The 113,325-nt window shown below is 59.5% G+C and carries 109 protein-coding genes, 1 tRNA gene and 1 riboswitch (1 of these 111 only partly in view); of the genes, 51 read left to right on the top strand and 59 right to left on the bottom strand.

The features are described 5' to 3' along the window. The 3 genes from NIT7645_RS12680 to ychF all read right to left on the bottom strand — a co-directional run. Positions 1–75 (bottom strand) — tRNA-Ser (locus NIT7645_RS12680); it reaches 15 nt to the left of the window's first position. Between the two features lie 174 nt (positions 76–249). Next, complete coding sequence (locus tag NIT7645_RS12675) at positions 250–1,170, bottom strand: nucleoside hydrolase (RefSeq protein ID WP_008558876.1); 921 nt, start codon at positions 1,168–1,170, stop codon at positions 250–252. Positions 1,171–1,325: 155 nt separating this feature from the next. Next, positions 1,326–2,423 (bottom strand): redox-regulated ATPase YchF, encoded by a 1,098-nt coding sequence (ychF, locus tag NIT7645_RS12670; protein WP_008559412.1) that lies wholly within the window; start codon positions 2,421–2,423, stop codon positions 1,326–1,328. A gap of 280 nt (positions 2,424–2,703) precedes the next feature. Between ychF and NIT7645_RS12665 the strand changes: the two genes are divergently transcribed. From NIT7645_RS12665 to NIT7645_RS12635, 7 genes are all read left to right on the top strand, one after another. Continuing rightward, positions 2,704–3,210 (top strand): acyloxyacyl hydrolase, encoded by a 507-nt coding sequence (locus NIT7645_RS12665; protein ID WP_008561417.1) that lies wholly within the window; start codon positions 2,704–2,706, stop codon positions 3,208–3,210. 126 nt (positions 3,211–3,336) lie between these two features. Then, on the top strand, positions 3,337–4,128 hold the full coding sequence (gene trpA, locus NIT7645_RS12660) for a tryptophan synthase subunit alpha (protein WP_037302962.1): 792 nt from the start codon (positions 3,337–3,339) through the stop codon (positions 4,126–4,128). 135 nt (positions 4,129–4,263) lie between these two features. Continuing rightward, a complete protein-coding gene (locus NIT7645_RS12655; RefSeq protein ID WP_050687212.1) occupies positions 4,264–5,433 on the top strand; it encodes an alpha-hydroxy acid oxidase in 1,170 nt (389 codons plus the stop codon). A 178-nt stretch (positions 5,434–5,611) separates the two neighbouring features. Further along, positions 5,612–6,235 carry a 50S ribosomal protein L25/general stress protein Ctc gene (locus NIT7645_RS12650; protein ID WP_037302557.1) on the top strand — a complete coding sequence of 208 codons (624 nt, stop codon included), beginning with the start codon at positions 5,612–5,614 and terminating at the stop codon, positions 6,233–6,235. A 142-nt stretch (positions 6,236–6,377) separates the two neighbouring features. Then, complete coding sequence (gene pth, locus NIT7645_RS12645) at positions 6,378–7,088, top strand: aminoacyl-tRNA hydrolase (RefSeq protein ID WP_008560828.1); 711 nt, start codon at positions 6,378–6,380, stop codon at positions 7,086–7,088. Between the two features lie 76 nt (positions 7,089–7,164). Next, positions 7,165–8,328 carry a serine hydrolase domain-containing protein gene (locus NIT7645_RS12640; RefSeq protein WP_008559504.1) on the top strand — a complete coding sequence of 388 codons (1,164 nt, stop codon included), beginning with the start codon at positions 7,165–7,167 and terminating at the stop codon, positions 8,326–8,328. 9 nt (positions 8,329–8,337) lie between these two features. Beyond that, positions 8,338–8,721: a DUF2237 family protein gene (locus NIT7645_RS12635; protein ID WP_046210671.1), complete on the top strand. Its 384-nt coding sequence runs from the start codon at positions 8,338–8,340 to the stop codon at positions 8,719–8,721. 75 nt (positions 8,722–8,796) lie between these two features. Here the strand turns inward: NIT7645_RS12635 and trpB are convergent, their stop codons facing one another. The 17 genes from trpB to miaB form a co-directional block, all read right to left on the bottom strand. Further along, positions 8,797–10,053, bottom strand: coding sequence for a tryptophan synthase subunit beta (gene trpB / locus NIT7645_RS12630; RefSeq protein ID WP_008562655.1), 1,257 nt, complete (start codon positions 10,051–10,053; stop codon positions 8,797–8,799). Between the two features lie 136 nt (positions 10,054–10,189). Further along, positions 10,190–10,843: a phosphoribosylanthranilate isomerase gene (locus NIT7645_RS12625; RefSeq protein ID WP_008562473.1), complete on the bottom strand. Its 654-nt coding sequence runs from the start codon at positions 10,841–10,843 to the stop codon at positions 10,190–10,192. Between the two features lie 7 nt (positions 10,844–10,850). Then, a complete protein-coding gene (locus tag NIT7645_RS12620; protein ID WP_008561668.1) occupies positions 10,851–11,201 on the bottom strand; it encodes a lipopolysaccharide assembly protein LapA domain-containing protein in 351 nt (116 codons plus the stop codon). Continuing rightward, positions 11,201–11,485 carry an integration host factor subunit beta gene (gene ihfB, locus NIT7645_RS12615; protein ID WP_008560927.1) on the bottom strand — a complete coding sequence of 95 codons (285 nt, stop codon included), beginning with the start codon at positions 11,483–11,485 and terminating at the stop codon, positions 11,201–11,203. The genes NIT7645_RS12620 and ihfB overlap by 1 nt, the downstream gene beginning before the upstream one ends. A gap of 333 nt (positions 11,486–11,818) precedes the next feature. Next, positions 11,819–13,498: a 30S ribosomal protein S1 gene (gene rpsA / locus NIT7645_RS12610; RefSeq protein ID WP_008562265.1), complete on the bottom strand. Its 1,680-nt coding sequence runs from the start codon at positions 13,496–13,498 to the stop codon at positions 11,819–11,821. A gap of 333 nt (positions 13,499–13,831) precedes the next feature. Further along, a complete protein-coding gene (gene cmk, locus NIT7645_RS12605) occupies positions 13,832–14,437 on the bottom strand; it encodes a (d)CMP kinase (RefSeq protein ID WP_008562671.1) in 606 nt (201 codons plus the stop codon). Then, positions 14,434–15,783, bottom strand: coding sequence for a 3-phosphoshikimate 1-carboxyvinyltransferase (gene aroA / locus NIT7645_RS12600; RefSeq protein WP_008560786.1), 1,350 nt, complete (start codon positions 15,781–15,783; stop codon positions 14,434–14,436). Before aroA ends, cmk begins: the two co-directional genes overlap by 4 nt. Before the next feature lie 131 nt (positions 15,784–15,914). Next, positions 15,915–16,679 (bottom strand): tRNA (guanine(46)-N(7))-methyltransferase TrmB, encoded by a 765-nt coding sequence (trmB, locus tag NIT7645_RS12595; RefSeq protein WP_008558938.1) that lies wholly within the window; start codon positions 16,677–16,679, stop codon positions 15,915–15,917. Positions 16,680–16,801: 122 nt separating this feature from the next. After that, on the bottom strand, positions 16,802–17,425 hold the full coding sequence (locus NIT7645_RS12590) for a COG3904 family protein (RefSeq protein WP_046210668.1): 624 nt from the start codon (positions 17,423–17,425) through the stop codon (positions 16,802–16,804). 201 nt (positions 17,426–17,626) lie between these two features. Further along, positions 17,627–18,808: a methionine adenosyltransferase gene (metK, locus tag NIT7645_RS12585; protein WP_008562682.1), complete on the bottom strand. Its 1,182-nt coding sequence runs from the start codon at positions 18,806–18,808 to the stop codon at positions 17,627–17,629. Between the two features lie 8 nt (positions 18,809–18,816). Beyond that, a riboswitch (SAM-SAH riboswitch) is annotated at positions 18,817–18,867 on the bottom strand. Positions 18,868–18,928: 61 nt separating this feature from the next. Continuing rightward, positions 18,929–20,425, bottom strand: a complete 1,497-nt coding sequence (lnt, locus tag NIT7645_RS12580; protein ID WP_008563179.1) for an apolipoprotein N-acyltransferase — start codon at positions 20,423–20,425, stop codon at positions 18,929–18,931. After that, a complete protein-coding gene (locus NIT7645_RS12575) occupies positions 20,425–21,321 on the bottom strand; it encodes a hemolysin family protein (protein WP_046210667.1) in 897 nt (298 codons plus the stop codon). Before NIT7645_RS12575 ends, lnt begins: the two co-directional genes overlap by 1 nt. A 5-nt stretch (positions 21,322–21,326) precedes the next feature. Beyond that, positions 21,327–21,857 (bottom strand): rRNA maturation RNase YbeY, encoded by a 531-nt coding sequence (gene ybeY, locus NIT7645_RS12570; RefSeq protein WP_037302963.1) that lies wholly within the window; start codon positions 21,855–21,857, stop codon positions 21,327–21,329. A gap of 82 nt (positions 21,858–21,939) precedes the next feature. Beyond that, positions 21,940–22,947 carry a PhoH family protein gene (locus tag NIT7645_RS12565; protein WP_008560944.1) on the bottom strand — a complete coding sequence of 336 codons (1,008 nt, stop codon included), beginning with the start codon at positions 22,945–22,947 and terminating at the stop codon, positions 21,940–21,942. 153 nt (positions 22,948–23,100) lie between these two features. Beyond that, positions 23,101–23,397 carry a hypothetical protein gene (locus tag NIT7645_RS12560; RefSeq protein ID WP_008563165.1) on the bottom strand — a complete coding sequence of 99 codons (297 nt, stop codon included), beginning with the start codon at positions 23,395–23,397 and terminating at the stop codon, positions 23,101–23,103. Positions 23,398–23,408: 11 nt separating this feature from the next. After that, positions 23,409–23,918: an OmpA family protein gene (locus NIT7645_RS12555; protein ID WP_224833934.1), complete on the bottom strand. Its 510-nt coding sequence runs from the start codon at positions 23,916–23,918 to the stop codon at positions 23,409–23,411. Positions 23,919–24,170: 252 nt separating this feature from the next. Beyond that, positions 24,171–25,493 (bottom strand): tRNA (N6-isopentenyl adenosine(37)-C2)-methylthiotransferase MiaB, encoded by a 1,323-nt coding sequence (gene miaB / locus NIT7645_RS12550; protein ID WP_008558785.1) that lies wholly within the window; start codon positions 25,491–25,493, stop codon positions 24,171–24,173. Positions 25,494–25,636: 143 nt separating this feature from the next. Here miaB and NIT7645_RS12545 point away from each other — a divergent pair, with 143 nt between their 5' ends. Continuing rightward, positions 25,637–26,506, top strand: coding sequence for a glycosyltransferase family protein (locus NIT7645_RS12545; RefSeq protein ID WP_008562319.1), 870 nt, complete (start codon positions 25,637–25,639; stop codon positions 26,504–26,506). Positions 26,507–26,554: 48 nt separating this feature from the next. Here NIT7645_RS12545 and NIT7645_RS12540 read toward each other — a convergent pair whose 3' ends face one another. After that, the gene (locus tag NIT7645_RS12540; protein WP_008562246.1) at positions 26,555–27,352 is read right to left on the bottom strand and encodes a phytanoyl-CoA dioxygenase family protein; all 798 of its coding nucleotides are present in this window, start codon (positions 27,350–27,352) and stop codon (positions 26,555–26,557) included. Positions 27,353–27,472: 120 nt separating this feature from the next. Between NIT7645_RS12540 and NIT7645_RS12535 the strand changes: the two genes are divergently transcribed. Next, entirely contained in the window at positions 27,473–28,363 is an 891-nt protein-coding gene (locus tag NIT7645_RS12535) for a LysR substrate-binding domain-containing protein (RefSeq protein WP_008560133.1), read from the top strand. Here NIT7645_RS12535 and irrA read toward each other — a convergent pair. Then, entirely contained in the window at positions 28,360–28,776 is a 417-nt protein-coding gene (irrA, locus tag NIT7645_RS12530; RefSeq protein ID WP_008561569.1) for an iron response transcriptional regulator IrrA, read from the bottom strand. The two genes, NIT7645_RS12535 and irrA, sit on opposite strands and share 4 nt — an antisense overlap. Positions 28,777–29,011: 235 nt before the next feature. Between irrA and fabA the strand changes: the two genes are divergently transcribed. Next, positions 29,012–29,521 (top strand): bifunctional 3-hydroxydecanoyl-ACP dehydratase/trans-2-decenoyl-ACP isomerase, encoded by a 510-nt coding sequence (gene fabA, locus NIT7645_RS12525; RefSeq protein WP_008560391.1) that lies wholly within the window; start codon positions 29,012–29,014, stop codon positions 29,519–29,521. Between the two features lie 45 nt (positions 29,522–29,566). Beyond that, positions 29,567–30,796, top strand: coding sequence for a beta-ketoacyl-ACP synthase I (fabB, locus tag NIT7645_RS12520; RefSeq protein WP_008560803.1), 1,230 nt, complete (start codon positions 29,567–29,569; stop codon positions 30,794–30,796). Between the two features lie 89 nt (positions 30,797–30,885). Here the strand turns inward: fabB and NIT7645_RS12515 are convergent, their stop codons facing one another. Beyond that, on the bottom strand, positions 30,886–31,956 hold the full coding sequence (locus NIT7645_RS12515) for an NAD(P)H-dependent flavin oxidoreductase (RefSeq protein WP_008560523.1): 1,071 nt from the start codon (positions 31,954–31,956) through the stop codon (positions 30,886–30,888). 87 nt (positions 31,957–32,043) lie between these two features. Next, positions 32,044–32,472, bottom strand: a complete 429-nt coding sequence (locus NIT7645_RS12510; protein ID WP_008560837.1) for an FKBP-type peptidyl-prolyl cis-trans isomerase — start codon at positions 32,470–32,472, stop codon at positions 32,044–32,046. Positions 32,473–32,647: 175 nt separating this feature from the next. Between NIT7645_RS12510 and NIT7645_RS12505 the strand changes: the two genes are divergently transcribed. The 8 genes from NIT7645_RS12505 (at position 32,648) to NIT7645_RS12470 (ending at position 40,602) form a co-directional block, all read left to right on the top strand. Further along, a complete protein-coding gene (locus NIT7645_RS12505) occupies positions 32,648–33,334 on the top strand; it encodes a haloacid dehalogenase type II (protein WP_008560317.1) in 687 nt (228 codons plus the stop codon). Between the two features lie 9 nt (positions 33,335–33,343). Continuing rightward, positions 33,344–34,213, top strand: a complete 870-nt coding sequence (locus NIT7645_RS12500) for an alpha/beta fold hydrolase (RefSeq protein WP_008558793.1) — start codon at positions 33,344–33,346, stop codon at positions 34,211–34,213. Then, positions 34,210–35,184, top strand: a complete 975-nt coding sequence (locus tag NIT7645_RS12495; protein WP_008562696.1) for a threonine ammonia-lyase — start codon at positions 34,210–34,212, stop codon at positions 35,182–35,184. The genes NIT7645_RS12500 and NIT7645_RS12495 overlap by 4 nt, the downstream gene beginning before the upstream one ends. A gap of 99 nt (positions 35,185–35,283) precedes the next feature. Beyond that, positions 35,284–36,075 (top strand): 3-oxoadipate enol-lactonase, encoded by a 792-nt coding sequence (gene pcaD / locus NIT7645_RS12490; protein WP_008559716.1) that lies wholly within the window; start codon positions 35,284–35,286, stop codon positions 36,073–36,075. Continuing rightward, positions 36,068–36,787 (top strand): alpha/beta fold hydrolase, encoded by a 720-nt coding sequence (locus NIT7645_RS12485; protein WP_008562855.1) that lies wholly within the window; start codon positions 36,068–36,070, stop codon positions 36,785–36,787. Before pcaD ends, NIT7645_RS12485 begins: the two co-directional genes overlap by 8 nt. Next, positions 36,787–38,115, top strand: a complete 1,329-nt coding sequence (locus tag NIT7645_RS12480) for a class-II fumarase/aspartase family protein (RefSeq protein WP_008562781.1) — start codon at positions 36,787–36,789, stop codon at positions 38,113–38,115. Before NIT7645_RS12485 ends, NIT7645_RS12480 begins: the two co-directional genes overlap by 1 nt. A 128-nt stretch (positions 38,116–38,243) precedes the next feature. Next, a complete protein-coding gene (locus tag NIT7645_RS12475) occupies positions 38,244–39,338 on the top strand; it encodes a Zn-dependent alcohol dehydrogenase (protein ID WP_008563251.1) in 1,095 nt (364 codons plus the stop codon). 31 nt (positions 39,339–39,369) lie between these two features. Continuing rightward, the gene (locus tag NIT7645_RS12470; RefSeq protein ID WP_008561192.1) at positions 39,370–40,602 is read left to right on the top strand and encodes a mandelate racemase/muconate lactonizing enzyme family protein; all 1,233 of its coding nucleotides are present in this window, start codon (positions 39,370–39,372) and stop codon (positions 40,600–40,602) included. Positions 40,603–40,633: 31 nt separating this feature from the next. On the opposite strand, the gene NIT7645_RS12465 is transcribed toward NIT7645_RS12470, so the two are convergent. Beyond that, on the bottom strand, positions 40,634–43,573 hold the full coding sequence (locus NIT7645_RS12465; protein WP_008561814.1) for an ABC transporter transmembrane domain-containing protein: 2,940 nt from the start codon (positions 43,571–43,573) through the stop codon (positions 40,634–40,636). Between the two features lie 279 nt (positions 43,574–43,852). Between NIT7645_RS12465 and NIT7645_RS12460 the strand changes: the two genes are divergently transcribed. Then, positions 43,853–44,245 (top strand): DUF3307 domain-containing protein, encoded by a 393-nt coding sequence (locus tag NIT7645_RS12460; RefSeq protein WP_037302558.1) that lies wholly within the window; start codon positions 43,853–43,855, stop codon positions 44,243–44,245. A gap of 25 nt (positions 44,246–44,270) precedes the next feature. Here NIT7645_RS12460 and NIT7645_RS12455 read toward each other — a convergent pair whose 3' ends face one another. Further along, positions 44,271–44,735: an Lrp/AsnC family transcriptional regulator gene (locus NIT7645_RS12455; protein WP_008559043.1), complete on the bottom strand. Its 465-nt coding sequence runs from the start codon at positions 44,733–44,735 to the stop codon at positions 44,271–44,273. A 153-nt stretch (positions 44,736–44,888) separates the two neighbouring features. Between NIT7645_RS12455 and NIT7645_RS12450 the strand changes: the two genes are divergently transcribed. Next, positions 44,889–48,311 (top strand): indolepyruvate ferredoxin oxidoreductase family protein, encoded by a 3,423-nt coding sequence (locus NIT7645_RS12450; protein WP_050687270.1) that lies wholly within the window; start codon positions 44,889–44,891, stop codon positions 48,309–48,311. Positions 48,312–48,326: 15 nt separating this feature from the next. Here the strand turns inward: NIT7645_RS12450 and NIT7645_RS12445 are convergent, their stop codons facing one another. The 3 genes from NIT7645_RS12445 to NIT7645_RS12435 form a co-directional block, all read right to left on the bottom strand. Then, positions 48,327–48,992, bottom strand: a complete 666-nt coding sequence (locus NIT7645_RS12445) for a TetR/AcrR family transcriptional regulator (RefSeq protein ID WP_008562999.1) — start codon at positions 48,990–48,992, stop codon at positions 48,327–48,329. A 105-nt stretch (positions 48,993–49,097) separates the two neighbouring features. Further along, entirely contained in the window at positions 49,098–49,727 is a 630-nt protein-coding gene (locus tag NIT7645_RS12440) for a glutathione S-transferase family protein (RefSeq protein ID WP_037302559.1), read from the bottom strand. Positions 49,728–49,833: 106 nt separating this feature from the next. After that, entirely contained in the window at positions 49,834–50,343 is a 510-nt protein-coding gene (locus NIT7645_RS12435; protein ID WP_037302560.1) for a class I SAM-dependent methyltransferase, read from the bottom strand. 266 nt (positions 50,344–50,609) lie between these two features. On the opposite strand from NIT7645_RS12435, the gene NIT7645_RS12430 reads away from it, so the two are divergent. The 5 genes from NIT7645_RS12430 to NIT7645_RS12410 are packed head-to-tail and all read left to right on the top strand — an operon-like array spanning position 50,610 to position 57,918. Continuing rightward, positions 50,610–52,385 (top strand): ABC transporter ATP-binding protein, encoded by a 1,776-nt coding sequence (locus NIT7645_RS12430; protein ID WP_008561733.1) that lies wholly within the window; start codon positions 50,610–50,612, stop codon positions 52,383–52,385. Then, the gene (locus NIT7645_RS12425; protein ID WP_050687210.1) at positions 52,378–54,318 is read left to right on the top strand and encodes an ABC transporter substrate-binding protein; all 1,941 of its coding nucleotides are present in this window, start codon (positions 52,378–52,380) and stop codon (positions 54,316–54,318) included. The genes NIT7645_RS12430 and NIT7645_RS12425 overlap by 8 nt, the downstream gene beginning before the upstream one ends. Before the next feature lie 14 nt (positions 54,319–54,332). Continuing rightward, positions 54,333–55,361 (top strand): ABC transporter permease, encoded by a 1,029-nt coding sequence (locus NIT7645_RS12420; RefSeq protein WP_008560625.1) that lies wholly within the window; start codon positions 54,333–54,335, stop codon positions 55,359–55,361. Then, complete coding sequence (locus tag NIT7645_RS12415) at positions 55,358–56,512, top strand: ABC transporter permease (RefSeq protein ID WP_008559301.1); 1,155 nt, start codon at positions 55,358–55,360, stop codon at positions 56,510–56,512. Before NIT7645_RS12420 ends, NIT7645_RS12415 begins: the two co-directional genes overlap by 4 nt. 41 nt (positions 56,513–56,553) lie before the next feature. After that, the gene (locus NIT7645_RS12410) at positions 56,554–57,918 is read left to right on the top strand and encodes a CoA transferase (RefSeq protein ID WP_008559171.1); all 1,365 of its coding nucleotides are present in this window, start codon (positions 56,554–56,556) and stop codon (positions 57,916–57,918) included. A 19-nt stretch (positions 57,919–57,937) separates the two neighbouring features. Here the strand turns inward: NIT7645_RS12410 and NIT7645_RS12405 are convergent, their stop codons facing one another. Further along, positions 57,938–60,271, bottom strand: a complete 2,334-nt coding sequence (locus NIT7645_RS12405; RefSeq protein ID WP_008559542.1) for a mechanosensitive ion channel domain-containing protein — start codon at positions 60,269–60,271, stop codon at positions 57,938–57,940. A gap of 413 nt (positions 60,272–60,684) precedes the next feature. Here NIT7645_RS12405 and NIT7645_RS12400 point away from each other — a divergent pair, with 413 nt between their 5' ends. Genes NIT7645_RS12400 through NIT7645_RS12370 form a run of 7 tightly spaced genes read left to right on the top strand, consistent with a single transcriptional unit; the run spans position 60,685 to position 67,208 of the window. Further along, positions 60,685–61,896, top strand: a complete 1,212-nt coding sequence (locus tag NIT7645_RS12400; protein ID WP_222459175.1) for a glycosyltransferase family protein — start codon at positions 60,685–60,687, stop codon at positions 61,894–61,896. Beyond that, the gene (locus tag NIT7645_RS12395) at positions 61,893–63,140 is read left to right on the top strand and encodes a glycosyltransferase family 4 protein (RefSeq protein ID WP_008562014.1); all 1,248 of its coding nucleotides are present in this window, start codon (positions 61,893–61,895) and stop codon (positions 63,138–63,140) included. Before NIT7645_RS12400 ends, NIT7645_RS12395 begins: the two co-directional genes overlap by 4 nt. Continuing rightward, positions 63,137–64,255 carry a glycosyltransferase gene (locus tag NIT7645_RS12390; RefSeq protein ID WP_173644461.1) on the top strand — a complete coding sequence of 373 codons (1,119 nt, stop codon included), beginning with the start codon at positions 63,137–63,139 and terminating at the stop codon, positions 64,253–64,255. Before NIT7645_RS12395 ends, NIT7645_RS12390 begins: the two co-directional genes overlap by 4 nt. Then, the gene (locus tag NIT7645_RS12385; RefSeq protein ID WP_008562170.1) at positions 64,252–64,839 is read left to right on the top strand and encodes a histidine phosphatase family protein; all 588 of its coding nucleotides are present in this window, start codon (positions 64,252–64,254) and stop codon (positions 64,837–64,839) included. Before NIT7645_RS12390 ends, NIT7645_RS12385 begins: the two co-directional genes overlap by 4 nt. After that, positions 64,836–65,972 (top strand): glycosyltransferase family protein, encoded by a 1,137-nt coding sequence (locus NIT7645_RS12380; protein WP_008559212.1) that lies wholly within the window; start codon positions 64,836–64,838, stop codon positions 65,970–65,972. The genes NIT7645_RS12385 and NIT7645_RS12380 overlap by 4 nt, the downstream gene beginning before the upstream one ends. Continuing rightward, a complete protein-coding gene (locus NIT7645_RS12375) occupies positions 65,969–66,727 on the top strand; it encodes a polysaccharide deacetylase family protein (RefSeq protein WP_008560020.1) in 759 nt (252 codons plus the stop codon). Before NIT7645_RS12380 ends, NIT7645_RS12375 begins: the two co-directional genes overlap by 4 nt. A 1-nt stretch (position 66,728) precedes the next feature. Continuing rightward, positions 66,729–67,208 (top strand): class I SAM-dependent methyltransferase, encoded by a 480-nt coding sequence (locus NIT7645_RS12370; RefSeq protein ID WP_008562860.1) that lies wholly within the window; start codon positions 66,729–66,731, stop codon positions 67,206–67,208. Positions 67,209–67,278: 70 nt separating this feature from the next. On the opposite strand, the gene NIT7645_RS12365 is transcribed toward NIT7645_RS12370, so the two are convergent. Then, positions 67,279–68,421, bottom strand: a complete 1,143-nt coding sequence (locus NIT7645_RS12365; protein WP_050687207.1) for an alpha-D-ribose 1-methylphosphonate 5-triphosphate diphosphatase — start codon at positions 68,419–68,421, stop codon at positions 67,279–67,281. A 52-nt stretch (positions 68,422–68,473) separates the two neighbouring features. On the opposite strand from NIT7645_RS12365, the gene NIT7645_RS12360 reads away from it, so the two are divergent. Then, positions 68,474–69,157, top strand: a complete 684-nt coding sequence (locus tag NIT7645_RS12360; RefSeq protein ID WP_008561953.1) for a DUF1045 domain-containing protein — start codon at positions 68,474–68,476, stop codon at positions 69,155–69,157. Here NIT7645_RS12360 and phnN read toward each other — a convergent pair. From phnN to phnG, 7 genes are read right to left on the bottom strand one after another with little or no spacing between them, the layout of a single operon-like run. After that, entirely contained in the window at positions 69,139–69,711 is a 573-nt protein-coding gene (gene phnN, locus NIT7645_RS12355; RefSeq protein WP_008562398.1) for a phosphonate metabolism protein/1,5-bisphosphokinase (PRPP-forming) PhnN, read from the bottom strand. The genes NIT7645_RS12360 and phnN overlap by 19 nt on opposite strands. After that, positions 69,708–70,391, bottom strand: coding sequence for a phosphonate C-P lyase system protein PhnL (phnL, locus tag NIT7645_RS12350; RefSeq protein ID WP_037302561.1), 684 nt, complete (start codon positions 70,389–70,391; stop codon positions 69,708–69,710). The genes phnN and phnL overlap by 4 nt, the downstream gene beginning before the upstream one ends. A gap of 9 nt (positions 70,392–70,400) precedes the next feature. After that, positions 70,401–71,171, bottom strand: coding sequence for a phosphonate C-P lyase system protein PhnK (gene phnK / locus NIT7645_RS12345; RefSeq protein WP_050687205.1), 771 nt, complete (start codon positions 71,169–71,171; stop codon positions 70,401–70,403). Next, entirely contained in the window at positions 71,171–72,028 is an 858-nt protein-coding gene (locus NIT7645_RS12340; protein ID WP_008561568.1) for an alpha-D-ribose 1-methylphosphonate 5-phosphate C-P-lyase PhnJ, read from the bottom strand. Before NIT7645_RS12340 ends, phnK begins: the two co-directional genes overlap by 1 nt. Before the next feature lie 42 nt (positions 72,029–72,070). Beyond that, positions 72,071–73,180, bottom strand: coding sequence for a carbon-phosphorus lyase complex subunit (locus tag NIT7645_RS12335; RefSeq protein WP_008561651.1), 1,110 nt, complete (start codon positions 73,178–73,180; stop codon positions 72,071–72,073). A 3-nt stretch (positions 73,181–73,183) separates the two neighbouring features. Next, on the bottom strand, positions 73,184–73,780 hold the full coding sequence (gene phnH / locus NIT7645_RS12330) for a phosphonate C-P lyase system protein PhnH (protein ID WP_008562772.1): 597 nt from the start codon (positions 73,778–73,780) through the stop codon (positions 73,184–73,186). Continuing rightward, positions 73,780–74,256: a phosphonate C-P lyase system protein PhnG gene (gene phnG / locus NIT7645_RS12325; RefSeq protein ID WP_008562628.1), complete on the bottom strand. Its 477-nt coding sequence runs from the start codon at positions 74,254–74,256 to the stop codon at positions 73,780–73,782. Before phnG ends, phnH begins: the two co-directional genes overlap by 1 nt. Before the next feature lie 108 nt (positions 74,257–74,364). Here phnG and phnF point away from each other — a divergent pair, with 108 nt between their 5' ends. Further along, on the top strand, positions 74,365–75,087 hold the full coding sequence (gene phnF, locus NIT7645_RS12320; RefSeq protein ID WP_008562822.1) for a phosphonate metabolism transcriptional regulator PhnF: 723 nt from the start codon (positions 74,365–74,367) through the stop codon (positions 75,085–75,087). Between the two features lie 41 nt (positions 75,088–75,128). Here phnF and NIT7645_RS12315 read toward each other — a convergent pair whose 3' ends face one another. From NIT7645_RS12315 to phnC, 5 genes are all read right to left on the bottom strand, one after another. Continuing rightward, complete coding sequence (locus NIT7645_RS12315) at positions 75,129–75,743, bottom strand: LbetaH domain-containing protein (RefSeq protein WP_008561428.1); 615 nt, start codon at positions 75,741–75,743, stop codon at positions 75,129–75,131. Positions 75,744–75,819: 76 nt separating this feature from the next. After that, positions 75,820–77,196: a phosphonate ABC transporter, permease protein PhnE gene (phnE, locus tag NIT7645_RS12310; RefSeq protein ID WP_050687203.1), complete on the bottom strand. Its 1,377-nt coding sequence runs from the start codon at positions 77,194–77,196 to the stop codon at positions 75,820–75,822. Then, positions 77,193–78,062 carry a phosphonate ABC transporter, permease protein PhnE gene (gene phnE, locus NIT7645_RS12305; protein WP_037302967.1) on the bottom strand — a complete coding sequence of 290 codons (870 nt, stop codon included), beginning with the start codon at positions 78,060–78,062 and terminating at the stop codon, positions 77,193–77,195. The genes phnE (NIT7645_RS12310) and phnE (NIT7645_RS12305) overlap by 4 nt, the downstream gene beginning before the upstream one ends. Before the next feature lie 152 nt (positions 78,063–78,214). After that, entirely contained in the window at positions 78,215–79,123 is a 909-nt protein-coding gene (phnD, locus tag NIT7645_RS12300; RefSeq protein ID WP_008559488.1) for a phosphonate ABC transporter substrate-binding protein, read from the bottom strand. A gap of 61 nt (positions 79,124–79,184) precedes the next feature. After that, positions 79,185–80,003 carry a phosphonate ABC transporter ATP-binding protein gene (gene phnC / locus NIT7645_RS12295; RefSeq protein WP_008561567.1) on the bottom strand — a complete coding sequence of 273 codons (819 nt, stop codon included), beginning with the start codon at positions 80,001–80,003 and terminating at the stop codon, positions 79,185–79,187. A gap of 178 nt (positions 80,004–80,181) precedes the next feature. On the opposite strand from phnC, the gene rpe reads away from it, so the two are divergent. Beyond that, complete coding sequence (rpe, locus tag NIT7645_RS12290) at positions 80,182–80,871, top strand: ribulose-phosphate 3-epimerase (protein ID WP_008560343.1); 690 nt, start codon at positions 80,182–80,184, stop codon at positions 80,869–80,871. Positions 80,872–80,934: 63 nt separating this feature from the next. On the opposite strand, the gene NIT7645_RS12285 is transcribed toward rpe, so the two are convergent. The 11 genes from NIT7645_RS12285 to NIT7645_RS12240 all read right to left on the bottom strand — a co-directional run bounded on the left by NIT7645_RS12285 (position 80,935) and on the right by NIT7645_RS12240 (position 94,803). Further along, positions 80,935–82,455, bottom strand: a complete 1,521-nt coding sequence (locus NIT7645_RS12285) for a class I adenylate-forming enzyme family protein (protein ID WP_008559555.1) — start codon at positions 82,453–82,455, stop codon at positions 80,935–80,937. 66 nt (positions 82,456–82,521) lie between these two features. Continuing rightward, entirely contained in the window at positions 82,522–82,968 is a 447-nt protein-coding gene (locus tag NIT7645_RS12280) for a PaaI family thioesterase (RefSeq protein WP_050687201.1), read from the bottom strand. After that, a complete protein-coding gene (locus NIT7645_RS12275) occupies positions 82,922–84,055 on the bottom strand; it encodes an acyl-CoA dehydrogenase family protein (protein ID WP_008560193.1) in 1,134 nt (377 codons plus the stop codon). Before NIT7645_RS12275 ends, NIT7645_RS12280 begins: the two co-directional genes overlap by 47 nt. Beyond that, a complete protein-coding gene (locus NIT7645_RS12270; protein WP_008562843.1) occupies positions 84,052–85,251 on the bottom strand; it encodes an acyl-CoA dehydrogenase family protein in 1,200 nt (399 codons plus the stop codon). The genes NIT7645_RS12275 and NIT7645_RS12270 overlap by 4 nt, the downstream gene beginning before the upstream one ends. A gap of 111 nt (positions 85,252–85,362) precedes the next feature. Continuing rightward, complete coding sequence (locus tag NIT7645_RS12265) at positions 85,363–86,538, bottom strand: acetyl-CoA C-acyltransferase (RefSeq protein ID WP_008558786.1); 1,176 nt, start codon at positions 86,536–86,538, stop codon at positions 85,363–85,365. A gap of 1 nt (position 86,539) precedes the next feature. Next, positions 86,540–88,633 carry an FAD-dependent oxidoreductase gene (locus NIT7645_RS12260; RefSeq protein WP_008561611.1) on the bottom strand — a complete coding sequence of 698 codons (2,094 nt, stop codon included), beginning with the start codon at positions 88,631–88,633 and terminating at the stop codon, positions 86,540–86,542. Between the two features lie 225 nt (positions 88,634–88,858). Further along, on the bottom strand, positions 88,859–90,136 hold the full coding sequence (locus NIT7645_RS12255; protein ID WP_050687199.1) for a Tm-1-like ATP-binding domain-containing protein: 1,278 nt from the start codon (positions 90,134–90,136) through the stop codon (positions 88,859–88,861). Positions 90,137–90,191: 55 nt separating this feature from the next. After that, entirely contained in the window at positions 90,192–91,634 is a 1,443-nt protein-coding gene (locus NIT7645_RS19340) for an aldehyde dehydrogenase (protein ID WP_074964257.1), read from the bottom strand. Then, positions 91,541–93,160, bottom strand: a complete 1,620-nt coding sequence (locus tag NIT7645_RS12250; protein WP_046210626.1) for a tripartite tricarboxylate transporter permease — start codon at positions 93,158–93,160, stop codon at positions 91,541–91,543. Before NIT7645_RS12250 ends, NIT7645_RS19340 begins: the two co-directional genes overlap by 94 nt. Positions 93,161–93,203: 43 nt before the next feature. Continuing rightward, complete coding sequence (locus tag NIT7645_RS12245; protein ID WP_050687197.1) at positions 93,204–93,734, bottom strand: tripartite tricarboxylate transporter TctB family protein; 531 nt, start codon at positions 93,732–93,734, stop codon at positions 93,204–93,206. A 112-nt stretch (positions 93,735–93,846) separates the two neighbouring features. Continuing rightward, a complete protein-coding gene (locus NIT7645_RS12240) occupies positions 93,847–94,803 on the bottom strand; it encodes a tripartite tricarboxylate transporter substrate-binding protein (RefSeq protein ID WP_050672846.1) in 957 nt (318 codons plus the stop codon). Positions 94,804–94,960: 157 nt separating this feature from the next. Here NIT7645_RS12240 and NIT7645_RS12235 point away from each other — a divergent pair, with 157 nt between their 5' ends. Both NIT7645_RS12235 and NIT7645_RS12230 read left to right on the top strand, forming a co-directional pair. Next, positions 94,961–95,740, top strand: coding sequence for an IclR family transcriptional regulator (locus NIT7645_RS12235; RefSeq protein WP_008563115.1), 780 nt, complete (start codon positions 94,961–94,963; stop codon positions 95,738–95,740). Positions 95,741–95,780: 40 nt separating this feature from the next. Beyond that, the gene (locus tag NIT7645_RS12230; RefSeq protein WP_008561213.1) at positions 95,781–97,139 is read left to right on the top strand and encodes an aspartate aminotransferase family protein; all 1,359 of its coding nucleotides are present in this window, start codon (positions 95,781–95,783) and stop codon (positions 97,137–97,139) included. A 25-nt stretch (positions 97,140–97,164) separates the two neighbouring features. Here the strand turns inward: NIT7645_RS12230 and NIT7645_RS12225 are convergent, their stop codons facing one another. The 3 genes from NIT7645_RS12225 to NIT7645_RS12215 all read right to left on the bottom strand — a co-directional run bounded on the left by NIT7645_RS12225 (position 97,165) and on the right by NIT7645_RS12215 (position 100,759). Further along, positions 97,165–97,926, bottom strand: coding sequence for an FkbM family methyltransferase (locus NIT7645_RS12225; protein ID WP_008562878.1), 762 nt, complete (start codon positions 97,924–97,926; stop codon positions 97,165–97,167). Positions 97,927–98,104: 178 nt separating this feature from the next. Next, positions 98,105–99,394, bottom strand: a complete 1,290-nt coding sequence (locus NIT7645_RS12220) for a type I glutamate--ammonia ligase (protein ID WP_008559096.1) — start codon at positions 99,392–99,394, stop codon at positions 98,105–98,107. Positions 99,395–99,499: 105 nt separating this feature from the next. Beyond that, a complete protein-coding gene (locus NIT7645_RS12215) occupies positions 99,500–100,759 on the bottom strand; it encodes a cytochrome P450 (protein ID WP_050687195.1) in 1,260 nt (419 codons plus the stop codon). Between the two features lie 97 nt (positions 100,760–100,856). On the opposite strand from NIT7645_RS12215, the gene NIT7645_RS12210 reads away from it, so the two are divergent. Further along, a complete protein-coding gene (locus NIT7645_RS12210; RefSeq protein ID WP_254044640.1) occupies positions 100,857–101,546 on the top strand; it encodes a type 1 glutamine amidotransferase in 690 nt (229 codons plus the stop codon). Positions 101,547–101,548: 2 nt separating this feature from the next. On the opposite strand, the gene NIT7645_RS12205 is transcribed toward NIT7645_RS12210, so the two are convergent. Both NIT7645_RS12205 and NIT7645_RS12200 read right to left on the bottom strand, forming a co-directional pair. Beyond that, a complete protein-coding gene (locus NIT7645_RS12205) occupies positions 101,549–102,205 on the bottom strand; it encodes a GntR family transcriptional regulator (RefSeq protein ID WP_037302971.1) in 657 nt (218 codons plus the stop codon). A gap of 162 nt (positions 102,206–102,367) precedes the next feature. Continuing rightward, positions 102,368–103,993 carry a sulfatase-like hydrolase/transferase gene (locus tag NIT7645_RS12200; protein WP_008563177.1) on the bottom strand — a complete coding sequence of 542 codons (1,626 nt, stop codon included), beginning with the start codon at positions 103,991–103,993 and terminating at the stop codon, positions 102,368–102,370. Between the two features lie 214 nt (positions 103,994–104,207). On the opposite strand from NIT7645_RS12200, the gene pcaF reads away from it, so the two are divergent. From pcaF to NIT7645_RS12140, 12 genes are all read left to right on the top strand, one after another. Further along, complete coding sequence (pcaF, locus tag NIT7645_RS12195; protein ID WP_008562580.1) at positions 104,208–105,410, top strand: 3-oxoadipyl-CoA thiolase; 1,203 nt, start codon at positions 104,208–104,210, stop codon at positions 105,408–105,410. Positions 105,411–105,433: 23 nt separating this feature from the next. Beyond that, positions 105,434–106,411, top strand: a complete 978-nt coding sequence (gene paaA / locus NIT7645_RS12190; RefSeq protein ID WP_008561917.1) for a 1,2-phenylacetyl-CoA epoxidase subunit PaaA — start codon at positions 105,434–105,436, stop codon at positions 106,409–106,411. Positions 106,412–106,473: 62 nt separating this feature from the next. Beyond that, entirely contained in the window at positions 106,474–106,758 is a 285-nt protein-coding gene (gene paaB / locus NIT7645_RS12185) for a 1,2-phenylacetyl-CoA epoxidase subunit PaaB (RefSeq protein ID WP_008562338.1), read from the top strand. Further along, positions 106,758–107,531 carry a 1,2-phenylacetyl-CoA epoxidase subunit PaaC gene (paaC, locus tag NIT7645_RS12180; RefSeq protein WP_008561448.1) on the top strand — a complete coding sequence of 258 codons (774 nt, stop codon included), beginning with the start codon at positions 106,758–106,760 and terminating at the stop codon, positions 107,529–107,531. The genes paaB and paaC overlap by 1 nt, the downstream gene beginning before the upstream one ends. Before the next feature lie 100 nt (positions 107,532–107,631). After that, positions 107,632–108,105 (top strand): 1,2-phenylacetyl-CoA epoxidase subunit PaaD, encoded by a 474-nt coding sequence (gene paaD / locus NIT7645_RS12175; protein ID WP_008559564.1) that lies wholly within the window; start codon positions 107,632–107,634, stop codon positions 108,103–108,105. 10 nt (positions 108,106–108,115) lie between these two features. After that, positions 108,116–109,189, top strand: coding sequence for a 2Fe-2S iron-sulfur cluster-binding protein (locus NIT7645_RS12170; protein WP_008561780.1), 1,074 nt, complete (start codon positions 108,116–108,118; stop codon positions 109,187–109,189). Between the two features lie 46 nt (positions 109,190–109,235). Beyond that, entirely contained in the window at positions 109,236–110,003 is a 768-nt protein-coding gene (locus tag NIT7645_RS12165; RefSeq protein WP_008559344.1) for a Phenylacetic acid catabolic protein, read from the top strand. Positions 110,004–110,128: 125 nt separating this feature from the next. Next, entirely contained in the window at positions 110,129–110,998 is an 870-nt protein-coding gene (locus NIT7645_RS12160) for a branched-chain amino acid aminotransferase (protein ID WP_008562600.1), read from the top strand. A gap of 87 nt (positions 110,999–111,085) precedes the next feature. Beyond that, complete coding sequence (locus NIT7645_RS12155; RefSeq protein WP_008563204.1) at positions 111,086–111,541, top strand: universal stress protein; 456 nt, start codon at positions 111,086–111,088, stop codon at positions 111,539–111,541. 98 nt (positions 111,542–111,639) lie between these two features. Continuing rightward, positions 111,640–112,203, top strand: coding sequence for a NifU family protein (locus tag NIT7645_RS12150; protein WP_008559522.1), 564 nt, complete (start codon positions 111,640–111,642; stop codon positions 112,201–112,203). Further along, positions 112,193–112,789 (top strand): tRNA (adenosine(37)-N6)-threonylcarbamoyltransferase complex dimerization subunit type 1 TsaB, encoded by a 597-nt coding sequence (gene tsaB / locus NIT7645_RS12145; protein WP_037302565.1) that lies wholly within the window; start codon positions 112,193–112,195, stop codon positions 112,787–112,789. The genes NIT7645_RS12150 and tsaB overlap by 11 nt, the downstream gene beginning before the upstream one ends. Positions 112,790–112,842: 53 nt before the next feature. Continuing rightward, a complete protein-coding gene (locus NIT7645_RS12140) occupies positions 112,843–113,259 on the top strand; it encodes a GNAT family N-acetyltransferase (protein ID WP_008562402.1) in 417 nt (138 codons plus the stop codon). The last annotated feature ends 66 nt before the right edge of the window (positions 113,260–113,325 follow it).

Here is a 113,325-nt window from a genome sequence, read left to right as displayed (position 1 = left end):
GATTCGAACCCTCGAGACGGTTTCCCGCCTACTCCCTTAGCAGGGGAGCGCCTTCGACCACTCGGCCACGTCTCCGCTGACCCGTCTATCAGCGCAAGGGCGTTGAGAACAAGGGCGAAATCGACATTTTCGGGAAAAAAATTATGCGGTCCGGATCATGGGCCCAAACGGATGGCGCCCGCCCTGGATGACCGGGGCGGGCGCGCGATATTCAACGGGCCTTCGAGCCCTATGCGGGCTGTCAAAGGTTCAGGGCAGGATCGCCAACCGCTTGAGGAACAGGGATTTTACCGCTTCTGCGTCAACGGCCATATAAACGTCGATCGGCTTGCGGCCCTCTTCGCTGGACAGGCGGGTTTCGCCAGATGTGTCGCCCTCACAGGAGACTTCCATTGGCACTGAACGGGCGGTGAACAACTCTGGATGGGTGCAGGCGATCACGGCCGCCGGGTCATGCAGGGAACAGCCGTCGAACTTACCCACGGTTTCGTAGAAATGCAGATAGAACACTGACATTTCCTGCAGCATACCACCCAGTTGCGGCGAGGACGCTGCGATGCCGGAGAAATCATCCTTGGTGCACAGGATGCGGTGTGTCACGTCCAGGCCAACCATTTCGACCCGCGCACCGGAGGCAAACAGTACCTCTGCCGCGTGGGGATCATGATAGATGTTGGCTTCGGCGTGGGGGGTGATGTTGCCGCCCTCTTCCAGCGAGCCGCCCATGATGACGATCCGTTTGACGTTTTGGGCAAACTCCGGGTCCCGCTGGATCGCAATGGCGATATTGGTCAGCGGGCCAATCGGGCACAGGACCAGCTCTCCCTTGTGCTCTCGTGCCATGCGGATCAGAAAATCAGCTGCGTCTTCCTCCACCGGCTTGCCCTTGGGAGTTGCAGCCGGAATATCGCCAAAACCCTCATCGCCGTGAACATGGGCAGAGGGGGTGAACGGCGGCAGAACCAGCGGCGCCTCGGCACCATGGGCAACCGGCAGATCCAGACCTGCAGCTTCGAGCAGACGCAGGGCGTTGCGCGTGGCGGTCTTGGTGGTCACGTTGCCAAAGATTGTGGTGAGCCCGAGCAGGTCGATATCCGGGGCCGCGGCCGCGTAGAAAATCGCCATTGCATCGTCGATGCCGGGATCTGTGTCGATGATCAGCTTTGTCATTTTTATCCTTCCGACTGATTAATCGTGGGGGTTTAGCATTTCCGTTAGCGGCAACTCAAGTCCGGCGCTTTCAGGAATATCCGACAGCTGTATCAAGAAAATGCCCGCCGTCTTGCGAGGGCGGGCATCATGTCGTGTCTCAGACGGCTGAAAAATCAGGTGTTGAAGAGGAAGTGCAGGACGTCGCCATCTTTGACGATATAGCTCTTGCCCTCGGCCCGCATCTTGCCCGCTTCCTTGGCGCCCTGCTCTCCGTTGGCTGCGATATAATCGTCATAAGCGATTGTTTCTGCGCGGATGAACCCCTTTTCAAAGTCGCCGTGGATCACGCCTGCCGCCTGCGGAGCAGCTGTCCCGGTCCGGATGGTCCAGGCGCGCGCCTCCTTGGGGCCCACGGTGAAGTAGGTTTCCAGTTTCAACAGTTCGTAGCCGGCCCGGATCAGACGATCGAGACCCGCCTCGGCGAGACCCATCTCACTGAGGAACATCTCAGCCTCTTCGGGCTCCAGCTGGCTGATTTCTTCTTCGATCTGCGCCGAGATAATCACATGAGCGTTGCCTTGGGCTGTTGCCATGTCCGCTACCTTGGCGGAATGTTCGTTGCCGTCGACAGATTCGGATTCGCCGACGTTGCAGACATAAAGAACGGGTTTGGTGGTCAGCAGCTGCAGCATTTTCCAGGCTTTGGCGTCTTCTGCGTCAACCTCGACCAGGCGGGCGGGCTTACCGCTTTCCAACATGTCCTGTGCCGTTGCCAGCAGGCGATCCTGTTGCTGCGCTTCCTTGTCGTTGCCCTTCAGCTTGCGCACAAGGTTCGCACGCCGTTTCTCAATGCTCTCCAGATCGGCCAGCATCAGCTCGGTTTCGATGGTTTCTGCGTCAGCAACCGGGTCAACACGGCCTTCGACGTGGGTCACATCGCCATCTTCGAAGCAACGCAGAACATGCGCGATTGCGTCGACTTCGCGGATATTGGCAAGAAACTGGTTCCCCAGACCTTCACCTTTGGACGCGCCTTTGACGAGGCCTGCAATGTCAACAAACGTCATCCGGGTGGGGATGATCTGTTTGGAGCCTGCAATCGCCGCCAATTTGTCCAGACGCGGGTCGGGAACGCCGACCTCACCCACATTGGGTTCAATCGTGCAAAACGGAAAGTTCGCCGCCTGCGCCGATGCGGTTTTGGTCAATGCGTTGAACAGGGTCGACTTGCCGACGTTCGGCAGACCCACGATTCCCATTTTAAAGCCCATTTCGGCCTCCTGATGCCACTTGGGAGCCGCTTCTAGGCAGCAATTGACGGTGACGCAAGCGGCCATCGCCTCAACCGCCCTGCCCGCACAATTCAGCCATTGCTCGATTTGCATCATTTTGCGGCACAAAGGGCTGCAAAAATGCAACCATTTCACCTGTTGAGCATTGTTATCCCGTGATCGTGATCCCAGTTCAACGACAGGCACTGGACACAACAACGAAATAGACAGATCATTCTACCCAAACCGATAGTTCGCAACCGAGACGAGATTAACGACCATGACCTTTACTTCGGCCACAAAGGCCACCGCTCTCGCCCTCACCCTTTCCACTGCGGCCGCCTTGCCTGCAGCTGCGCAGGAACTGGTCCTTGGGGCCGGATACACAAGCTTCTCTCGCGAAGGGGCCGAAGACAGTGCGGTATTGTCGCTAGAGTATCAGCACAGCCCGTTCTGGGAGCGCGGCAGCTTTGATGCAGCCTTTGGTGCGGCACTCGATGTGCATACCACGGGGGACGCATTTGTCGGGGCCGGTGTCGTCGGGACATGGCACCTACAGCGAGGTTGGTTCATCGAAACCAGCGTGATGCCGGGCGCATACTCTGAAAATGTGGATCTGAACGATCTGGGCTCAACTTTTGAGATCCGCAGCTCTCTTGCCGTGGGAAAGACATTCGCAAGCGGACGGGCCATTTCGCTGGCCCTGTCCCATAAATCGAACGCTTCCACCGCAGACACCAATCCCGGCGTCAATCAGCTGCTGCTGCGCTGGCACGCGCCGTTGTAACAGCCCCCCTGCCGAAGGTCGCGCTGCTTTCGGCAGGCACAATATGGTTAGGCTTGTCTGTGCACGGGATTGATTTCTGGGAAAACATTCGGCACACCGGGGCAGACACTTGCAAAAGGCCCGATCATGACCCGCATTGACGCCAAATTCGCCGACCTGAAAGCTGCCAACAAAAAGGCATTTGTTGCCTATGTCATGGCCGGGGATCCAGATTTCGACACCTCTCTCGAGCTGGTCAAGGGCCTGCCGGCAGCTGGTGTGGATGTGATCGAGCTGGGCCTGCCCTTTACCGATCCGATGGCCGACGGCCCGACCATCCAGCTCGCAGGCCAGCGCGCCCTGGAAGCCGGGATGACGCTTCAACGTACGCTCGATCTGGCGCGGGCCTTCCGTGAGGAAGACAACACTACGCCAATCGTCCTGATGGGATATTACAACCCGATCTACAGCCGCGGCGTTGAGACCTTCCTCAAGGATGCGAAGGATGCAGGTATTGATGGTCTGATCGTGGTCGACCTTCCGCCAGAAGAAGACAGCGAACTGTGTATTCCCGCTCAGGAAGCAGGTCTGAACTTTATCCGACTGGCGACACCGACCACCGATGACAAACGCCTGCCTCGCGTTTTGCAGAATACGTCTGGCTTTGTGTACTACGTCTCCATCACCGGTATCACAGGTGCCGCCGAAGCCGAGGCCACCAACGTCGGTCCGGAAGTGGCACGCATCAAGGCAAGCACCGATCTGCCTGTGATCGTGGGTTTTGGTATCAACACTCCGGAAAAGGCCAAAGGCATCGCCTCGGTCGCGGATGGTGCGGTTGTTGGCTCCGCCATCGTGAGCCAAATCGGCGCAGGCAAACCCGTGGGCGAGGTTCTGAGCTTCGTCAAATCCCTGTCGGACGGCGCCCATTCCGCCTAATCCCTTGTGATCATTCATGTTTTCCAAAGGCCGCGCCCTCCGGGTGTGGCCTTTTTTCTTGCCCGGTATCTTGGATTGCGCTTTCGGCACAAGATTGGTAAGAATTTATTACCAACTTAGGGCGAGGACAGAGCCGTGCCAGTCATTACCAACATTGATGATCTCAAGCGCATTTACGAACGCCGCGTACCACGTATGTTTTACGACTATGCCGAAAGCGGCAGCTGGACAGAGCAGACATTCCGCGACAACACCAACGATTTCGAGAAGATCCGGCTTCGTCAACGGGTCGCCGTGGACATGGCAGGGCGCAGCACAGCGACACAGATGATTGGCCAGGATGTCACCATGCCCGTCGCACTTGCTCCGGTTGGGTTGACCGGGATGCAGCACGCAGACGGCGAGATCAAGGCCGCGCGCGCCGCCGAAGCCTTTGGTGTTCCGTTCACGCTCTCCACGATGTCAATCAACTCTATCGAAGATGTCGCCGAGGCAACGACAAAACCATTCTGGTTCCAGCTCTACACCATGAAGGACGAAGACTATGTTCGCCGTCTTATTCAACGCGCCAAGGATGCACGCTGTTCTGCGTTGGTGATCACCCTCGACCTGCAGATCCTCGGGCAGCGGCACAAGGATCTGAAAAACGGCCTTTCTGCTCCGCCGAAGCTGACCCCAAAAACCATCGCCAATCTGATGACGAAGTGGTCCTGGGGGATTGAGATTCTGGGAGCCAAGCGTCGTAATTTCGGCAACATCGTCGGACATGTGGATGGCATCTCTGACGCATCGTCCCTTGGCGCCTGGACAGCAGAGCAGTTTGATCCCTCACTGGACTGGGGCAAGATCGAGAAGCTCATGGAAATGTGGGGCGGGAAGGTGATCCTCAAGGGTATCCTGGATGTCGAGGATGCAAAGATGGCGGCAAAGGTTGGGGCAGACGCGATTGTTGTTTCAAACCACGGCGGGCGCCAGTTGGACGGTGCGCTGAGTTCCATCCAGATGCTGCCTGCCATCATGGATGCAGTTGGCGATCAGGTGGAAGTCCACCTGGACAGCGGTATCCGCTCTGGTCAAGACATCCTGAAGGCCATCGCTCTTGGCGCAAAGGGCACCATGATCGGACGCGCGTTTGTCTACGGTCTTGGCGCGATGGGTCAGGCGGGTGTGACAAAGGCCCTGGAGGTTCTCCACAAGGAGCTCGATACGACGATGGCTCTGTGTGGAGAAAAGACGGTACACGGTCTGGGGCGTCACAATCTGCTGATTCCCGAAGACTTCGGCGGTCGCTGGATGGCCGACTGACGACAGGCCCAGACGGGCCAGAATTGAGGGCCAGCGTGGTTTTCGCGGCGCTGATCCCTCTCCGGCCTGACCGATTACCTGTTTGCGGGTTGCAAACTTGGCCAATCCGGTCTATGCGCACGGCTTCACGCGGGGTGACAGCCTTGGAGGCACCCCCCTATCATATTGGAGAATTATCATGGCTGGTCAGATTCCTGATCTTGTTTGCCAGGAACGTACGGGGTCGGGCAAGGGCGCCGCTCGTGCAGCACGTCGTGCTGGCATGGTTCCTGGGGTTGTATTTGGTGGCGACGCGGAACCGATGTCGATCCAGATCCCCTTCAACGAACTGCTGAAAAAGCTGAAAGCTGGTCGTTTCAAGTCCACCCTGTGGAACCTGAAAGTGGAAGGCCAGGAAGACGTCCGCGTCATCTGCCGCGACGTTCAGCGTGACGTTGTAAAAGACCTGCCGACTCACTTCGACCTGATGCGCCTGCGCCGCACCTCGAAAGTGAACCTGTTCGTTCCCGTTGAGTTCATCAACGAAGAAGCTGCACCGGGCATCAAGCGCGGCGGCGTTCTGACTGCCGTTCGTCCGGAAGTCGAGCTGGTTGTGACCGCAGGTGACATCCCCGAGAAGCTGGTTGTTGACCTGACCGGCCTGAACATCGGCGACACCGTCACCATCTCTTCGGTCACCATGCCGGAAGGCGCCAAGCCGACCATCGACCGTGACTTCGTTGTTGCCAACATCTCCGCTCCGTCCGGCCTCAAGTCCGCTGAGAGCGAAGAAGAAGGCGGCGAAGAAGCTGCAGAAGAATAAGAACACCGCCCATTTGGGTTGTTCTGGGAAACGGGTCCTTCGGGGCCCGTTTTTCGTTTGCCATCCCGCCCCGCCGCTTGTTGCGCTCTGTGCGAGGGCTCAGTAGAAAAAAGAGAGCTCAGATGCAGGACAACGCCAGACCATGAAACTCTTTGTAGGGCTCGGGAACCCGGGCGCGAAATATGCAGGCAATCGCCACAACATCGGCTTTATGGCACTTGATCAGATTGCGGATGACCACGGTTTTTCCCCGTGGAAGAGCAAGTTTCAGGCTCAGCTGAGCGAGGGCGTTCTGGGCGGCGAAAAAGTCCTGCTGCTCAAGCCGCAGACCTTCATGAACCTGTCCGGTCAATCGGTCGGAGAAGCGATGCGCTTTTACAAGCTCACTCCGGCCGACGTGATCGTTCTGCACGACGAACTTGATCTGGCCCCCGGAAAAGCCCGCGTCAAACAAGGAGGCGGCCACGCAGGTCACAATGGTCTGCGCTCCATTCACTCCCATATCGGTGCAGATTACGGGCGGGTCCGCCTGGGCATCGGCCATCCGGGCCATAAGGATGCGGTTGCGGGCTATGTGTTGCGCGATTTTGCCAAGGCGGATGAAGTCTGGCTCGACGACCTTCTACGCGGGATTTCGGACGGTGCGGCCTCGCTCGCCAAGGGGGACGGAGGCAAGTTCATGAATGCGGTTGCCCTTCGCGTCGCTCCGCCCCGCAGCTCCACCGGTCAAGCCAAGGCCAAGAACAAGGGCGACACGCAGAGCCCCCAGGCTGTGCAAAAAGCCGCACCGAGCGAAGCCCAGGCAGAGGACACGCGCTCCCCGATGGAAAAGCTGCTCGACAAATTCAAGTGATGTCATGGTGCCGCGGCGTCGCCTTTGCGCGCTGCCCCTCCAGCTGACTAGGATCAGCATATTGCAGGAGGATTTTATGCCCAAGTGGCTACGTATTACGTCTATTTTCGTTTTGACGACATTGGTCTGCGCCGCGTCGGTGGCTCTCTACAAACGAGAGACCATCGCCCGGCTGATCGCGGTGAACACCCTTTTTGACAAAGACACGATCGTTCACAACTTCTCTCATATGGGAGACGCCTTTCTGACCACCCCGCTGGATCGCGGCCCGCAAGAGCCGAGCGAGTTGCCGCGCGGGGTAGAAATGACGCTGCCAAGCGGCGTGCAGGAGTGGATGGAAGAACGATCCGTTACTTCGCTGCTGGTTATGAAAAACGGACAGATCCGGCACGAGAGCTATCACAAGGGCACCGCAGAGACCGATCTGCGCATCTCGTGGTCCATGGCAAAGAGCTACCTCTCCGCCCTCTTTGGTATTCTTTTGGACGAGGGGGCCATCGCCTCACTTGACGAGAAGGTGGTGACATACGCCCCCTCCTTGCGCGGATCTGCGTATGAAACGGCGACAATCCGCAATGTGCTGAACATGGCCAGCGGGGTCGAGTTTGATGAAGACTATCTGGACTATGATTCCGATATCAATCGGATGGGCCGGACCCTTGCCCTTGGCGGGACGCTGGACGATTTTGCCGCAGAGCTGAAAGGCACAATCGCTGCGCCAGGCGAGATCTGGCAATATGTGTCAATCGACACCCACGTCTTGGGCATGGTTATCCGGGGCGCGACCGGTCGTTCGGTGCCAGAGCTGCTCTCTGAAAGGATCCTCTACCATCTGGGCCTTGAGAAAGCCGGTTACTACCTGACGGATGGTGCGGGGGTCGCGTTTGTCCTTGGTGGCATCAATCAGATGACCCGGGATTTCGCGCGCTTTGGATTGATGATGGCGCAGAACGGGCGATATGGCCGCAAGCAGATCGTCCCGCGCCTTTGGGTTGCACGCTCTACCCGCCCTACTGCACCAACAGAACCGGGCAAGACCGGCTATGGTTACCAATGGTGGATCCCAAGGAACGCAGAGCCCGGTGAATTTCTGGCCAGGGGCGTCTATGGGCAATATATTTATATCCATCAGGGCCGAAATGTCGTGATCGTGGTGACTGCGGCAGACCGCGCCTTTCGTGAATCAGGTGTCTCCCGGCAGAATGTCAGAATGCTGAGAACACTGGCCAAGTCACTTTAGGGTAAAGCGATGGAAAAAGACGCAAGCGTGAATGTGAAGGGGGGCGCCTTGGCCCCCTGTTCGACAGAGCCGATGACCGGGTACTTTCGGGACGGCCATTGTAACACCTGCGCCCAGGATCAGGGCAGTCACACAGTCTGCGCTGTCATGACCGACGAGTTTCTCGCCTTTTCCAAATATGTCGGAAATGATCTGTCGACCCCAAGGCCAGAATTCGGCTTTGCCGGACTGAAGGCAGGCGACAGCTGGTGCCTGTGCGCCGGACGGTTCCTGCAGGCCGCAGACGAAGGCTGCGCCCCAAAGGTCAAGCTGAGCGCGACCCATATCAAAGCACTGGATATCGTGCCGCTTCATATCCTCGAACAACATGCAAGCGACCCGGCCACCGACTGACCCTGAAAGATCACGTCCAAACGAAAAAAGGCGCCAGCATATGCGGCGCCTTTTCCTTTGGCATGCATCGACCAATCAGTCGGTGTCGCGCCCTTCTTCTGTGTCGGACATGTCAAACCCAAGGTGACGGGCCACGGTAAAGATGTCTTTGTCGCCACGCCCACACATGTTCATCACGATGATATGGTCCTTCGGCAGATCAGGAGCGATCTTCATCACATGTGCCAGCGCGTGGCTCGGCTCCAGAGCCGGGATAATGCCTTCCATTGCACAGGATAGCTGGAACGCTTCCAGTGCCTCACGGTCGGTGATGGACACATACTCCGCCCGGCCAATGTCATGCAGCCATGCATGTTCAGGCCCGATACCCGGATAATCCAGCCCCGCAGAGATAGAGAAACCTTCAAGGATCTGACCATCGTCATCCTGCAACAGATAGGTGCGGTTGCCATGCAGCACACCGGGGCGCCCACCGGTCAGAGACGCGCAATGCTGCATCTTCTCATCAACCCCTTTACCACCTGCTTCGACGCCGATGATATTGACAGATTTGTCATCCAGGAACGGGTAGAACAGGCCCATCGCGTTGGATCCGCCGCCAATCGCTGCGATGACGGTATCCGGCAGGCGTCCTTCGCCTTCCTGCTCTGCCAGCTGCCAGCGGACTTCCTTGCCGATGATCGACTGGAAATCCCGCACCATCGCCGGATAGGGGTGAGGACCGGCAACCGTACCGATGCAGTAGAAGGTGTCATGGACATTGGTCACCCAATCCCGCAACGCATCGTTCATCGCGTCCTTCAGCGTACCACGACCAGAGGTGACCGGGATGACCTCGGCCCCGAGAAGCCGCATCCGGAACACATTGGGGGCCTGACGCTTCACATCGTGCGCCCCCATGTAGACCACGCATTTAAGTCCGAATTTGGCGCAGACAGTTGCTGTCGCAACACCATGCTGCCCCGCGCCGGTCTCCGCGATGATACGGGTCTTGCCCATGCGGCGTGCCAGCAGGATCTGGCCCAACACGTTGTTCACCTTGTGGGCGCCTGTATGGTTCAGTTCATCCCGCTTGAGATAGATCTTGGCACCGCCAAGGTGGTTGGTCAGGCGCTCCGCAAAGTAAAGCGGGCTGGGACGACCGACGTAGTGTTTCCACAGATCATCCATCTCTGCCCAGAAGGTCGGGTCATCCTTGGCGCGATCGTATTCCTCTTCCAGGCTGAGAATCAGCGGCATCAAAGTCTCGCTGACAAACCGCCCACCAAAAATACCAAACCGGCCCTGTTCATCGGGGCCATTCATAAAGCTGTTGAATAGATCTTCGGCCATGGTTCATTCCTTCTTCGCGGCGCCCGATATGAGTATAGCGCCCCCCGCGTCGGGTAAAGGGACGCGGAGAGGTTTCTATGATTTGGGACTGATTATCGCGGCTGAGCCGACCCGTCGCCGCGCAGGACAGCAGGGGTCAACGGCGCGGTGCGTTTGCAGCCTCGCAAAACGACTTGATCCGAGCCGGATCCTTTTCGCCCGGCGCGCTCTCGACGCCAGAAGCGACATCAACCTGACGTGCGCCGGTGACCCGAATGGCCTCGGCTACATTTTCCGGATTCAAACCGCCAGCCAGCATCCACGGGGCGCGCCAGTATTTCTTCTGCGCCAGCAGACGCCAGTCGAAGGCAACCCCATTGCCGCCCGGCAGCACCGCGTCCTTGGGCGCCTTGGCATCAACCAGAATTTGATCCGCGACGCCTTCGTATGCATCGATGCGCTGGACGTCCTCAAGCGACGAGACACCCAAAACCTTCATCACAGGCAAGCCGTAGCGTGCCTTGACCTCTGCTACACGTTCCGGGGTTTCCTGGCCGTGCAGTTGGATCATATCCAAGGGAACAACACTGGTGATTTCATCAAGCATGGCGTCATCTGCATTGACCACCAATGCGACCTTGCACATGCCAATGGGCGCCTCGACCGCCAAGGCAGCGGCCTCCTGGGGGGTGACCGACCGTGGGGATTTGGCAAAAAAGTTGAACCCGATGTATGCCGCGCCTGCCTCGGCGGCAGCCGCGATGTCCTGCGGGGTTTTCAGCCCGCAGATCTTGACCCGAATGTCCTGCATGACTGGCTCAGCTCGCCTCGTCCAGAAGGGCGAGGACCTCGTCCTTGCCTTCGTTCTTCTGCTTCTTGAGGCGCGAGACTTCACGCGACAGTTTGCGGGCCTCACGGGCTTTTTGATCCGCTTCGCGACGGTGTTTGTGTTCGCGCAGCCACTCGATGATGAAACCAATGACCAGACCAGCGGCAATACCACCCAGCACCACAACAAAAAGTGGCAGTTCAATCTGGAAGTTGTAGCCGATCAGTTCGGCCAGAGCCGCTGGCAGAAGTTTCAGTTCGACCAGCCCACGGTTCGCAAGCGAAACCGAGATAAGAGCGATCGCAATGACACCGAGACAGGCGTAGCGAATGTAGCGCATCAAGCTTTTCCGTTCAGGCGGTCCCGCAAGAGCTTCCCAGTCTTGAAGAACGGCACATGTTTTTCTTCAACATGGACCGTTTCACCGGTGCGGGGATTGCGACCAACCCGCGCATCCCGTTGTTTCACCGAAAAGGCTCCAAAGCCTCGCAGCTCAACCCGGTCACCACGCGCCATTGCGTCAGTCACTTCCTCGAACACCGTGTTAACGATCCTCTCCACGTCACGCTGATACAGGTGCGGGTTTTCGTCTGCAATCTTCTGGATCAATTCCGAACGGATCATGTCCAGGCCCTCCCAAGCCAATTTAGGCGAAGTTTATATGCACCAACTATAGGAACAATTCCGGAAACCGTCACCAATTGATACCGGACGCGCCCGCGAATTAGCTAGCGATTGCCTAAGATTAGGCTGATTCCGCGCAGCGCCAAGCAGAAACATTCATAGGTTTCCCCGCAAAAGGCGATTGCACGGCCACACATGTGGCAACTTGATTCGCAGCCAGTTCATTAACGAATGCCCGCACCTCTGCGAAATCAGGCACTGCGGCAAAAGGAAACGGCCCCGCACAGGATGCGAGGCCGTTCCAGATTTTTCAGCCTGTAGCGGCTACTGAAATCAGTCGCCGGACTTCAGTGCTGCGCCCAGGATGTCGCCCAGGGACGCGCCGGAATCGGAGGAGCCATACTGTTCGACGGCTTCTTTTTCTTCCGCGATTTCGCGTGCCTTGATGGACAGGCCCAGACGGCGGGTCTTGGAGTCGACGTTGGTGACGCGAACGTCGACCTTGTCGCCAACCGAGAAACGCTCAGGGCGCTGCTCTGCGCGGTCACGGGACAGGTCGGAGCGGCGGATGAAGGACTTCATGCCTTCGTATTCCACTTCGATGCCACCGTCTTCGATCGCGGTCACTTCAACGGTGATCACGGAACCACGCTTCACGCCGCCGACGGCTTCAGCGAACTTGTCGCCGCCCAGGGCTTTGATCGACAGGGAGATACGCTCTTTCTCGACGTCCACTTCGGAGACAACGGCCGAAACCATGTCGCCTTTGCGGTAGTTCTGGATCGCATCTTCGCCACGCTCGTCCCAGGACAGGTCGGACAGGTGAACCATGCCGTCGATGTCGCCGTCGAGGCCGATGAACAGACCGAATTCGGTGATGTTCTTGACTTCGCCTTCGACCTGAGTGCCTTCCGGGTGGGTCTCAGCAAAGACTTCCCACGGGTTGCGCATGGTCTGCTTGAGGCCCAGGGAAACGCGGCGCTTGGCACCATCGATTTCCAGAACCATGACGTCGACTTCCTGGGAAGTGGAGACGATTTTGCCCGGGTGGACGTTTTTCTTGGTCCAGGACATTTCGGAGACGTGGACCAGACCTTCGACGCCCGGCTCCAGCTCAACAAATGCACCGTAATCGGTGATGTTGGTGACGCGACCCTTGTGCACGGAGGACAGCGGGTACTTGGCGCCAACCAGATCCCACGGATCTTCCTGCAGCTGTTTCATGCCGAGGGAGATACGGTGAGTCTCTTTGTTGATCTTGATGACCTGAACCTTGACGGTTTCGCCAATGGACAGGATCTCGGACGGGTGGTTCACACGGCGCCATGCCATGTCGGTGACGTGCAGCAGGCCGTCAACGCCGCCGAGGTCAACAAACGCACCGTATTCGGTGATGTTCTTGACGACACCGTCCACTGCCTGGCCTTCGGACAGGTTGCCGATGACTTCGGCGCGCTGCTCGGCGCGGGACTCTTCGAGGATCGCACGGCGGGACACAACGATGTTGCCACGACGACGGTCCATCTTCAGGATCTGGAACGGCTGCTTCAGACCCATCAGCGGGCCAGCGTCGCGCACGGGGCGCACGTCAACCTGCGAGCCGGGCAGGAATGCAACAGCGCCGCCCAGGTCGACGGTGAAGCCGCCTTTGACACGACCGAAGATAGCACCTTCGACGCGCTGGTCGTCTGCGTATGCTTTTTCCAGGCGATCCCATGCTTCTTCGCGGCGCGCCATCTCGCGGGAGATGACAGCTTCGCCACGGGCGTTCTCAGCTGCGCGCAGGTAGACTTCTACTTCGTCGCCAACAGAGATTTCGGGAGCTTCGCCAGGGTTTGCGAATTCTTTCAGCTCGACGCGGCCTTCCATTTTGTAGCCTACGTCGATGATGGCCTGGCCTGCTTCGATTGCGATGACCTTGCCTTTAACAACGGAACCCTCTTCGGGGGTGTCCATTTCGAAGCTTTCGTTCAGGAGGGCTTCGAATTCCTCCATCGATGTGTTTTGAGCCATGAGGTCTCAGGTTTCCTTTACAAATCGGTTTTATCTGGCCGGGCGGTTGTCTCCGCCGGTCTTGAAGATTGGTCCGTATGGGGCGCAGCACATGCCGGTCTGATCAGACAAACACAAAGGGCCGAGGTGTGCCCCGACCCTGCTCAGAATGCCGCCCGTGCGTTAACCGCCCCTATAGTGACAGGGCGTTTGTTACTGGGATTCCCCATCCCGCGCAAGAGAAACGATACAAACAAGGCGATAACCGGCCCAAAGGTCGCAGGTAGTACCTCGATTGCGTGGGGAATTTACGCCGAAATGATGATCCCAGGCCGCAGAATGGACGATACGATCCTAACGTCGCGCCTCGATCGCTGCGATGGCCATTTCAACCGCCTCTTCGATACTCAGGGTACTGGTGTCGATCTGCACAGCGTCCTGCGCGGGTTTCAGCGGCGCTTCGGAACGGTTCATGTCCCGTGCATCGCGTGCCTTCACATCCTCCAGAACCTCGGCCAGCGTTGTCGGATGCCCGGCCGCCAGCAGCTCCTTCAGACGCCGGGTGGCGCGCACTTCTGCACTTGCGGTGACAAAGAGCTTGGCTTGCGCGCGTGGGCAGATCACCGTTCCGATATCGCGGCCATCAAGAACCGCGCCGCCAGCCCGACGCGCAAATGCTCTTTGGAAATCGACAAGCGCTGCACGCACTTCGGCAATGACCGCAACCTTGGAGGCCGCCTGAGCCACCTCCGCGGTACGCAACTCTGGCCGCTCCAGATCTTCTGGCAACAGCGCCTCAGCCGCAGCGATTGGTTTTTCCCCTGCCAGCATCCGAGCGCCAACAGCACGATAAAGAAGGCCTGTATCGAGATGGGCAAAACCGAAATGCGCGGCAACAGCACGGGAAATCGTGCCCTTACCTGCGGCTGCCGGCCCGTCGACTGCGACCGTGAAGCTCATGATGAGGTCTCAAGCCGGGCGCCAAGGCCGGTCATCAGCGGCGTGAAGATCGGGAAAGACGTGGCGATCGGGGTGCTGTCGTCCACAGTCACCGGGTTTTGCGCTCCCATACCCATCACCATGAAAGACATTGCGATACGGTGATCAAGGAAGCTTTCGCAAGTGCCGCCACCCGGGACACCATCAGCGCCCATGCCGGTTACGGCCCACCAATCGTCTCCCTCTTCGACCATCACGCCATTTGCGCGCAGGCCACGCGCCATCGCGTCGATGCGGTCGCTTTCCTTGACGCGCAGTTCCTTAACGCCTGCCATCATGGTCTTGCCGCTCGCAAAGGAGGCCACAACAGACAGAACGGGATATTCATCAATCATCGAAGCTGCACGTTCCGGCGGGACTTCGATCCCCTTCATGTTGGGGGAGAATTTCGCGCGCAGATCGGCGACCGGCTCGCCGCCTTCCTCGCGCATGTTTTCAAAGGTCAGATCCGCACCCATATCCTGCAAAGTGTAGAACAGACCGGCGCGGGTCGGGTTCAGCCCGATGCCTGGCACCAGCACATCAGACCCCGGCGTGATCAGCGCAGCACAGACCGGGAAAGCCGCGCTGGACGGATCGCGGGGCACCGCAATGACCTGCGCCTGCAGCTCGGGCTGTCCGGTCAGCGTAATGACCCGGCCTTCGTCTGTGTCCTCAACCGTGATTTCGGCACCAAAGCCAGCCAGCATCCGCTCTGAATGGTCACGCGTGGCTTCTTTCTCAATCACGACGGTTTTCCCGGGCGCATTGAGACCCGCAAGCAGAACCGCAGATTTCACCTGAGCCGAGGGCACCGGAACCGTGTAGCGCACAGGTGTCGGCTCTGCCGCGCCCACGATGGTCATCGGCAAACGCCCCCCGGAACGGCCGACGGATTTGGTGCCAAACAGGGCCAGCGGATCGGTAACACGCGCCATCGGCCGTTTATTGAGGCTTGCATCCCCGGTGAAGGTCGCGGTGATTGCAGACGTGGCCATCACCCCCATGATGAGGCGAACGCCGGTGCCCGAATTGCCGCAGTCGATCACCTGATCAGGCTCCGCCAGTCCGCCAACGCCCACGCCGTGAACAGACCAGCTGCCGTCGTCATGCTTTGTCACCTCGGCGCCCATTGCGCGCATCGCCTTGGCGGTGTCGAGCACATCTTCGCCTTCCAGCAGGCCCGTGATCTTGGTTTCGCCAACAGCCAGCGCACCCAGAATGATGGAGCGGTGCGAAATGGACTTGTCGCCCGGAACCTCTGCAATACCTTTCAGAGGGTTCGCGCGGTGGGATGTCATCGGGATTGGCGTGCCGTGTCCGGACATGAGGAACCTTTCAATGCTAGCGTTCACATCTGGACCTACCCAATCGGTTCGGGTCGGTCCAGCGCGTTTTGCTGCCACATGGGCCCACGAGCATGAGCTCCGAGCGGGAAAATGTGACGGCTGATGGAAAATTACAGACGGCGGAAGGTCATGTAATGCGGGGTCCGTCCCTCGCGCAGCGCCTTTTGCTCGTAGCGCGTGGAGATCCAATCGCCCCAGGCGTTGCGCCAATCATCCGGCCCCTCGGCAAGCCATTCGAACCCCGCCTGCGGCACTTCTTCCATGGTTTGGCGGACATAGTCAGGAATGTCAGTTGCCACACGGAAAATGGCGCCGGGCTTCAGGCATTTCGCCAAAGGTGCCAGGTGTTCTTGGGTCACAAAACGGCGGCGGTGGTGGCGTGCTTTTGGCCAAGGGTCGGGGTAGAGCAGAAAAGCACGAGAGATCGACTGTTCCGGCAGCACGTCCATCAGGTCACGCGCATCACCCGGATGCACCCGGATGTTATCGGCTCCCGCCCTGCGGATTTTGCCCAGAAGCATGGCAACACCGTTGATGTAGGGTTCTGCGCCGATGATCCCGACATCGGGGTTCGAAACCGCCTGATGAACCAAATGCTCGCCACCGCCAAAGCCGACCTCAAGCCAGACGTCACGGCCACCGAACAGGCTGTCCAGATCAAGCAGCGTGCGATCGGGATTCTCATCCCAACCCACAGCCCCCGGGCTAAGCGCGGCAAGATCTTCGTCAAGATAGCGCTGCTGGCTGTCCTTGAGCTGCTTGCCCTTGAGGCGGCCATAAAAGTTGCGCCAGGGCGCACCGCTCTGATGTTTATCAACCGCGTTGGGCCGGGTGTCCCCAGTCGGCGCCGGGTTGGGTTTGTTGTCATCAGACATCAGATGCGTTTCCTGTAGAGCTGTGAAAAATCTGGCCGCCCATCTGCCTGAACCACAGCGTTGGGTCAAGCCACCAAGCGCCCTTCCGATTGCCCGCAACGCAGCTGTGATGGCTTTAGCCGTTAGCCGCCTTCGCGCAGGACACCTGCCGCAATCAACCTCAGCCGAGTGGGAAACCAGATATCATGTGGCGGCGTCTTCAGTGTTTCGATCGCAAACTCCGGGTCAACACCGCGATCCAGCATGTAGTCCAGATGCAGGAACACCTCTGCCTGGGTATCACGGTAAATCCAAGAGCCGAACTCAAACGGTGTCGCCCAGTCTTCGTCCTTGCGCCAGCGCCGGTAATAGCCCTGGACTGCCTTTGGCGCCCAATCTCGCTGATGGAACCCGATCTGAGAGCCTAGCGTCATCTGCCGCCCCTCGCCCGCAAGAAAGATATCAACGCAGGCGCTGATGCACTCTCCGACGACCCAGGTATCCAACCCGTGCTCAAGAACGATTTCGGCAATCGTCTCGCCCGCATAGACACTGCCACCACCGCTGTTCAGCTGCAGGCGATCAATGGCAGGATTGGCCGCGAGTATATCGCGAAAGGGTTCGATGTCGTCTTCGGTTATCTCCCAGATTTCAGCTCTTGCACCATCTTTGCCGGTGTTTTCTTCCGGCTCCTCGGTGTCATAGATCAAAGTCTGGCCGTCCACCTTGAATTTCGGCGGCAAGGTGTCTCTCGCTTGTGCGCCCATCGCGACACTGCAGCACAGCACTGCCGCAAGGGTTAGAGAAGATTTGACGCCAAACGAGAGTGACACGGGCTACGTCCATTTTGAGTTCGCAAGCACCTTGCCAGTAATGACACCGCATTACCAATGACTTTCAGAGGGAGTGAAAATGAAAAAAGGGCAGGAAATCTCCCGCCCTTTTCAGATCATGTCGTCCAGATTGGATCAGATCGCTTTTGCCAGCGCATCGACGAGATCGGTGCGTTCCCAGCTGAAACCACCATCGGCGTCAGGTTCGCGGCCAAAGTGGCCATAGGCTGCGGTGCGCTGATAGATCGGCTTGTTCAGACCAAGGTGAGAGCGGATGCCGCGCGGGGTCAGATCCATGATCCGATCAATTGCTGCCTCGATCTTGTCGGCAGGAACGTCACCGGTTCCGTGGGTGTCAGCGTAGATCGACAGCGGCTTTGCCACGCCAATCGCGTAAGACAGCTGGATGGTGCATTTATCGGCCAGGCCTGCAGCGACCACGTTCTTTGCAAGATAACGCGCAGCGTATGCAGCTGAGCGGTCAACCTTGGTCGGGTCTTTGCCAGAGAACGCCCCGCCGCCGTGAGGCGCTGCGCCACCGTAGGTGTCAACGATGATCTTGCGGCCTGTCAGACCTGCGTCCCCATCCGGGCCGCCGATTACAAACTTGCCAGTTGGGTTCACGTGCCAGACGGTTTCATCGGTCAGCCAGCCATCAGGCAGGGTTTCACGGATGTAGGGTTCGACAATGGCGCGAATGTCGTTTGAGGTCAGCGTCTCGTCCAGATGCTGCGTCGACAGCACCAGAGAGCTGACGCGAACCGGCTTGCCGTTTTCATAGACAACGGACAGCTGGGATTTCGCATCCGGACCAAGCGCAGGTTCGGTGCCATTCTTGCGCACTTCGGCAAGTCGGCGCAGAATTGCGTGGCTGTACTGGATCGGTGCAGGCATCAGAGCCGAGGTTTCGTTGGTTGCAAAACCAAACATGATACCTTGGTCGCCAGCGCCTTCGTCTTTATCTTCAGCCGCGTCCACGCCCTGGGCGATGTGGGCGGATTGTTCGTGCAGCAGGTTGGTGATCTCAACCGTCTCGTGGTGAAACTTGTCCTGCTCGTAGCCGATATCCTTGATGCAGGCGCGGGCGATCTCGTCGATGCGGCCCATGTAGTCCTGCAGTTTTTCCTGATCGGACAGGCCCACTTCACCACCAATGACCACACGATTGGTCGTGGCAAAGGTCTCCGCAGCAACGCGGGCCTCGGGCTCTTCGCTCAGAAAGGCGTCAAGAACAGCATCCGAGATACGGTCACAGACCTTATCGGGGTGGCCCTCGGAAACAGATTCCGAAGTGAAAGTGTAGTTGGGTCGTGTCATGAAAGTGGTGCTCCGTTGGGGGTTCAGCCTGCCACGCCAGGAAGCCGTTGTGGCAGTAATCGGACCGCACTACGCGGACCGGCAGGACTCGTCAATCTATAATCCGCTATGCTTAACGAGCTATGACCTGCGTGCAATACTCTGCGAAAAAGCCATCCCCCCCACACATAGAACAATGCAGAAGAGAAACACCCAGATATCGCCTGTACGCGCATAGAGCGTGGGGGCCAGCGGTGCTGGAAGGGCCACATCAATATACCCAGCCACGCCAAGAGGCAGGGAATCAACGATCCGACCGTAGGGATCAATCATCGCGGAAATCCCGGTATTGGCGACCCGAACCATAGGCAACCCCTGCTCAAGCGCCCGCATCCGGGCCTGTACGAGATGCTGAAAGGGGCCAGAATATGTCCCGAACCATGCGTCGTTGGTGATCTGGATCAGGACATCCGCTCTTTCCGGCGCGGCGTTTACATCCTGCGGGAACACGGCTTCATAGCAGATCAGGGGCAACGCCTTGCCGATCGGTAGATCAATCACCTGCGGCCCCGGCCCGGCTGCATAACCCGCCCCTGCCTGCGAGGCAAAGCCGTGAATGCCAAACCGCGCCATCAGATTTCCGGCAGGGACATACTCTCCAAATGGCACCAGATGCGCCTTGTCATAGATCTTGCTTGGCGCGCCCCCCTCTTCCAGCAAAATGGCCGAGTTGAAATACTGACCCGCCTCACGGCGCTGGATGCCAAGGAATAGCGGCGTCTGGCCCGCGGCCGCAGAGATCTGGGTCAGCACATCTTCCGCGTAATGCAGCATCAGCGGCACAGCCGTTTCGGGCCAAACAATAAGATCAACATCACCGGGCGCGCTTGTGTATTCGACCTGGCGCTGCACAAATGACCAACGCAGATCAGGGTGCCATTTTTCATCCTGCGGGGCATTGGGCTGCACCAAACGGATGATCTTGTCTGTCATTTCCACAGCCGGAGGCGACGGAACCAGCGCGACACAAAGTGCCGTTGCGGCCAGTGGCAGCACCGCCCAAACCGGACGCAAGGAAAAAAGCCCCAAAGGAAGAAACGCTATCAGGGACAACACTGCGACCCCTTGAGGACCGATCAACGGCAACATCTGCGCAACTGGTGTATCAATCCAGAACTGCGCAAACGCCGCCCATGGCAGCCCCGTCAGCAGATAGGCACGCCCAAACTCCGCCAGCGACAGGGTCGCAATCAGAACAAGGATCCGCGCAGCCCCCCTGCCCCATTTGGTGGCGGCGGCAAAGGCAGCGGCCCAAAACAACGCCAAACCAGCCGCCAGCCCGACAACCGCAAAAGGTGCCATCCAGGCGTAACGTTCCGCATCAATCTGAAACGGTTCGTAGATCCACACCATCGCGACAGCGAAATAGGATGTCCCCAAGAGCCAGCCGTAGAAAGCCCCTTGTTTCCACCCCTCAAACGACAATGCCTGCCTGCCGATCAAGCCAAGGCAAAGCGGCACAAGCCAAATGAAATGGAAGGGCGCAAGCGCAAGCGCCAGTGCGGCGCCCGATGTACAGGCGCCGATTAATCGGGCAGCGGCCCCGCCCCGATCGGCAAGGCGGAGGGCCTTTGCCATCAACTCTGGCCGGGGAGACGCACCCGCAACCGTTTGATCCGGCGTGGGTCGGCGTCCATCACTTCGAACTCTGGGCCATCGGGGTGCTGGATCACCTCACCCCGCACAGGAACACGACCAGACAGCATGAACACCAACCCGCCGAGCGAGTCGATTTCCTCTCCATCCACATCATCGTGATTGGTCAGCGACCGGCCGATTTCTGTTTCAAACTCTTCCAGAGGGGCGCGGGCCTGGGCGATATAGCACCCCTCTTTTTCGCGAAACCACATCTGGTCTTCGCCCGCATCGTGTTCATCCTCGATCTCACCGACGACCTGTTCAATCAGATCCTCAATGGTCAAAAGGCCATCCACACCGCCGTATTCGTCAATGACCAGCGCCATATGGCGCCGTTCCGCCTGCATTTTGGTCAGCAGAACGCCAATCGTCATGGATGGGGGCACAAACAAAAGCGGCCGCACCATCCCCTGTAGCGAGAAATCGGACTCTTCGCAGTTGAAGCCATGCATCAGCGCAAAGTCCTTGAGGTGGACGAAACCAATTGGCGTGTCCAGCGTGCCCTCATAAACGGGAATGCGCGTAAAGCCGCTTTCCCGGAAGATCTGCACCAGCTCATCTTTGGGGGTTGAGGCAGACACCGCCACGATTTCCGCCGCCGGGATGGCCACATCCTCGACACGCAGACGACGCAGATTGATCATGCCATGAGGTTGCGCTGTACCGTTGGCATCCGGGACCACGGCCACTTCTTCCTCAGAGTCTGCGGAGCCAAAAGAGCCGAAAATACGCCCCAAAAGCCCTGTTGATTGAGCCGCAACCGCACTATCGCCAGCGCTGCTCCCGTTCTCCAGCGCGCCATGCGCTGCGTTAGAACTGCCGTCTATGTCGCCCATCTTTCCTATCCGATACGCCCGTAATTCGGGCTGTCCTCTACAGTATATGGGTCATCGATACCCATTTTGCCAAGTATCTCGACCTCAAGACCTTCCATCAAAGTGGCATCAGGGTCACGAATGTGATCATAGCCGAGAAGATGCAACAATCCGTGAACGATCAAATGGCGCAGGTGGTCGGCCAGCGGTTTGCCCGCCTCCTGCGCTTCACGCGCGCAGGTTTCATAGGCAATCGCAATATCGCCCAAGGGAATTTCACCCGTAAAATCAGCCTCCGGAGCCATAGGTGTGCCACCCGGCTCCTCTGCCGCGAGCTCTTCGGCAGGCCAGCTGAGCACATTGGTCGGCTTGGCCTTTTGGCGGAAATCCTCGTTCAAGACGGCGATCCGAGCGTCATCACAGGCCAGCACCGAAATTTCGCACGCCTCGGGGTCAAGTCGGAAATGGGACAGCACGGCCTCGGTTGCCTCGATGACTAGAGGCTCCAGATCCGTCTCTAGCCAGCGATCTTCTTCGATAGAAATGTCGAGGCCCATAGCCGCCTTTTCCGAACCAAGGCGCGCCTTGCCAAGCAAGCGCGCCCCGGATCAATTGCAATTTCGTGTTTTGCCCTGGGTGTCAGGCAGGTTTTTCATCCGCCTCATAGGCCTCGATGATGGCCGCCACAAGCGGGTGGCGCACAACGTCGCGGGCCGTGAAGTAGTTAAAGCTGATTTTGGGGATAGATTTCAAAAGGCGCTCTGCATCCGCAAGGCCCGAAGACACCCCACGTGGCAGATCGACCTGGCTACGGTCGCCTGTGATCACCATGCGTGAACCCTCACCCAGACGGGTCAGGAACATCTTCATCTGCATGGTCGTGGCATTTTGCGCCTCGTCCAGCACGACAAACGCATTAGAGAGAGTACGTCCCCGCATAAAGGCAAGCGGCGCAATCTCGATCTGTTTTTCCTCAAGCAGCTTCGCGAGCTGTTTTCCCGGCAGGAAATCGTTCAACGCATCATAGAGGGGCTGCATATAAGGATCGACCTTGTCCTTCATGTCGCCGGGCAGATAGCCGAGTTTTTCGCCAGCTTCGACAGCCGGGCGGGACAGGATGATCTTGTCGACGTGGCCAGTGATGAACATGCTCACCCCGACCGCAACGGCAAGATAGGTTTTCCCGGTGCCCGCCGGGCCGATACCAAAGGCCAGTTCGTGTTCGAACAGCGACTGCACATAGGCTTTCTGGGCGTCGGTGCGCGGCTCGACCAATTTCTTGCGGGTCTTGATCTCGACCTTGCCACCGCGGAACATCTCCAGCTGACTGCCGGGTTCAGCCGGTTCTTCCTGTCCCATTCGCAATTCGCGGTCGATATCCCCCGCCTCTACGCTGCGACCTGTTTCCAGTCGATCATAAAGCGCGGCGAGCACCGCTGCGGCCTGTTCCCGCGCGCCATCTTCTCCCAAAACAGACAATTGATTGCCACGTCGGACGATCTGGACCCCCAGCGCCTGCTCGATCGAGGCGAGGTTGCGATCATATTCTCCACAAAGATCGATCAGCAGCCGATTGTCAGGGAATTCAAGCAGTGCCTCATGTGAGCTGCCCTGCTCTTGCGAAGGGGTCAAAGTGCCAATGGCCAATCCCGTCTCCTGTCTTTGACGTTGCAGTTTCAGTGTGCCTTTCCCGCAGCGCAGGCGCAAGCACGAGCCGCGCAATTTCACGCGACTGAAACAAATAGGCCGCCCATTTGCGGGCGGCCTGTCCACTCTTCATGCAGTGTTTGACACCGAGCGTCAGATCACATCTTCAAAACTGGAACCCGACTTGAACGGTCCAACAGCCGTATTCGGAGGCGCCACCCCAGAACAGACCGGACGACCATCAGGCCCCAGGCGCTGTGACAGGTAGCCCTCGACACCATCGTCAATAATCCAGTGATCGCATCCTGTTGGATCAACCCAGATGCCTGCTTTCAATTGCGACAGGTCCTTGCTGTCAAAGCCTCGGTCAACCGTTTTGTCAACCTTCTCCCCGCAAGCCCCAAGACCAGCTGCCACCGACAGCACCAGAAGTGTTTTGGCCAATTTCATGATCAGATCCCTCAGCGCAGGCAGATGATTTCGACACGGCGGTTTTGCGCCATGTTGGATGCAGAGTCGTTTGGCACACGCGGGTCGCGCTCGCCGTAGCCCCGCGCCTCTAGGATCCGGGCACCGACGGATTCGCCGACCTCTGCCACTGCATTGGCGCGACGCTGTGACAGGCGCATGTTGTATTCATCAGACGCACGACTGTCGGTATGCCCGGTGATGATGAATGCGCTGGCGTTGGCGGACTGAAAGAACTCCTGCAGGCGTTTTTGTCCTGCTGCGCTGATGCGGTGCTTGTTGGTGGCAAAAAACTGATCGCTTGGCATTACGCCGCAGATGTTGCCACGACGGCAGACCGGTTTGCCATCACGGGTCACATGAGGGGTCATGAACCCTTCGGCTCCGTCGTCCATCACCCAATGCTCACAGCCATCAGGGTCAACCCAGATCGTCGGCACATATCGCTGGCCCGGACCACCAAAGCCCCCGTCCTGCGCCGAGGCGACACCACCCGCACACATCGTGGCCGCGATTGCCGCACCACCGATGACACGCTTAACATTCAACATCGAAAAACCTGCTCCCCTCGCCGATCTGCAGAGCCCATCGTGGCCGGGGCAACCCCGGCGTAAAGCTCCGATTTTGAGCAATAATCGCAGGTATGGGCCTGCAATTGCAATCAAATGCTTAACCGCGGCCCAGATTTGCAGCCGACTGAAACGCGGATCCCACAGGAGAGCCGCGCCAGTCTGGCATGACAGCAACGGCGCAGATCAGCCGATCAGTTCACCTGCGAGAGAGTTTGGCCCAGAGGAGACAATACGTACACGCGCCAGATCACCGATGTTGCGATCACAATCCGCAACGTGAACGGCGTGGAGATAGTCGGACTTGCCGACCATCTGACCAGGCAGGCGGCCAGCTTTTTCAAACAAAACGCCAACTTCGCGGCCGACCATGCTGTCCTGAACTTCACGCTGCTGTTGGGTCAGCAAAGCCTGCAGCCGCTGCAGACGGTCATCCGCCGCCGCAGGATCAACCTGCGCGCGCTCTGCAGCCGGTGTGCCGGGGCGGGTTGAGTATTTGAAGGAATAGGCGGTGCCGTACTTAACCTCTTCCACCAGGTCCATTGTGGCCTGGAAGTCCTCTTCGGTCTCTTCCGGGAAGCCAACGATGAAGTCCCCCGAGATCAGGATATCGGGACGCGCGGCACGGATACGCTCGATCAGGCGGATATAGCTTTCCGCCGTGTGCGCGCGGTTCATCCGTTTGAGGATCTTGTCAGACCCCGCCTGCACCGGCAGGTGCAGATAGGGCATCAGCTTGGCGCAGGTGCCATGCGCCTCGATCAGGTCGTCCTGCATGTCGTTGGGGTGCGAGGTGGTGAAACGAATACGCTCCAATCCGTCAACCTTGTCCAGCTCCCAGATCAATTGCGCCAGGGTCATGTCACCGTTCGGACCGGCGCCGTGGTAGGCGTTCACGTTCTGCCCCAACAGGGTGATTTCGCGCACGCCGCGCTCCACCAGGTCACGGGCTTCACGCAGGATACGGTCTGCGGGGCGGGAAACCTCGGCACCGCGTGTATAAGGCACCACGCAGAAAGCGCAGAACTTGTCGCAGCCTTCCTGCACGGTCAGGAACGCGGTCGGGCCGCGCTTCGCCTTGGGGCGGTTTTTCAGCTTCTCGAACTTGTCTTCTTCGGGGAAATCGGTGTCCAGGACCTTTTCCCCGGTTCGTGCCTTGGCTTCCATCTCCGGCAGGCGGTGATAGCTTTGCGGGCCAACAACCAGATCGACCAGCGGCTGGCGGCGCATGATCTCTTCCCCCTCGGCCTGGGCAACACAGCCCGCAACACCGATCTTGAGGTCCGGCTTGTCGGCCTTCAGCCCCTTGAAGCGGCCCAGCTCGGAATAGACCTTCTCCGCTGCCTTCTCCCGGATATGACATGTGTTCAGAAGGATCATGTCCGCATCGTCGGGCGATTTGGTTTCAACGTAACCTTCACCGCCCAGCGCTTCGGCCATGCGTTCACTGTCATAGACATTCATCTGACAGCCATAGGTCTTGATAAACAGCTTCTTCGGAGCGCTCATGGGGACAACCTTTTCACCGGAGGGGTCGCAACAGCGGCGTGGCATAGCCGGAAACGGCTCTGCTTGCAATGCCAGCCCGATTACCCGAATTTAACAGCAATCGCCAGACACGGAAGCTGGCACTCAAAAATGGGCAGTCGCAGATGATGCATTCCTCACTCGGAGAGTTCTTAAGTCAGGGAACCGAGATCTTGGCATCCGGGCCTGTTGCCATGATCTTCATCGAAGACCGGGTGGAGATGACCACAACACTGCGCCACCATCTCGATTGTGGTTTTGCCGAGGTCGTCGCCTTTGTGCCTGATGCCTTTGATCTGCCTTATGACGTCGAAAGTCGGATCCATCGTGTACCGTTTGATTGCAGCAGGCGCGAAGCGGTATTCGATGCGATCAATCGGGTGATCGATGTCGCGGCACCCGGATGTTGGCTCTACTACTGCTACAACGCCGAATATTTGTTCTACCCCTTCAGCGAGACCCGCAGTGTCGGCGAAATGCTGACGTTCCACGCCGAAGAGCGCCGTGCGGCAATGCTGACCTACGTAATCGACCTATACGCAGCGAATTTAGAGGCCCACCCGAACGGAGTGTCCCTGGAGGACGCGCATCTTGATAAATCGGGGTACTACGCGCAGGCACGGCTCGATCCGGAAACCGGGCACCCGCTAGAGCGGCAATTGGATTTCTTCGGGGGTGTGCGCTGGCGCTACGAAGAGCATATCCCGAAGGTCAGTCGCAAGATTGACCGCATCTCGCTATTCAGGGCCCGCCCCGGCCTGCGGCTGCTTGAGGATCACCGTTTCAACGAACCGGAATACAACACCTACGCCTGTCCCTGGCATCACAATCTGACAGCTGCTGTCTGCTCTTTCAGAACTGCCAAGGCTCTGAAACGCAACCCGGGCTCGGCCTTCGAGATCGACAGCTTCTACTGGCACAACTCCACCCCATTTGACTGGCAGGCGCGGCAACTTCTGGATCTTGGTCTGATAGAACCGGGCCAGTGGTTCTGACCCAGCGGGCTGGGTCTGAGCCGCAAGAGCCGCTCAGACCGAGTTAGATCACCGCTGCAGCAGGACCGGGAACCAGTCTTCGCGCAGAACCTGGCCCGGTGTCATGTCATGGCCCGGATAGGGCGGAGAGGTGCGGCCCGGACGCTCGATATATCGTGCATCGTCTCCTACCAGGCGCAACGAAAAGGCGCGGCGGCGCGTGTCACTCGTGTTGCCACGCGCACCATGAAGCGTCCGGTAGTTGAAAGCGACCGCATCACCGGGCTCCATCTCCCATTCCAGAACCGTCATACCCTCTGCGTCCGGATCCGGAACGGGCATGTATTGCCCCTCATCCGGAAAGAACCCTTCCTCCGACACCCAGCGGGTCGGCAGGACTTCCTTTTCCCAAAGGTGCGAACCCGCCACGCAGCGCAGCGATGCCTCTTTCACCTGATCCAGTGGCGACCAGAAGCTGATGGTCTGCTGCCCTTCGACGAAATAATAGGGTCCATCCTGGTGCCACGGCGTAGGCATAGAGGTTCCCGGCTCTTTGACCAGGACATGATCATGGAACATCTGCACGCGCTTTGACTGCATCAAATCAGCCGCAACCTCGGCCACGGGCGAGTCGTTGATGGCCTGTTCAAACTGCGAAATGCGGTTCCAGTTGCAATAATCATCAAAGAACCGGCCGGTCTGCCCCTTCTTTTCGTTGTTTGACGCATAGGGGCCTGGTTCAGCCATATTGGCCTCAACGCCATCGCGCAGCAGCTGAACCTGATCGGCAAAAAGCCCACGGATCAGGGTCACACCATCGCGCTGAAATTGGTCGATGTGGTCTTGGGTAATGAGGGGATGTGGCATCGCGCTGTCCTTGGTCTCAAATCTTCGGGGTTCCATGATCTGGCAGACCCGTTCGAGAGGATCTTGCGCTCAGCCACCACGAATGCTCAAATAATATCTAAGAATGCGAGCAATAGCCTGATGTTATACCTAACCCTCCGCCACTACGAATATGTCTGCGCAATCGCCCAGCATGGTAGCCTCTCTGCAGCTGCGGCAGCAGCTCATGTCAGCCAGCCGGCCCTATCCAATGCCCTTGCGCGGGTAGAGGAACACCTCGGCCAGGCCCTGTTCCTGCGCCGCAAGGGGGCGGCGGTTGTGCTGACGCCACAGGGTCGGATCTTTGCTGAGCAGGCTCAGGCATTGCTCGATCAGGCAGCCCGCCTCGAAGGTCAGAGCGATGAAGACACGTCAGGCCAGAAACTGACGATCGGATGTTTCAGTGATCTGGCCCCATTTGTGCTGGCCCCGGCACTGCAAGCATTGCGAAGCGCACTACCTGAAGTGGCCATCCGATACCGCGTCGATGATTTCGAACCCTTGATTGCAGCGCTGACCGGCGGTGATGTGGATATGGCGATCAGCTATGATCTTGGCGTTGATGGCAGTTTCGCCAGACAAGAGCTGTCGCGCAGAGCACCCCGTGCGCTGGTTCCGCAAACCCATCCGCTCGCGCGCCAGCAGGCGGTTACGCTGAGAGAGCTAGCGGGTCATCCGTTGATTCTGTCCGACGAGGGGCTGTCTGTTCGCCATATGCTGGCGCTGTTCAAATCCGTTGCGAGCCTGCCCCGCATTGCACATCGGGCGGCATCAGTCGAACTCCTACGCAGCCTTGCGGCCAACGGTGAAGGGGTCGGCATCACTTACAGCCACCCTCCCGGAAGCACGTCATATGACGGCAAACAGCTGGCCGCGGTCCCGATTTCAGACGTCACCGCAGAAGAACCCATCGTCCTGATCAGCCATGCAAAGCCAAGCGCCAACAGCCTGCTTGCGCAGGCGCAGGGTATCTTGAAATCGGTTGTGACCTAGACCTTGCGCAGGCGGATCACCACGTCAACCGACGCGATTTCCACCCCATCAGGTGCGGCAGGCAGGCGCTGGATCACCAGCTGATCAGAGGGCGCGTCGGACAGCCGCCCGTCTTCTTCCCAGAAGAAATGCGGATGGTCATGCGTGTTGGTGTCAAAATAGCTCTTGGAGCCGTCCACCGTAATCTCCTGCAGCACGCCTGCCTCGCAAAACGCTCGCAGCGTGTTGTAGACCGTGGCAAGTGAAACAGCCGCACCCTTGTCCTTGGCTGCGTCAAACAGGCTCTCGGCGGTGACATGGCGGTGCTTGCCATCCCCGACCAGCAGCTCTGCCAGCGCGACCCGCTGTCGGGTCGGGCGCAGACCGGCCGAAACCAGCCAGTCAGTTGCAATATCTGCGCTTGTTGGCGTCATGAAGCGAGTCCTGCTTGGCGTTGCTGACCGCATATATAGCCAGAGTCGGCGCCTGCATTCAATTCAATTTCCACGCGATCGCACTGCTGCGCCAGCCTGTCACAGCACCTTTACCAAAACGCAACAGCACAAACCGACGCGCTCACACAATGCCCGGAACTCTTGCAGGACACTTGGCGCGGGTGCTACAGGGGGCCAGATAAATGATGACACCACAGGCAGGAGAAGCGCCAGCATGGCCGATTACCCCAGCAGCTTTGACAAAGACGATTTGCTGAAATGTGCACGAGGCGAGCTTTTTGGCCCCGGCAACGCACAGCTGCCTGCTCCGCCGATGCTGATGATGGACCGCATCACCGAGGTCTCCGCAGATGGCGGCGCCCACGGCAAAGGCCACATCATGGCCGAGTTCGACATCACGCCCGACCTGTGGTTCTTTGACTGCCACTTCCCCGGCAACCCGATCATGCCTGGCTGCCTTGGCCTTGATGGTCTGTGGCAGCTGACCGGTTTCAACCTGGGCTGGCGCGGCTGGCAGGGGCGTGGCTACGCCCTTGGTGTGGGTGAAGTCAAACTCACCGGCATGGTTCGCCCGGATCGCAAGATGCTGACCTACAAGGTCGATTTCACCAAGGCCATCCAGACCCGCCGCCTGACCATGGGCGTGGCAGATGGCATCGTCGAAGCGGACGGTGAAGTGATCTATCAGGTCAAAGATATGAAGGTCGCCCTGTCCGAGAGCTGATCCTCCGCTCTATCGGCACCTGAACTAGAAATAGGAGTACGCAACATGCGTCGCGTCGTCGTCACCGGTCTGGGTATTGTTTCCTCGATCGGCAACAATGCCGAAGAGGTCCTTGCCTCGCTTAAAGCCGGGAAATCCGGTATCGAAGCCAGCCCTGAAATGGCTGAACACGGTTTCCGCAGCCAGATTGCCGGGACGCTGAAACTGGATGTCAGCGAACATGTCGACAAGCGCACCCTGCGTTTCATGGGCGCAGGCGCGGCCTATGCCCATATCGCAATGAGCCAGGCGATTGCAGATTCCGGCTTGAGCGAAGACCAGATCGTCAACGAGCGCACAGGTCTTGTTGCAGGCTCCGGTGGCCCGTCCACTTCTGCAATGCTGACGGCGCATCAGACCGTTCTGAAAACCGGTGCGACCAAGCGGATCGGGCCGTTTGCAGTGCCGAAATGCATGTCCTCCACGATCTCGGCCAACCTAGCGACAGCGTTCAAGATCAAAGGCATCAACTACTCCATCACCTCGGCCTGCTCGACCTCTCTGCACTGCATTGGCAATGCGGCTGAGCAGATCATGATGGGCAAGCAGGACGTGATGTTTGCCGGCGGTGGCGAGGAACTGGACTGGACCCTGTCCTGCCTGTTCGACGCGATGGGCGCAATGTCGTCAAAGTACAATGACACCCCCGAAAAGGCCTCCCGCGCATTTGATCAGGACCGCGATGGTTTCGTCATTTCCGGTGGTGGCGGCATCGTGGTGCTTGAAGATCTGGAACATGCACTGGCCCGCGGCGCCAAGATCTACGCCGAAGTCACCGGCTTTGCGGCAACCTCTGACGGTCATGATATGGTTGCGCCCTCGGGCGAAGGTGGCGAACGCGCCATGCGTCTCGCGCTCCAGTCCCTGCCGGAAGGCCGCAAGGTGGATTACATCAACGCACACGGCACTTCGACACCGGTTGGTGACGTGGGAGAGGTCGAAGCTGCCCGCCGCGTCTTTGGCGCAGGCAACGTGCCTCCCATTTCCTCAACCAAGTCGATGACAGGCCATGCCCAGGGCGCTGCTGGCGCGCTGGAAGCGATCTTCTGCCTGCTGATGCTGGACAACGACTTCATCGCACCGTCGATCAACGTCGAAACGCTCGCAGATGGCATCGAGCCCTCTGAAGTTGCGACCAGCTTGGTCGAAAATGCGGGCCTCGATAGCGTCATGACGAACAGCTTTGGCTTTGGTGGCACCAATGGCTCGATGGTGCTGAGCAAATACAAAGGCTGAGCTAAGCCAGCTGTAAAACTGACACTGCGGCCGTGGGATTCACTGCATCCTGCGGCCGTCTTCGTTTCGGATGTGCCGCTGGCGGCAAACTAGGCGGCTGCCTCTGCCAACTCCCGGCGCAGCAGCTGCATCAACTCTCTTGCCGACATGGCACGTGCCCGCGTTGCCCCCTGCCCGGCCCATTGCGCTCCGAATCCGGTCTCTCCTGCCGCTTTGGCAGCCTCGTTCAACGCCTTGCCCGCATCATAAGCGATTGGATAGTCCGGCACAGCCAAGGGCGACTGTTCCTGCCCCCACGCAGTGAAGGAATTTGCAAGGCAACGCGCAGGTCGGCCAGATATGACGGCGGTCATTTCAGTTGCGCCGCCACCGTTGAGCAGAGCCGCGCGATAACCAGCGTCTGCACTGCTCTCCGGACAGGCGATGAATGCCGTGCCAAGCTGGGCTGCAGCAGCGCCCGCGCTCAATGCCTCGGCAATATCGGCGCCGGTCATGATGCCACCTGCGGCGATCACCGGCACATCCAGTTCATCAACACTCTGTCGGACAAAATCGAGGGTCGCCAGTCGCTCGTCCTGCGCATCAGGATCAAACACGCCGCGATGACCCCCAGCCTGCCAGCCCTGGGCCACGATGCCATCAATGCCGCTTTCTGCGATCCTCTGCGCCTCAGGCAATGAGGTTGCCGTGGCCAACAGAACGATCCCCAGCGCCTTCATCCGCTCAATCACCCCCTGATCGGGCAGGCCAAAATGAAAACTCACAACATCGGGCCGCTGCGCGCACAGCATATCCTGCATGGCGCCATCAGCCGCAAAACTCGTGTAGATCTCGCGAAGATCGCGGGGCGGTTCAGCGCCGAAGCGGGCAAACAATGGCGCCATCCGAGCAAGCCATTCCGCCTCCCTTTCAGGAGAGGGTACTGCGGGGCGATGGCAAAACACGTTGACGTTGAAAGGCCCGTCTGTTGCCGCGCGGGTCTTTGCGATCATGGCCTGAGCCACCTCCACAGTGGCTGCGCCAATTCCGATGGCGCCCAACCCACCTGCGTTGGTCACGGCAGCCGCCATCTGCGGGGTGCTGACACCTGCCATCGGTGCCTGAAAAATGGGGGTTTGCAGTCCCAGCCGGTCGATCAATTGCGCTGAACGGTCTGACATGGCGGGGGTTCTCCTGCTGCTATCTGATACAGCGCAGAAGACTTGGTTTGGTGAGGCGACGCAAGCCCGCGCCGCCTCAAGCCGGGATCAGTTGACCGAGACCAGCTCGATGTCAAAGATCAGTTCCTTGCCTGCCAGCGGGTGGTTGGCGTCAAGGGTAACGGTCGCCTCGGTCACTTCGACGACGGTCACGGGAAGAACTTCACCGGTCGGCGCCTGCATCTGAAGCTGGGTCCCGATTTCCAGCGGGATTTCTGCAGGAATGCCCTCACGCGGGATGGTCTGGCGTGCTTCGTCGTGGCTTGGGCCATAGGCCTGCTCTGCCGGGATATTCAATGTCTTCTTTTCGCCGACGGTCATACCCATCAGGCCTGCGTCCATACCTTCAATGACCTGGCCTGAACCGACGGTGAATTCCAGCGGCTCCCGCCCCTCGGAGCTGTCAAAGACGCTGCCGTCTGTCAGCTTGCCAGTGTAGTGGATGCGCACGGTATCGCCGCTTTTTACCTCGGTCATGGGATCTCCAATTGGGTTCGAGTGTACAAAGTCGCGCACCCTAACGGACATGGCGCTGATGTAAACCCGATGGCTCTAATCCTGCGTGATTGGGCATTTCGCAGTAATGTGGGTGGTATTCACGCCTGTTTTGCGCCTAGGCTACCCCAACCGGAGCCAAGCGGAGCGCAGACAGATGGCGATCACCACCTGTATTTTCGATGCCTATGGAACCCTGTTCGACGTGGCTGCCGCGGCCAGGCAGGCCGCACAGGAGCCGGAGTTCCCGCATCTGATCGACAACTGGGCTACCCTGGCAAATCACTGGCGGCTCAAACAGTTGCAATACACCTGGCTGCGCGCCATCACCGGGGCACATACCGATTTCTGGCAGGTCACGCAGGACGGGCTGGATTGGGCGATGGAGGCCACCGGGCTCAGCGGTGATCCGCAGCTTCGCCAACGGCTATTGGATCTTTACTGGCAATTGCAGGCCTATGAGGAAGTTCCAAACATGCTGCGCAGGCTGAAAGAGGCAGGCATGAACACGGCCATTCTGTCGAACGGATCACCCGACATGCTCAGCGGGGCAGTTCAGTCAGCGGGGCTGTCGGGCGTTTTGGACGATGTGCTGTCGGTCGAAAGCGTTGGCGTCTTCAAGCCCGATTCGCGCGTGTATGACCTCGTGGGCGCGCGATTTGCGTGCCAGCCGCAGGAGGTCTTGTTTGTGTCCTCAAACGGCTGGGATGCCGCCGGGGCCAGCGGATATGGATTTGAAACGGCTTGGGTCAATCGGGCTTCCGAACCAGTGGACCGCCTTCCATGGACACCGCAGCATATTCTGAGCGACCTCACATCCATCCCTGATCTCATCAATAGCTGAGGCGCCAATATGTCCGAAGCGACATGGCCGAACCCGGCCTATTTCACCACGTCCGACGGATTGCGCCTTGCCTATGTCGACTGCATGCCGACAGAGCCGGATGGATCCGTCCCCCTGATTTGTCTCGCCGGGCTGACCCGTGACGGGCAGGATTTCCGATATCTTCTACCTCACATGACCGGACGGCGGCTGATCCTGCTGGACGCACGCGGGCGCGGGAGCTCCGATCACGCGGACGATTTCACAACCTACGCCGTGCCAGTCGAAGCACGGGACGTGATAGAGATGTTGGATCATCTCAACATCGCCCGTGCGGCTGTTCTGGGCACCTCGCGCGGCGGAATGGTCGCGATGGTTCTCGCCGCAACCGTAAAGGACCGGCTGGCGGCGGTTATTCTCAATGATGTTGGGCCTGAAATTCCGGCAGGGGGCGTTGATCGCATCATGGCCTATGTTGGCCGCCGCCCTGCTGCCAAGACCCACCACGAGGCGGCTGAGGCGCTTTCAGCCCATTTGGGTTCGGACTTTCCCGATGTTCCCTTTCAGCGCTGGCTTGCAGAAGCCCAGACCTTTTACGAGCAGACCGACGACGGCCTTGCCTTGCGCTATGACAAACGCATTCGCGACGCTTTGCTGGCGCAGGCAGAGGCAGGCCCGTTCCCGGATCTTTGGCCTTTGTTCATGGCACTGCAGGGCCTGCCCTGTGGCGTTATCAGAGGAGAGAATTCCGATATCTTGAGCCGGGACACCTTCTCTGAGATGCAAAGACGCCTGCCAGAACTGGAGGCTGTCGAAGTTGCCAACCGCGGCCATGTTCCCTTTCTTGACGAACCTGCCGCCCTTGCCCTGATCAAAAACGTATTGGACCAGATTGAATGAGCACTTTCGCCGCCATTTCCAAAGCCGCTGACCGGCTGGCCGGTCACGCCCGCTGTACGCCGCTTTTGTCATCACCATTTCTCGACGACATCGCTGGCCGCCAAGTCTTGGTCAAAGCGGAATGCCTACAGCACACCGGCTCATTCAAGTTCCGCGGCGGATGGGCCGCGCTGTCCGCCCTCACACCAGAACAACGCAGCAAGGGTGTTCTGGCCTACTCCAGCGGCAATCACGCGCAGGGAGTCGCGGCCGCAGCGGCCGCACATGATGCGCCTGCCGTGATTGTCATGCCCCAGGACGCGCCTGCGATCAAAATTGCCAACACCCGCGCCCTTGGCGCCGAAGTGGTACTGTATGATCGCGCCACAGAGGATCGGGACCGGATCGGCGCGGATCTGGCGCAGACCCGTGGGTTGACCCTTGTGAAACCCTATGATGACGAACAAGTCATTGCCGGTCAGGGCACTGTGGGGCTTGAAATCGCAGATCAAGCCAAAGCACTGGGCATCAAAGAGGCTGATGTGCTCGTCTGTTGTGGTGGCGGAGGTCTGACCGCAGGTGTCTCCATCGCATTGAAGGAACGCGCCCCAGATATGGCCGTTCACCCATGCGAGCCGGAAGGGTTTGATGACGTCACCCGCTCTCTCGCAACGGGAGAGATCTGCCGAAACGCGACAACGTCCGGGTCCATTTGCGATGCGATCCTGACCCCGTCACCAGGTGATTTGACCTTTCCCATCCTGAAACAGACCTGCGCAAGCGGGATCGTCGTGACCGAAGACGAGGCGCTGCATGCGATGGCTCTTGCCTTTACCCGTTTGAAGATCGTGCTGGAGCCGGGAGGCGCGGTGGCCCTTGCGGCGGCGCTGTTCCATCCAGACGCGCTGAGCATGCCGGTGGCAATTGCCGTTGCGACCGGCGGCAATGTCGATCCTGTCATCTTTGCCGAAGCGCTTGGAAAATACGGCTGATACAGGCTTTTGGGACTGCGGTTTGCATCAGGGTCGCGCTGCTTTACCTTGTGATGGGGGCGCGATAATGCTCCCACCAAGCAAGACCGGGAGACCTTTATGCAGATTGCGGACCTGGGCGATGTCCAGCTGAACTATCGTGAAGACGGCAGCCCATCAGGTCGGCCGATCGTTTTTGCAAACTCTCTGGGAACAGATCTGCATCTGTGGGATGAGGTTGTCGACCGCCTCCCCAAAGATCTGCGCATTGTTCGATACGATCTGCGCGGGCACGGCCGCTCTTCCGTGCCCCCTGCCCCGTATTCCATGGGCGCGCTGGTCCGTGATGCTGAGCGTCTTCTGGACCAGCTGGAAGTGCGCGACTGCATCTTTGTCGGTCTTTCCATCGGCGGGATGATCGCACAGGGGTTGGCCGTCAAGCGGCTTGACCTGATGCGTGGGCTGGTTTTGTCGAATACAGCTGCGAAAATCGGAACCGCTGCCAACTGGCAAGCGCGAATAGACTCCGTTCGCTCTTCTGGGCTCGACAGTATTGCCGACGCAGTGATGGAGCGTTGGTTCGCCCCCGCCTTTCAGAAATCGGGCCAGGTTCCGAAATGGCGCGATACTCTGCTGCGCCAGTCAAGCGAAGGCTACGTGGGATGCTGTGCGGCAATTGCCGGGACGGACTTCTACACGCCAACCAGCGGATTGCGCCTTCCGACGCTTGGAATAGCGGGATCGGATGATGGCGCCACACCCGCGGATCTGGTTCGCGAAACCGTTGATTTGATCCCAGGGTCGAAATTCGAACTGATCCGACGCGCAGGCCATCTGCCCTGCGTCGAACAACCCGACATTTTCAGCGATCATCTGATCACATTCCTGCGCGAGGTGGGGCACATTGACTGATCTGCTCTTGGTGCATGGATCCTGCCATGGGGCATGGTGCTGGCGGGATCTGATTCCGGCCCTGACAGAACGGGGCATCAGCGCCCGAACGCTTGACCTGCCCGGTCATGGCGCAGATCAGACAGAGACAACGGATTTGGCCGCGATTTCGCTGGAGGACACGGCCAAGGCCATTCGCGCCCACACATCGGCCGAGACAATCGTTTTGGGCCATTCCTGGGGGGGATACCCCATTTCTGCGGCTGCAGATCTGGGAGAGCGGCTTCGTGGATTGATCTACCTCTGCGCCTATGTTCCGAAGCCGGGCCTGTCCATGATCGACATGCGCAAGGCCAGCCCACGGCAGACTCTGACGGGCAAGACCCGGAAATCGGCTGACGGAGCCAGCTATCGCTTTGCGTCTGAGTTTGCTGCCGAACTGCTTTATCACGACTGCTCTGCCGAGGTTGTCGACTATGCGTTGCCGCGCCTGTGCGCCCAGTCGATCACGCCCCAAGACACCCCGTATCATCCCGACGCCACATGGGCAGAAACCCCAAAGGCGTATATCCGCTGCACGCAGGATCGGGTGATCCCACCAGAGTACCAAGCCCAAATGGTAGCAGACTGGCATCCTGAAACAGTACACGCGCTTGCCCGTTCGCATTCTCCCTTTTTCTCAGCGCCGCAAGAGCTTGCCGGCCTGATTGCCACAATTACGAAAGATATGTAATGGCCGCCTCCCTCTTTGACAGCCAACTTTATGCCAACCTGTTCAAGACAGGAGATGTCTCTCGCCTATTCTCTGACAGCGCCGAAATCCGGGCTATGCTGCTGGTCGAGGGAGCTTTGGCCAAGGCCCAGGGCGCGATGGGGCTCATTCCCGAGGACAGCGCTGCCGCAATCGGGCGTGCCGTGATGGAGGTCGCGCTTGACCCAGGTGCATTGACCCGTGAAACCGGCAGGAACGGTGTCCCGGTTCCAGCGCTGGTGGCGGCGCTGCGCGAGGAAATGAATGCGCCTGAACATGCGCAATACGTCCATTGGGGCGCCACTTCGCAGGATATCATGGACACGGGCCTGATGTTGCGTCTGCGCCAGGCAATGGCTGCAGTTGAGACGGACCTGAAGGCGATCCTCGCACAACTCGGTCCGATGGCGGAAACATACGCCATGCAGCCGATTGCAGGCCGGACCTACGGGCAGATCGCAACGCCCACCAGTTACGGCGCGATTGTGGCCGGATGGGGCACGCCGCTCTTGTCGCTGCTCGAGGAACTGGCAACGTTGCGACGCTCTTGCCTGCTGGTGTCCCTGTCAGGTGCCGCAGGAACCGCCAGCGCCCTTGGTCATGAAGCAGCAGACCTGCGCAAGCGCCTGGCTGAGGGTCTCGCGCTCACCGATCCCAAGCGCAGCTGGCACAGCGACCGCACACCGGTTTTACGCATCGCGGATTGGTTTACGCGCGTGTCGGTTTGCCTTGGCAAACTCGGAAACGACGTGATCGGACTGAGCCAGAGCAGCGTTGGAGAAATCAACCTGTCCTCTGGCGGTGCGTCCTCGACCATGCCGCAAAAGCAAAACCCGGTCTCTGCCTCTGCCTTGGTGGCACTGGCTCATCAAGCGAGCGCACAGCTTTCTGCCTTGCATACCTCGGCCAGCCCTCAGCACCAACGCGACGGTGCAAGCTGGTTTGGCGAGTGGCTCAGCCTGCCGCAGATCGTGTTCTGCGCCGCGAGTGCCGCCCAAACGGCAAAAGGTCTGACAGGTGAGATTTCCCCAAACACCGGACAGATGGACGCTGTTTTCGAGGGCACTGGCGCAACGATCTTTGCCGAGGCGCTGACCTTTGAACTGGCCCGTGTGATGCGCAGACCAGAGGCACAGGCCGCTGTGAAAACCCTGTGCCAGACCGCAATTTCCACGGGTCGCTCCTTGCAGGATCTGGCAACGGAAGCCTACCCGGACCTTGATCTTGACCCCGTCTTTTCTGCGCAAAATCAGCTTGGACAGGCGCCGCAGGAGGCGCGCAACTTTGCCGAGGCCTGCAAGGCGCTCTAAACGGGGTATCTCTCCCCCGACATGTGCCTGGAACGCCACGGCAGCGGACACGACGCAACGTTGCCTGTTTCAGACTTGCGAGCTGTCCCGCTGCGGTCCACCGTGGCCTCAAACAGGGAGAAGAGCACATGCCGACGATCAAAGCCGCAGTCTGTCACGAATTTGGCGCGCCTCTTGTGATTGAAGAGGTGCAGCTGGCAGCCCCCAAAAGCGGCGAAGTCGAGGTCACGCTTGATGCAGTCGCAATCTGTCACAGCGACATTTCCTTCGCCGATGGGGCCTGGGGCGGATTCCTTCCCGCGGTTTATGGGCACGAGGCCGCCGGAACCGTCAGCGCAGTAGGTGAAGGCGTCACAGGCTTTGGCGAAGGTGACAGTGTTGTGGTGACGCTCATCCGGTCCTGCGGGATATGCCCCAGCTGCGCAGGCGGTGCACCGACGTTGTGCGAAACGCCTTACGACGACAAAAACGGCCCGCTCAGCACGGTGGATGGCAAGCCGCTGTCGCAAGCGATGGCCTGTGGCGCCTTTGCCGAAAAGGTCGTGGTTGACCACCGCCAAATCGTCAAGATCCCGTCCGACATGGCCAAGGACGTTGCCGCGCTCGTGTCATGCGGGGTCATCACCGGTGTTGGAGCAGCGGTCAATGCAGCGCAGTTGCGGCCAGGTCAGGACGTTGTGGTAATCGGCGCAGGCGGTGTTGGTCTGAATGCAATCCAGGGTGCGCGCATCGCAGGTGCCAGACGGATCATTGCGGTCGACATGAGCGAAGAGAAACTCGAGATCGCCAAGGAATTCGGCGCAACCGACGGCGTGCTTGCCTCGCTCAAATCGCCATGGAAAGCCAGCTACAAGGCGCTTGGCGGCAAGGGGGCTGAAGTGGTGCTCGTCACCGTCGGGGCTATTCCTGCCTACGAACAGGCGGCCCGTTACATGGGCCGCGGTGGCCGGATGATCATGATCGGCATGCCTCACTCGGGTGAGACCGCGACCTATGAGCCCGTCATCATGGCCGCCATCGGACAAGGCATGATCGGCTCAAAGATGGGCGATGTGGTCATTCAGCGTGACATCCCGTGGATGATCGACCTCTACCAGCAGGGGCGGCTGAAACTGGACGAGCTGATTTCCGGGCGCTGGTCTTTGGAACAGATCAACGAAGCGATTGCCGACACCAAGACAGGCGCGGCCCGCCGCAACGTCATCTTGTTCGATCGCGCGTAAGAATAGACCCTAATCCCAAGGTTAGATCCTGATGAAACTCCAAGACCTCGACGTGATCATCACCGCCCCACCTGCTCCCGGTTGGGGAGGGCGCTATTGGATTTTGGTCAAATTGACCACGGACACAGGCATCACCGGATGGGGCGAATGCTATGCCGCGACGATTGGTCCAGAGGCCATGCGCCATGTGATCGAAGACGTTTTCAACCGCCATATGCAGGGACAATCCCCAGAAAACATCGAGTGGATGTTCCGCAGGGTCTATTCATCCGGCTTCACACAACGGCCTGATCTTACCGTGATGGGCGCGTTTAGCGGGCTTGAAATCGCGTGTTGGGATATCCTTGGCAAAGACCGTGATCGCCCGGTCCATGCGCTGATGGGCGGGCGAATGAATGATCGCCTGCGCGCATACACGTACCTCTACCCCCAGGACGGCCATGATATCGATGCCTTCTGGAACGACCCGGACCTAGCTGCCGAATCCGCAGCCGCGATGGTCGCCAAGGGCTATACGGCAGTGAAATTTGATCCGGCTGGTCCCTACACGATGCGCGGTGGTCATATGCCTGCCCAAAGCGACATCGCCCAATCCGTTGCCTTTTGCCGTGCCATTCGCGATGCCGTTGGCGAGCGGGCCGATCTGCTGTTTGGCACACATGGCCAGTTCACCCCGGCTGGCGCAATCCGGCTTGGTCAGGCGCTGGAGCCATATCAGCCGCTGTGGTTCGAAGAGCCCACGCCTCCGGACATGATCGAGGACATGGCCCGCGTTGCAGCCCAGGTGCGTATCCCCGTAGCCACAGGCGAGCGGCTGACCACCAAGACAGAATTCGCTGCCGTCCTGCGTGCGGGCGCAGCCGAAATTTTGCAACCTGCTCTGGGTCGGGCCGGTGGCCTGTGGGAGACCAAGAAGATTGCCGCCATCGCCGAAGTCTTTGGTGCGCAGATGGCGCCACATCTTTACGCAGGTCCGGTCGAATGGGCAGCCAACATTCAACTCGCAGCCTCGATCCCCAATCTGTTGATGATCGAAACCATCGAAACCCCTTTCCATTCTGACCTGATCAAAAACACAATCACCGTAGAAGACGGGTTTGTGATCCCGTCAGATGCCCCCGGATTGGGGATCGACGTGGACGAAGACCTCGCGCGTGCGCACCCGTTCACAGGTGACGACCTGCACCTGAACATGCAGGATGCCCCCTGCAACTATGCCGAGGGAAACACCTTCGTCGGCGGCGCCCCACCGTCCAAGGACTGAGGCGCAGCCCCCGTCTCTCGGGGCTTGTTGATCAATTAGAGACGTACCCCGCAACCACCTGCAAAAGTTTGAATGCGGTTGCGGCGTCGTTTTCCACCACTGCGAGGAACTCTTCCTCGCCAATGCGAAGACAGGTCAGATCCGTCTCTGCCAGCATGCTCAATGCGCGCGGCTCTTTTCGGATCAACCCCAGTTCGCCAACGAGCCGCCCAGGGCCGACCTTTGCAACCAGCCGGTCAGCCCCTTCCTGCGGCAGATACAGACCTGCTTCGCCCTCCAGCACCATATAGGCGCCATCACTCGCCTCATCATCCTTGAGAAACACACTGTCACCAGCCTTGGCGGTGTACCAGCGCGCGCCAAATGCGAGGAGACGCATCTGGCGGCGGTTCAGGCCAGAAAACAGCTCTGTCTGTTCGAGCGCGCGCAATTTGCGGGCAAGATCCGCGCTGCCCGCCCCATCCGTCGTGGCCTCTGCAGCAGGCAGTTCGCTGACCAACCGCCCCTGACGCAGCTCGTAATAGCTGTCAAAGACTTCGGGGCTTTCAAAACCGCTTCCAAGATAGATCAACGTGGTTTCAGGAAGCAATTTGCGGAGGTTCTTGTGGATCGCTATGCGGGTGTCGAGATCATAACTCGCCATTGCGCTGTCCAGGATCAGGATGTCAGGGCGCTTGATTGAAGCGCGGGAAAATGCGAGCGGCTCGGCAAAGCTCGCAGCCAGCCCCTGCCCACCCAACGCAATCGGCAGGTCAAAGATCAGCTCTACCACCAGATCGCGCACACCGCTGTCGGCCAGCACTTCCGACACCTTTTTCTGAACTTCCTCAGCCCGTGCGCCCGCAGTGTCGGACACTTTACCAAACAGCGCGTTTTCAAGCACATTCAGGCCCGGCGCGAAACTGGCAGGGTCAAGAGGTTCGAAAATGTCGCCGATGGTATCCATCAGCTGTTTCGAGTGGCTCTTGCGGAATGCGAGAATGCGATCCGCTATCTCGTCACCAAACGCAGCCCCAATCTGTTCGGCGGAAATACTGAAAGGAACGATCAACAACCGCGCCAGTTCCTCGTGGCTCAGTGCGCCGACACCTGCATCGCGGCTTTTGGCGACAAGGGACAACGCCCCCTCATACGCCGATGCCTCAAGCCCCAGTTTGCGAAACAGCGGATGATCCGTGCCATCGATACCAAAGATCTGCCGCAGCATTTCAACGACATCGCGGCTAAGCGCGACAAGGTCGCTATCCAGCTTCAACTCGCGCAGCTGATCGAGGAAGTCATCCTGTTCCCGCAGGACGTCTTCGGTAATCCGAACAGGCGATGTTGCGTAAAGGAGGTTCTCTGCCACCGGCAATGCGGGGTTGTAGGTTTCGCGGTCGAGAAAATGGACATAGGCCGAAAGCCCCGCATCATCGATCGCTCTCTGGACGGTCGGGCGCAGCTCTACCAGCCGCTCTGCCAGCTTCTTGTGGGTCTTGGGATCAAAGCGTTGCTCGACCCCACGCCGGAAAAGAGCCGTATCAGAGCCGATACCTGCAACAAGTTTCAGCCACCAATCGCGCAGCTCACTCTCGCTTGAGAAGCCGGCCAGAGCGGGATCCAGCCAGGAGGCGTCCAGCGGATCCGGGCTGTTGCCTGCCCGCTGCGCAACATCATATCGCCGCACATCCCGCGCCCCGCTCAGCGGACGTTGCCGGATCGGCATCATTACATTGTCCCCAAACGACCCCTGAAACAGGACCGGTCGGGAGTTGGCGTGGCCGATGCGTGCCGCAATGACGGCCTGATGGATCTCACGCATGTCCTGGCCGCCAATACTAACCTCACCCGCCGAGGGCAGCAGTTCGCGTGTCAGCACCCCCGCCAGCGCCCTGCGATCTTCTTCCGATGGGGCTGCAACGCCGATAACACGACCAGACGGAAAACTCGCGTTCAGATCTTCAAGCACAAGATTGCCGTCAGCGTCGCGGACGTTGACCCCTTTGATGACAATGTCACCGTGCAGCCGTGTGAGCTTATCAGGTGAGCCCGTCATCAGGTCTTCATTCACCATACCGGCCGGGTCGAACCGCTCAAGTATGACTTCCCAGCGCAGGGCCATGTCCTGCGTCTGGTTGTAATAGGCAAGGAGCTCTTTCCAAGGTGAGGCCAGATCCTTGTAGGCCGCCAACGCCGCCACCAGCGCCCCCAATGAAACTTTGCCTTCAAGCACGAGATATCCGCCAACTGCGTAAAACAGGAACGGCGTCAGCTGGGTGATGAAGTTATTGAGAAACTTCATGAAGAATTTCTTCTGATAGATCTCGAACCGGATGTCGTAGAGATTGCCGAGCCGATCCGTGATCACCGCCATGCGGTACCGCCACCCGCCATTCAGCCTCAGCGTGGCGGCCCCAGCAGCACTTTCGCCAATTTCGGACGCAAGCGCCCTGACCTGCTTGATCCGCTTCTTGTTCAGCAGGTTGATCTGCCGTTGAAGCATCGGGATCAGCCATCCCTGCAACGGAATAAGGGCGACCGCTGCAAGTCCGAACCAGACATTCTGCATGAACAGAAAGTAGAGGATGGTCAGCATCTGTCCCGCCTGCAAGACAGGCTGGCTCACCGCATCCCCCATCAAACCACCCATCGGTTCGCTTTCCGAAGTGATCATCGAGACCAGTTCGCCCTGACTAACCCGTTCAAAATAGGGTTGCGGAAAGCGCAGGACCCGCGAGATCAACCGATAGCGAAAGCGGCGTAGCATACGCTCTGCCAGCACGCCCTTCATGGTGTTGATCCGCATCTTCAACAGCCCGTGCGCCAAAACTGCCAGCAGGAAAGCACCGCACAAAAGCCACAGATAATGCAGTTGCTCCAGCTCATAGCCGAAGACATCAATCAGGCCACTCTGGGCACCGATCGCGTCATTGATAATCCGCTTTGGCAATTCAAGGGTCAGGTAGAGCAGCGGAAACAGGCAGGCTGTCACAACCAGCAGAACGAGTTGATCGCGCTTGGAGTATTTCCAGATAAACTGAAAGAGTGTGCGTTCTATGGGACCGCTCCGAAGTGGCTGGCGAAACCTATCCCTTCATGGGTAGCCGGATCGCTGTGGACAGGCAATGGTCTGACCGCGACAGCGCCTGTTTCAGATTGCTGCACGATAGCCTGACGGGGCGTCGTTGGTCCAAGACACGAGACGGTGTTTGCCAGTGCTGAAAAAATCCGTAAGGTTTCAGAGTGCGCGAAAGCAAATGAGGCCGGACCCTTGCCAGAACACGTCGGTTCCCTTTTGGGACTAATCTGCTTGTTCCAGATCAAGCACATGTTTGCCGACTTCTATCTGCAAACTCCCAAGATGCTGTCCGGGCGGGGCGAATATTTCCACGCCGGACGTGCACAGCATGCTGGCGTCCATGCTTTGGGATCAATCCTTGCCTTTGTCATCATGGGGGCGCCGGTTGGGTTCATCCTGATTGTCTGCGCACTTGAGTGGATCGCGCACTTCAACATCGACTACGGCAAGGCTTGCTATTCTGAAAAGAAATGCCTCTCGCCCAACATGGCCACCTTCTGGCGCGCGATGGGAACAGATCAGGCCCTGCATCAACTGACATATCTCGCGATGGCCGCCGCCTGGGTGTATTTCGTCGCGGCCTAGCCCCGGTCAGACCCGGCCAGCCCGATCAGGGGCGCACAGGCTTGTCCCGCTTGATCGTGCGCAACACGACATTGGTTTGCGCACTTGCCACCGCAGGCAAGCGAAACAGAAAAGACTCCAGAAAACGGTTGTACGCGTCCAGGTCCGGCGCCAACACACGTAGGTGATAGTCAGCCTGCCCTGTTGTTGCATAACATTCCTGGACCAGATCGTTTGTCTCAACTGCGCGAATGAAATCCGTGAGCTTGTCAGGATCGTGCCGTGTGAGGTGCACATGAACGATGGCATGGAACCCCAACCCCATCGCAGCGGGGTTCACAACCGCGCCATATCGTTCGATGACGCCTGCCTCTTCCAGTGCCCGAACACGCCGCCAAAACGCCGACGCCGACATCCCCACGGCCTCTGCCAGCTCCGCGTTAGACGTCCGTGCGTCCTGTTGCAGCAGGGTGAGGATCCTGCGGTCACGATCATCCAAAACAACGGCCATGTAAAAACCTTATCCGAATTCAACATACATATCGGAAATTCTATCCGATTTCACGCAAACTGAAACACGATCTGGTGAAATTTTCCACCGAATTCGGGATAGCCTTGCGCAAATTGACCACCACACTCACCTTTGGCGCAAGGGATCTTCGCGATGACCCAGCTCAACCATGACTTCTGCAGCTATCAGCTGGAAGACCGATACAATCTGACCAGTGGCCGGGTTTTCCTGACCGGCACCCAGGCGTTGGCCCGGATCATGTTGGATCAGGCGCGCCGCGACCGTGAGGCCGGTCTGAACACTGCTGGCTTTGTCTCCGGCTACCGTGGATCGCCGCTTGGCGGTGTTGATCTCGAATTCTGGCGCTCAAAAAAGCGGATGGAAGAAAACAAGATCACCTTCATGCCTGCCGTGAATGAAGATCTTGGCGCAACCGCCGTCCTGGGCGCACAGCAGGCCATTCTTGATCCGCACTGCGAGGTCGAAGGGGTCTTTTCCATGTGGTACGGCAAAGGACCCGGTGTCGACAGATCCGGCGATGCGCTGAAACACGGCAACGCCTATGGATCGTCTGAAAAAGGCGGCGTTCTGGTCGTTGCCGGTGACGACCATGGCTGCGTCAGCTCCTCCATGCCGCACCAATCTGATGTGGCTTTCATGTCGTGGTTCATGCCGGTTCTCAATCCGGCAGATGTGGCGGAATTCCTGAGTTTCGGTGAATACGGATTTGCCCTGTCGCGCTATTCCGGCACTTGGGTGGGTTTCAAGGCGGTGTCCGAAACAGTCGAGAGTGCGCGCTCTGTCGACCTGCAAGCAGATCGCACATTCACCTATCCGGAGCTGCCAGACTATCCCGGCGGGCTGCATATTCGCCGGTCCGATCTGCCATCCCCCGAAATTGAGACGCGGATCCATGCCAAACTGCGGGCGGTACGCGCCTTTGCCGAGGCAAATCCGATTGACCGTCGGGTCTATGATATCCCTGATGCACCATTTGGCTTTGTCACGACAGGCAAGGGGCATCTCGATCTGATGGAGGCCCTGCGACTGCTTGGGCTGGATGAAACGGCCTGCAAACGCCTTGGGATCGACATCTACAAGGTAGGAATGGTCTGGCCGCTCGCCCGCACCGAAGCGCTGCGGTTCGTGAAGGGTAAACAAGAGGTGCTGGTCGTTGAAGAAAAGCGAGGCATCATTGAGAGCCAGTTCAAGGAATATTTCTATGACTGGCCGGGCGACAAACCCCAACGCATGGTTGGCAAACACGACAGCCAGGGCAACCCGCTGATCCCCTGGACCGGGGAGCTGTCACCATTGACCCTTGTTCCGATTGTCGCCGAACGCCTGAACCGCTTCTTTCCGGAAGAAAAGCTGCTGGAAAAGGCACGCGCCCTGACCGAGCAGCCCCCTAAATTGCTGAATATTCCGGGCGCGACCCGCACCCCCTATTTCTGCTCGGGATGCCCTCACAACACCTCGACGAAGCTGCCCGAAGGAAGCAAAGCCAATTCCGGAATTGGCTGCCATGTCATGGCAAGCTGGATGGACCGGGACACGGCAGGCTATGCGCAGATGGGCGGCGAAGGCGTGCCGTGGACGGTTGCTTCGCAATACAACGGGGGCAAGCATGTGTTCCAGAACCTTGGTGAAGGCACCTGGTATCACTCTGGCTCTCTCGCCATCCGCCAAGCCGTCGCCGCAGGCACCAACATAACTTACAAGATCCTTTACAACGACGCTGTTGCAATGACGGGTGGGCAACCTGTGGATGGCCCGGTCAGCGTCTCTGGCATCGCGCAAACCTGCCGCGCCGAGGGCGTTGAACGCATCGCGTTGGTATCTGACGATATCGCCAAATTCTCGCCTGCCGACTTTCCAGCGAATACCAGCTTTCATGATCGCAGTGAGATGGATGTCCTGCAGCGGGAACTGCGTGACATTCCCGGCGTCACCGTCCTGATCTACGAACAGACCTGCGCCACAGAGAAACGTCGCCGCCGCAAGCGGGGCAAGATGGAGGATCCGAAGAAGTTCGCCTTTATCAATGATCTCGTCTGCGAGGGTTGCGGCGATTGTTCTGTCGAATCCAACTGCCTGAGCGTGGAGCCCAAGGAAACGCCATTTGGGCGTAAGCGCAAAATCAACCTGTCGAGCTGCAACAAGGATTTCTCCTGCCTGAACGGTTTTTGCCCCAGCTTCGTAACCGTTGAGGGCGCTGAGCGGCGAAAGAAACAAATCGCAGATCTCAACGCCAACGCGCTGATGGCCGGGCTGCCGACGCCTCAGCTGCCACGCCTGGATACTCCGTTTGACCTTCTGGTCACAGGCGTTGGCGGGACCGGCGTTGTTACGGTTGGCGCCCTGATCACAATGGCTGCGCATTTGGAGGGCAAGGGAGCAAGTGTTCTGGACTTCACCGGATTTGCGCAAAAGTTCGGCACCGTCTTGGGATATATTCGCCTGTCCAACTCTCCCGACACCCTGAATCAGGTGCGCATCGACCAAAGCGCCGCGGACGCAGTGATCGGCTGCGACGTGGTCGTCAGCTCAGCTCCAAAGGCATCGGCTCACTACCGGCCCGGCACAAAGATGGTCTTGAACCATGCTGAGATGCCAACTGGTGATCTGGTCTTGCGTCGGGATGCCGACCTCATGGCATCACTGCGTGAAAGCGAAATTGCCAACGTCATCGGGGCAGAAAACCTGTCGGGGTTTGACGCCAATGAGGCTGCAGAAACGCTGCTCGGCGACGCAGTATTGGCCAACGTGATGATGCTGGGATTTGCCTGGCAGAAGGGATTGGTCCCCGTAAGCGCAGGAGCGCTGGACCAGGCAATCGTTCTGAATGGTGTTGCGATTGAAAAGAACCGTCTGGCCCTCGCCATCGGGCGGGCTCTTGCGGCTGACCCGTCACGCCTTGCCCAGCATTACGCCGAAGAGCCCGCGACAGAAGAATCCTTGAAAGATCTGATCGATCGACGGGCGACGTTCCTCACCGGGTATCAGGATGTGGACTACGCCAGGTCCTACACTGCTGCATTGGACGCCCTCTACAATGCGCTGCCAGAACAAAAGGCAGAGGAGCTGACCACTGCGGCCGCCCGTGCGCTGTTCAAACTGATGGCCTACAAGGACGAGTTCGAAGTCGCCCGCCTACTGAGCACAGACAGCTTTGCTCACCAGCTCAGCACCGAGTTTGAGGGTGATTTCAAGGTCAAATACCACCTCGCTCCAGCGCTGCTCAGCCGTAAGACAGACGCGCGTGGTCGGCCCAGAAAGATGCAGTTTGGGCAATGGTTGCGCCCGGCACTAAAGGTTCTGTCCAAAGGCCGTCGCCTGCGCAACAGCCGTTTCAACCCCTTTGCCTACCACGAAGAGGCCCGGCTGCATCGCGACCTTCTGCAATGGTACCGGGAGGTCTTGAATGCTGCGGCCAAGCGCTACGATGCCGACAAACACGAAAGCTGGCTGGCGGTGCTCTCCGCCCCTATGGACATTCGTGGCTATGGGCCCGTGCGTATGGAAGCCGCAGAAAAGACCCGCGCCGAGGTCGACGCGCTGCTGGCCGGGCTCTGAGCCCGGTCTACCCGCTCAGGCGCGCCAATATTGTTTGGCGTAGACCGCAAATTCGGCCAGCTCATCCGGGTTGGCCGGTTTGCCGGTGAAGACTTCCAGATAGGATCCGGTCATCGACACCCGCTGTTCATAGGGTTCGTTCAGACCCGCCATGTCATAGCCGAGCTGCATGTAATATAGAACCCTGGCACGGGTGCGTGCCTCCAAATCGGGATAGTCGAAACGCCGGAACATATCGGCGAGAGCCTGTACACGGCGGGCGTCTGAGGCATCCAGGAGATTACGCACCGGCCCCGATCTGCGCGACCAGTCGCGGATGGCAAAATCAAGCGCTGTGTTGAACAGTTCAGGGTTCGTGGTACAGCGAAAGACATTGAGGACTGCCGCCGTGATTGTCTCTGCCGGGGTTTCCGCCTGCGTGATCAATCCGGCCGTATTTGTCTGGTCCCAGCTTGTCAGCAAAGCATCAAGCAGTTCTTGGCGGGACTTGAAATACCAATAAAAGGACGAGCGAGACACTCCCATCCGCTCAGCCAGGGCCAGAACCTTTACCTGCTCCACACCGTCGGTGACTAGCACGTCCATCGCAACGTTCAGCCAATCCGTGCGCGTCACCTTGATATTGCCAATCAGCGGTTCAGCATCTGGGTTGTCACGGTGCAAGATCGGTTTTTCGGCCATTTGATGCCTCGTTGTTGTCGAACCAGGCGCACAGGTGGCAGCCCTGCAGTGGTGTTACCACGCAAGAAAGCCCGCTGCAGCGTAAAATTCAGGCAAGGCCAGGGTCTAGAGTGCCGCGCTTGGTCGTTGCGAGATGGTATCGAACCAACGCTGGGTCCCGCTATGCTCTGCAGGGATCCGCATCTTGATCACCCTGGCGAAATCCACAAAGACGAAGGCCGAAATATCAGCAAGGCTGAAGAAATTGCCTGCAAGATAGGGGCTATCGCTCAGCCGGGCATCCAGTAGATCAAAAAACCGCGCAACCCGGCGAAAACCACGCTCTGCCAATTCCGGAACTTGGGCATGGTTGTCCGGCCCTGGAATGGCCCGGTTTTCAAATGCGGGATGGCTGTTGCGCAGCGCCTCTGCGATTGGGTGGCCGCCCTGTGCTTCGACGATGGCATTCCACATCAGCACCTCCGCTTCCTCACGCGCGGAACTGCCCATCAAAGGCGGGTCTGGATGAAGAAGCTCAAGATATCGCGCAATCGCCAGGTTTTCCGTCAGCGTCGCACCATCGTCCGTCGTCAGAACCGGGATGGTGCCATGTGGATTGATCACAAGGAAATCGGCTGACAATTGTTGTCGCTCCGCGATGGAAATTTCGCGGCTTTCGATCTCCAGCCCCTTTTCGGCAATAAACATCCGGGCGCGTCTGGGGTTTGGGGCTGTGCTGCAATCATAGAAAATCACTGGGATCCTCCCTAGGCTGCGTGCTGCTGTGCACAAGATCAGCCTAGGTGCCAGACACTGGCTGGGCCAGTCAATTCAGCGAAAGCTTACCCTACGTCGCTGAAAGTCACTCAATGCGAAGATATGTAAAGCAGCGACCTTCAACCGCCCCTTCCGGCAGCGGCTGCTCGACGAGATTTGTAAAATACATCCGATCAGACGACACCATAAGGCCACCGGGGGCCAGCAGCGGTTCGATCAGGGGGGACACCATGCGCGCAAAAGCGTCGTTCTTCTCACGGCTGTGGCCGCCGAGATCCGCATGGATCAGACTTGCGCCGGTTGGAAAACGATCAAGTGCCGCGGGCAGAGTTTCACGGACATCCCCAAGAATGGTCAGCTCTTCGGCTGGGGTACTGTCGGGGTGCGACGCGACCGCCCGTTCAAAAACATAGATGTCACGGTCCCGGATCCGCTCGCGCATGTGGTGGAACGTACGGCCATTGCCCAGCCCGAGTTCGAAAACCGGTTCGGTCCGTCCCTTTGTGCGCGCAATCGCATCATCCAGACAGGCCCGTTGTGACACCATGCGATCAATGAATAGATCCAGGCGGGTGATGGATGGCTGCTCGCTCATGTAGGCTCTCCTGATCCGTGCGGTCTGCTCGGGTGTCTTTGCGACAGAAGTGACAGAGATCGTCGCGAATGTGTAGCACATTGACGTTAAATTCAGACAGCACCCTCCATCATGCCACTGCTCGCGCGGGCTCAATTTTTCGACATCCACGTTGATCAGATCGAAATCGGATTTGACTATTGACCTACTGGCGCGCGACAGTGGGCGAAAAACAGGGATATGGAACCGCTATGGAAGCGCCTCAAGGGCCGGGCGGCGCAGTTTAGATGACGCCACTGCTGTCTGTCGAAAACCTCAGCATCGGGTTCGGCCACGAAGAGCCGGTCGTGCAGGACGTGAATTTTTCGGTTTCTCCGGGAGAGACCATCGCCCTAGTTGGCGAAAGCGGCTCTGGGAAAACCATCAGCTGTCGCGCCGTGTTGCGCATCCTGCCAAAGGCCGCTCAGATCCGAAGCGGCAAGATGATCTGGCGCGGAACCGGAGGAGCGGCTCGCGACCTGCGCAGCCTACCCGAACGCCAGATGCGGGATCTGCGCGGCAATGAAATCGCCATGATCTTCCAGGAACCCATGCGCTCTCTGTCGCCACTGCATCGGATCGGCAACCAGGTGGGTGAGGTTCTGTGGCTTCACGGCGGCAAAAGCGAAAGCGCCGCCCGCAAGGAAGTGCTGGAATGCTTCGAGCGCGTGGGATTTCCCGACCCTGAGCGCACCTATAAGTCCTATCCTTTTGAACTGTCGGGCGGGATGCGTCAGCGCGCGATGATCGCGATGGCCATGGTGGCCAAACCTGATCTCCTGATCGCGGACGAGCCGACAACCGCGCTGGATGTGACCACGCAGGCCCAAGTGCTCGGCCTGATGAAAGAGCTGCAGCAAGAGACCGGGATGGCGATGATCCTGGTGACCCATGACCTTGGGGTCGTGGCAAATATGGCAGAACAAGTGGTCGTCATGCACAAGGGGCGCGTCATGGAGTCCGGGAGCGCTGCCGACGTGCTCGGAGCTCCGGCGCACCCCTACACCCAGGCCCTGTTCAATGCCGCGCCCCAAATCCCCGCGACCCCGACACCAGCGCCCCCCCTCCCCAGGGAGGATTTGATCCTGCAGATGAAAGACGTGTCCAAGACCTACACGCTGCGGGCCGGAAAAGCATGGGCGAAGCCAACCATCGTCAACGCCTGTATGGGGCTCAATCTGTCTCTAACACGCGGGAAAACCCTGGCGATTGTGGGTGAAAGCGGATCAGGCAAGACAACGGCAGCCCGCATCGCACTGGGGGCAGAGCTGCCCGATCCGGGCGGAGAGGTTCTGTTTCGGCCAACCGCGACGGCAGAGCCAGTCGCCGTCCATGCAATGGATCGCGCAACACGCACCGCGTTCCAACGGGATGCACAGATGGTGTTTCAGGATCCCTACTCGTCCCTGTCCCCGCGGATGCGCGTGCAAGACGCGATGGTGGAGCCGCTTGAGATCCACAATCTCGGAGATCGCAGCAGCCGCAGAGACCGTGCTGCTGAAATGCTTCGACTGGTCGGCCTGAAGCCAGAGATGCTTCTGCGCTATCCGCATGCCTTTTCCGGCGGGCAGCGTCAGCGCCTGTCGATTGCTCGCGCGCTCATGCTCGATCCATCCCTCATCGTCTGCGACGAGCCGACCTCAGCGCTTGACGTTTCGGTGCAGGAACAGATCCTGCAGCTGCTCGAAGACATTCGCGACCGACAGAATCTGTCCTATCTTTTCATCAGTCATGACCTCGCCGTTGTTGCGCGGATCGCAGATGAAGTGGCGGTGATGCGCCGTGGCATGGTGGTTGAACAGGCCCCGCCTGAGACGCTGTTCTATAATCCTCAGCATCCCTATACAAAGGCACTGATTGCCGCCCAGCCAGAGCCAAGCATCGATCGCCCCATCAATCTCAAGCTGGTTGCCCAGGGTGCCGGATCGCCCGACAGCTGGCCTGATCGTTTCAAATTCTCCGGCATCTCGGCCCCGCCGCTGGTGCAAGTGGAGCCCGGACATAAGGTACGTTGCCATGTTTGACTTGCGCTCGTCGTTTTCATCCCTCGCCCGCGCTGCCGCATTGGCGCCCGCTTTCGTGTCCGCACTGGCGTTGTCTGTTGCCGCCGCACCCGATGTGCAGGAAAGCAATTTTTGGTCTGCCGAAGTAAAAGCAGGCGATCTGCCACCAGCAGCCGAACGGATCCCTGAAACCCCGCTGATCGTTGACCTTGAAGCAAAGGGGCGCACACCCGGAGTGCAAGGCGGCACGCTGAACACTATGGTGACCCGTTCCAAGGACATCCGGCAAATGGTGGTCTACGGTTACGCGCGTTTGGCGGGCTATGACGAGAACTACCAACTCCAGCCCGATATTCTTTTGGGGTATGAGGTCGAAGACAACCGCCGCTTTACGCTGAAGCTGCGACCGGGTCACCGCTGGTCAAACGGGGACCCCTTCACATCCGCCGACTTCGAGTACTGGTGGAAGGATGTTGCCAACAATCCACTGTTGAACACAACAGGCGCGCCAGATTACCTGCGCGTTGACGGAGAACTGCCAACCGTCAGCTTTCCCGATGAAACGACAGTCATTTATGAGTGGCAAAGCCCCAATCCCAGCTTTCTTCATTCGCTGGCGCAGGCCGCTCCTCCCTTTATCTACCGCCCGTCTGCCTACCTGAAGCAGTTCCATGCCGACTACGCAGACCCTGAGAAGCTGGCAGAAGAAGTCGACTATGCCCGCGTCAAAAGCTGGGCCGCGCTGCACAACAAGCTCGACAACATGTACAAGTTCGACAATCACGAACTGCCGACTTTGCAGCCCTGGCTAAATGCCACATCCGGCAAGAAAATCCGCCATCAGTTCGTCCGTAACCCGTTCTATCACCGCATCGACAGCAATGGCGTTCAGTTGCCCTATATCGACACGGTCGAAATGGAAATCGTGGCAGGCGGGCTGGTTGCAGCAAAGACCAACGCCGGAGAATCCGAACTGCAGGCCCGCGGCCTTGGGTTTCGCGATATTCCCATCCTGCGCAAAGGTGAAAGCGATGGTGCGGACTACAAGACCTACCTCTGGGGCAATGGCACCGCATCGCAGATTGCAATTTATCCCAACCTCAATGTGAACGATGACCAATGGCGCGCAGTCCTGCGCGACAAGCGGGTGCGCCAGGCCCTTTCGGTTGCGATCAATCGCGCAGGCATCAACAAGGCGCTCTACTTCAAGCTCGCCAAACCCGGCGGGATGACCGTTCTGGAAGCCAGCCCCTTCTTTGATCCCGAGCTGCGGGAAAAGAACGCGCAATATGATCCGGAGCTTGCCAACAAGTTGTTGGACGAGGCAGGCCTTGATCAGCGGGACGGATACGGCATTCGAAAATTGCCAGACGGTCGCCCGATGGAGTTGGTGGTTGAAACCGCTGGTGAGCGTCAGGAGGTAGAGAACGCACTGCAGATCATCTCTGATGACTGGCGCGACGTCGGGGTCAAGCTGGTGATGCGACCGCTGGACCGCGACATTCTGCGAAATCGGGTTTTCTCGGGCACGACGATGGCATCAGTCTGGTATGGCTGGGACAATGGGCTGCCGCAGATCTACACGTCTCCGGCCTATCTCGCCCCGACTGACCAGGTGTTCCTGTCCTGGCCCAAGTGGGGCCAATATCACCAGACTGGCGGCGATGTTGGAGAAGCCCCCGACATGGACGCCGCCAAGAGATTGATGGATCTTTGGCACGCCTGGGAAGCGGCACAAACAGACGAAGAACGCACCGCTGCATGGACCGAAATGCTGCAAATCCACGCCGAGGAAGTTTATGCCATCGGTATCGTCGCAGGCGCGCCGCAGCCCGTTGTCGTCAGCAACCGCCTGCGCAATGTCCCGGAAAAAGGCATCTGGGCCTGGGATCCCGGCGCACATTTCGGCATTTATCGGCCGGATGAATTTTACTTTGTCGATGGCAAAGGCTGAGGGGGCGCCACCTGATGGAGATCCTGCGCTACGCCATCTATCGGTTTGGAACCATGCTGCTGACCTTGCTCGTGGTTTCGGTGCTGATCTTTGTCATCATCAACCTGCCCCCTGGCGACTACTTGTCGAACCAGATCGCGGAACTGCGGGCTTCAGGCCAGTCATCTGGTGTGGAAAAGGCCGAATTCCTGCGCAAGGAATACGCGCTGGATAAGCCACTATGGCAGCAATACATGATCTGGATGGGGTTCATGCCCGGCCCGCATGGGTTTTCCGGCATGATCCAGGGCAACTTTGGCTGGTCCTTCGAATTTGACCGCCCCGTGGCCGAGATCGTTGGCGAAAGCCTATGGCTTACTGTTTTGGTCAATGTGGCTGCGGTTCTGTTTGTTTACCTGGTTGCGCTGCCTCTGGGTGTTCTGGCCGCTGCGCGCGCCCGGACTTGGGTGGACTACACATCGGCCTTTGTTGGCTATCTGGGCCTTGCGACACCGAATTTCCTGCTCGCGTTGATCCTGTTCTACTACGGCCACAAATACTTCGACTTGCCCATCGGCGGCTTGATGGATCCCGCGATGGAAGGCGAGCCGATGAGTTGGGAAAAGGTGAAGTCCATCCTGATCCACTTGATCGTTCCGACATTTGTGATCGGCACATCAGGCGCCTCTGCCATGATGCAGCGGTTGCGCGCCAATATGCTGGATGAACTGGGTAAACCCTATGTGGAAACCGCAGTTGCAAAAGGCATGTCGCCCTCACGCATGCTGACAAAATATCCACTGCGCGTGGCCTTCAATCCCTTTGTCGCCGATATCGGAAACCTGCTACCTGCCATGATCTCAGGGTCGGTTTTGGTGTCCGTGGTTCTGGGACTGCAAACAATCGGCCCCACCTTGCTGACCGCGCTCAAGACCCAGGACATGTTCCTGTCAGGTTTTGTTTTGATGTTTGTCGCCCTATTGACCCTTATCGGAACCATGATTTCAGATGTATTGCTCGTGATGCTGGACCCGCGCATCCGCTATGAGGAACGCCAGCGATGAGCACCCAGCCAGATAACCGATTTGTCGATACGCGCCCCTATGACCCCAACGCAGCCCTGCAGGAGCTGGAGCGCAAGGATCTGGATGCGCCCAACTGGGTATTGATCTGGCGAAAGTTCAAGACGCACAAGCTGGGGCTCACATCAGGTGTCTTCCTGCTTGTCTGCTATCTCCTGCTGCCGGTTGTGGGTTTCATCGCCCCCTACGGACCGAACGAACGGGACAGCGAACATATCTACTCTCCACCGCAGTCAGTGAATATCTTTCACAATGGCGAGCTGCGGGCGCCATTCATCTATCCGATGACGTCCGAGGCAGATCTGGAGACCTTTCAATGGGTCTTCAAACCCGATCTGGAGAACCCGCAATCTCTGCAGTACTTTTGTGAAGGCGCCACCTACAAGATTGCCGGCCTGATCGAGTCGAACACCCATCTGTTCTGCGCCCCGGAAGGCGCGACATTGTTTCTGTGGGGGTCGGACCGGCTGGGCCGGGACGTCTTCAGCCGCATCCTTTATGGGGCACAGTTGTCTTTGACCGTCGGTCTGATCGGGATCACTGTTTCCTTTGTGCTTGGGATCTTCTTTGGATCGTTGGCAGGTTACTTCGGGGGGAAACTGGACTGGACCATCAACCGCATGATCGAGATCCTGAGATCGCTGCCAGAGCTGCCTTTATGGCTGGCGCTCTCGGCTGCGGTGCCGTCCAACTGGTCGCCCGTCGCGGTCTTTTTCATCATTTCTGTGATCCTTGGCATTTTGGATTGGCCCGGCCTCGCACGATCCGTGCGCGCGAAGTTCCTGTCCTTACGAGAAGAGGAATACGTCCGCGCCGCAGAAATGATGGGGGCCTCCTCCGGGCGGGTTATACGTAAGCATCTGCTGCCAAACTTCATGTCCCACCTGATCGCATCTGCGGCACTGTCCATTCCTGCGATGATCCTTGGGGAAACTGCGCTGTCCTTCCTCGGTCTTGGCCTTCGTGCCCCGGCAGTGAGCTGGGGGGTCATGCTGAATGATGCCCAAAACCTTGCCTCGATTGAGATCTATCCCTGGACGGCGATTCCGATGCTGCCAATCGTCGTTGTAGTCCTCGCCTTCAACTTCCTCGGTGATGGCCTGCGGGACAGTCTTGATCCGTATCAGCACTAGACATTTCAAGCCGCCCCTGCCCCGTAACCATCGGAGAGCACATGCAGAACCTTGCAATTCCACAAGGCGTTTCAGTCGTGACCCCTGCCCGCTGGGCAAGCTGCTATGCCGTTGACCAACTGGCGAACCGATCGGTTGCGGCAGTTGGAGATGCGCTGGCTGAGCTGATGGTGGCGACGGCTCTTTGTTCCGAACGGCCCCAGATCACGGTCGACCAGCGGCTCACAGCGCTCTGGTTCAAATACAGCTTCCGCCCGAGCGGGTGGGAGATGCCTGCGCTTTGGGATCCGCTGGCAGGAGATTACCCGACACAGGACGGCTGGATTCGTCTTCATACCAACCTGCCCCATCACCGTGACGCCGCCCTCCATGCGCTTGGCTGTGAGGCCCGGCCAGAGGCTGTCAGGACGGCCGTTGCAGGATGGGGTTCCGATGCGTTGGAGCAGGAAGTGGTCAAGCACGGCGGCGTGGCAGCCGCCATGCGCAGCGAAGCGGCTTGGGCCGCCCATCCACAAGGGCAGGCCGTTGCAAAGGAGCCGCTGATTGCCTGGCAAGATCCGCGCCACATCGCATTGCGTCCACGGCCAGAGGCAACCCCTGCCCGCCCGCTGGCAGGGTTACGTGTTCTAGACCTGACCCGTGTTCTGGCCGGCCCTGTCGCGACGCGCACCCTTGCCGGTTTTGGCGCCACGGTTTTGCGAATTGATCCCCCAGGCTGGGACGAACCCGGCGTTTTGACCGACGTCGCTCTGGGCAAACATATGGCCGCACTGGACCTGAAGTCCACCGATGGGAAGGCGACACTGGAACGCTTGCTGAGCGAGGCCGATGTTTTGGTCCACGGCTACCGACCGGGAGCCTTGGACGCGTTGGGGTTCACATCAGAGACGCTAAGGCAGATTGCTCCGCACCTGATTGACGTGCGCCTGAATGCCTATGGCTGGACTGGCCCTTGGGCCAAGCGGCGTGGGTTCGACAGCCTCGTACAGATGAGCAGTGGCATTGCGGATCGCGGACGCTACTCGGCGGCAGGCGCCACCGCGCCACCCAGCGATGCCCGCCCCAATCCCCTGCCGGTACAGGCGCTGGACCATGCCACGGGTTATCTGATGGCCGCCGCCGTACTGCGTGCGCTTGGCTCGGCGGCACGAGGCGACAAGGTGGCTGATGCGCAGCTTTCCCTTGCGCGGACGGCCCAAGCGCTGAAGGACCTGAGTAACGGATCCGATGACGCCACAGGCGCAGTACTGACAGGGGCCGAAGACCGGGACTACTGCGAGGAAACGGAACTCACCAGCTGGGGTGCAGGCCAGCGGCTACGTTCCCCTCTCACCGTCGGGGCCGCATCGTTGCTCTGGGATCATCCTGCCAAGGCTTCGGGCTCGGCAAAGGCGCGGTGGCCCTAGCCACCACGCCAGACGGTTCTTAGCGGTCATCCCCACCACCGTCATTGAAATCCATCAGATCCTCGTCGATCGCCGCCTGAACAGCGCCTACTGCCAGGTCTTTCTTGTCCTTTGGCGCGTCACCCGCTTGATCCTCCGCCAGTCGAACCGTGACCTCACGGTGGGCGAACTTGATGCCTTCACGCGCAAACAGATCCCGGATTTCCTGGAACACCTTCTTGCGGACCAACCACTGGTCACCCGGCTTGGTCATGAACTTGACGCGGATAATCATTGCCGAGTCCTGCATCTCGATCACGCCCTGAGATTTCAGCGGCTGAATGAAGGTGTCCCCAATCACGGGATCATCCAAGAGTTGCTGGCCGAGTTTCTTGATGAGCTTACGAACCTTTTCGACATCGGTGTCATAGGTCACCCGCAAAGGCAGCTTCATCATCACCCAGTCCCGCGAATAGTTCGTCAGCACCCGGATTTCCCCAAACGGGATGGTGTGCAATGCGCCAAGGTGATGGCGCAGCTGGAAAGATCTCACTGAGATCCGCTCAACGGTGCCTTTCACGTCCCCAATGTCGATGTACTCGCCCTTGCGAAAGGCATCGTCCACGAGGAAGAAGGCTCCGGAGAAGATATCCCGCACCAGAGTTTGCGAGCCAAAACCGACGGCCAGACCGACAACACCCGCACCGGCAAACAGCGGGCTGACATTGATCCCCAGTTCAAGCAGAACGATCAGAATTATCGACACCACGACCACGGCAAGGATGGCACCGCGAAACAGTGGCAGCAGCGTGGCCAGTCGGCTGGCGCCACCCGCACCGCCTTCGTCGCCCAGTTCTCCAACCGGCATGTCGCCGACCTCTTCATCGATCTTGCTGTCGATCCAGATCCGCGCCATGTGGTAGACGATGTACCCGATGAAGAGGATGACGATGATATCGCGAACGCGGTCCACCCGGCTGTCTTCCATCCAGGCTGAATCCGGATTCCAGATCCCGATCAGAGCAAAGAAGCCAACCGTAAATGCCAAAATCCCCGCGATCCTCCGGGCCAGATCCTCGTAGGTGCTGATCGGGTGGCGAACGGGTTCCGGGGCCATTTCAGCCTCGTCTTCCATGTCGTCACCTGTTTCTTCACCGTCCTCAGAAGGCGCGATCACAGGCAGTTTGGAACGGTTGAAATAGCGTTCAATGACATAGTTGATGATGCCATAAACCACGAGGATCGACGTCAGAACGGAGTAGGTTCCCGCCATCAATGGCAGCGACATATCGCGTTCCAGAACCAGATCGAATGCCAGCTCCAGCCAGCCAAAGGTGATGTAGACAACAACAACCGGTGCCCAGGCCAGCGAAAGAAAACGCACCAGCCAGGAACAGTCTTCCTTGCTGCGCCCGGCCCGAATGGCATTGGAAATCGCACCAGCATTGACAACAACCATCAGCAGGTTGCCGAATGTCCCGACCAGGGCAAGCACGCCATAGACCAATGCGTAAACATTGTAGTTCAGGCCAAAGTCACCCACCCAGGTCGCAAAGAGAACCGAACAGATATCGTATGTCGCAAGGGCGGAGGCCCAGAAATACAACTTGCGTGCATCCCCGTCCGAAAAGATCGGAATCCGGTACTGGCTCAGATAGGGGGACAGCACCATCCGCCACAGATCCGACACCGTGCGTGACAGGAAAAACGCGGTGTAGATTGCCGTGACCGTGAACTGCACCGAGGAATTCTCGGACCTGCCAAAGATCAGGTACGAGGTCAACAAAGCGAACACCATCGCAAAGATGGTCCCACCCACACCCATCAGAAAGCGGAAGACCAAGAAAGGCATCTTGTCCTCGTAGCCTTCGGGGGCTTCCTTGATACGCGCCACTACATGGCGCTTGGCGATCCGCTTGCCGTAGATCTCGACCGAAAGCCAACGCCCGATGAAGAGGAACAACAGGCTCCAGCCGAGGACTTTGACATATGTGATGATGCGTCCATCGGGGCTGGTTTGCCGCAGGATATACTGCACTTCAAAGATGGAATAAGGCATCGCCTCCAGACGGCTGCGCAGGGCTTCGCCGAACTGATCTACTTCCGACTGCGCTTTCATCAGGGCAGAGGCACCCTCCATCTTGTCGGTCCCGGGAACGACGTTTGCGTCGCTTGGCGTGTCACCCGCACCGACCAACTGGCCGCGGCTGTCGACAATGATGACACCGACACCACTGTCGGCTGCCTGTTCAATGGCCTTGGCGAGGGGATCAGCTTCGCTGCTGCTTTGGGCCATCGCAGACCCGCCAGTCGCAGCCGCCAGCACGAGCGCAACAAATGCAGATATCAGAAATCGTGAAACAAACTGCAGCACCAAAACGCGCCCTCCCCTATCTTTCTTGTCTTTCACCAAGCCAGCAAAATCCCCAAAATATCAAGCCTGAGGGTGGAAATGGCAGCTCTGCACCACAAAAATGCGAGGATTGCAGCGCTTGATTGCAACTGACCGTGCCCCACGCTATAGAAAATCAGCGTGACTATGCGCAGGTTTAGACAGCTTCGGGGCCATCCGTGCCACCACGTTGTTTGCCTTCTGCACGTAGACGCAGTGATGACCAGTGCCTTGGCCCTTTGCGTGTCAGGCCGCGCAACCTGAGGCGAGACCATGCTGAGGCGGAAGACAGCCGAGCAGACACGCACCCCCGCAGGCTCTGCGGACCTGTTGCGATGGGTCCAGCAAAAGGCACAGTGGCATCTCTCTCCTCTTTCACAGACGCAGGCCCCGCAATGACAAGCAACGCCCCCAAGAGCGCAACACGCGGTGCGCGCGTCATGCTTTATAGCCACGACACCTTTGGTCTCGGCCATCTGCGTCGCTCGCGCGCGCTTGCCAGTGCGATCACGTCAGCCGACCCAAGTGCGTCCGCACTCATCCTGACCGGCTCTCCGGTTGCTGGCCGGTTTGCGTTTCCCTCGCGGGTGGACCACGTGCGTCTGCCCGGCGTCATCAAACGGTCTGACGGGTCATACGCCTCGCGGACCATGGGCATGTCGATTGAAGAGACCACGACGCTGCGGGCCGAACTGATCCGCTCTACCGCCCGCCAATACGCACCTGACGTGCTGATCGTGGACAAGGAACCAACCGGTTTTCGCGGCGAATTGCTGCCAACCCTGCAAGATCTGCAGGAATGTGGTGGCACACAGATGGTGCTTGGGTTGCGCGATGTTCTGGATGAGCCGGATGTTCTTGCCGCCGAATGGCAACGCAAAGACGCAGTTTCCGCTACAGAAACCTACTATGACGAGATCTGGGTCTATGGCACCCGCTCAGTTTATGATCCAACTGCGGGCCTGCCGCTCAGCCCCGAGGCCCACGCGCGGATGCACTGGACAGGCTATCTGCGCCGGGATCTGGGGGAATTGGGCACCCCACCGGAACAACCGTATGTTTTGATCACTCCCGGTGGTGGCGGTGATGGGGCAATGATGGTGGATCTTGTCCTGACCGCATATGAACGTGACCCCGACCTCGCCCCGCGGGCGATGCTGGTTTACGGCCCGTTCCTGTCGGGTGACACCCGGACTGAATTTGAAACTCGCGTCGCTGCGCTCAATGGGCGGGTAACGGCCGTTGGGTTTGAATCCCAGATCGAAACCTTGTTTGCCGGGGCACAGGGTGTTGTCTGCATGGGTGGCTACAACACGTTCTGCGAGGTTCTGTCGTTTGACAAACCCGCGGTGATCGTGCCGCGCACAACCCCGCGTCTGGAACAATGGATCCGCGCCAGCCGGGCCGAAGAACTGGGCCTGACTGCAATGCTGGACGAAAACCGTGATGGCTGGACCCCCGAAGCAATGGTGCGTGCCATCCGCGCGCTCGCAGACCAGCCACCGCCGTCTGCTGCAATCCCGGACGGGCTGCTGGACGGGCTCGACTACGTGACAGACCGCGTGGATGCATTGCTGCACGCCCAAGCCGGAAAGACCACGAAATGACCAACCAAGGCCGCCCCCCTCTTGCCGTCATCGTCAAGGGCTGGCCCCGTCTGTCAGAGACCTTTATCGCCCAGGAGCTGGTCGCGCTTGAGGATGCAGGGCAGAGTTTCGAAATCTGGTCGCTGCGCCACCCAACTGATCGCAAACGGCATCCGCTACATGATCGCCTGCAGGCAGCCGTGCGCTATCTGCCAGAATACCTCTATCAAGAGCCGGACAGGGTCTGGGCTGCACGGCAGAAGGCCCACAAGATGCCCGGCTACCAAACGGCCTATCGGATCTGGCGAGAGGATCTGCGTCGCGATCCCAGCCGCAACCGCATTCGCCGCTTTGGTCAGGCCTGTGTTCTGGCAGCAGAAATGCCGGATGAGGTGCTGGGCCTTTATGCTCATTTCCTGCACACGCCGTCCTCAGTCGCCCGATATGCCGCCATCATGCGCGGACTACCCTGGAGCTTTTCCGCCCACGCCAAGGACATCTGGACCTCTCCGGAATGGGAACTGCGGGAAAAACTGTCTGCCGAGCACCACGGCGCAGTTTTTGGGGCAACATGCACGGGCTTTGGCGCAAAACACCTGCAGGACCTCGCGGACCGGCGTGATCGGGTCGATTTGATCTACCATGGACTGGATCTCAGCCGCTTTCCTGCTCCGCCACAGCGCAAGTACCGCGCCCCGGGTGATCCGCTGCATCTGATGTCGGTCGGTCGCCTGGTCGAGAAAAAGGGCTTTGATCGGCTAATCGGTGCTCTGGCTCTGCTGCCTGCGACGCTGGACTGGCACTGGACCCACATCGGAGGTGGGGACATGGGAGATCTGCTGCAGGGCATGGCCGAGGATGCTGGCGTTGCAGATCGGATCACCTGGCGTGGTGCCTGTGATCAGCCCGAAGTCATCGCAGCGATGCGCGCCTCGGACATTTTTGTTTTGCCCAGCCGCATTGCCAAGGATGGTGACCGTGATGGCCTGCCCAACGTCCTGATGGAAGCGGCCTCTCAGCGGCTCCCCATTCTGTCGACTGCCGTTTCGGCCATCCCGGAATTCATCGACAGTGGCACTCATGGGTTGTTGAGCGACGACAGCCCAGACGCGCTGGCAGAGGCGATCCTCTACCTGAGCCAGAACCCCGAAACTGCAACAGATATGGCCGAAGCCGCCCTGATGCGTTTGCGCCGGGATTTTGGAATGGACCCAGGCATTGCCCGTCTGTCCGAACGTCTCACATCCATGATGCAGCGCGCATGAAAAATGGCGCGGGCCACAGGATTGCCTTTTACGCGCCGATGAAATCTCCGCGCCACCCCGTTCCTTCTGGTGATCGGGAAATGGCGCGCAATCTGATCACCCGGTTGGAAGCAACGGGAGCTGCAGTCAGCCTCTGCAGCGAGTTACGCATATTCGACAAAACCGGCTCTGCCCAAACTCAAGAGACGCTGCGCGCAAAAGCCAAAGCCGAAATCGACCGGATCCTCACGGAACTGAGCAGCACGCCACAGCAAACACGCCCACAGCTTTGGCTCACATACCACAACTACTATAAGGCGCCGGATCTGATCGGGCCGGTCATCGCTAAACGGCTCGCCATTCCATATGTACAGGTTGAATCGACCCGTGCTCGCAAGCGGTTGACCGGACCGTGGTCTGGATTCGCACAGGCGGCCCATCAGGCGGCAGATGCGGCAGATGCGATTTTTTATCTTACTGAGCAGGATCACGAAACGCTGCTACGGGATCGTGCCGGGCAACAGCGCCTGATCCATCTTGCCCCCTTTCTGCCCTACGACCACCTCCCAAAACAAAGTGACCTTACTGGGCCGATGTTGGCCGTGGGGATGATGCGCGCAGGGGACAAACTTGCGTCATATGCGCTTCTTGCCGAGGCTCTGACGACCCTTCAAGAATACTGGTCGCTACAAATCGTCGGTGACGGCCCTGCCCGTTCTGAGGTCGAAGCAAAGATGGCAAAGTTCGGCCCGAGGGTGCAGTTTTTGGGCCAGCTTGACCGTGACGCCCTGCAACACGTCTACGAAAGCGCCAGCCTGTTCGTCTGGCCGGGCGTGAACGAGGCCTTCGGCATGGTCTATCTCGAGGCGCAATCTCATGGCGTCCCGGTCCTGGCACAAGACCGACCGGGGTTGCGAGATGTGGTTGCGCCATGGAGCGATCCAGACATGATGCCCAAACCTGATCTTGGCGCCGCCGCGTATGGCGCAGCCCTGCGCCTGGCACTGGCCGATCCCGCCAAACGGCGCAGTCAGGCCGAGCGGTCGAGACAACGCATAGCAGCGCGCCACCTTGCCCCGGCCGCCACCGAAACCCTGTGGCACACCCTAACCCACCTGATGGAGCAGACACCATGATCCGCCTTGCCCTCTTGCGCCACGGCCACACACCCTGGAACCGCGCAGGCCGCATTCAGGGGCGCAGCGATATCGCGTTGGACGAAGATGCCCGCGCCGAGCTCGCGGCCCAGACCCTGCCCACTCCCTGGGACAAGGCCGAACTCTGGGCCAGCCCTCTGATGCGGGCCGCAGAAACCGCAGAACTGGTCGCAAGCCACGCGCCCAAGACCTCCGCCGCTCTGATTGAAATGAACTGGGGGGATTGGGAAGGCAAACAGGGTGTCGACCTCAAGGCCGATCCTGACAGCGGGTTTCGCGATATCGAGGACTGGGGCTGGCACTATCGCCCACCCAATGGCGAAAGCCCGCAGGATGTCTGGGACAGGATCGAGCCCTGGCTCGCAGGCCTGACCCGTGACAGCGTAGCAGTCTGTCATATCGGCATCATGCGTATGATCCTGGCCAAGGCACATGGCTGGAATTTTGACGGGCCCGCACCGTTTCGGATCAAACGAAACCGACTGTTCATCGTGGAGCTGGACGGCAGCAGCCTCCGCCCTGTCGAAGAGCCCGTGCGCCTGCTGAAACGGGACGCTTCATGAACGTTCTGATCGCTGTCACCCACCTCTTGGGCACCGGGCATCTGGCCCGCGCCCTGACACTTGCGCGCGCTTTTGTTGCCCAGGGTCACAAGGTGCAGATTCTGTCAGGAGGCGGCCCCGCGCCCCAGCTTGACCACTCCGGCGTGGATCTCTTGCAGCTGCCGCCGCTGCGATCGGACGGGGTGGATTTCACCCGCCTGCTCACGCCGGATGGCAGTGTCGCGGACGAGCTTTACCACCGTTCCCGACGCGACATGGCCTGCGCAGCGTTGCAGACCATGCAGCCGGACATATTGATAACCGAGCTCTACCCCTTTGGGCGGCGCAGTCTGCGAGCTGAGTTCAATGCCTTGCTTGAGGCCGCACATCGCCTGCCCCGTCGCCCGATCGTGCTCGCCTCTATCCGCGATATTCTGGCGCCACCCTCCAAGCCCAAAAAGGCAGAACAGGCCGAAGAGATCATCTCGCGCTACTATGACGGCGTTCTTGTGCATTCCGACCCCCAAGCCACCCGGCTGGAGGTGTCCTGGCCCGTTAGCCCGGCCCTTGCTGCAAAATTACATTACACCGGCTACGTTGCCCCCGCAGCGCCGACACCTCATCCGGATGGTGCAGGAGCAGGCGAAATTCTGGTCAGCGCAGGGGGCGGCAGCGTTGGTGATGCGCTGTACCGTGCGGCAATCGAGGCCTCCACCCTGCGGCCTGATCTGACGTGGCGTCTGCTTGTCGGCGGGGCGGATGCCACGTCGCGGATTGATGATCTGAAAGACCCGACCGCCCCCGCTATTCTGGAACCGGCCCGCCCGGATTTTCGTCAGATGCTGTGCCACGCCAAAGCCTCTGTCAGCATGTGCGGCTACAACACCGCATTGGACCTGCTGCAGACCGGATTGCCCGCCGTCATTGTGCCCTTCGATGCAGGAAACGAGGTCGAGCAATCTCTGCGCGCCCAAAGCCTCGCGCCGCTTGACGGGTTCGCGGCGCTGCGCGCCAAGGATCTGACGGGCAAGACCCTTTGCCAATCGCTGGACAGCGTGCTCGCAGCCCCTGCGCGGGACTGCGACAGCTTCCGGTTTGACGGCGCCGCCCGAACGGTAGAGATTGCCGCCAACATGGCACAGGAGCGCGCATGACACCGGACTGGACTGCTTTGGATCAGGAGCTTGCTCGCTGGCAGGAGGCGGGGATGACCCTTCCGATCTGGTGGCGCGATGACGACGCGATTGCCCCGACACCACAGTTGGAGCAGTTGTTGGCTTTGTCAGAACAGCTTTCACTCCCCGTTCACCTTGCAATCATCCCCCGTGACGCGACGCCCGAACTTGCAAAGCGCCTGTCAGGAACTGCAACTGCAATTCCGGTTGTGCACGGCTGGGCCCATGAAAACCACGCCGCCCCCGACCAGAAGAAATCCGAATTCGGTGCGGATCGGGTGGTGGATGACGCTCTTGATGACGCAGAACGTGGCCTGAAAACGCTGGAGCGTCTCTTTGGCTCAGGGCTGCAACCGATGTTCGTCCCCCCTTGGAACCGCCTGTCAGAGGATCTGGAACCCTGGCTTGCCGGGCTTGGTTATAGCGCGCTGTCGACCTTTACCCCGCGCAGCCAGGTCAAGGCGGCTCCCGGGCTTTTGCGGGTCAACACGCATCTTGACCCGATCGACTGGAAGGGAACCCGTTCACTGGTGGCGCCTACCCTCTTGCTGTCTCAGCTGGTCAAACAATTGGCCGATCGCAGGCTGGGTAAGGCCGACAATGATGAGCCCTATGGCATCCTCACCCACCATCTTGTCCACGATGACGCCATCTGGGCCTTTTGCGAGGATCTCTTGCGTCGCCTGCTGGCAGGCCCTGCCCGGCCTTGGGTTTTTGAAGAAAGGAAAAGCTGACATGAGCCGACTGGATTCCATGTTGCGTCGACTGACTGCACAACGCGACGGTCTCAACTGGGCAGCTGCACAAGTCGCCGACCTCAAAGGCGATGTTCTTGATATCGGCTTGGGCAATGGGCGCACCTACGATCATTTGCGCGAAACACTGCCCGACCGCAGGGTTCGCGTCATTGACCGGGTGCTGCAATGTCATCCCTCCTGCGTGCCGCCGGAGGCGGATTTTCTACAGGGCGAGGCCCGCCCGATGCTGGAACAGCTTGCACAGGAAAACGCCCCTGTTGTGCTGGCCCACTACGATCTGGGATTTGGTGTCAAGGAAAAGGACGTGGCAGAAGCCGCAGCGCTCTCTCCTGCGATTGCAGCAGTGATGGCGCCAGGTGGCATCATCGTCTCTGGCCAGCCGCTCGTCGGGTTTGAGGAGCTGAGCGGCCCAGAAGGCATCCCGCCAGGTCGCTACCTTTTTTATCGCGCAGGCTAGTCTGCGGCCGAAGAATTCAGACGCCCCGACCAAAGGTCCGGGGCGTTTCTTGTTTCAGCTTTCGCAGCAATCAAGCCACCCGATTGCCACGCGACCAGACTGCCCGCAGTGCAGGAACCCCGGCCCGCATACGGAAACGGATCAAATCTGCGCGTTTCCCGATGTCGATCCGTCCGCGATCTGCCAGTTTGACAGCATCCGCAGGTGCTGCGGTGACTGTTGCCAGCCCTCTGGCCATATCGCCCCAGATCTCGCCCAACTGCGCTGCGGCCAACAGCAAAGCCGCAGGCACGTAGTCAGATGACAGGATATCCAGTAGTTCCAGTTCGGCCAGCTCACGTGCGGCGACGTTTCCGGAATGGGACCCGCCACGAATGAGGTTGGGCGCCCCCATCATGACCTTGATCTCATGGTCGTGACAGGCGCGCGCAGCCTCAACCGTTGTTGGGAACTCTGCCAGATGGATGCCGTGCCCGGCGGAAACCGCGACCTGCGCTTCGGTCGTGTCATCGTGGCTTGCCAGCACAGCACCAAAACGACGCGCAGCCTTGACTGCCTCCACCTCGTGCAGATCGCCATAGGTGTCCCGCATTCGCTTTAGCCCAGCAACATGCGCCTTGAACCCCTCGTCGTCGAACCCGTGCTTGCCTTTGACGTAGGCTTCCAGTTTGGACATGTCGCGAAACTGACGCTGGCCTGGTGTGTGATCCATCAAAGAAACCAGCCCCACGCGATCGGCATCGCCAAACTCATCCAGTTCGGCCACCAGCGTCTCCGAACAGACCTCCGCGCGCAGATGTAGGAAGTGGCTGATTTTCAACGCATCCTGATGCCTCAGCTCCAGCAATTCGCTTGCAAGGCTTCGGGCATAGGCGCCGTAGCGGGACTCCGTGGCCTTGATCGACCCCACCCGCATCGCATCAAACACCGTCGTAATTCCAGTTCCGGCCAGTTCCGCATCATGGGCAATGATGGCGGCGGCATGGGGCCAGTCGACCTTTGGACGGGGCTGGATGTGACGTTCGAGATTGTCGGTGTGCAGCTCTACCAGACCGGGACTGACATAGTCCCCCTCCATGTCCAAAGCACCGGCAGGGACGGAAGTGCCGTCAGCAATATCGGCGAACAGCCCATCTTTCAGCGTGATGGAACCTGTACGGGTCTCTCCCGGCAGAACAAGCGTGGCATTGGCAAGGATCAAAGGTTCTGTCATCTGACTTTCACACGATTTGAGCTATAGAACGGGCCACACCTAGGAGGCCATTGTGACATTCACGCGATACGCGATCTATTTTGTGCCGCCCAAACAGGCGGAATGGAGCCGATTTGCATCCAGCTGGCTGGGCTGGGATCTGCATGAGGGGCAACCGCTGGATCACCCGACGGGCACAGATCTGGATGTGGCGGCCATTACCGAGGTGCCGCGCAAATACGGGCTGCACGCGACGATCAAACCGCCGTTCCGGCTGGCTGCAGGCATGAGTGCCGATGGATTGGCAGACCGTTTTGCCGATTTCGCGGCGCAGGCCGCACCGGTCACGTTGGAAGGGCTGTCGCTGACCCGGCTTGGCCGTTTTCTTGCGCTTTGCCCGACCGGGGATCAGCTGGCGCTGAACAGGCTGGCATTCAACTGCGTGCGGGATCTGGACGAGTTTCGCGCCCCTGCCTCGACGGCAGAGCTGGAAAAGCGGCGCGCAGGTGGTCTGAGCGCGGCGCAGGAACAGGCGCTGGTGTCCTGGGGCTATCCCTATGTTGGCGACAGTTTCCGCTTTCACATCACGCTGAGCGGCAAACGCCCGAAGGCCGAATTGCCCGCAATCGAAGCGTTCCTGCAGGAACGTCTGCTTCCCGAAATTCCGACACCTTTTGTCATCGATGATCTCGCCTTGGTCGGCGAAGACAGCAACGGTCGATTCCACCTTATCCATCGTCAGGCCCTCTCGGGCTGAAGCCAGGGGGTCAGGGCCGCCTCGGCGGCCGCTACCGCCGCGTCAAGCGGGCCGCTGTTGTCGATCTCGACCACATGCAGAAGCCCCGCAGGGAGCGGCGTCGACGCGCGGGCAAGCCTACGCTCGACCTCCGCGCGATCTTCGCGCCCGCGCGCATTCAGCCGGGCAGCCAATACCTCTGGCGTGGCTGTTACCGACAGCACAATCAATGTACTGAAAACATCCTGCGCCTCCAAAAGCGCTTTGCGGGACAGGTTGACGACGACGCCGGATGCCGAGCGGCGCAAGGCGTCAATCTCACGCGGGATCGCATAATAGAGCCCATGCGCCTGCCAGTGCAGCGCAAAACTGCGCTCAGCACAAAGGTCTGCAAACTGTGTCTCGCTCACAGCCACATAGTCTTCGCCCCCAAGTTCCGGTGCGCGGGTGATGACCCTGCGCTGTTTTTTCAAACCGGGAATACGTGTCAGCATCGCATCCATCAGGCTGTCTTTGCCGACACCGGATGGCCCAACAACTGCGATGACTGGCGCTTTGACGGGTCGCGGGCTCATGCTGCAACCTTTGGAGTGAAGGCCGACACATCAACACATCGATCGCAGACCTGCTCGCGCGCAGCCTCGTCGTGGAAAATTCCGATGATGGCGGCACCGCGCGCCTTGGCTTCCTCGATCAACCGCAGGACCGTAGCTCTGTTCTGAGCGTCCAGACTGGCGGTCGGCTCATCCAGCAGCATCGCCGGATAGCTATGTGCAAACCCCCGCGCGATATTGACCCGCTGTTGCTCGCCGCCAGAAAACGTCGTCGGGCTCAGCTGCCACAGCCGTTCCGGGATGTTCAGCCCTGCCAACAACGTCGCGGCGCGGTCCCGCGCGGCATCAGGCGCAACGCCCACCGCCAGCAGCGGCTCTGCTACGACATCCAACGTCGGCACCCGTGGCACGACGCGCAAGAACTGACTCACATAGCCAAGTGTCTCGCGACGCAACGCCAGAATGTCACGCGGCGCTGCCTTGGCGACGTCGACGCCCCCCACCATCACACGGCCGGATGCTGCGAGGTAATTTCCATAAATCACCCGCATCAGGGTCGATTTCCCGGCCCCCGAGGCACCGGTCAGACCAATGCATTCTCCCGGCGCGACGCCAAGACTTGCCCCCTCCATCACCGGGATGACGGCGCCGCCCTGATTGTGCAGGGTAAAGCTCTTGCTCACGTTTTGAAGTTCAATCATCTCGGATCCTCAGACCTGAAGAACGCTGGAAACCAGCAACTGGGTGTAGGCGTGCTGCGGATCATCCAGCACCTGATCGGTGAGACCGGTTTCCACGACACGGCCATCTTTCATCACCATCAGCCGATCCGCCAAAAGACGCACCACCGCGAGATCATGGGTCACGATGATCGCGCTCAACCCCATTTCGCGCACAAGGTTACGCAGCAGATCCAAAAGGCGCGCCTGAACCGAAACATCCAGCCCGCCCGTCGGCTCATCCATAAAGACAAGCCGCGGCCCGGTGACGAGGTTGCGGGCAATCTGCAACCGCTGCTGCATCCCACCGGAGAAAGCGGAAGGACGATCATCAATCCGACTTTCGGCAATCTCGACACGGCCCAGCCAATCGGCTGCGCGGGCGCGGATGTTGCCATAGTTGCGATCCCCCACCGCCATCAGCCGTTCCCCGATATTGCCGCCAGCTGACACAGACATCCGCAACCCATCGCGGGCGTGCTGATGCACAAAGGCCCAATCCGTGCGCCCCAACATGCGGCGTGCCGGTTCGGACATGGTCACCGTGTCCACAGGCCCGTCTGCCCGGGTGTCAAAAATCACTTCGCCACGATCCGGTGTCAGATGCCCGGCCATGCTGTTCAGCAGGGTCGATTTGCCCGATCCGCTTTCCCCAACGATGCCCATGACCTCGCCCGGATAAAGGTCAAAGCTCACATCCGTGCAGCCAATTCGGGCACCATACATCTTGGCCAGGTTCTTTACTTGCAACAGCGGCGTCATCACGCGGCCTCCTCACTCAGGCGACCCATATGGCCCGCATCGCGCCGGGACCGGCAATAATCCGTATCCGAGCAGACAAACATCCGGTTCCCCGCATCATCCAGGATCACCTCATCCAGATAGCTGTCCTCTGCCGCGCAGAGATCACAGGGATGATCGGCCTTGCTGGCCTCAAACGGGAAATCCTCGAAATCAAGCGAGACGACTTCGGTGTAAGGCGGCACTGCATAGATCCGCTGTTCACGTCCCGCGCCAAACAGTTGGATCGCAGCCATGTTCATTTTCGGATTGTCGAATTTCGGGATCGGCGAGGGATCCGTCACATAGCGACCTGCGACCTTCACGGGATACGCATATGAGGTGGCAATGGCGCCATGCTGGCTGATGTCTTCGTAGAGTTTCACGTGCATCAGCCCATATTCCTGCAAGGCGTGCATCTTGCGCGTTTCGGTTTCACGGGGCTCAAGAAAACGCAGCGGCTCCGGGATCGGGACCTGATAGACAAGGATCTGATCCTCACTCAGCTCGGCCTCCGGAATCCTGTGCCGGGTCTGGATCACACTGGCCTTTTCGGTTTCTTCGGTGGTGGCCACGCCAGCGGTGTTTTCAAAGAACTTGCGGATGGAAACCGCATTCGTGGTGTCATCGGCACCCTGATCAATGACCTTCAGCGTATCCTCCGGTGTCAATGTCGCAGCCGATACCTGCACGCCCCCCGTGCCCCAGCCGTAGGGCATGGGCATTTCACGGCTGGCAAAAGGGACCTGATAGCCCGGCACCGCCAGCCCCTTCAGGATTGCCCTGCGGATCATCCGCTTGGTCTGTTCGTCGAGATATGCAAAGTTGTAGTCAGACATCTTGGGCACCTTTCGTGAAATTGGCCCTTTGGCATACGCCGTTCATTGTGCCGCCTCCCTTGCGGCCATTTGTTCCGCCAGCTCCGCCGCCTCGCGGCGCAGTTTGCGCACCAGTTCCAGTTCGGATTGGAAATCCACGTAATGCGGCAGCTTGATATGCTCGAGGAAACCGGTGGCCTGGATGTTGTCGGCGTGGCTCAGGACGAATTCTTCATCCTGGGCAGGGGCACCAAGGTTGTCTTCGCCCAGTTCCTCCCAGCGCAGCGCCCGGTCGACCAGCGCCATGGCAATGGATTTTCGCTCTGACTGACCGAACACCAGCCCGTAGCCGCGGGTAAACTGTGGCGGCACTGTCTTGGAGCCTTTGAACTGGTTCACGGTCTCGCATTCGGTCAGCTCTATCTCGCCGATCTCAATGGCAAAGCCGAGTTCCGGGATCTCCATTTCCACCGGCACGCTGCCGATCCGCAACTCGCCAACAAAGGCATGGTTGCGGGCGTAGCCGCGCTGCGTGGAATAGGCCATGCCTAGAATAAAGCCCTCATCTCCGCGGGTCAGCGACTGCAAACGCACCGCCCGCCCGGCAGGAAAGGACATTGGTTCACGGGTCAAATCGCCCGGCTCTGCGTCCGTCCGTGGTTCCTGTTCAATGATGTTCTCGCCATCCAGAAACGACAGGATATGTGGTGTGTCTTCGCTACGCGGCTCAGCGGTCTGGGTCTCTGGCAGATCTTCGCGGTCGCTCTCGGCTGCCAATTTGAAATCCAGCAAACGATGGGTGTAATCGAACGTCGGCCCAAGAACCTGCCCACCGGGCGCATCCTTGAAGGTGGCAGAGATCCGGCGGTCACAGCTCATGCGGCCGGTGTCCACCGGGTCAGATGCGCCGAAACGCGGCAGGGTGGTGCGGTAGGCGCGGATCAGGAAAATCGCTTCAATCAGATCCCCACGTGCCTGCTTGATCGCCAGCGCCGCGAGATCCGGATCATAAAGCGAGCCCTCAGCCATCACGCGGTTTACCGCGAGGCCCAGTTGTTCGCGGATCTGTGCGAGGCTGAGTTCGGCAATCGAAGTATCTCCCCGGCGCTCCTCGGCCAGCCAGGCGTGGGCATTGTCAATCGCCCGCTCGCCCCCTTTTACGGCAACATACATCTCTCAGCCCTCCTTCATGAGCAGCGGTTCGATCCGGCTGGACCGTGGCAACGCGCAGATGTCACTGGCGGCGGTGAAATAGGTGTCAAAGCCCAGCGGAAACAGCGCGGCATTGGCCTGCAGCACTTCGATATCGGGCAGCGTGATTTCGGCACGTGTCTTGATGCCCGGTCCGCTCAATTCGGCATTCGGGGCATCAAAGGACGGCAGTTCAACGATCAGTGTGGCGGAGCGGTCGGGATATTCGGACGTCCCGATGCGGAAGCGATCAAACGGGGTCAGCGCGGCCCATCCCCCAACCGCAAAATCCGCATCTTGCGCAGGAACAAATGGGGCGCCTGTATGGAAGGTGATCCAATCCCGTACGGCCGGATGATCGACATCAGGCGCAAGATAGAGACTGGTTTCAGGGTCACACAGCGTCAGCAGAAGACAACCAGCCGCAATCGACAAACCCTCTGGCGGGGTCGCACCCGTGATCGGTTTGATCTCACCCGGGCGCGCCATTGCTGTCATTGCAGCACGAAACACGTGGGACGATTGAATGGCCGGATCACGGAAGCCGCCTGAAAAATGCGAATTTGATGTCTGCGCGGTCATCAGTCCTCTCCCCGCACCATTGTGAAAAAATCAACCTTGGTTGCAGCCGCTTTGGCGGCGCGCTGCATCCGGTGGTCTTCCTTGGCTTTCAGGAGCGGCACGAGAATGGTCCGGTGCAGGTCATCTGCAGCATCGGTCTGCATCATCGCGTCGATCTTGGCGGCGATTTCCGCCTTGGCCTTGCTGCGACCTTGGACATAACCGTGCCCAACTGTTCCGTCGGCCAAGGTCAAGGCGCAACGGGTTACAGTCATTTCACCCAGATTGAATGGCGCGCCCGCAGCTCCCATTCGTCCCCGCACCATGACGCCGCCCGCCTCTGGGGCCCGCAGCCAACTGTGATCGGGGTTCCGGTCAAAACCCGCCCAGAGATCACGCAGACGCGCTTCATCCGCTGTTGCGAGGAGGCTCATCCAGCTTTTGCGGCTTTGCCGCAGCTCGGCGCCGCTCGCCGTCATGTCATTTTCGTTGGTCATACTCTCAAAGCCTCTTGGCCGATTTGTCTACATGATCTATACAACTAGACAAATATTAACTGAGTCTCCCAAGACCGCGCAACGCTTACCTTGTGAAAGTTTCGTGACATGGCCCGCACCCCTGTTTGGAAGTCCATCGCCATCGCCCTGACCGACGACATCGGGCAGCATCGCTACCAGACCGGGGACAAGCTGCCTTCTGAGGCGCAGCTGGCCAGTCGCTTTGGTGTCAACCGCCACACGGTCCGCAGAGCGCTGGCTGAGATGGCAGAAGAAGGTCTGTTGCACGCGCGCAGGGGTGCAGGCGTGTTTGTGGCCTCGCGGCCCACAGACTACCCGATCGGCAAAAGGGTGAGGTTTCACCAGAACCTCGGACGTCTTGGCCGCACGCCCGCCAAGAAAATCCTGTCTATGGAAACCCGTGCGGCGGGTCCACGAGAGGGCGAGGCCCTGGATCTGGATCCGGGTGCGCTTGTCCATGTCTACGACGGGCTGTCCCTGGCCGACGATCAGCCAATCGCCCTGTTTCAGAGCGTATTCCCCGCAGAACGGTTTCCCGATCTGCCCGCCGCCCTGACAGAGACACGATCCGTGACCGCAGCGCTAAGCAGATGCGGAGTCGAGGACTACACTCGCGTACAGACCCGCATCACCGCCAAGCTCGCTACTGCGACGCAGGCGCTGCATCTGCAGATATCAGAGGGCAGCCCCATCCTGCGGACCACAGGGGTCAATGCTGATCCGGATGGTGTGCCTGTCGAATTTGGCCGGACATGGTTTGCAGGCGATCGTGTCACCCTCACTGTCGGTGAGGACGGTGATCTGGGCTAGACTGCAATCCCCCCTCATAACTGGCGAACAGGGTGTCCCTCTCAGGCGTATTTTTCCAGGAATGCCTCTGCACTCAACGCGCGAAAATCCGGAACTGCCGCCTTGATCCTGTCATTGTCCCAGTCCCACCATGCCAGCTCCATCATTCTTGCAGCGACCACATCGGTATATCGGCGACGGATGAGGCGGGCGGTGTTGCCACCGACAATGGTATAGGGCGCGACATCCTTGGTCACGACACTGCCAGAGGCGACGACGGCGCCATGGCCGATTGTCACCTCGGGTTTTATCAGTGCACCGTGACCGATCCATGTGTCATGGCCTATGTACGCAAGCCTGCTGGCCCGGTGCTGAAACCATTCTGCATCATCCTCGATATCATCCCAGTAGCTGGATGAGCGGTAGAGGAAATGGTGCAGCGATGCCTTCTCCAGCGGATGATCGGTCGCACCGATCCGGGTTGCACTTGCGATGTTGGAGAACTTTCCAATCCGGGCGTTGGCAATATCACAGCCCCTGTCGCAATAGCTGTAGTCCCCGAACTCGCTGTTGAGAATGCGGGTGTCGGCACCGATTTCGACATAGGCACCAAACACGCTGTTGGTGATCTGGCTGTTTGGATGAAACACCGGAGTATCGGCAGATAAGCGCGGCATGGGACGTTCTCGCATCAGACATGGGGACAGCGGACAGCTGGCAAACATACGCCAGCCGTCCGGGACCGAGGTGGGATCAGGGCAGCAGTAGGGCTTTGCCCGATTTGGTTTTACGTCCCTTGCGGCCTTGCTCGCCCTTGATCAGGCGGCTGCGCAACCAGCCAGACAGCCAGTCCATCAGCATGACCATCAAAATGATCAGGACAATGTAGTAAGCAACTTCTTCCCAGTCTTTCTGGGTGATGATCGCCTGCGTCAGCAGCAGACCGATGCCGCCCCCCGTGATGGCACCGATAATGGTGGCAGACCGGGTGTTGGATTCGAGAAAGTAGAGAAGCTGGCTCAGCAGAATTGGCGTGATCTGTGGGATGACACCAAACCGATAGCGTTGCGCGGGCTTTGCCCCGGTAGAGGCCACCCCTTCGATCTGCTTCTGGTCGACGTTTTCCAACGCCTCAGAGAAGATCTTGCCGAAGGTGCCGGTGTCCGTCACCAGAATGGCCAGCGCGCCGGTCAGCGGGCCGGGGCCAAAGGCGCGGGCCAGAACAACCGTCCAGATCAGAGAGTCGACGCCGCGCACAAAGTCGAACAGCCGCCGGGTCGCAAAACGGATGGTGCGCAGCGGCATGAAGTTACGGGTGGCCGCGAAGGCCAGAGGCAAGGCGATCATGCCAGCCCCCATTGTGCCCAGAAAGGCCATCAGAAGGGTTTCGAAAATTGCCCAGGCCACGTCCTGATGGCGCCACATCTTGTTGGTCCAGAAGTCGTGGAAGATTGCGCCAGCTTCTCCGGTCGCAGCCAACGTCATCAGCTTGCCCAAACCCACACCGTGGTAGGGGCTGTCCAACGTGAAAAAGAACAGTTCCCAGCCTGCGAAGTAGCGAAAGACCTCGGCCCGGTTGCGGGTCACAGTCAGGCGACCCGCCTCTGTCGTGATTGCAAGGCGGTTCTTGGAGGCATTGATCCAATCCGGCAGATCGCCTGCGGGAAATTCTGCCTGAACCCCCGCGCTCCGACTGGGGGTTGCACGGATCGTCCCATAGCCGGGGATGTCAAACTCAACCGTTTCAGATCCGAAACGAACCACATAGCCGTCCTCCAGATCAATTATCGTGACATCTGAGGACGCGGTGGCCAGCTGGACCCATTCCGGTGCTTCACCCTGCGGATAGGCGCCCTTGCGCTCACCTTCGATGGCGACACTGACCTCTCCGCTGCGATTGTCCCTGGTGACGTGGGTCTTGTAGCTGTAGCTGTCCGCCACCAAGGTGCGGGCGTTCTGAGGGTTCAGCCGCTCAGCAAGGCCCGGAACGTCAAAGGCAAAAAAGACGTAGACCAGATAGGCCAGGATGATCAGCGGAAAGGCCAGGCTCACCAATCGCTTGCGCAGGAACAGCCGTTCCATGTCCAGCTTGCGCAGTGTCGGCGGAACGGACGTATCAAAAGTGGTCATGACTGGGCTCCATAGGTCAGCCGGTCACGCAGTTTGCCGGACAGTTGATCGACCAAAACGATGGTCAGGAACAAAAGCAGGAAAATGGCCGCAGCCTCGTCATAGCGGCCCTGCCCCCAGGACATCGCATTGCGCAGCTCGTAGCCGATGCCGCCCGCGCCCACGAAGCCGAGGATCGCAGAGGCGCGGATGTTGATCTCAAACCGCAAGAGCGCGTAGCTGACGTAGTTCGGACCAACCTGCGGGAAGACGCCCAAAACCATACGCTGTGCCCAACTGGCACCAACCGATGACAGCCCCTCAACCGGCTTCAACGACGCGTTCTCGTTCACCTCGGAAAAGAGCTTGCCCAGAGCGCCAGCCGTGTGGATCGCAATGGCGATCATGGCCGGGACCGGCCCTCCCCCGAGAAGGAAGATCAGCACGAGCGCGATGACGATCTCCGGAATGGCACGGCAGATATCCAGCACCCTGCGGAACAGCGGAATAAGGGACGGCCAGCGCGCCAGGCCACGGGTTGCAAGCAACGACAGAACCGTGCCTGCGATTGCCCCCAGCAGGGTCGCCGCCGCTGCAATATTCAGCGTCTCGACCAAAGCTGGAAAGAAGGTCATGACATGGCCCGGCAGCTGTGCCGCTTTTTCAGTGGCCTCGCTCAGCACTTCTCCGGGGTAGTCGAAGATCCGGGTGAACCCATCGCTGAAGGATCCTGCGTTGCGATCATCTGCAACACGAAAGCCCGCCACCATCATGGCAACGAACACTGCAAGCAGCGCCCCGCCATATAGTCGCTTGCGCTGGATCAGCGCGGCGTAGTCTGCCCGGATATCGGCCACATTCGGGGCCTCGGCACTTACATCTGTCATGAGGGAAACCTGCGTCGTGCTGGACATGTCAGCCCTGACAGGCAGGATCTGGGCAAATGCCGTCAGATGAACCTGCGGTTTGGAACTGATCTGTCGAAAAATGGCGGGGTCCGGCACTCACGCTCCGAACCCCGCACGCCTTGGTGCTAAAATTAGTTGGACTTCAGCTTACGCGCTTCGATGATGACTTCGTAGGCGTCGTGGGTGATCGGCATGAAACCTTTCGCTTCGCCCGCGGCCACACCGTAGAAGCAGTCTGCATCCATGGACTTCAAGGACGCCATCAGGCCGGTCATCTTCAGTTTGACGTCTTCGGGCAGATCGCGACGCAGAACAACCGGACCTTCGGGGATCGGCTTGGACTGCCAGATCTGCACCATGTCGTTCATGTCAACGAGACCGGCATCAACCGCGCGGCGCAGCGCGCCCGAGTTGTAGCCATCTTCCCATTCGCCCAGACCATCGGCCCAGGTGACACCCGCGTCCACGTCACCGTTGTTCACAGCAACAATCGTCTGTTCGTGGCCACCGGTGAATTTCACCTCACCAAAGTAATCACCGGATGTCATGGTCGCGCCAATGGCGTTGGGAATTTCGATGGAGGGGATCAGGAAGCCGGAGGTCGAATTCGGATCACCGAAACCAAAGACTTTGCCTTTGACATCTTCCAGAGAGGTAATTCCGCTGTCCTTGCGGGCAAAGCCAACTGAGTAGTAGCCATAGCCGCCATCGTTGTTCACCTTCACGAGGATCGGCTCAACCGCTTCGGGGTCCGACAGGTAGGTTTTGGCGTAACCGGATGCGCCAAGCCAAGCCATGTCGATGGTGCCGCCAAGCAGACCCTGGATGACACCGTTGTAGTCAGCCGGAGCAAACAGCTTGGTTTCGACACCCAGCAGCGCTTCAGTGCGCTCGCGCAGACATTCATTGTTGTTCAGACGGTCCTGGGCGTTCTCGCCGCCAAGGATACCGATGCGGAATTCCTTGATTTCGGTGGTCTCAGCAACAGCCGGAGCAGTCATCGCAGTGGTGGCCAGAATGGCAGCAAACAGACGTTTCATGATGTCATCTCTCTGATTGAAAATCCCGGCACGACCGTGACCGGGCGTGGTGGGAAAGGGCTCACAAAACCGCAACAGGCTCTTTGCGTGGGTGCGTGCGGTTCAGGGTTTCAATTTCGGTTGACGTCGCCGCCTCGGAGAAGTCGGCTCCAGCGCCATAGATCTCGCGGGCAACGCCGGTGGTCAGCTGCTCAGGCAAGCCATCAAAAACGATCCGCCCGTCGCGCATGCCGACCACCCGGTCGCAGTAACGGCGGGCAGTATCCAGCGTATGAAGGTTGGCAATGACAGTGCGGCCGTCTTCTTCGTGAATGCGGCGCAGGGCCTCCATCACGGTTTGGGCGTTCATCGGATCAAGCGAGGCGATCGGTTCATCCGCCAGAATGATTGATGGATCCTGCATCAGGGCCCGCGCAATCGCGACACGCTGCTGTTGACCGCCAGACAAGGCCTCGGCCCGCTTTGCGGCGTGTTCGGCAATTCCGAGACGATCGAGAATATCGATGGCGCGGTGGATGTCGTCCATCGGGTAAAGATTGAAGAGGGTCGCAAGTGTCGAGCGCCGGTTCAGCGTGCCATGCAGTACGTTGGAGACAACATCCATACGCGGCACCAGATTGAACTGCTGAAAGATCATCGCGCACTCAGACTGCCAGGCCCGCTTTTCCTTGCCGCGCAACTGGGTGACGTCCCGACCGTCGAACAGGATCCGGCCTTCAGTGGCATCGCCCAGTCGGTTGATCATCCGAAGCAGGGTGGATTTGCCAGCACCAGAGCGGCCAATGATGCCGATCATGCAGGGCTTGTCGATGTCCAGCGTCGCAGTGTCCACCGCAACCTTGTCACCGAATCTCTTGGTCAGTTTGTCAATTCGCAGCACGTCGGGCTCCCGTCTCTTTGGACAGGGGGATATGCCAGCGGATCAAAGGTTCTGTGTCAGGGCGGTGAAAGTTTTGTAACGCCCCTTGCCCGATCAGCCTTGCCCCCCTAGGCGCGCAGGGCCGAAGCCGCTATATGGCGCCAAGACGCTCTTCCATTGAACCAAGGAAACCGCTGCAATGTCTTTCGACCGTCAGATCAAGATTGCGCCTTCAATCCTGTCCGCCGACTTCGCCAACTTTGGCCAGGAAATCCAAGCCATCGAAGCCCAGGGGGCCGACTGGGTCCATGTGGATGTGATGGATGGGCACTTTGTGCCGAACCTCACATTTGGCCCGATGGCTGTGAAAGCGTTCCGCCCGCATGTGAAAACCGTTATGGACGTGCACCTGATGATCGCCCCGGTCGATCCCTACATTGACGCCTACGCCGATGCAGGCGCTGACGTTCTGACCGCCCATGTAGAGGCAGGCCCGCATATTCACCGCACCCTGCAGGCCATCCGCGGTGCTGGCATGAAGGCCGGCGTTGCGCTCAACCCCGGCACCCCGGCCGAGGCAGTTGCCCATCTTCTCGACCTGACCGATCTGATCTGCGTGATGACCGTGAACCCCGGATTTGGTGGTCAGAAATTCATCGACATGACCGGCAAGATCCGTGCGCTGCGCGATATGATCGGCGACCGACCGATCCACATTGAAATCGACGGTGGCGTTGATCCGAAAACCGCACCGCTGGTTGCCGAAGCCGGTGCCGACGTTCTGGTAGCAGGCTCCGCTGTCTTCAAAGGGGGCTCTGTCGACAACCCAGAGGCCTACGGCGAGAACATTCGCAACATCCGCGCCGCAGCAAACGGCGTCTGGGCCTAAGACCCAGCGGGCAGATCACCTAATAGAGAGGCGTCCGCCCGGGCGCCTCTTTCTTTTGCGGGGTCACGTGGCAGGTAGCCGATCTGCAAAATGTCCCAGCAACCTGTGTTTCAGGATTTTCCCGGTAGGCGCAGCAGGCAGCGCGAGGGTCAGGACAATATGGGCCGGTCGTTTGTACCCCGCCAGACGCTCTGCCACGAAAGAGCGCAGTTCCATCACATCAGGGGTATCGCCCGCCGCGTGCTGCACAAAGGCGATGACCTCTTCATCACCCTTGATAGGACGGCCGACAACAGCGGATTGGACCACCTGTGGATGGGCATTCAGAGCGGCTTCCACCTCTGGCGGAAACACATTGAAACCGCCGTGGATGATCAGTTCCTTGGATCGCCCATCGATATGCAAATGCCCTGCCGCATCCATCCAGCCCATATCCCCGCTGCGCAACCAGCCATCTGCGCTCAGCACCTCTGCCGAAGCGGCGGGGTTGCGGAAATATCCAAGCATCACGTTGTCTCCGCGCAGGCACACCTCCCCCAGTCCATCGCCGCCACCTGACACAGTCTGATCCAAGCGCACTTCAACCCCTGGCAAGGGCGGGCCAACAGAGACATCGGGATCACCAATTGCACTGCGTGTAGCGCAGATGCCCGCGGTTGCTTCGGTCATGCCGTAGCCGTTTTGCAAGGCGACACCATAAAATGCCTCTGCACGAGTTTTCCAATCCGGATCGAGAGGCGCCGCGCCAGAGGACACATACCGCAGGTCGGGGCTGCCCAGAGTTTGCAGCCCCTGCTCTTTGGCATATTGCATCACCAGCGCATGCATCTGCGGCACTGCTGAGACGAGGGTGATGCCTGAGCGCAGCGCCTCATAAAACTTCTGCGCCGAAAACCGGGCTTCCAACCGCACCTCAGCACCGATCATGACAGATGCCGTCAAAACCGAGGCCAGACCAAACACATGGCTAAGCGGCAGCGTCCCATAGACCACATCCCGAGCGGTCATATCCCTCAACTGGGCCGACGCCCCGCCACCAAAGGCCAGGTTCCGGTGGCTCAGCATCACGCCCTTGGGGTCGCCGGTTGTTCCTGTGGTGTAAAGAAGTACCGCAAGGTCCTGTGGAACATCGCCGCCATCAGTGGCCCCTGTTTCGGGAAGAAAAGCAACGTCGAGACAGCCAAAACACCCCTCCCATCGGGTGCCTCTATGCGCGGCCCGCAGGCGTTTGGCGTGATCCTCTGCTTCCTTTGACGCGGCGGATGTCATCAGCACGATCCGTGGCGCCGCATGGCTGAGGATCCGGTCGATCTCGGCCCCCTGCATTCGGGCATTCACCGGAACAGCAACCGCTCCCAGCCGGGAAATCGCAAAGAGGGCCGCGACGGTGACACAGGCGTTTTCGCACAACACAACCACCCGATCACGCGGACGGACACCAGCGGATGCAAGCAGCTCAGCCAGATCTCCGCAGGCGCGATCAAGTGCGGCAAAGCTCCAGATCTCCCCCAGGCTGTCACGAAATGCGATAGCCTCTGGCCGGTCCCGTAAATGCGGCTCCAGATGAGCATGCCATGCTGTCATTGTGATCCTCCCGGCTTGCCGTAGTCCCGAAGTGTTTTCTCTCTTGATAATCGTCTGCCCGCGCCGCTAGCGCTTGATGCGTTTGAAGACCCCACTTGCCGTCGCCAACAACGTGCCATCCTCGCCATGAAGCGCGCCACTGACATATGCGAGCGACGCCCCGCCCCCCTGCGCAGCGGCTGTTGCGCGAACGCGTCCCGCCTGAACAGCCGCGACATAGGACAGGGTGAGCGAAACCGTGACCACGGGCGGATGCGCTTGCGGGTCGAAATGTTGCGATGCCGTGTTTCCGCAGACCACATCCATGAGAGTGGCGACGATCCCGCCGTGCAGGAGCCCGTTGCGATTGAGATGCTGCGGGCCAAGGTCCAGCGTCACCTCACAATCGCCCGTCGCCAGATCGATCTCTGTTCTGTAGCCAACCATCTGCTGACACCCCGGATCATCAATGAGCCGGATTTGCGCGTCAGGCTGCCGAGAGGTCAATGAACCGCTCCAATTGCGTATCAGCATCGCCGAACCGGTGCTCTGCCAGAATGATCCGCTTGGCAAAATGGGCCAGTTCGTATTCCGCGGTCATTGCGATCCCACCGTGCAGCTGGATCGCTTCCTCTGCAATCTTGCGACCAGCCCGCGCAATAAGATTGCGGGCCGCCGCGATGTGCCGATCCCGCACAGCGGGCTGTTCCTCCAAGTGGCCGGCTGCATTGATCACGGCAGAGCGGGCCTGCTCCAATTCGATCAACATATCTGCCACCCGATGCTGAAGCGCCTGAAAACTGCCAATCGGGCGACCGAACTGCTGGCGGGTTCCAAGGTAGTCCATAGTCAGCTGTGTGGCGGTTTCCATCGCCCCAAGCGTCTCTGCCGCCAGCGCAACCTCGGCAGCCGCCAATGCCGCCTCGATCATCTCAGAGGCACCACCAGCAGGACCGATACGGGCAGAGGACGGAATGCGCAAATTGTCGAAATCGATTTCCGCGGCACAGCCCCCGGCCATGAGGGCCGAGCTGCGCATCTGCAAGCCCTCGGCCTTGGTGTCGACAAGGAACAGCGAAAGCCCCTCACGATCATCGGTGTCCCCACTTTCGCGTGCTGAAACGATCAGGTGATCGGCCCCTGCAGCGTTTACGATAACGGATTTCCGGCCAATCAGCACGATATCATCGCCGTAAGCAGAGGCGCGGGTCTCGACCCATAGTCGTTCATATCGGCTGTTTACTTCACCATGGGCAAAGGCCAGCTGCACATTGCCCGCAATCAGACCCTCGATCAGCGCGGCACCCTTCCCTTGCGGATCTGATGCCAACAATGTTCCGCACAAGACAGCCGTATCCAGAACCGGTTCCACAACACCTGCGCGGCCCAGTTCCTCAAACACGGTCGACAGGTCAAAACCTTTACCGCCGTATCCGCCGACATCTTCCGGCAGCAACGCGCCAAGGATCCCAAGATCTGCGAGCTGCGCCCAAATCTGCGGCGCAAACCCGATTGCATTGCTGACGCTTTCGTCGCGTTGGGCGGCAGAATAACGGTCGGCCAGAAACCGGCGCAGACTGTCCTGCATCATCTGACGCTCTTCGCTCAGCTGAAAGTTCATGTCCGACCTCCCAGTTTGACCTTGGCGATAATGTTCTTCTGGATCTCGTTGGAGCCCCCGAAAATCGACAGTTTGCGATTGTTGAAATACTGAGCGGAGACGGCGGAGGTCCCCTCCGGCTGGGCAAGGTTGCTGTTGTCGCCCTCCAGCGCCTCAGAGGCAAAGGGCAGGGCATAAGCCCCTGCTGCCCGCCTTGCCAGATCGTTGATCTCCTGGCGGATTTCAGTGCCTTTGACCTTCAGCATCGAACTTTCGACACCCGGTGCCTGCCCTGCAGCCGCCGCCGAAATGATCCGCAAGTTCGTTGTCGCCATCGCCATCAGGTCAATTTCGACCTGGGCAAGCCGCGCCGCGAAATGTGGGCTCTCGGCAAGAGGTCGTCCACGGTGCATTTGTTGGCGGGCAAGGCGTTTGACGGCATCCAACCCGGCCTGACTAAATCCGACACCGGCAATGTTGGTCCGTTCGTGGGTCAACAGATATTTGGCGTATGTCCAACCTTGGTTTTCCTCACCCACGAGGTTTTCAACCGGCACCCGCACATCCGTGAACCAGACTTCGTTTACCTCATGCGTGCCGTCCAGCAAGATGATCGGCCGTACTTCGATGCCCGGCGTGTCCATGTCGATCAGCAGAAAGGAAATGCCCTCCTGCTGCTTTGCGTCAGGGTCTGTCCGCACGAGGCAGAAAATCCAATTGGCGTATTGGCCCAATGTGGTCCAAGTCTTTTGGCCGTTAACGACGTAGTGGTCACCATCACGCACGGCCCGCGTCCGCAAGCTGGCGAGATCAGAACCCGCGCCGGGCTCCGAATAACCCTGACACCACCAGTGCTCTCCCGACAGGATGCGGGGCAGAAAATAGTCACGCTGCGCGTCAGAGCCAAATTTCTGCAAGACGGGACCAAGCATGGTCAGACCAAAAGGCACGATGCGTGGCGCATGGGCGCGACAGCATTCTTCTTCAAAAATATGCCGCTGCACGGCGTTCCAAGCACAGCCACCGTAGGCGCGAGGCCAGTTCGGAGCGAGCCAGCCACGGGCATTAAGAATGCTGTGCCAGCGCTCGTGCCCCTCCTTGCCGATGCTGCGCCCCTCGCGAACGGCATCGGACAGATCCGTCGGCAGCTCTTCTCGCAGAAATTCGCGGACCTCATCGCGGAAAGCCAGTTCTTCGGCCGAATAGTTCAGATCCATACCGCATGCACCTCCCTGTGCCTTGGCTTTGTGTTCGTCCCCTTTTTGCGGTCTCTCCCCAAGACCGGCCCTGCCCCGATAGGTCGGGGCAGGTGATTGCTGTCTTGTTTGTCAGTAGATTTCAAACAGGCCTGCAGCGCCCATTCCGCCGCCGATACACATGGTGACTACACCCAGTTTCGCGCCGCGGCGGCTTCCCTCGCGCAGGATGTGGCCAACCATACGGGCCCCAGTCATGCCAAAGGGGTGGCCGATCGCAATTGAACCACCGCTCACGTTGCAGATCTCGTCCGGAATGCCCAGTGTGTCACGACAATAAAGCGCCTGACTGGCGAAGGCTTCGTTCAGTTCCCACAGATCAATGTCCTCGACCTTGAGCCCATGACGCTCCAGAAGGCGCGGCACAGCATAGACAGGCCCGATCCCCATTTCATCCGGCGCACATCCTGCAACGCAAAATCCGCGAAACGCACCCATCGGCTCCAGCCCCCGGCGGCTCGCCTCATCTGCTTCCATCATGACAACGGCAGCGGCCCCGTCAGACAGCTGGCTGGCGTTGCCTGCGGTGATGAATTTCTCGGGGCCTCGCACTGGCTCCAGCGCAGCCAGCCCGTCCAGCGTCGTCTGAGGGCGGTTGCATTCGTCCCGGTCCACCACGACGTCGCGGGTGCTGACCTCTCCGGTTTCCTTGTCCTTGACTGCCATGGTTGTGCTCATAGGCACGATTTCATCGGCAAAATGACCGCCCGCCTGCGCCGCAGCGATCCTCTGCTGGCTGCGCAGACCATAGGCGTCCTGCGCCTCGCGGCTGATCCCGTAACGGTCTGCGACCACATCGGCTGTGTCGATCATCGTCATGTAGACTTCGGGCCGGTGTTCACGCAGCCAAGGGTCCTGGATCTGTTTGACGTTGGGCTGGACCATCGAAATGCTCTCGACCCCACCCGCGACCATCGGACCTGCACCCTCTGCGGTGATCTGCTGCGCCGCGAGGGCAATCGTCTGCAAACCCGAGGCGCAAAACCGGTTGACGGTCATACCGGACGCACTGTCCGGCAAGCCCGCCCGCAGCGCGATCTGGCGACCGATGTTATGACCTGTTGCTCCTTCCGGAAATCCACAGCCGATGATGCAGTCTTCGACCGCTCCTCCCTCAAGCCCCGCGCGCTCGACAGCGGCCTTTACCACATGGCCCCCCATTGCAGCGCCGTGTGTCTGATTGAACGATCCTCGAAAGGATTTCGCGAGACCGGTCCGTGCGGCAGAGACAATGACAGCTTGCTTCACGTTATTTCTCCGCCTTGTTGAGATCATCAAAGCAACGCCCCTCAGCCACCAGCGTCTGCAACAGCGGGGCAGGTTGCCAGAAATAGGGGTCTTCTTTGGCGTAGGTTTCGATATCTGCCAGGATACCGGCCAACCCCTGCAAATCAGCCCATTTGAGCGGGCCACCGTGGTAGCGCGGGAAACCGTAGCCAAAGAGCAGAACCATATCGACATCCAGTGGACGCCGCGCGATGCCCTCTCCAACCACCTTGGCGGCTTCATTCACCATTGCGCACATATAGCGGCGCAGGATCTCGGCATCTGAGAACTCGCGCGGACTGACACCCTGATCGGCCTGATCCTGGGCAATGTACTTTTCGACATCGGGATTTGGCGTACCACCGCGTTTGCCTGCCTCGTAGACATAAAACCCTTTGCCAGTCTTCTGACCAAAGTCGCCACCTTCGCACAGCATATCCGCGAAATGCACGACCCGTTCACGCGGATCCCGGTGTGGCGCACGGCGCTTGCGCGCAGCCCAGCCAATATCGAGCCCGGCAAGGTCACCCACGGCAAAAGGCCCCATTGCAAACCCAAACCCGGTCATCACCCGGTCAATCTGATAGGGAGAGGCCCCGTCCAAAACCATGTAGTCCGCCGCCTTGCGGTAGGCGTTCATGATCCGGTTGCCGATGAAACCATCACATACCCCGGAGCGAACAGAGATCTTGCGCAGCCGTTTGCCAAGCGCGAAACCCGTCGCCACCACGTCAGGATCGGTCTGGTCCGCCACCACGACCTCCAGCAGTTTCATGACATGCGCGGGCGAGAAAAAATGCAGCCCGATCACATCCTGTGGGCGGCTGGTGGCGGCCGCGATCTCGTTGATATCAAGATACGACGTGTTGCTTGCAAGAATTGCGCCAGGCTTGCAGTTGGCATCAAGCGCCTCAAAGACCTCGCGCTTGACGTCCATGTCTTCAAAGACCGCTTCGATGACCAGATCGACCTGCCCCAGTGCGCCATACTCGGTTGCCAGTTCCAGTGCATCCCCGGTCATTGTGTCGAACTGGTCCTGGCTGATCTTGCCGCGCTTGAGAGCTCCGCTCAGATTGCCACTGATGCGCTGGCCTGCGGCCTCCGCTGCGGATGCGTCGCGCTCTACCAGAACCACCGACACCCCCGCCAGCAAAGCAGCGGTTGCGATACCAGCCCCCATAGTGCCGCCGCCGATGACACCGACAGAGGCCACATCGCGTGGTGTGACATCTGCCAGTTCAGGCAGCTTGCTCACCGCCCGCTCTGAGAAAAACGCGTGGATCAGACCCTGACGCTGATCGCTTTCCATCAATTCGGTGAACAGCTCGCGTTCACGACGCAGCCCCTCAAGGAAGCTCGCAGCCTCGCAGGCCGCCTGAACAGCCCGGACAGCTGTTGCAGGGGACAATTGACCACGCCCCTTTGCGAGGGTCTTTTCATAGACCGCATCAAAATCCACCGCCGCCGGAGCTGGCATATCGCAGACGGGGCGGCGCGGTGCGCCCTGGTCCAACAGTTCACGCGCGTAGGCCAGACCGATCTCGCGAGGCTCGCCCTCCTGCACCCGGTCGATCACACCCTTCTCAAGTGCCTCCGCCGCGCCAAAATGGCGCCCTGACGTGATCATGTCCAAGGCCGCCTCGGTCCCGGCAACCCTTGGCAGTCGCTGCGTCCCACCGGCACCCGGCAAAATTCCAAGATGCACCTCTGGTAGCCCCATCTTGGCGCTCGGCACCGCGATACGATAATGCGATGACAATGCAACCTCGAGCCCCCCACCCAGAGCGGTGCCATGCAGGGCCGACACAACGATCAGATCCGCCGCCTCGATACGATTGCAAAGATCAGGCAGGCCCGGATCTTTCATCGGCTTGCCGAACTCGCGAATGTCCGCCCCGGCAAAAAACGTCCGACCATCGCCATAGATCAAAACAGCACGTGCACCCTCTGCCTCGGCTCGTTCGATCCCGGCAAGAAGTCCCAGCCGCACGTCGATCCCCAGCGCATTGACCGGTGGGTTCTGCGCCTTCAGGATCGCGATGTCGTCGACACGTTCGTAGTGGATGGCATGCGTCATGGATCTGTCCTCCTCTTCGAGGTCACCATCTGCGTCAGCGGTCGGACGGCAGCGCAACACGAACAGAGCATCCTGTCCATGATTGCAAACCTCGTGAATTTCGCAAAGCGGAATTTAATTCCGCAAATATGCGCCAGACCCTAAGTCCCGCCCCAGCAGCTGGCAAGTCCCATGATGCCGCGCCCCAGCCGCGTTTGCCAAGCCCGGCCCGGTTGCGTCAGCCTGTTACGGTGCGTCGATAATCCCTTCTGCCAGCCACCGGTCAAAGATCAGCAGCACGTGATCGACAAATGCGGGATCATTGATGTGGCAGGACAGGCGGTGCACTTCGGCTGACGTGGGGCTGGCCGCTTCCAGTGCGTCGCAAAATATCCGAAGCCCTTCAGCGTCATGCAGATCCGCATCTGGCCGGTCCCATTCATGACAGCCCCCATCTGGAATAAGCACTGCCACTGCCCCTTGCGCGCCGGACAACTTGCGCCCGATCTCCTGCGCCACCTGCTCCCGCTCTGCCGGAGACAGGACCGCTGAACTCAGCAAACGATTATGGGCATGCATCGGTCGTCCCTCCAGTTGCGGGGGCACCGCCTGCCAACCAACAAAATCCACCAGATCATGGCAGCCGGACGCAATCATCTGCGGTGTCGCGGCCTTGCCTGCCCCTGTCATTCGGCTTTCACCGGCAGAAAGCCCGCCAAACAGATGATTGCTCACCTCTTGCGGTGCGAAATCCATTACCGCAGCAAAGGCACCTTCCGCCGCAAGACTTTCGAAAGCACGCCCCCCCATGCCGGTGGCATGGAAGACAGCCACATCAAAACCGCGCGCCTCAAGTTCGGGTTTCAACGTGACCATGTAGCGCAGAACCGTCTTGCCAAATGACGTCATGCCGATCAGCGGGCGATCCCTGGTCGGCGGCTCAACCGCCCTCGCCGCGCCAAGAACCGCACCCGTCGCCTGCGACAGGGACGCCTTGCAAATCCCGTTCAACCCATAGAGCCCACCTGCCCACAGGATCATCTGAACGTCTGCAGGGAGCCGATCGGGCGGCAGCAACGGCGAAAAGGCCACTGTTGAGACGATGTACTTCGGCACCCCGATCGGCAGAGCAGAGCATAGATCAAGGGCCAGATCGGTTCCCATGGTGCCGCCCAGAACGATAACGCCATCAATGCGCCCCTCTCGATGCAGTTCCAGTGCCTTTGTCGCCGCCCCTGCTCCCATGATCTGCATGGCGGTGTTTTCATCCCCAGACGCAATCGCCATCTCAATTGAACTGCCACCAGCCTGGGCCACCTCATGTTTGCTGATGTCCGTCGGCAAACGCGGGTCACCCAGCACGCTGACATCCATCGTCAGAACCTGCCCGCCTTGATTGCGGATCACCTCGGCCAAGTAGCCCAGTTCGTCATCCTTGGTGTCATATGTGCCTGCAATCAGAATGGTCTTGTCCGTCAATGCCTCGCCTCCCTCACGCTCACTGACGCGCGCCCGCGCCGTCATCTTTCCCAAAATACTCTCGCCGAAGGCTGCGGGTTTTGCCGTCGCAAAATCCGCATCACAACTGGATCCACGCGGTTTTCAGATCGACATATTTGTCGAGCGCGTGCAGCGATTTGTCATGACCATTGCCGGACTGCCCGACACCGCCGAGAGGAACAGTGTTGTCCGCACCGCCATAGGTGTTCACGTGAACGACACCGGCACGGATCCTCGCAACACAGCGGTGCGCGCGCGACAGATCGGCGGTCCAGACCCCAGCCGCGAGCCCATAGTCGGTCGCATTGGCCAGCTGCAGGGCCTGGTCTTCGGTCTCAAATGGCGTCACTGACAAAACCGGCCCAAACACTTCCTTTTGGAACAGGCTGGCCTGCTGCCTGACACCTGTCACGATGGTTGGTGCCATGTAGCTGCCGCCTGTCTCTGTCAGGATCCGGTCTCCGCCACAAACAACCTCTCCCCCCTCCGCGACTGCTTTTGCGACATGGGCCAGGTTTGCGGCCAATTGGCCCTCAGAATTCACCGCCCCGATCTGACTGGACAAGTCCAGCGGATCGCCCACCTTCAAAGCCTCTGCATGAGATAGGAGACGCTCGACAAATTCGTCGTGGATAGACGCCTCCACCAGCAGACGTGAGCCCGCAACGCAGACCTGACCGGAATTTCGGAAGATACCCATAGCGGACACCTTTGCCGCGTGGTCGAGATCCCTGGTATCGGCGAACACGATATTGGGAGACTTGCCGCCCAACTCCAGATAGCACCGCTTGAGATTGGATCTTGCAGAGGCCTCCAACAAGCGTCGGCCGGTCGCACCGGACCCGGTGAAGACCATCACATCAACATCCATATGTTCAGCCAATGCTGCACCGGTTTGCGCGCCACTTCCGGTCACGACATTCAAGACACCATCCGGCAAACCGCAATCTGCGCAGATCTCAGCCAAGCGAAGGAGAGACAGAGAGGCGCTTTCTGCAGGTTTCAAGACAACGGAATTGCCCATCGCAAGCGCAGGCGCGAGTTTCCATGCACCAATCATCAGAGGGAAATTCCAAGGCACGATCGCTGCCACCACGCCGACGGGCGCCCGCTGGACAAGGCCCAGGACGTCCGCCGCGGTTGGGGCAACTTCGCCTGCGACCTTATCCAACGCCTCTGCATAGTAGCGGAACGTTCCAGCAGCGGACCCCGGCTCTGCCTTGAGCGCCATGTTGATTTCCGTGCCATTGTCACGAACACCCAGCACAGCCAGCTCAAGCGCTTCCGCTTCGATCTGCTCAGCAATCCGCATCAGAATCTTTTTGCGCGCTGCTGGTGATTGCGCTGACCAGCGGCCATCCTCAAACGCGCGCCGGGCCGAGGTGACGGCCCGGTCCACATCAGCTGCTGAAGCCCCGGAAAGCGTGGTCAGAACAGTCCCGTCAATCGGCGAAGTAACCTCGAGTGGCGCGCCCGTACCTTCTTGCCATGCGCCTTCAAGAAAGAGTTTCTGCGGCGCCACATCAGCGCGCCGAAGCTGGTTGATGCGGTCTTGGTCTGCCATTCGGCCTCCTTTAGGCTCAGGCGGTCTTTGCGCACCCGCAAGACGTGCGCCACAAGCACAATGATGATGAGAGAAAAGAGAATGAACGCCACCGGGCGGTCAATGAAATCAAAGGGCGTCTTGATCCGCGCCATGGCCGCGCGCAGCTTGACCTCCATGATGCCGCCAAGAACCATTCCAAGGATGATCGGCACCGCCGGAAGTGACAGTCGCTTCAGGACAAACCCAAACACCCCGAAACCAGCTGCCAAAAGGCAATCGGTGACGGAGTTGCGCAGCGAATAGACCCCCACAAAGCTGAGCGTCAGAATGCAGACCCCGAGGAAACGATTGGGAATGCGGACGACCTGAACAAGCGCGCCGGTTGCGAACAGCAAGAAAACCAGAACCAGAACATTGAGGATCAGAAGGGCCAGATAAAGCGCCACGACGAAATCCATGTCATTCTGGAACAATCCGGGGCCGGGCACCACGTTGTGGACATAGAACACCGACAACATCATCGCGGTGAGCGCCTCTCCCGGAATTCCCAGCGCCAGAAGCGGAACCATCGCTGCGGCCGGAACAGCGTTGTTCGACGTTTCTGCCGCGATCAACCCCTCAGACGATCCGCGCCCAAAATCCTGCGGCCGCTTGGATGTCTTTTGCGCATAGGTATAGGACATGAACTGGGCGGTGAACTCACCTACACCGGGGATCATTCCCATCAACACCCCAAAGCTCGCGGACACACCGGCAACACGGGGGTGACGCGCCAGTTCACGCAGCCCTTGAAACAGCCCACCGCGCAACCGGCTGACACGGATTTTTTCGTCCTCATCCGTGAGCAGCACAAATGCCTGTGACAAGGCAAATAGGCCCAGCACCACAACGATAAGGTTGATACCGCCACCCAGAAAATCCTGCCCGAACGTGTAGCGTTGGGTGTATTTGACCGGCTCCATCCCAATCGTGTTCAGGAAAATGCCCAGACAGGCCAGCGCCCCTGCGATCAAAGTCTGGCCCCGATGAGCAACCACAACAAGGATCAACCCCAAAAGGGCGGCAAGAAAGATCTCGCGAGAGCCAAACATCGGCGCGACCTTGGCCAGAACCGGCGCAAACAGGATAAGGCACACGACGGAAAACACTCCGCCAAAGAAACTGGCCGAATACGCAAGGCTGAGCGCCCTCCGTGGCTCACCCCGTGCAGTCATTGGATGACCATCATAGGTGGTCAGCGCGTTGACCGCGGTTCCCGGAGTATTGATCAGGATAGCCGGAATGGCACCGCCGTACATGGAAGATCCATAGATCCCCAGCAACACGGTCAGACCGACAATCGGATCCAGGGAAAACGTCGCAGGCAACAGAATGGCGATTGCCACCGCGGGGCCAACCCCGGGAATCGCACCAATCAGAACACCACCAACAGACCCTGCCAGCAGAGCCAGCGCAACGTCCCAACGCAGCAGGATATCAAATGCAGAAATCAGGAGGTCCATCTGTCACTCGTCTGATTGATAAGGTCCGCCACAAAGGAGGCCCTTAGAGGTACAGGATGGCAAAGCTGCGCAGTGCCGACGGGAAATATTCATAGAGCATTGCACCCGGTATCCGGACCGCCAGAACCGCCTTGAACAGGATCACGACAGCAACGGCAAAAACCACGCTGAGCAACAGCATCCCCCGGCTGCGATACCCCATGCGCCATGCCAAGGCGGGTACGAAAACCACTGTCACGGGAAGATAGCCAATCACCGGGACCATGATCACATAGGCCATGAACCAGCCCGCATATTCGACAGCTTCGCTCCACTTGCGGACTTCGCGCATGTCGTAGCGGCTCACTCTTTTCCAGGGCAGGCGATAAAGATGCAGCGCCGCAAACAGCGCCATTCCCCCAAGGGCGATGGCGGGCCAGAACCGTGGTTGCGCAAATAGCTTCGTCTTTTTTGTCCAGGCGGTCTGCTCTGGCAGCATGACCAGCAACAGCGCGGACAGTGCGACGAACACCGCTGCAAACACTAGCTGTCCACGGCGCGGGCCAACAAAACGGCGCTCTCGTTCCGTTGTCATCTTGCGGCTCACCCTTTTCAGATCAAAGCATCATCGGAAGGATGGCCCTGCCCAACCCTCATTACGTCACATGAGGTCGATCAGACAGGGCCACCGGGGGGCATCTCAATCGTTACTCAAGCAGCGCACCGATGCGCCCCATTGTGTCGATATCCCCAGCCACGCGAGCAGCACTGTCGTCAGCGTTCTGCCAGTAGACCAAAGCACCCGTTTCTTTGGCGACTGCCTGGGCGCGTTCGCTCATCATGGTTTTCTCTGCCACCGCGATGATCTTTTCGCGCACATCCTGCGGGGTGTCCTTGGTCACGAAAAGCCCATTCCAAAGTGCAATGTTCAGGCTTTCGTCCAGCTCACCAATGGTTGGCGCATCCGGCACCAGCGGAATACGTTCATCGGTGATCGACACCAGCACCTTGACCTGATCGAGGCAGGGCAGGATCAGCTGCAAAGTCGTGTTGATGACATCTGCGTCGCCAGACGCCAGCGTATTGCAATCCAGCGCATCAAACGCCGCGTCAGAGCCCCACTCAAAACCCGCGTTTTTGGCATAGGCCTTGGTAACTTGGGTCGGAGTGAGGACATCCCCGAAATGGCCAAGCGCCACATCGTTGTCCTGAGCATAGGCCGCCAACTCGTCCATCGTGGCATATGGCGCATCCCCAGAGGTGGCGATCACAAAGGGATAGGTCAGGAAAATCCCCAGCGGATCAAATTTCGCAGGGGTGAGCGGAGGGATCTCGATTTGATGCCCCATCACAGGCACGCCAATCACAAAGGAGCCGATCGTATAGCCATCACTGGGGGCATTGGCGACTTCGATTGCGCCCGGAAATGGCCCACCGCCACCACCCGGCTTGTTCACCACTGCGGCGGCAACCCCGTATTCCTGCTGAAAGTCCTCGGCAATCATGCGGGTCAGTACGTCCTCCAGATCACCGGGAGGCCACGGGACAATGAAGTTCACCGGCTTTTCCGGATACTCCGCTGCGGCCTCGCCGGGGGCCCAACCGGCCCCCATCACCATCGCTGCGCTCAGCACGGCGCCCGTCATGCATCTTGTCAGTCTCATAGGTCTCTCCCGGTCGGTATGTCGGTTCATTATTTGAACCATTGGTTTGTTTTTAGATTGACGCTCCCTCGCTTATCTGTCAACAAAAATGAAAATCGCCCCGCAAGCTGCGGGTTTCTCCACCTGACATCCCCCTTGGAGGACAAAAAGACAGATCATGGGAACCGTATCCAAAGCCCTGTCTTTGTTGACTTATTTCAACCACGGCCGCACTGAGATCGGGCTGAGCGATCTGACGCGGCTGTCCGGCATGAACAAGGCCACTGTCTTTCGCCTGATGACCGAATTGCAGGACTGCGGCTTTGTCGAACAAGCCGAGGGAGACCGCTCTTACAGGCTGGGCCCGCAGGTTTTGCGCCTCGCAGCGCTGCGAGAGGCGTCTGTACCGATTCTCTCGGTATCTCGGCGCGTCTTGCGCGATCTCAGCGACGAAACAGGCGAGACGACCCACCTGTCCCTGTTGCAGGGAACACAGCTCAGTTCATTGTCGCATGCCTATTCGCCACGCCATGCCACCAAGGTCATGATGGAAGATGCAGAGGTGCTGACCTATCACGGTACATCCTCGGGGCTGGCCGTTCTGGCGTATGCCGAGCCAGCCTTTGTCGAGACTGCTCTCACCCAGCCGCTTGAAGCACACACGCCCGCGACCATCACCGATCCAGAGACGGTACGCAGCCAGCTGGACGAGGTTCGCAGAGACGGCATGGCACAGTCCATCGGCGGGTTCGAGGCAGACGTCCATTCGCATGCTGTGCCAATTTTCGGACCAGACCGGCAAGTCATCGGCGCCCTCGCGGTTGCAGCCCCCGTTTCACGCATGAGCGAACAACAGAAACTGCACATTCCCGCTGCCCTACGGCGAGCTGGTGCAACACTCATTCACCGTATTGGCGGCTCTGTCCCTGCGAACTATCCGCAGATCGAGCCGACCTGACCCATTTGCAGGCCAAACGGCCCATCAAGGAGCTTATGCCATGAAAGACTCCAACTTCCTCAAAGAGCACAACGCCAAATCCATCTGGCATCCGATGGCACACCCAGCCGACAGCCAGGCCAATCCCCCCACCATCGTGACCCGCGCCCAGGGGGTTCGCATCACCGATCTGGATGGGCATGAAACCGTCGACGCGGTTGGGGGCCTATGGAATGTGAACCTCGGGTTTTCGTGCCAGCCGGTAAAGGACGCCATCGCGGGACAGCTCGATACGCTGCCCTACTACTCGACCTTTCGGGGTACCAGCAACGATCAGGTTATCCAGCTTGCAGAAGAGCTGCGCCGGTTTTTTGCCCCTGACGGGCTGACACGGGCGTTCTTCACCTCTGGCGGATCGGATTCCGTCGAAACGGCGCTTCGTCTCGCGCGTCAGTACCACAAGATCCGCGGCGAGGCCGGACGCACCAAGTTCCTCAGCCTCAAGAAGGGCTACCACGGCACCCATATGGGCGGGGCCTCTGTAAACGGCAATGCAAACTTCAGGACACAATACGAACCCTTGTTGCCCGGATGCCATCATATTCCGGCGCCATACACCTATCGCAACCCGTTCAACGAAAGCGATCCCGCCCGACTGGCCCAGCTGTGCCTGCAGGCGCTGGAGGATGAAATCGCCTTTCAGGGCTCCGGGACCATTGCCGCTTTCATCATGGAACCGATCCTAGGCGCAGGTGGTGTGATCCCACCGCATGAGAGTTTCATGCCGGGAGTGCGGGACATCTGCACGAAACACGGCATTCTGCTTATCGCGGATGAGGTCATCACAGCCTTTGGACGCACCGGCAGTTGGTCAGGCTCGCGTCACTGGGGTGTGCAGCCGGATCTGATGGCGACGGCCAAAGCAATCACCAACGGCTACTTCCCGTTTGGTGCGGTCATGATCACAGGCAGCGTGGCTGAGGTGTTTGAAAACGACCGCACAGGTGCTGCGGCCATCGGACATGGCTACACCTATTCAGGCCATCCGGTTGGCGCAGCGGCCGCACTGGCCTGCCTGGCGGAGACCGAAAAACTGAACGTGCCAGAAAACGCTGCTACACGTGGAACACAGCTCCATCGGGGCCTGTTGGACCTGCGCGACAAGCATTCCCTGATCGGAGATGTGCGCGGCGGACATGGTCTGATGTGTGCGCTCGAACTCGTTTCAGACCGCGAAAGCAAAACGCCAATTGACAAGGCAACCATCGCCACCGTTCAAGAGGTCGCCTATCAATCCGGCGCCATGGTGCGCGTATCAGGCCCAAATATCATCCTGTCACCGCCCCTGATCCTGACCGGGGCAGATGCCGATGTAATCCTCGGTGCGCTGGATGATGGCCTCACGGCGGCGGCGCGCTGACCCTAGCGGAAGCTGGCGACTGGCGTCAGCTTCCTTGCGCGTCTTGTGCAGCACCTTGGCGCACGCAGGTCCAGACCGTCCGCGTAGAGACAGCATCCTCCTTTGCAAACCCAGCGTCTCGCAACACCCGCTTGCAGGCCCGCATCCCTGGAACGCCATAGACCTCTGGATGAAACTCAAGGATCACAGCGCGAAACGGGCTGAGGTCCATGTGTTGCAACAAGTCCAGCTCTCCACCTTCGATATCCATCACAAGAACCGTCGGCTTCAACGCCTCACAGACCTGCGCCAGGTCTTCGGTCGGCACTTCGACTACGCGTGACGGCCTTTCTGACGGGTTCAAAAGCGAGGAGCCCAAATAGCTGCTGCGCAAATGAAACGGCATAGTGGCAGGTCGTTCAGGCCCGCTGACCAACACCGCATTGCGCACCGAAATCCGCTCCTGCAAACCGTTCATCTCATAAAGCTGCTGAATGACAGGGATCAGCTCCGGATTGGCCTCAAAGGACGCAACTTTCTGTGGCTTTGCGATATTGGCGATGATGGCACCGACCAGTCCGATCCCGGCCCCGATCTCCAACACCCTGTCATCAGGTCGCACGACATGCAGTGCCCCGGTGATTTCCTGCCCCTCGTATCGCCCTGCATTGATGCGCCGGATCCGCGTGTCGCTGAGGAACCGGCTCGCGGGCACATTCACCCCGTGGCAACTGGCAGCAACCTCGGATGAGCCGTCGGCGGTTTCAGCGACAGGGCCATCATCAAGGGGTGTCTCATTGTTGGTCATGCCTTGCCTTTCGCCCTCGCCCCAATCCACCAGCGGAACCAAACCGCACTGGATCGCACTATCATTGATGACAGCTGTGCCGCTTTACAAGGACCGGCGCAAGGGGCCGCATCGCAAGGATAAACCTGTCACCAAGACAGCACGTCACATCCGACCCAAGACAGTTGGCTTGCCGAACTCAGATGAAATGCACGTAAAAATCTCGCAGGGCTTCCCCTTCGAGATCACGGGTTTTACGCACCTCTTTGCGCTTCATATAGACGTGGTTGGCCACCAGTTCGGCTCCGACCGCTTCTGCCAGCACAGCGTCTGCCTCAAGATCCGCAACCGCGCCCTTCAGGTCGATAGCGGTGCCCTCTCTGGCATCGGTGCGGTCAAAACCGTCGCCTGTTTCCATCGGTGGCAGTGCATAGCCGTTTTGCACGCCGAGCCGCGAGGCCTGCAACACTGCGGCGACGGTCGTGTATGGGTTGGAGGACGCATCCGCCATTCGGTGCTCCAGCCGCGCCTTTGCCCCGCCTTCAGAGCTGATCCGGGTCGTGACGTTGCGATGATCACCACCCCAATTCTGCCAATACCCCGATAGCGAGCCAGGCTGTAGCCGCATGTAACTGTTCGACGTTGGCGCGATCAGCCCGGCAAGCCCCTTATGATGGTGCAAAAGCCCAGCAAGACACCCGCGAGCCAGGTCATTCATATGCTCCGGCCCTCCCCTTGCCCCGGATGAGACGGCATTGCCGCCTGTTTCATCCACGAAGGAAAAATTCACGTGCATGCCAGAGCCACCGCCCTCGGGAACTGGCTTGGGCATGAAGGTCAGGACAATGCCATATTCGAGCGCGATCTCTCGCGCCATCAACCGAAACAGAACGATGTCATCAACGGCCTTCACCGCGTCATCAAACGTCAGCGTGTATTCGAACTGGGGGCTGTCAAATTCCGCCGTGATCATATCCAGCGCAAAGCCCATCTCGTCAGCCATCGCCCAGATACGATCGTTAAAGCGCAGCGGATCTGCAAAGGGGCCAGTGCCATAGACAACCCCGCCGGGCGCATCATAGGGCTGCAGTCGACCTGCTTCATCCCCCTGCATGGCATAGGCTTCCAGCTCGATGCCCACCTTGGGCGTCAAGCCCAGCGCCTGCCAATCAGCAACCGCACGCTTCAGCGCGCCCCGCGGACAAAGCGGCAAGGGGTGTCCTGCGTCGTCGTAAAGGTCGCCTAAAACGATCTTGGTATCCTGATGCCAACTGTCTCGGATATCATCATGCCGCCAGCGCAGCTCCATATCCGGCAGACCCTGCTTGACCATTGCGCCGGGCGCATCAAGCAGATCCTTGTCGTAATGTGTCCCAAACACAGACCTGCAAAACCGGGTACTGTCATCGCCAATCTTGCCCTCGGGGAGGTATTTGCCTCGCATGATACTCAGATGATCGCAAAACAACGCGCGCAGACGGGGCTTCATGAGGTTTTCCTTCCTGTTGAAAGGGCGTTGGCATCTTTGGCGTGCGGATGGCCCCTGTCTTGATACGATTTGGCCGCAGCGGTTGCGGCTGCCGTGACTGTGATCCTACGCAGCCTCGATGCGGACCGGCAATTCTTTGATGCCGCCCACAAAGTTGGATCGCAAAAATCTGTGGGGGCCGGCTGGCTCGATATGGCGAATGCGTTTGGCGAGCTCTTGAAACAGTACGGTCACTTCCAGCCGTGCCAACCACATTCCCAGGCAAACATGCGGACCAAACTGCCCAAATGACAGATGTCGGTTCGGGCTGCGCATCAGATCAACCTGAAACGGATCGTCAAAATAGCTGTCGTCGCGGTTGGCGGAGGCAAACCAATACAACACCTTGTCACCGGCGCGGATGGTTTTGCCGTGCATTTCAACGTCGCGGGTGGCAGTGCGGCGGAAATAGAGCGCAGGCGTCGCCCATCGGATGATCTCATCCGCTGCCGTCTCCCAGACCGCGCCCCCGCGCTGCATCTGCGCCAGCAACTCCGGCTGGTGGCACAGAGCCTGGATGCCTGCGGCAATCGAATACCGCGTGGTGTCATTTCCCGCCGCAACCAACAGGCAAAAGAAATTGCGAAACTCTGTCTCTGTAATGACAGAGCCATCGCGAGCAGGTTGCAAAATCATATTGAGTACGCCTGAGGTATCCCCTGCCTTCTCTTTTGCCTCCATCAACTCCTTGGCATAGACATAGAGCTCCGCTCCGGCTGGCGAATTGAAGGGCATCATCCGGAAAGCGTCAGTATCCATCTTGTCCAGAACGTGGGAGGTGAAATCAGGGTCTGTATTGGCAATAAGCGCATCACCCTTTTCGACCAACCAAGGCAAATCATCATCCGGCAGACCTACCACCCGGCCAAGCATCCGCATCGGAAGCTGGCGGGCAATGTCCTTGGTCGCATCAAAACTGCCCTTGGCGAGCGCCTGGTCCAGTATTTCGGCACAAAGGGTGCGGAAGTCCTCCTCGTATTGCGCCATCGTGGTCTTGGAAAACGCTTTCAGCAACTTCATGCGAACCTGGGAATGTTCTGGCGGATCCGTTTCCTGGAAGGTACGGCGGGCCAGATATTCCTCGTAGGTCTGATCCTCCATCCGGATCCCGCGCGCAGAAGAAAACACCTCTGTGTTCTTGTTCATCTTGGTGATGTCATCATAGCGCGTGACGGACCAGAAATTCGCCCCGCCCTCATATTCAGTCCAGTGCAGCGGATCCTCGCGGCGCAGTCGCGAAAAGGTGTTGTGGGGGGCTCCATCTGCAAAGGCGTCATGACTGCTCAGATCTGCGTAGCCATCGTCCAATGGTGTCCAGACAGTCATTTGCACTTCTCCCTCTCGGTTCATTTGTATATTATTGGCGCCCATAAATATGTAAACAAAAATCACACGGGGTCCGCAAATGCATCTGGCAATCCTGATGACCAACACAGATCACAGTGACTTTGCCGCCGCCCATCCGCGAGATGGCGAGAAGTTCACGCAGCTTATCCGCATGGTCCGCCCGGACTGGGCTTGCAGCGTGATCGATATTCAAGCGGGTCAACTGCCCGGCGACCTCGCAGACTTTGACGGTGCGATGATCACCGGCAGCCCCTCTTCCGTGCACGACCCTCTGCCGTGGATTGCCCCATTCCTGGGCCTTATTCGCCAACTGAACAGCGCCAAGTTCCCATTGTTCGGGGCCTGTTTCGGCCATCAGGCCATTGCGCTCGCGCTGGGAGGGGAGGTCTCGGCTTCACCACAGGGCTGGGTGCAGGGTCTCAGCCTCAATGAACAGCGATCCAAAACCGCCTGGACAGTGGATCTGCCGACGCCATTGAGGCTCTATGCCTCTCACAAGGAATATGTGAGCCGACTGCCCGATGAAGCGACAGAACTGACCCGTTGCAACGGACTCATCAGTGGATTTGCAATCGGCAATCACGTCTACACCACGCAACACCATCCAGAGATGTCACACCACTTCATCACCGCGCTGACAGAGTTGATGGCACCAACGCTAGGCCCGACCGCCTACACCAAGGCAATGAACAGCCTGCGGGAACGCGCAGATCAACATGCCTTTGCCGAAAGTGTTGCGCAGTTCTTTGAACAGGCCGCGCAGTAGCGTCAGACCGTTTCCAGTGCGGCCAGCAGATCCATCACGGTGACCTGGTCGAAATGTACATGCCGGGTCATCGCCCGTTCGGCACCATCGCGATCATGATCAAAGATGAGCTGCGCGATTTCGCGATGCTCCCTTGCGGACTGTCCAATAACACCAGGGTATCGGTACCGCGCCCGGTAGTAGGCCATCAGCTTTCGCGCGTTGGTTTTGATCATCTCAACCAGAAACGGATTGCCGGAGCCTTCCGCGACGCAGGCGTGAAATCGCAGGTTCAGCTGATAATACCCAGCCGGGTCGCTGTCGCCTTTCTCTGCGGCGTGCCTCTCACAGGCCAACACCGCATTTTCCAGCTCACGTGCCTGTGCGGGCGCAAGCCGTCTTGCGGCAAGGCCGGCCGCCTGCCCCTCAAGTCGCGCATGAACCTCAAGGATGGCGAGGAATTCTTCGAGGGTGGGTTTGAACAAGACCGCGCCTTTGCGGGGAAGCCGCCGGATGAGGCCAATCGCCTCCAATTGGAGGAAGGCTTCCCTCACGGGGGTGCGCGAAACGCCATGCCGCTCGACCAGCTCGCTTTCCTCCAATTGGGCGCCAGGCACCAATCGACCGGATTCGATATCTGCGAGGACGGCATTCAAAACCTGATCCGTCTGTCCTGCCATCATCGCCCCCAACTCACCGCAGCGCCAATTTAGGCGGGGGACGACGCCGTGGCAATCCGATCCTCTGCGCCCCAAAACGCCAACGGCACATAAAGGGGGGCGCTGCCCCCGCCCTGGCGGGCTCCCCCAGAGTATTTCGGGAAGGTGAAAGGCCGGGCTGACCTATTTGGGCACCGGACCGCGATATTTCTCTGTCAGGGCCGGGGCAAGTTCATCAGCCTCATAGACACCCAGCAAAATCCCCTTGCGCCCAGACGTCCCGCGGCGCGCCTTGATCTGTGCGTCAGACAATGTGATCCGCTGCGACATCCTGAGCCCCCATTCCAAGAGACGGTCATACATCATGTCGATGACCTCCTGATGGTCATCAGCCTTTGCCAGGTCGACCAGTTCATCCGGGTCGTTTTCCATGTCAAACAGCATCGGCCTGAGCCCGCCCTCGGCGTGCATGAACTTCCAGCGTTTGTCCGTGACCATGAACAACCGTGCGTCCTTTGGCTCCAGCCCCAGTTTCTCGCAGAGCGGCATGGTGGAATAGTCGAACTCGGCAATCGCATAATCCCGCCAGTCCGGGGTCTCGCCGCGCAGGAAGGGCATCAGCGAGCGCCCCTCCAGAATATGCGACGCGGGCTCACCGCCTGCGGCCTCCAGGAAGGTCGGCAAGAGGTCGATTGCCTCAACCAGTTCATCACAAGTGGTGCCGCGGGTGGTGTCGGCCTCTGCGCGCGGATCATAGATGATCAGCGGCACCTTGATCGAAGGTTCGTGGAACAGGTTCTTTTCGCCCAACCAGTGATCGCCCAGATAGTCGCCGTGGTCCGAGGTCACCACAATCATCGTGTCCTGCATCCGGCCTGTTTCTTCCAGCCAGTTGAACAGCCGCCCCATCTGATCGTCGGCCTGTTTGATCAGCCCCATATAGGCGGGGATCACCTTTGCCCGCACCTCATCACGGCTGAAGGTCTTGCCGATCTGATTGTTCATCATTCCATTGAAAACCGGATGAGCATCCTCGCGTTCCGCATCCGAGCGCACCACCGGCAACACGTGCTCTGCCCCGTACATGTCGTGGTATGGCGCAGGCACGATATAGGGCCAGTGCGGCTTGATATAGCTGAGGTGCGCGCACCACGGACCCTCTGCCTGCTCGATAAATTCCATTGCCTGCGTGGTCAGCCACGGCGTTTCGCTGTCTTCCTCGGCGATATTGGCAGGTTTGTCCGCATTGACCATGAACCAGCCAGAGGCGATGTCATTCCCGTCTATCCCGGCATTGGCAAAGTCGTTCCAAGGGTTCTCGCCCGGATAGCCCTTGTCCTTGAGGTATTCGTTATAGGGGCTGCGCTTGCTGTCGTAGAAGCCGTCCGGCCCTTCTGCCCACAATCCGTCATCGCGGATCCAGGGGTCGAACCCGCATTCCGACTGGCGCACGCCGATCACACTGTCCGGTGCCAGCCCCAGCCGCTGCATCCCCTCGGCATCCGCAACCATATGTGTCTTGCCAATCAGGTGACAGCCCATGCCTGCCTTGCGCAGATGGTCCCCCATCGTCCACTCGCCCACCCGCAAGGGATAACTGTTGAACTGCACCCCGTGACTGGAAGGATAGCGCCCGGTGTAGCTCGACATCCGGGAGGATCCGCAGGTGGGGGATTGAACATAAGCGCGGGTGAAACGCATGCCCCTGGCCGCCAGCGCATCGATATGTGGCGTCTGCAGATGCGGGTGACTTGCACAGCTGAGGTAATCAAAACGCAGCTGGTCAAACATGATGTAGAGAATATTCATTCCGCTCCCCCTCCCCTTCTGGGTGCAATGCCGATTGCACGCCGCTTGCCACGGATAGTCAACATGTAAAGTACCGAGCGGACCACTAATGCGTTACACAAATAGATGGATGTGCATTTTTCGGTTACGTATCTCTTGCCTCGAATCAGCCACAGGAGTATCACCGACTATATGGTCGGCTTATCCGCCGCCGTGACAGGAGACGCGAACACCCATGGATGCTTTCATCTGCGATGCCACCCGCACCCCGATCGGCCGCTACGGCGGCGCGCTGAGCCAGGTGCGTACCGATGATCTTGCCGCCCTCCCGATTGCGGCACTCGCCGCGCGCAACCCGGGCGTGGACTGGGGCGCCCTTGACGACGTCATCTTTGGCGATGCAAACCAGGCCGGTGAAAGCAACCGCAACGTGGCCCGCATGGCCGCCCTGCTGGCGGGCCTGCCCACCTCTGTGCCTGGCACCACCATCAACCGGCTCTGCGCCTCAGGCATGGATGCGGTCGGCATGGCGTCGCGTGGGATCAAGGCAGGCGATTACGACATGGCCATCGCAGGCGGCGTCGAAAGCATGAGCCGCGCGCCTTTTGTGATGCCCAAAGCCACATCCGCCTTCACCCGCGCCAATGCGGTCTATGACACCACCATCGGCTGGCGCTTCGTGAACAAGAAGATGCAGGAAATGTACGGCACCGACTCGATGCCGCAGACCGCAGACAACGTGGCCGAGGACTATGGCGTTTCCCGCGAAGATCAGGACGCATTCGCCGCCCGCAGCCAGGCCCGCTGGGCCGCCGCGCATGAGGCTGGCATTTTCAAGGACGAAATCACCCCGGTCACCATCCCTCAGCGCAAGGGCGATGACATCGTGGTGGACACCGACGAACACCCCCGCCCCGGCACCTCGGCGGAGAAGCTGTCAGGCCTCAAGGGCGTAAACGGCCCGGACAAGTCCGTGACCGCTGGCAATGCCTCTGGCGTCAATGACGGTGCCGCAGCGATCCTGATGGCAAATGAAGCCGCGGCTGCAAAGAACGGCCTGAAACCGATGGCCCGCATCGTCGGCATGGCCGCCGCAGGTGTCGAGCCGCGCATCATGGGCATCGGCCCGGTGCCTGCCACCCGCAAAGTGCTGGCCCGTACCGGCCTGACCATCGACCAGATGGACGTGATCGAGCTGAATGAGGCCTTTGCCTCCCAAGGTCTTGCCACCCTGCGCGAACTTGGCGTCGCGGATGATGCGCCCCATGTTAATCCCAACGGCGGTGCAATTGCACTGGGCCACCCGCTCGGCATGTCCGGGGCGCGGCTGGTGCTGACCGCCGCCTACCAATTGCAGCGCACCGGCGGGCGGTATGCCCTTTGCACCATGTGCGTCGGCGTTGGACAGGGCACCGCCCTGATCCTCGAACGCGTGTAACGAACTCTAGGGAGGTCCCAGACATGTATGCTCAGATGATCAAATCCGAGGCGACCCAGGACGATCCGGAAAAGCTGGCGGCCTTCCAGGCGCGCATCGACGCGGGCGAGAAGATTGAGCCCAAGGACTGGATGCCCGAAGGCTACCGCAAAACGCTGATCCGCCAAATCGGCCAGCACGCGCATTCCGAAATCGTCGGCCAGCTGCCCGAGGGCAACTGGATCACCCGCGCGCCCACGCTGGAGCGCAAGGCGATCCTCTTGGCCAAGGTGCAGGATGAGGCGGGTCACGGCCTCTACCTCTACTGCGCGGCGGAAACGCTGGGCGTCTCCCGTGACGAGATCACCGAGATGCTGCTGGATGGCCGCATGAAATATTCGTCGATCTTCAATTACCCGACGCTGAACTGGGCCGACATCGGCGCGGTCGGCTGGCTGGTGGATGGTGCTGCGATCATGAACCAGGTGCCGCTGCAACGGACCTCCTTCGGTCCCTACTCTCGCGCGATGATCCGCATCTGCAAGGAAGAGAGCTTCCATCAGCGTCAGGGCTATGACGCGATCCGCAAGATGGCGGAGGGCACCCCGGAGCAGAAGAAGATGGCGCAGGATGCACTGAACCGCCTCTGGTATCCGTCGCTGATGATGTTCGGCCCCTCCGACAAGGACTCTGTCCATTCCGCGCAGTCGATGGCCTGGAAGATCAAGATGAACACCAACGACGAGCTGCGTCAGAAATTCGTCGACCAGACCGTGCCGCAGGCCGAATATCTGGGCCTTACGATCCCCGACCCGGACCTGAAATGGAACGAGGAACGCGGCCACTACGACTACACCGACCCGGACTGGAGCGAGTTCTTTGAAGTGATCAAGGGCAACGGCCCCTGCAACGTGGACCGCCTCGCTGCCCGCAACAAAGCCTGGGACGACGGCGCCTGGGTCCGCGACGGCCTCTTGGCCCACGCCAAGAAGAAAGCCACGCGCCAGCACGCCGCCGAATAACCCCAAGCATTCCGGCGCCCTGCCCTAGCTACGGCGCCCCCTCAGCCAGGAGGATTTGAGACATGAAAAACGAATGGCCCCTCTGGGAAATCTTCATCCGCGGCCAACACGGCATGAGCCACCGCCACGTCGGATCCCTGCACGCGCCGGACGCCGAGATGGCGATCAAGAACGCCCGCGACGTCTATACCCGCCGCAACGAAGGCGTGTCGATCTGGGTGGTTGAGGCGAACCACATCTCCGCCTCCTCGCCCAGCGACAAAGGTCCGCTTTATGAGCCGTCGGAAAGCAAGGTTTACCGCCACCCGACCTTCTTCGACATCCCCGAAGAAGTGGGGGCGATGTAATGGCGACCCCTGTTAACAAGGAAGACGCGTTTAGCCAGTTCCTGCTGCGGATGGGGGACAATACCCTGATCCTCGGCCACCGGGTCAGCGAATGGTGCGGCCACGCGCCAGTGCTGGAAGAGGACATCGCGCTGGCCAACACCGCGCTGGACCTGATCGGCCAGACCCAGATGTGGCTTGGCCTCGCGGCTGAGGTGCAGGGCGAAGGCAAGTCCGCCGACGACCTCGCCTTCCTGCGCGACGCCTGGGATTTCCGCAATGTGCTGCTGTGCGAGGTGCCGAACGGCGACTTCGGCCGCACCCTGATGCGCCAGTTCCTGTTCGACGCCTGGCATTCGATCCAGCTGGGCCGCCTGATGAAATCCTCGGACGAACGGGTCGCCGCGATTGCCGAAAAGGCCTCGAAAGAGGTTGCCTACCACCTGGAGCGCTCCGCCGACACCGTGGTGGGACTGGGCGACGGCACCGAGGAAAGCCACCGCCGCATGCAAGAGGCGCTGGACTATCTCTGGCCCTATGTGGGCGAGATGTTCCAGTCCGACGAGGCCGACGCCGAAATGGTGAAGGCGGGTATCGCCCCCGACCCGGCGTCCCTGCGCGAAGAGTACGACGTGCTGGTGTCCCGCATCCTGGGCGACGCCACGCTGATCATTCCGGACAGCAGCTTTGCCCACAAAGGCGGGCGCACCGGCGCGATGCACACTGAGCACTTGGGACACCTGCTGACCCAGATGCAATGGCTGCAGCGCGCCTATCCCGGCGCCAAGTGGTAAGGCCACGGCCAAAAAACTGAGGGCACCCCCGGCTTCAGGCGGGGGGTGAGGCCCGCTTCCGCGAAGGAGGTCGGGCGGAAGAGCCAATGAGGGTAACCGCATGAGCCAAGCGATAGCTCAGCCAAACATCGACCAGATCTGGGAGTGGCTCGACGCCGTGCCCGACCCGGAAATCCCGGTGATCTCTCTGGTGGACCTTGGCATCATCCGCGATGTGGCTTGGGAGGGCGAGACTTTGGTGGTCACCGTCACCCCGACCTATTCCGGCTGCCCGGCCACCTCTGTCATCGCTATGGATATTGAGACCGCCCTGCGCGACCACGGCATCACTGATCTGCGGCTCAAAACGCAGATTTCGCCGGCCTGGACTACCGATTGGCTGTCGGAAAAAGGCCGCACCAAGCTGGAGGAATACGGCATCGCCCCGCCCCAGCCCGCGGGTGGCCCGGAAAAATGCCCGCACTGCGGCAGCACACGTGTCACCAAGGTCAGCCAGTTCGGCTCGACCCCCTGCAAGGCCCACTGGCGCTGCCAGGACTGCCTCGAACCCTTTGATTATTTCAAGTGCATCTGAGGAGACCCTGATGGCGCGCTTTCACGACCTAGAAGTCACCGACGTCCGCAAAACCATCCGCGATGCGGTGGTTGTTACCCTGAAGCCCGTGAACGGCGCGGCTGAGGAATTCGATTTCACCCAAGGCCAGTACCTGACCTTCCGCCGCGACTTCGACGGCGAGGAGCTGCGCCGCAGCTACTCGATCTGTGCAGGCCGTGACGAAGGCATCCTGCAGGTCGGCATCAAGCGCGTTGACGGCGGCGCATTCTCGACCTGGGCTAACACCGAGCTGAAGGCGGGCGACACCCTGCAAGCGATGCCGCCGATGGGAACCTTCTTTACTGCACTCGAGGCAGGGGCCGAGAAAAACTATCTGGGCTTTGCCGGCGGTTCTGGCATCACCCCTGTGCTGTCGATCCTCAAGACCACGCTGGACGCGGAACCCAACTCGTCCTTCACGCTGGTCTATGCCAACAAGGGCGTGAACACGATCATGTTCCGCGAGGAGCTGGAAGATCTGAAAAACCTCTACATGGGCCGCTTCAACGTGATCCATATTCTGGAGTCGGACGCCCAGGAAATCGACCTGTTCACCGGTCTGGTGACCGAAGAGAAATGCGCCCAGCTGTTTCAGCACTGGATCGACATCCAGTCCGTCGATACCGCCTTCATCTGCGGCCCAGAGCCGATGATGCTGGGCATCGCCGCCGCACTGCGCACTGCTGGTCTGAGCGATAGCCAGATCAAATTCGAACTCTTCGCCTCTGCCCAACCGGGCCGCGCTAAACGCAAGGCCACAGCCACTGGAACAGGGGCAAGTGCCAACCAGACAAAGGCGGCGATTACGCTGGACGGTGCAACCCAGACCGTTGAGATGGGCAAGGACATGACCCTGCTGGACGCTGCGCTGGAAAACGCAATGGACGCGCCATACGCCTGTAAGGCCGGCGTCTGCTCCACCTGTCGCTGCAAGGTGCTGGAGGGCGAGGTCGAAATGGTCGCCAATCACGCATTGGAAGACTACGAGGTCGAAAAGGGCTACGTTCTGTCCTGTCAGGCCTACCCGGTCAGCGACAAGGTTGTTGTCGACTACGATCAATAAGGGTCAGAACGCCAAAGAGTGGTTTTAGCAAAAGGGATATTGGACGATGGCAGACGAGATGAGCATTGAAAGCTACCTGGCCGCCGGAGGGGTTCTGAGCAATCCGACCAATGTCCCACCACGCTATCGCGCCGAGCTCCTGAAATTGATGGCAACATTTGTTGACAGCGCGCTTGCCGGTGCTGCGGGATTTGTCGACATCATCAACGAAGGACCGGGCATTAAATCCCGCATGGCCGCTGCGCGCATTGTTCTGGAAAAGACGTCCAATGCAGATCGTGTCCTGCAGGTGATGGCCGATTTTGGCGCTGATACAGAGCGCTATGTCGATCATCACCCTTGGACCGCGCGCCTGCCCCGTGAAGCAGCGGTCGACACCGCAAGATCAAAGCACGACATGCGGCTGGCAGTTTTCAACTATCCGATCGAGGGCTGGGCCGATGCGGTTGTCATGAACCTTTTGATGGGACGTGCGGTTGCAATTCAGTTGGCCGAACTGTCGATGGTGTCCTATCAGCCCCTCGCCGAAGCCTTCCGCGCCATCGCCCCGATTGAGGCAGATCATGTCCGCTTGGCAAACGAGGGGCTCGCACGGCTGGTGCAGGAGGGCGGCACAGAGATGCTGCAGGAATCGATATCCTACTGGTGGCCGCGAGTTGCGATGAGCTTCGGCAGTGAGAGCTCCGAGAAATTGGACATGCTCACCGGTTTTGGCCTGCGCCACCGCAGCAATGGCGATCTGCGCGCCCGCTGGATCAGCGAGACCCGCGCAGCCCTGCGAGAGTTGGGTCTGGATGCCCCCGAAGCAGGATAAAGGAAACGCCTCATCGGGGCTTATCACGTCTGTACAGGGAGCGTGAAAAGGTCTGGACCTCTGACCCATTGCTACCTAGGCTCTGGCCAACCGATACCTTTTTCTTACCTTCGACGAGGCCCGACATGGCGATCAGCAGCACCATCCGCACCTACTTCAACGGCAGCTGGCATGAAGGTGATGTTGCGATCATGAAGGCGGCAGATCACGCCTCCTGGCTCGGCTCCTCCGTGTTTGATGGCGCACGTCTGTTCGATGGGGTCACCCCGGATCTGGATCTGCATTGTGCCCGCGCCAACGCGTCTGCCCGTGCGTTGATGATGGAACCCACCGTCAACACCCAGGACATGGTGGACATCGCCAAGGAAGGCCTGGCGCAGTTTGGCGCAGGTGCCGCTGTTTACATCCGCCCGATGTACTGGGCAGCCGATGGGGATGCCACCACGATTGCCCCCGACCCCGAATCTACCCGATTTGCTCTGTGCCTCGAAGAAATCCCGATGGCGGCCCCAACAGCAGCCGCGACACTGACCCGCACATCGTTCCGGCGACCGGTTCTGGAAAATGCCGTGGTCAACGCCAAGGCCGGCTGTCTTTATCCCAACAACGCCCGCATGCTGCGCGAAGCTCGGGCGAAAGGCTTCAGCAACGCAATGGCGCTGGATGCCATGGGCAACGTTGCCGAAACCGCGACGGCCAATATCTTTATGGTGCGTGATGGCGAGGTGTTCACACCCATCGCCAATGGCACCTTCCTTGCTGGGATTACCCGTGCACGCCACATCGCCAACCTGCGTGCTGACGGCGTTACCGTGCATGAAACCGTACTGGGTTACGCAGATTTCGAGGCCGCAGATGAGGTCTTTATGTCCGGCAACATGAGCAAGGTCACCCCGGTCACCGCGTTCGATGATCGTCAATACCAGATCGGGCCCGTGACCCGGCGGGTGCGCGAGCTGTATTGGGACTGGGCAACCAGCGAAGGCGCGGCGTAAACAGCTGACATTTCACCGGGCTTGCAGGTCTATTGCGCCTCGCAGTCGCTTGCGCCATGATCCGTTCGGAACAACCTGAGGATCATTATGCGCAAATTTCTTGTGGTACTGGATGACAGCCGTGAGTGTCTGAACGCAATGCGCTTTGCCGCAATGCGCGCCGCCAACACAGGCGGCGGTGTTGAGATCCTGTCGGTGATTCCCCCAGATGAGTTCAACCACTGGATCGGTGTTGGCGAAGTGATGCGTGAAGAGGCCCGTGAACGGATCCACGCCCATTTCGAGGTTTTCGCCAAGTGGATGCGCGACCGTCAGGGGATTGAACCCGAACTTGTCATTCGCGAAGGTGAAGCCGTTCCCGAAATCATCGCTCAGATCGAGGCAGACCCCGAAATCGGCGTTTTGGTCTTGGGCGCAGGAGATGATCGCAAAGGCCCGGGTCCGTTGGTAACACAGCTCAGCCGTTCTTCGGGCAGCCTACCTGTTCCGATCACCATCGTTCCCGGTGATCTCTCCAAGGAAAAACTCGAAGCCATCACATGAGATGGCGCCTGCCTGCCCTCACGATTTAGAATCGTTCCAAAACTTGACTTAGGCGCATCAGAGGCGCATATCTCTGCCACGCTTTAAGGAGGCCCGACATGTTCATTCAGACCGAATCCACGCCCAACCCGGCGACGCTGAAATTCCTGCCGGGCCAGACCGTACTGGAGATGGGCACCGCCGACTTCCCCAGCGCAGAGGCTGCTGGCTCTTCGCCGCTGGCGCAGCGCATCTTTGCTGTGTCCGGAGTTACCGGTGTCTTCTTCGGCAATGATTTCGTCACCGTGACGAAAGCAGACGGGGTAGAGTGGGACCACATCAAACCTGCGATCCTGGGTGCCGTGATGGAGCACTTCCAATCCGGCCAACCGGTGATCTCCGAAGGTGGGGAACAGACTTCTGGCCACGCTGAGCACACAGGTGAAGACGGCGAAATCGTCAATCAGATCAAAGAACTGCTGGACAGCCGCGTGCGCCCTGCTGTCGCGCAGGATGGTGGTGACATCACCTTCCACGGCTTTGACCGTGGTGTTGTCTATCTGCACATGCAGGGGGCCTGCGCAGGCTGTCCGTCTTCGACGCTGACCCTGAAGATGGGTATCGAAAACCTGCTGCGCCACTACATCCCCGAAGTCACAGAGGTACGCCCCGTTGCCGTCTGACGCACTCGTCCTGGGTTTTGACACATCGGCCGCGCATTGCGCGGCCGCTTTGCTACGTGGCGACGTCATCCTCGCAGAGTGCTGCGAAGAGATGGGCCGTGGTCAGGCAGAGCGCCTGATGCCACTGCTGGAAGAGGTTCTGAGCGAAGGCAATGCAGTTTGGTCAGATCTTGATGCCATCGGTGTCGGAATCGGCCCTGGCAACTTCACCGGCATTCGCATCGCAGTCTCGGCTGCGCGCGGTCTTGCATTGGGGCTTGGAATTCCTGCGGTTGGCGTGGATGGGTTCGAAAGCCGCGAGAAAACAGGGACACTCGCCGCCGTGCCTGCCCCGCGCGAGCAGGTCTACACCACGCCTCCGGGGGGCGCACCGCGGCTGATGCCACAGGCAGAGGCCGAAGTCATAGCCCGTGACAACGGGCTGACCCTGGTGGCTGAGGCAACGCCTGCGGGCCTTGCCGCTGCGATCGCACGCGCGGCTGCTGGCCGCTATCAGTCGGACACCACGCCCCCCGCACCATTGTATCTGCGTGCAGCTGATGCAGCCCCGGCGAAAGATGCTCCTCCAAGCCTGATCGACGGCTGAACGCAATGCAGACACCGACCGCTAAAACACCCCTCGCCTTGTCGCCGCGGGAAATGGCCGTGGTTCACGCTGCCGCCTTCACGAACGCGCGCCCCTGGTCAGAGGCAGAGTTCGGCTCGCTGCTGGACAGCCGGTTTGTTTTTGCTGTGGGGGACCGTCGCAGCTTTGCCCTGGGGCGGGTCATTGCGGGCGAGGCGGAATTGCTGACAATCGCAACGCGCCCTGACTGTTGGCGACAGGGGCTGGGGCGTGCCACGCTGCAGGCCTGGGTGGCAGAAGCCGTGGCCCGTGACGCAACGGAGGGTTTCCTGGAGGTGGCCGAAGACAACCGAGCAGCCCGTGCCCTGTACGTTGCACATGGATTCGCAGAGACCGGCCGACGCCCCGGATATTACGCAAGAGACGATGGGCCAGCGGTGGATGCTGTGCTAATGACGGCGACGTTACGCAAGGCCCTAGGCGCAGAATAACACCAAATGGTCAAAAAACGGTTGACCCTTTCGACCCGCTGCGGCCTAAATTGTCGCACCTTTTTT

Source organism: Phaeobacter italicus (assembly GCF_001258055.1).
GTDB classification, from domain to species: Bacteria; Pseudomonadota; Alphaproteobacteria; order Rhodobacterales; family Rhodobacteraceae; genus Phaeobacter; species Phaeobacter italicus.
The sequence above is the reverse complement of the archived record's forward strand: the minus strand, read 5'-3'. Positions and strand labels throughout refer to the sequence as shown.

Excerpts from the sequence above, each read along its gene's own strand:
- NIT7645_RS12675 (WP_008558876.1), bottom strand. The coding sequence starts at position 1,170 with ATGACAAAGCTGATCATCGACACAGATCCCGGCATCGACGATGCAATG.
- ychF (WP_008559412.1), bottom strand. The coding sequence starts at position 2,423 with ATGGGCTTTAAAATGGGAATCGTGGGTCTGCCGAACGTCGGCAAGTCG.
- NIT7645_RS12665 (WP_008561417.1), top strand. The coding sequence starts at position 2,704 with ATGACCTTTACTTCGGCCACAAAGGCCACCGCTCTCGCCCTCACCCTT.
- trpA (WP_037302962.1), top strand. The coding sequence starts at position 3,337 with ATGACCCGCATTGACGCCAAATTCGCCGACCTGAAAGCTGCCAACAAA.
- NIT7645_RS12650 (WP_037302557.1), top strand. The coding sequence starts at position 5,612 with ATGGCTGGTCAGATTCCTGATCTTGTTTGCCAGGAACGTACGGGGTCG.
- pth (WP_008560828.1), top strand. The coding sequence starts at position 6,378 with ATGAAACTCTTTGTAGGGCTCGGGAACCCGGGCGCGAAATATGCAGGC.
- NIT7645_RS12640 (WP_008559504.1), top strand. The coding sequence starts at position 7,165 with ATGCCCAAGTGGCTACGTATTACGTCTATTTTCGTTTTGACGACATTG.
- NIT7645_RS12635 (WP_046210671.1), top strand. The coding sequence starts at position 8,338 with ATGGAAAAAGACGCAAGCGTGAATGTGAAGGGGGGCGCCTTGGCCCCC.
- trpB (WP_008562655.1), bottom strand. The coding sequence starts at position 10,053 with ATGGCCGAAGATCTATTCAACAGCTTTATGAATGGCCCCGATGAACAG.
- NIT7645_RS12625 (WP_008562473.1), bottom strand. The coding sequence starts at position 10,843 with ATGCAGGACATTCGGGTCAAGATCTGCGGGCTGAAAACCCCGCAGGAC.
- NIT7645_RS12620 (WP_008561668.1), bottom strand. The coding sequence starts at position 11,201 with ATGCGCTACATTCGCTACGCCTGTCTCGGTGTCATTGCGATCGCTCTT.
- ihfB (WP_008560927.1), bottom strand. The coding sequence starts at position 11,485 with ATGATCCGTTCGGAATTGATCCAGAAGATTGCAGACGAAAACCCGCAC.
- rpsA (WP_008562265.1), bottom strand. The coding sequence starts at position 13,498 with ATGGCTCAAAACACATCGATGGAGGAATTCGAAGCCCTCCTGAACGAA.
- cmk (WP_008562671.1), bottom strand. The coding sequence starts at position 14,437 with ATGAGCTTCACGGTCGCAGTCGACGGGCCGGCAGCCGCAGGTAAGGGC.
- aroA (WP_008560786.1), bottom strand. The coding sequence starts at position 15,783 with ATGTCCGGACACGGCACGCCAATCCCGATGACATCCCACCGCGCGAAC.
- trmB (WP_008558938.1), bottom strand. The coding sequence starts at position 16,679 with ATGTCTGATGACAACAAACCCAACCCGGCGCCGACTGGGGACACCCGG.
- NIT7645_RS12590 (WP_046210668.1), bottom strand. The coding sequence starts at position 17,425 with ATGGGCGCACAAGCGAGAGACACCTTGCCGCCGAAATTCAAGGTGGAC.
- metK (WP_008562682.1), bottom strand. The coding sequence starts at position 18,808 with ATGACACGACCCAACTACACTTTCACTTCGGAATCTGTTTCCGAGGGC.
- lnt (WP_008563179.1), bottom strand. The coding sequence starts at position 20,425 with ATGGCAAAGGCCCTCCGCCTTGCCGATCGGGGCGGGGCCGCTGCCCGA.
- NIT7645_RS12575 (WP_046210667.1), bottom strand. The coding sequence starts at position 21,321 with ATGGGCGACATAGACGGCAGTTCTAACGCAGCGCATGGCGCGCTGGAG.
- ybeY (WP_037302963.1), bottom strand. The coding sequence starts at position 21,857 with ATGGGCCTCGACATTTCTATCGAAGAAGATCGCTGGCTAGAGACGGAT.
- NIT7645_RS12560 (WP_008563165.1), bottom strand. The coding sequence starts at position 23,397 with ATGAAATTGGCCAAAACACTTCTGGTGCTGTCGGTGGCAGCTGGTCTT.
- NIT7645_RS12555 (WP_224833934.1), bottom strand. The coding sequence starts at position 23,918 with ATGTGTGCGGGTGGTGTCGCCTCGGCGCAGGACGGGGGCTTTGGTGGT.
- miaB (WP_008558785.1), bottom strand. The coding sequence starts at position 25,493 with ATGAGCGCTCCGAAGAAGCTGTTTATCAAGACCTATGGCTGTCAGATG.
- NIT7645_RS12545 (WP_008562319.1), top strand. The coding sequence starts at position 25,637 with ATGATGCATTCCTCACTCGGAGAGTTCTTAAGTCAGGGAACCGAGATC.
- NIT7645_RS12540 (WP_008562246.1), bottom strand. The coding sequence starts at position 27,352 with ATGCCACATCCCCTCATTACCCAAGACCACATCGACCAATTTCAGCGC.
- NIT7645_RS12535 (WP_008560133.1), top strand. The coding sequence starts at position 27,473 with ATGTTATACCTAACCCTCCGCCACTACGAATATGTCTGCGCAATCGCC.
- irrA (WP_008561569.1), bottom strand. The coding sequence starts at position 28,776 with ATGACGCCAACAAGCGCAGATATTGCAACTGACTGGCTGGTTTCGGCC.
- fabA (WP_008560391.1), top strand. The coding sequence starts at position 29,012 with ATGGCCGATTACCCCAGCAGCTTTGACAAAGACGATTTGCTGAAATGT.
- fabB (WP_008560803.1), top strand. The coding sequence starts at position 29,567 with ATGCGTCGCGTCGTCGTCACCGGTCTGGGTATTGTTTCCTCGATCGGC.
- NIT7645_RS12515 (WP_008560523.1), bottom strand. The coding sequence starts at position 31,956 with ATGTCAGACCGTTCAGCGCAATTGATCGACCGGCTGGGACTGCAAACC.
- NIT7645_RS12510 (WP_008560837.1), bottom strand. The coding sequence starts at position 32,472 with ATGACCGAGGTAAAAAGCGGCGATACCGTGCGCATCCACTACACTGGC.
- NIT7645_RS12505 (WP_008560317.1), top strand. The coding sequence starts at position 32,648 with ATGGCGATCACCACCTGTATTTTCGATGCCTATGGAACCCTGTTCGAC.
- NIT7645_RS12500 (WP_008558793.1), top strand. The coding sequence starts at position 33,344 with ATGTCCGAAGCGACATGGCCGAACCCGGCCTATTTCACCACGTCCGAC.
- NIT7645_RS12495 (WP_008562696.1), top strand. The coding sequence starts at position 34,210 with ATGAGCACTTTCGCCGCCATTTCCAAAGCCGCTGACCGGCTGGCCGGT.
- pcaD (WP_008559716.1), top strand. The coding sequence starts at position 35,284 with ATGCAGATTGCGGACCTGGGCGATGTCCAGCTGAACTATCGTGAAGAC.
- NIT7645_RS12480 (WP_008562781.1), top strand. The coding sequence starts at position 36,787 with ATGGCCGCCTCCCTCTTTGACAGCCAACTTTATGCCAACCTGTTCAAG.
- NIT7645_RS12475 (WP_008563251.1), top strand. The coding sequence starts at position 38,244 with ATGCCGACGATCAAAGCCGCAGTCTGTCACGAATTTGGCGCGCCTCTT.
- NIT7645_RS12470 (WP_008561192.1), top strand. The coding sequence starts at position 39,370 with ATGAAACTCCAAGACCTCGACGTGATCATCACCGCCCCACCTGCTCCC.
- NIT7645_RS12455 (WP_008559043.1), bottom strand. The coding sequence starts at position 44,735 with ATGGCCGTTGTTTTGGATGATCGTGACCGCAGGATCCTCACCCTGCTG.
- NIT7645_RS12450 (WP_050687270.1), top strand. The coding sequence starts at position 44,889 with ATGACCCAGCTCAACCATGACTTCTGCAGCTATCAGCTGGAAGACCGA.
- NIT7645_RS12445 (WP_008562999.1), bottom strand. The coding sequence starts at position 48,992 with ATGGCCGAAAAACCGATCTTGCACCGTGACAACCCAGATGCTGAACCG.
- NIT7645_RS12435 (WP_037302560.1), bottom strand. The coding sequence starts at position 50,343 with ATGAGCGAGCAGCCATCCATCACCCGCCTGGATCTATTCATTGATCGC.
- NIT7645_RS12430 (WP_008561733.1), top strand. The coding sequence starts at position 50,610 with ATGACGCCACTGCTGTCTGTCGAAAACCTCAGCATCGGGTTCGGCCAC.
- NIT7645_RS12425 (WP_050687210.1), top strand. The coding sequence starts at position 52,378 with ATGTTTGACTTGCGCTCGTCGTTTTCATCCCTCGCCCGCGCTGCCGCA.
- NIT7645_RS12420 (WP_008560625.1), top strand. The coding sequence starts at position 54,333 with ATGGAGATCCTGCGCTACGCCATCTATCGGTTTGGAACCATGCTGCTG.
- NIT7645_RS12415 (WP_008559301.1), top strand. The coding sequence starts at position 55,358 with ATGAGCACCCAGCCAGATAACCGATTTGTCGATACGCGCCCCTATGAC.
- NIT7645_RS12410 (WP_008559171.1), top strand. The coding sequence starts at position 56,554 with ATGCAGAACCTTGCAATTCCACAAGGCGTTTCAGTCGTGACCCCTGCC.
- NIT7645_RS12400 (WP_222459175.1), top strand. The coding sequence starts at position 60,685 with ATGACAAGCAACGCCCCCAAGAGCGCAACACGCGGTGCGCGCGTCATG.
- NIT7645_RS12395 (WP_008562014.1), top strand. The coding sequence starts at position 61,893 with ATGACCAACCAAGGCCGCCCCCCTCTTGCCGTCATCGTCAAGGGCTGG.
- NIT7645_RS12390 (WP_173644461.1), top strand. The coding sequence starts at position 63,137 with ATGAAAAATGGCGCGGGCCACAGGATTGCCTTTTACGCGCCGATGAAA.
- NIT7645_RS12385 (WP_008562170.1), top strand. The coding sequence starts at position 64,252 with ATGATCCGCCTTGCCCTCTTGCGCCACGGCCACACACCCTGGAACCGC.
- NIT7645_RS12380 (WP_008559212.1), top strand. The coding sequence starts at position 64,836 with ATGAACGTTCTGATCGCTGTCACCCACCTCTTGGGCACCGGGCATCTG.
- NIT7645_RS12375 (WP_008560020.1), top strand. The coding sequence starts at position 65,969 with ATGACACCGGACTGGACTGCTTTGGATCAGGAGCTTGCTCGCTGGCAG.
- NIT7645_RS12370 (WP_008562860.1), top strand. The coding sequence starts at position 66,729 with ATGAGCCGACTGGATTCCATGTTGCGTCGACTGACTGCACAACGCGAC.
- NIT7645_RS12365 (WP_050687207.1), bottom strand. The coding sequence starts at position 68,421 with ATGACAGAACCTTTGATCCTTGCCAATGCCACGCTTGTTCTGCCGGGA.
- phnN (WP_008562398.1), bottom strand. The coding sequence starts at position 69,711 with ATGAGCCCGCGACCCGTCAAAGCGCCAGTCATCGCAGTTGTTGGGCCA.
- phnL (WP_037302561.1), bottom strand. The coding sequence starts at position 70,391 with ATGATTGAACTTCAAAACGTGAGCAAGAGCTTTACCCTGCACAATCAG.
- phnK (WP_050687205.1), bottom strand. The coding sequence starts at position 71,171 with ATGACGCCGCTGTTGCAAGTAAAGAACCTGGCCAAGATGTATGGTGCC.
- NIT7645_RS12340 (WP_008561568.1), bottom strand. The coding sequence starts at position 72,028 with ATGTCTGACTACAACTTTGCATATCTCGACGAACAGACCAAGCGGATG.
- NIT7645_RS12335 (WP_008561651.1), bottom strand. The coding sequence starts at position 73,180 with ATGTATGTTGCCGTAAAAGGGGGCGAGCGGGCGATTGACAATGCCCAC.
- phnH (WP_008562772.1), bottom strand. The coding sequence starts at position 73,780 with ATGACCGCGCAGACATCAAATTCGCATTTTTCAGGCGGCTTCCGTGAT.
- phnG (WP_008562628.1), bottom strand. The coding sequence starts at position 74,256 with ATGACCAACGAAAATGACATGACGGCGAGCGGCGCCGAGCTGCGGCAA.
- phnF (WP_008562822.1), top strand. The coding sequence starts at position 74,365 with ATGGCCCGCACCCCTGTTTGGAAGTCCATCGCCATCGCCCTGACCGAC.
- NIT7645_RS12315 (WP_008561428.1), bottom strand. The coding sequence starts at position 75,743 with ATGCCGCGCTTATCTGCCGATACTCCGGTGTTTCATCCAAACAGCCAG.
- phnE (WP_050687203.1), bottom strand. The coding sequence starts at position 77,196 with ATGACCACTTTTGATACGTCCGTTCCGCCGACACTGCGCAAGCTGGAC.
- phnE (WP_037302967.1), bottom strand. The coding sequence starts at position 78,062 with ATGACAGATGTAAGTGCCGAGGCCCCGAATGTGGCCGATATCCGGGCA.
- phnD (WP_008559488.1), bottom strand. The coding sequence starts at position 79,123 with ATGAAACGTCTGTTTGCTGCCATTCTGGCCACCACTGCGATGACTGCT.
- rpe (WP_008560343.1), top strand. The coding sequence starts at position 80,182 with ATGTCTTTCGACCGTCAGATCAAGATTGCGCCTTCAATCCTGTCCGCC.
- NIT7645_RS12285 (WP_008559555.1), bottom strand. The coding sequence starts at position 82,455 with ATGACAGCATGGCATGCTCATCTGGAGCCGCATTTACGGGACCGGCCA.
- NIT7645_RS12280 (WP_050687201.1), bottom strand. The coding sequence starts at position 82,968 with ATGCTGATACGCAATTGGAGCGGTTCATTGACCTCTCGGCAGCCTGAC.
- NIT7645_RS12275 (WP_008560193.1), bottom strand. The coding sequence starts at position 84,055 with ATGAACTTTCAGCTGAGCGAAGAGCGTCAGATGATGCAGGACAGTCTG.
- NIT7645_RS12270 (WP_008562843.1), bottom strand. The coding sequence starts at position 85,251 with ATGGATCTGAACTATTCGGCCGAAGAACTGGCTTTCCGCGATGAGGTC.
- NIT7645_RS12260 (WP_008561611.1), bottom strand. The coding sequence starts at position 88,633 with ATGACGCATGCCATCCACTACGAACGTGTCGACGACATCGCGATCCTG.
- NIT7645_RS12255 (WP_050687199.1), bottom strand. The coding sequence starts at position 90,136 with ATGACGGCGCGGGCGCGCGTCAGTGAGCGTGAGGGAGGCGAGGCATTG.
- NIT7645_RS12250 (WP_046210626.1), bottom strand. The coding sequence starts at position 93,160 with ATGGACCTCCTGATTTCTGCATTTGATATCCTGCTGCGTTGGGACGTT.
- NIT7645_RS12245 (WP_050687197.1), bottom strand. The coding sequence starts at position 93,734 with ATGACAACGGAACGAGAGCGCCGTTTTGTTGGCCCGCGCCGTGGACAG.
- NIT7645_RS12240 (WP_050672846.1), bottom strand. The coding sequence starts at position 94,803 with ATGAGACTGACAAGATGCATGACGGGCGCCGTGCTGAGCGCAGCGATG.
- NIT7645_RS12235 (WP_008563115.1), top strand. The coding sequence starts at position 94,961 with ATGGGAACCGTATCCAAAGCCCTGTCTTTGTTGACTTATTTCAACCAC.
- NIT7645_RS12230 (WP_008561213.1), top strand. The coding sequence starts at position 95,781 with ATGAAAGACTCCAACTTCCTCAAAGAGCACAACGCCAAATCCATCTGG.
- NIT7645_RS12225 (WP_008562878.1), bottom strand. The coding sequence starts at position 97,926 with ATGACCAACAATGAGACACCCCTTGATGATGGCCCTGTCGCTGAAACC.
- NIT7645_RS12220 (WP_008559096.1), bottom strand. The coding sequence starts at position 99,394 with ATGAAGCCCCGTCTGCGCGCGTTGTTTTGCGATCATCTGAGTATCATG.
- NIT7645_RS12215 (WP_050687195.1), bottom strand. The coding sequence starts at position 100,759 with ATGACTGTCTGGACACCATTGGACGATGGCTACGCAGATCTGAGCAGT.
- NIT7645_RS12210 (WP_254044640.1), top strand. The coding sequence starts at position 100,857 with ATGACCAACACAGATCACAGTGACTTTGCCGCCGCCCATCCGCGAGAT.
- NIT7645_RS12205 (WP_037302971.1), bottom strand. The coding sequence starts at position 102,205 with ATGGCAGGACAGACGGATCAGGTTTTGAATGCCGTCCTCGCAGATATC.
- NIT7645_RS12200 (WP_008563177.1), bottom strand. The coding sequence starts at position 103,993 with ATGAATATTCTCTACATCATGTTTGACCAGCTGCGTTTTGATTACCTC.
- pcaF (WP_008562580.1), top strand. The coding sequence starts at position 104,208 with ATGGATGCTTTCATCTGCGATGCCACCCGCACCCCGATCGGCCGCTAC.
- paaA (WP_008561917.1), top strand. The coding sequence starts at position 105,434 with ATGTATGCTCAGATGATCAAATCCGAGGCGACCCAGGACGATCCGGAA.
- paaB (WP_008562338.1), top strand. The coding sequence starts at position 106,474 with ATGAAAAACGAATGGCCCCTCTGGGAAATCTTCATCCGCGGCCAACAC.
- paaC (WP_008561448.1), top strand. The coding sequence starts at position 106,758 with ATGGCGACCCCTGTTAACAAGGAAGACGCGTTTAGCCAGTTCCTGCTG.
- paaD (WP_008559564.1), top strand. The coding sequence starts at position 107,632 with ATGAGCCAAGCGATAGCTCAGCCAAACATCGACCAGATCTGGGAGTGG.
- NIT7645_RS12170 (WP_008561780.1), top strand. The coding sequence starts at position 108,116 with ATGGCGCGCTTTCACGACCTAGAAGTCACCGACGTCCGCAAAACCATC.
- NIT7645_RS12165 (WP_008559344.1), top strand. The coding sequence starts at position 109,236 with ATGGCAGACGAGATGAGCATTGAAAGCTACCTGGCCGCCGGAGGGGTT.
- NIT7645_RS12160 (WP_008562600.1), top strand. The coding sequence starts at position 110,129 with ATGGCGATCAGCAGCACCATCCGCACCTACTTCAACGGCAGCTGGCAT.
- NIT7645_RS12155 (WP_008563204.1), top strand. The coding sequence starts at position 111,086 with ATGCGCAAATTTCTTGTGGTACTGGATGACAGCCGTGAGTGTCTGAAC.
- NIT7645_RS12150 (WP_008559522.1), top strand. The coding sequence starts at position 111,640 with ATGTTCATTCAGACCGAATCCACGCCCAACCCGGCGACGCTGAAATTC.
- NIT7645_RS12140 (WP_008562402.1), top strand. The coding sequence starts at position 112,843 with ATGGCCGTGGTTCACGCTGCCGCCTTCACGAACGCGCGCCCCTGGTCA.